The sequence below is a fragment of the Agromyces sp. NPDC029043 genome, assembly GCF_055564615.1.
Genome location: NZ_JBVHVX010000012.1, coordinates 57,672 through 145,816, shown reverse-complemented (window position 1 = coordinate 145,816; position 88,145 = coordinate 57,672). Strand labels below are relative to the sequence as shown.

At 67.1% G+C, this 88,145-nt stretch carries 88 protein-coding genes (1 of these 88 only partly in view); 58 read left to right on the top strand and 30 right to left on the bottom strand.

Annotation, left to right across the window (positions count from 1 at the left end; translation table 11 throughout):
* Positions 1-251: 251 nt before the first annotated feature.
* From ACZ4TW_RS15570 to mhuD, 3 genes are all read right to left on the bottom strand, one after another.
* Positions 252-1,751, bottom strand: a complete 1,500-nt coding sequence (locus ACZ4TW_RS15570) for an aldehyde dehydrogenase (RefSeq protein WP_465543968.1) — start codon at positions 1,749-1,751, stop codon at positions 252-254.
* Between the two features lie 85 nt (positions 1,752-1,836).
* Positions 1,837-2,595, bottom strand: a complete 759-nt coding sequence (locus tag ACZ4TW_RS15565; protein ID WP_465543966.1) for an LON peptidase substrate-binding domain-containing protein — start codon at positions 2,593-2,595, stop codon at positions 1,837-1,839.
* Positions 2,481-2,789: a mycobilin-forming heme oxygenase MhuD gene (gene mhuD / locus ACZ4TW_RS15560; protein ID WP_465543964.1), complete on the bottom strand. Its 309-nt coding sequence runs from the start codon at positions 2,787-2,789 to the stop codon at positions 2,481-2,483. The genes ACZ4TW_RS15565 and mhuD overlap by 115 nt, the downstream gene beginning before the upstream one ends.
* Before the next feature lie 43 nt (positions 2,790-2,832).
* Between mhuD and ACZ4TW_RS15555 the strand changes: the two genes are divergently transcribed.
* Positions 2,833-3,612, top strand: a complete 780-nt coding sequence (locus ACZ4TW_RS15555; protein WP_465543962.1) for an alpha/beta fold hydrolase — start codon at positions 2,833-2,835, stop codon at positions 3,610-3,612.
* Positions 3,613-3,629: 17 nt separating this feature from the next.
* Here ACZ4TW_RS15555 and ACZ4TW_RS15550 read toward each other — a convergent pair whose 3' ends face one another.
* Complete coding sequence (locus ACZ4TW_RS15550) at positions 3,630-4,370, bottom strand: hypothetical protein (RefSeq protein ID WP_465543960.1); 741 nt, start codon at positions 4,368-4,370, stop codon at positions 3,630-3,632.
* 267 nt (positions 4,371-4,637) lie between these two features.
* Positions 4,638-5,417, bottom strand: a complete 780-nt coding sequence (locus tag ACZ4TW_RS15545) for an HhH-GPD family protein (RefSeq protein WP_465543958.1) — start codon at positions 5,415-5,417, stop codon at positions 4,638-4,640.
* 112 nt (positions 5,418-5,529) lie between these two features.
* Between ACZ4TW_RS15545 and ACZ4TW_RS15540 the strand changes: the two genes are divergently transcribed.
* Together ACZ4TW_RS15540 and ACZ4TW_RS15535 are read left to right on the top strand one after the other, a co-directional pair.
* Positions 5,530-6,165, top strand: a complete 636-nt coding sequence (locus tag ACZ4TW_RS15540) for a carbonic anhydrase (protein ID WP_465543974.1) — start codon at positions 5,530-5,532, stop codon at positions 6,163-6,165.
* 128 nt (positions 6,166-6,293) lie between these two features.
* Positions 6,294-7,037, top strand: a complete 744-nt coding sequence (locus tag ACZ4TW_RS15535; protein WP_465543956.1) for a hypothetical protein — start codon at positions 6,294-6,296, stop codon at positions 7,035-7,037.
* 23 nt (positions 7,038-7,060) lie between these two features.
* Here ACZ4TW_RS15535 and disA read toward each other — a convergent pair whose 3' ends face one another.
* On the bottom strand, positions 7,061-8,143 hold the full coding sequence (gene disA / locus ACZ4TW_RS15530; RefSeq protein ID WP_465543954.1) for a DNA integrity scanning diadenylate cyclase DisA: 1,083 nt from the start codon (positions 8,141-8,143) through the stop codon (positions 7,061-7,063).
* A 336-nt stretch (positions 8,144-8,479) separates the two neighbouring features.
* On the opposite strand from disA, the gene ACZ4TW_RS15525 reads away from it, so the two are divergent.
* Entirely contained in the window at positions 8,480-8,734 is a 255-nt protein-coding gene (locus ACZ4TW_RS15525) for a hotdog domain-containing protein (RefSeq protein ID WP_465543952.1), read from the top strand.
* A gap of 77 nt (positions 8,735-8,811) precedes the next feature.
* On the opposite strand, the gene radA is transcribed toward ACZ4TW_RS15525, so the two are convergent.
* The gene (radA, locus tag ACZ4TW_RS15520; RefSeq protein ID WP_465543950.1) at positions 8,812-10,230 is read right to left on the bottom strand and encodes a DNA repair protein RadA; all 1,419 of its coding nucleotides are present in this window, start codon (positions 10,228-10,230) and stop codon (positions 8,812-8,814) included.
* A 68-nt stretch (positions 10,231-10,298) separates the two neighbouring features.
* On the opposite strand from radA, the gene ACZ4TW_RS15515 reads away from it, so the two are divergent.
* Positions 10,299-10,718 (top strand): VOC family protein, encoded by a 420-nt coding sequence (locus tag ACZ4TW_RS15515; RefSeq protein WP_465543948.1) that lies wholly within the window; start codon positions 10,299-10,301, stop codon positions 10,716-10,718.
* Between the two features lie 37 nt (positions 10,719-10,755).
* Here the strand turns inward: ACZ4TW_RS15515 and ACZ4TW_RS15510 are convergent, their stop codons facing one another.
* Entirely contained in the window at positions 10,756-11,337 is a 582-nt protein-coding gene (locus ACZ4TW_RS15510) for a copper chaperone PCu(A)C domain-containing protein (protein ID WP_465543946.1), read from the bottom strand.
* Between the two features lie 391 nt (positions 11,338-11,728).
* Here ACZ4TW_RS15510 and ACZ4TW_RS15505 point away from each other — a divergent pair, with 391 nt between their 5' ends.
* Genes ACZ4TW_RS15505 through rlmB form a run of 5 tightly spaced genes read left to right on the top strand, consistent with a single transcriptional unit; the run spans position 11,729 to position 15,866 of the window.
* Positions 11,729-12,217 carry a CarD family transcriptional regulator gene (locus ACZ4TW_RS15505; protein ID WP_005169342.1) on the top strand — a complete coding sequence of 163 codons (489 nt, stop codon included), beginning with the start codon at positions 11,729-11,731 and terminating at the stop codon, positions 12,215-12,217.
* A 25-nt stretch (positions 12,218-12,242) separates the two neighbouring features.
* Entirely contained in the window at positions 12,243-13,031 is a 789-nt protein-coding gene (gene ispD, locus ACZ4TW_RS15500; RefSeq protein WP_465543943.1) for a 2-C-methyl-D-erythritol 4-phosphate cytidylyltransferase, read from the top strand.
* A complete protein-coding gene (gene ispF / locus ACZ4TW_RS15495; RefSeq protein WP_465543941.1) occupies positions 13,028-13,498 on the top strand; it encodes a 2-C-methyl-D-erythritol 2,4-cyclodiphosphate synthase in 471 nt (156 codons plus the stop codon). Before ispD ends, ispF begins: the two co-directional genes overlap by 4 nt.
* A 19-nt stretch (positions 13,499-13,517) precedes the next feature.
* Positions 13,518-14,912: a cysteine--tRNA ligase gene (cysS, locus tag ACZ4TW_RS15490; protein ID WP_465543939.1), complete on the top strand. Its 1,395-nt coding sequence runs from the start codon at positions 13,518-13,520 to the stop codon at positions 14,910-14,912.
* On the top strand, positions 14,913-15,866 hold the full coding sequence (gene rlmB / locus ACZ4TW_RS15485; protein WP_465543937.1) for a 23S rRNA (guanosine(2251)-2'-O)-methyltransferase RlmB: 954 nt from the start codon (positions 14,913-14,915) through the stop codon (positions 15,864-15,866).
* Positions 15,867-15,909: 43 nt separating this feature from the next.
* On the opposite strand, the gene ACZ4TW_RS15480 is transcribed toward rlmB, so the two are convergent.
* Positions 15,910-17,472, bottom strand: coding sequence for a carboxylesterase/lipase family protein (locus ACZ4TW_RS15480; protein WP_465543935.1), 1,563 nt, complete (start codon positions 17,470-17,472; stop codon positions 15,910-15,912).
* Positions 17,473-17,558: 86 nt separating this feature from the next.
* Between ACZ4TW_RS15480 and ACZ4TW_RS15475 the strand changes: the two genes are divergently transcribed.
* Complete coding sequence (locus tag ACZ4TW_RS15475; protein WP_465543933.1) at positions 17,559-18,311, top strand: LamB/YcsF family protein; 753 nt, start codon at positions 17,559-17,561, stop codon at positions 18,309-18,311.
* Between the two features lie 6 nt (positions 18,312-18,317).
* Here ACZ4TW_RS15475 and ACZ4TW_RS15470 read toward each other — a convergent pair whose 3' ends face one another.
* Entirely contained in the window at positions 18,318-19,148 is an 831-nt protein-coding gene (locus tag ACZ4TW_RS15470) for an alpha/beta fold hydrolase (RefSeq protein ID WP_465543931.1), read from the bottom strand.
* Positions 19,149-19,544: 396 nt separating this feature from the next.
* On the opposite strand from ACZ4TW_RS15470, the gene ACZ4TW_RS15465 reads away from it, so the two are divergent.
* From ACZ4TW_RS15465 to ACZ4TW_RS15450, 4 genes are all read left to right on the top strand, one after another.
* Complete coding sequence (locus ACZ4TW_RS15465) at positions 19,545-21,515, top strand: hypothetical protein (protein ID WP_465543929.1); 1,971 nt, start codon at positions 19,545-19,547, stop codon at positions 21,513-21,515.
* A gap of 5 nt (positions 21,516-21,520) precedes the next feature.
* The gene (locus ACZ4TW_RS15460; RefSeq protein ID WP_465543927.1) at positions 21,521-23,041 is read left to right on the top strand and encodes a hypothetical protein; all 1,521 of its coding nucleotides are present in this window, start codon (positions 21,521-21,523) and stop codon (positions 23,039-23,041) included.
* A gap of 152 nt (positions 23,042-23,193) precedes the next feature.
* Positions 23,194-24,537 (top strand): glycosyltransferase, encoded by a 1,344-nt coding sequence (locus ACZ4TW_RS15455; RefSeq protein ID WP_465543925.1) that lies wholly within the window; start codon positions 23,194-23,196, stop codon positions 24,535-24,537.
* A complete protein-coding gene (locus ACZ4TW_RS15450; RefSeq protein ID WP_465543923.1) occupies positions 24,534-26,195 on the top strand; it encodes an ArnT family glycosyltransferase in 1,662 nt (553 codons plus the stop codon). The genes ACZ4TW_RS15455 and ACZ4TW_RS15450 overlap by 4 nt, the downstream gene beginning before the upstream one ends.
* Here the strand turns inward: ACZ4TW_RS15450 and ACZ4TW_RS15445 are convergent.
* On the bottom strand, positions 26,168-26,674 hold the full coding sequence (locus tag ACZ4TW_RS15445; protein WP_465543921.1) for a MarR family winged helix-turn-helix transcriptional regulator: 507 nt from the start codon (positions 26,672-26,674) through the stop codon (positions 26,168-26,170). The two genes, ACZ4TW_RS15450 and ACZ4TW_RS15445, sit on opposite strands and share 28 nt — an antisense overlap.
* Before the next feature lie 85 nt (positions 26,675-26,759).
* Between ACZ4TW_RS15445 and ACZ4TW_RS15440 the strand changes: the two genes are divergently transcribed.
* A complete protein-coding gene (locus ACZ4TW_RS15440) occupies positions 26,760-27,683 on the top strand; it encodes an alpha/beta fold hydrolase (protein WP_465543919.1) in 924 nt (307 codons plus the stop codon).
* A 21-nt stretch (positions 27,684-27,704) separates the two neighbouring features.
* On the opposite strand, the gene ACZ4TW_RS15435 is transcribed toward ACZ4TW_RS15440, so the two are convergent.
* A complete protein-coding gene (locus ACZ4TW_RS15435; RefSeq protein ID WP_465543917.1) occupies positions 27,705-29,048 on the bottom strand; it encodes a hypothetical protein in 1,344 nt (447 codons plus the stop codon).
* Between ACZ4TW_RS15435 and ACZ4TW_RS15430 the strand changes: the two genes are divergently transcribed.
* Positions 29,032-29,361, top strand: a complete 330-nt coding sequence (locus tag ACZ4TW_RS15430) for a DUF2599 domain-containing protein (protein WP_465543915.1) — start codon at positions 29,032-29,034, stop codon at positions 29,359-29,361. The two genes, ACZ4TW_RS15435 and ACZ4TW_RS15430, sit on opposite strands and share 17 nt — an antisense overlap.
* Here the strand turns inward: ACZ4TW_RS15430 and ACZ4TW_RS15425 are convergent, their stop codons facing one another.
* From ACZ4TW_RS15425 to ACZ4TW_RS15405, 5 genes are all read right to left on the bottom strand, one after another.
* A complete protein-coding gene (locus tag ACZ4TW_RS15425) occupies positions 29,362-30,234 on the bottom strand; it encodes a metal ABC transporter permease (RefSeq protein WP_465543913.1) in 873 nt (290 codons plus the stop codon).
* A complete protein-coding gene (locus tag ACZ4TW_RS15420) occupies positions 30,231-31,037 on the bottom strand; it encodes a metal ABC transporter ATP-binding protein (RefSeq protein WP_465543911.1) in 807 nt (268 codons plus the stop codon). Before ACZ4TW_RS15420 ends, ACZ4TW_RS15425 begins: the two co-directional genes overlap by 4 nt.
* A gap of 7 nt (positions 31,038-31,044) precedes the next feature.
* On the bottom strand, positions 31,045-32,049 hold the full coding sequence (locus tag ACZ4TW_RS15415; RefSeq protein WP_465543909.1) for a metal ABC transporter solute-binding protein, Zn/Mn family: 1,005 nt from the start codon (positions 32,047-32,049) through the stop codon (positions 31,045-31,047).
* An 85-nt stretch (positions 32,050-32,134) separates the two neighbouring features.
* Complete coding sequence (locus ACZ4TW_RS15410; protein ID WP_465543907.1) at positions 32,135-32,716, bottom strand: TetR/AcrR family transcriptional regulator; 582 nt, start codon at positions 32,714-32,716, stop codon at positions 32,135-32,137.
* A gap of 9 nt (positions 32,717-32,725) precedes the next feature.
* Entirely contained in the window at positions 32,726-34,009 is a 1,284-nt protein-coding gene (locus ACZ4TW_RS15405; protein WP_465543905.1) for a cytochrome P450, read from the bottom strand.
* Between the two features lie 88 nt (positions 34,010-34,097).
* Between ACZ4TW_RS15405 and mshA the strand changes: the two genes are divergently transcribed.
* From mshA to ACZ4TW_RS15390, 3 genes are all read left to right on the top strand, one after another.
* On the top strand, positions 34,098-35,438 hold the full coding sequence (gene mshA / locus ACZ4TW_RS15400) for a D-inositol-3-phosphate glycosyltransferase (protein WP_465543903.1): 1,341 nt from the start codon (positions 34,098-34,100) through the stop codon (positions 35,436-35,438).
* A complete protein-coding gene (locus ACZ4TW_RS15395) occupies positions 35,435-36,115 on the top strand; it encodes a type III secretion system chaperone family protein (protein ID WP_465543901.1) in 681 nt (226 codons plus the stop codon). The genes mshA and ACZ4TW_RS15395 overlap by 4 nt, the downstream gene beginning before the upstream one ends.
* A 173-nt stretch (positions 36,116-36,288) precedes the next feature.
* Positions 36,289-37,893, top strand: coding sequence for an AMP-binding protein (locus ACZ4TW_RS15390; protein WP_465543900.1), 1,605 nt, complete (start codon positions 36,289-36,291; stop codon positions 37,891-37,893).
* A gap of 128 nt (positions 37,894-38,021) precedes the next feature.
* On the opposite strand, the gene ACZ4TW_RS15385 is transcribed toward ACZ4TW_RS15390, so the two are convergent.
* From ACZ4TW_RS15385 to ACZ4TW_RS15375, 3 genes are all read right to left on the bottom strand, one after another.
* On the bottom strand, positions 38,022-38,519 hold the full coding sequence (locus ACZ4TW_RS15385) for an FBP domain-containing protein (protein ID WP_465543898.1): 498 nt from the start codon (positions 38,517-38,519) through the stop codon (positions 38,022-38,024).
* Positions 38,520-38,752: 233 nt separating this feature from the next.
* Complete coding sequence (locus ACZ4TW_RS15380) at positions 38,753-40,231, bottom strand: HNH endonuclease signature motif containing protein (protein ID WP_465543896.1); 1,479 nt, start codon at positions 40,229-40,231, stop codon at positions 38,753-38,755.
* Positions 40,232-40,325: 94 nt separating this feature from the next.
* Complete coding sequence (locus ACZ4TW_RS15375; protein WP_465543894.1) at positions 40,326-41,744, bottom strand: APC family permease; 1,419 nt, start codon at positions 41,742-41,744, stop codon at positions 40,326-40,328.
* Between the two features lie 375 nt (positions 41,745-42,119).
* Here ACZ4TW_RS15375 and ACZ4TW_RS15370 point away from each other — a divergent pair, with 375 nt between their 5' ends.
* From ACZ4TW_RS15370 to ACZ4TW_RS15345, 6 genes are all read left to right on the top strand, one after another.
* Positions 42,120-42,629 carry a hypothetical protein gene (locus tag ACZ4TW_RS15370; RefSeq protein WP_465543892.1) on the top strand — a complete coding sequence of 170 codons (510 nt, stop codon included), beginning with the start codon at positions 42,120-42,122 and terminating at the stop codon, positions 42,627-42,629.
* A gap of 43 nt (positions 42,630-42,672) precedes the next feature.
* Positions 42,673-43,377 (top strand): DUF1361 domain-containing protein, encoded by a 705-nt coding sequence (locus ACZ4TW_RS15365; protein ID WP_465543890.1) that lies wholly within the window; start codon positions 42,673-42,675, stop codon positions 43,375-43,377.
* A gap of 5 nt (positions 43,378-43,382) precedes the next feature.
* Positions 43,383-44,129: a phosphoglyceromutase gene (locus ACZ4TW_RS15360; protein ID WP_465543888.1), complete on the top strand. Its 747-nt coding sequence runs from the start codon at positions 43,383-43,385 to the stop codon at positions 44,127-44,129.
* Between the two features lie 94 nt (positions 44,130-44,223).
* Positions 44,224-44,538, top strand: coding sequence for a GNAT family N-acetyltransferase (locus tag ACZ4TW_RS15355; protein WP_465543886.1), 315 nt, complete (start codon positions 44,224-44,226; stop codon positions 44,536-44,538).
* Positions 44,539-44,665: 127 nt separating this feature from the next.
* On the top strand, positions 44,666-46,018 hold the full coding sequence (locus tag ACZ4TW_RS15350; RefSeq protein WP_465543884.1) for a sensor histidine kinase: 1,353 nt from the start codon (positions 44,666-44,668) through the stop codon (positions 46,016-46,018).
* A gap of 59 nt (positions 46,019-46,077) precedes the next feature.
* The gene (locus tag ACZ4TW_RS15345; RefSeq protein ID WP_465543882.1) at positions 46,078-46,764 is read left to right on the top strand and encodes a winged helix-turn-helix domain-containing protein; all 687 of its coding nucleotides are present in this window, start codon (positions 46,078-46,080) and stop codon (positions 46,762-46,764) included.
* A 38-nt stretch (positions 46,765-46,802) separates the two neighbouring features.
* Here ACZ4TW_RS15345 and ACZ4TW_RS15340 read toward each other — a convergent pair whose 3' ends face one another.
* Positions 46,803-47,660: a DUF3109 family protein gene (locus ACZ4TW_RS15340; protein WP_465543880.1), complete on the bottom strand. Its 858-nt coding sequence runs from the start codon at positions 47,658-47,660 to the stop codon at positions 46,803-46,805.
* Between the two features lie 163 nt (positions 47,661-47,823).
* Between ACZ4TW_RS15340 and ACZ4TW_RS15335 the strand changes: the two genes are divergently transcribed.
* From ACZ4TW_RS15335 to ACZ4TW_RS15290, 10 genes are all read left to right on the top strand, one after another.
* On the top strand, positions 47,824-48,690 hold the full coding sequence (locus ACZ4TW_RS15335; RefSeq protein WP_465543878.1) for a Ppx/GppA family phosphatase: 867 nt from the start codon (positions 47,824-47,826) through the stop codon (positions 48,688-48,690).
* Between the two features lie 518 nt (positions 48,691-49,208).
* Positions 49,209-50,615, top strand: coding sequence for a GtrA domain-containing protein (locus tag ACZ4TW_RS15330; protein ID WP_465543876.1), 1,407 nt, complete (start codon positions 49,209-49,211; stop codon positions 50,613-50,615).
* Between the two features lie 49 nt (positions 50,616-50,664).
* Positions 50,665-51,528 carry a sugar phosphate isomerase/epimerase family protein gene (locus tag ACZ4TW_RS15325; protein WP_465543874.1) on the top strand — a complete coding sequence of 288 codons (864 nt, stop codon included), beginning with the start codon at positions 50,665-50,667 and terminating at the stop codon, positions 51,526-51,528.
* Entirely contained in the window at positions 51,525-52,376 is an 852-nt protein-coding gene (locus tag ACZ4TW_RS15320; RefSeq protein WP_465543872.1) for a thioesterase family protein, read from the top strand. Before ACZ4TW_RS15325 ends, ACZ4TW_RS15320 begins: the two co-directional genes overlap by 4 nt.
* A 44-nt stretch (positions 52,377-52,420) precedes the next feature.
* Entirely contained in the window at positions 52,421-53,290 is an 870-nt protein-coding gene (proC, locus tag ACZ4TW_RS15315; RefSeq protein ID WP_465543870.1) for a pyrroline-5-carboxylate reductase, read from the top strand.
* Between the two features lie 189 nt (positions 53,291-53,479).
* On the top strand, positions 53,480-53,707 hold the full coding sequence (locus ACZ4TW_RS15310) for a helix-turn-helix domain-containing protein (protein WP_465543868.1): 228 nt from the start codon (positions 53,480-53,482) through the stop codon (positions 53,705-53,707).
* Positions 53,708-53,908: 201 nt separating this feature from the next.
* Positions 53,909-54,010 carry a 30S ribosomal protein bS22 gene (locus ACZ4TW_RS15305; protein ID WP_003402602.1) on the top strand — a complete coding sequence of 34 codons (102 nt, stop codon included), beginning with the start codon at positions 53,909-53,911 and terminating at the stop codon, positions 54,008-54,010.
* 117 nt (positions 54,011-54,127) lie between these two features.
* A complete protein-coding gene (locus ACZ4TW_RS15300) occupies positions 54,128-55,189 on the top strand; it encodes an NAD-dependent epimerase/dehydratase family protein (RefSeq protein WP_465543864.1) in 1,062 nt (353 codons plus the stop codon).
* A gap of 237 nt (positions 55,190-55,426) precedes the next feature.
* The gene (locus tag ACZ4TW_RS15295; RefSeq protein WP_465543862.1) at positions 55,427-56,605 is read left to right on the top strand and encodes a lysophospholipid acyltransferase family protein; all 1,179 of its coding nucleotides are present in this window, start codon (positions 55,427-55,429) and stop codon (positions 56,603-56,605) included.
* 33 nt (positions 56,606-56,638) lie between these two features.
* Positions 56,639-57,802 carry a zinc-binding dehydrogenase gene (locus ACZ4TW_RS15290; RefSeq protein WP_465543860.1) on the top strand — a complete coding sequence of 388 codons (1,164 nt, stop codon included), beginning with the start codon at positions 56,639-56,641 and terminating at the stop codon, positions 57,800-57,802.
* 15 nt (positions 57,803-57,817) lie between these two features.
* Here ACZ4TW_RS15290 and ACZ4TW_RS15285 read toward each other — a convergent pair whose 3' ends face one another.
* Positions 57,818-59,107 carry an HAD family hydrolase gene (locus ACZ4TW_RS15285; RefSeq protein ID WP_465543858.1) on the bottom strand — a complete coding sequence of 430 codons (1,290 nt, stop codon included), beginning with the start codon at positions 59,105-59,107 and terminating at the stop codon, positions 57,818-57,820.
* A 74-nt stretch (positions 59,108-59,181) separates the two neighbouring features.
* Between ACZ4TW_RS15285 and ACZ4TW_RS15280 the strand changes: the two genes are divergently transcribed.
* From ACZ4TW_RS15280 to ACZ4TW_RS15240, 9 genes are all read left to right on the top strand, one after another.
* Complete coding sequence (locus ACZ4TW_RS15280; RefSeq protein ID WP_465543856.1) at positions 59,182-59,445, top strand: glutaredoxin family protein; 264 nt, start codon at positions 59,182-59,184, stop codon at positions 59,443-59,445.
* A 204-nt stretch (positions 59,446-59,649) separates the two neighbouring features.
* Positions 59,650-60,369 carry a redox-sensing transcriptional repressor Rex gene (locus ACZ4TW_RS15275; RefSeq protein WP_465543854.1) on the top strand — a complete coding sequence of 240 codons (720 nt, stop codon included), beginning with the start codon at positions 59,650-59,652 and terminating at the stop codon, positions 60,367-60,369.
* Entirely contained in the window at positions 60,366-61,736 is a 1,371-nt protein-coding gene (locus ACZ4TW_RS15270) for a glutamyl-tRNA reductase (protein ID WP_465543852.1), read from the top strand. The genes ACZ4TW_RS15275 and ACZ4TW_RS15270 overlap by 4 nt, the downstream gene beginning before the upstream one ends.
* Positions 61,733-62,686: a hydroxymethylbilane synthase gene (hemC, locus tag ACZ4TW_RS15265; protein WP_465543850.1), complete on the top strand. Its 954-nt coding sequence runs from the start codon at positions 61,733-61,735 to the stop codon at positions 62,684-62,686. Before ACZ4TW_RS15270 ends, hemC begins: the two co-directional genes overlap by 4 nt.
* A gap of 120 nt (positions 62,687-62,806) precedes the next feature.
* Positions 62,807-64,513, top strand: coding sequence for a bifunctional uroporphyrinogen-III C-methyltransferase/uroporphyrinogen-III synthase (locus tag ACZ4TW_RS15260; RefSeq protein WP_465543848.1), 1,707 nt, complete (start codon positions 62,807-62,809; stop codon positions 64,511-64,513).
* Between the two features lie 59 nt (positions 64,514-64,572).
* The gene (gene hemB, locus ACZ4TW_RS15255; RefSeq protein ID WP_465543846.1) at positions 64,573-65,547 is read left to right on the top strand and encodes a porphobilinogen synthase; all 975 of its coding nucleotides are present in this window, start codon (positions 64,573-64,575) and stop codon (positions 65,545-65,547) included.
* A gap of 101 nt (positions 65,548-65,648) precedes the next feature.
* Entirely contained in the window at positions 65,649-66,521 is an 873-nt protein-coding gene (locus ACZ4TW_RS15250) for a hypothetical protein (RefSeq protein ID WP_465543844.1), read from the top strand.
* Entirely contained in the window at positions 66,508-66,945 is a 438-nt protein-coding gene (locus tag ACZ4TW_RS15245) for a hypothetical protein (RefSeq protein WP_465543842.1), read from the top strand. Before ACZ4TW_RS15250 ends, ACZ4TW_RS15245 begins: the two co-directional genes overlap by 14 nt.
* A gap of 59 nt (positions 66,946-67,004) precedes the next feature.
* Positions 67,005-67,667, top strand: coding sequence for a hypothetical protein (locus tag ACZ4TW_RS15240; RefSeq protein ID WP_465543840.1), 663 nt, complete (start codon positions 67,005-67,007; stop codon positions 67,665-67,667).
* A 64-nt stretch (positions 67,668-67,731) separates the two neighbouring features.
* On the opposite strand, the gene ACZ4TW_RS15235 is transcribed toward ACZ4TW_RS15240, so the two are convergent.
* The 4 genes from ACZ4TW_RS15235 to ACZ4TW_RS15220 all read right to left on the bottom strand — a co-directional run bounded on the left by ACZ4TW_RS15235 (position 67,732) and on the right by ACZ4TW_RS15220 (position 72,485).
* Positions 67,732-68,610 carry a hypothetical protein gene (locus tag ACZ4TW_RS15235; protein WP_465543838.1) on the bottom strand — a complete coding sequence of 293 codons (879 nt, stop codon included), beginning with the start codon at positions 68,608-68,610 and terminating at the stop codon, positions 67,732-67,734.
* Between the two features lie 225 nt (positions 68,611-68,835).
* The gene (locus tag ACZ4TW_RS15230) at positions 68,836-70,881 is read right to left on the bottom strand and encodes an acyl-CoA dehydrogenase family protein (protein ID WP_465543837.1); all 2,046 of its coding nucleotides are present in this window, start codon (positions 70,879-70,881) and stop codon (positions 68,836-68,838) included.
* Between the two features lie 50 nt (positions 70,882-70,931).
* Positions 70,932-71,492, bottom strand: a complete 561-nt coding sequence (locus ACZ4TW_RS15225; protein WP_465543835.1) for a hypothetical protein — start codon at positions 71,490-71,492, stop codon at positions 70,932-70,934.
* An 87-nt stretch (positions 71,493-71,579) separates the two neighbouring features.
* Entirely contained in the window at positions 71,580-72,485 is a 906-nt protein-coding gene (locus ACZ4TW_RS15220; RefSeq protein WP_465543832.1) for a helix-turn-helix transcriptional regulator, read from the bottom strand.
* Between the two features lie 156 nt (positions 72,486-72,641).
* Between ACZ4TW_RS15220 and ACZ4TW_RS15215 the strand changes: the two genes are divergently transcribed.
* From ACZ4TW_RS15215 to ACZ4TW_RS15195, 5 genes are all read left to right on the top strand, one after another.
* Positions 72,642-74,231 carry an AMP-binding protein gene (locus ACZ4TW_RS15215; RefSeq protein ID WP_465543830.1) on the top strand — a complete coding sequence of 530 codons (1,590 nt, stop codon included), beginning with the start codon at positions 72,642-72,644 and terminating at the stop codon, positions 74,229-74,231.
* Between the two features lie 54 nt (positions 74,232-74,285).
* The gene (locus ACZ4TW_RS15210; RefSeq protein ID WP_465543828.1) at positions 74,286-74,987 is read left to right on the top strand and encodes a TetR family transcriptional regulator; all 702 of its coding nucleotides are present in this window, start codon (positions 74,286-74,288) and stop codon (positions 74,985-74,987) included.
* A gap of 131 nt (positions 74,988-75,118) precedes the next feature.
* Positions 75,119-76,081 carry an SDR family oxidoreductase gene (locus ACZ4TW_RS15205; RefSeq protein WP_465543826.1) on the top strand — a complete coding sequence of 321 codons (963 nt, stop codon included), beginning with the start codon at positions 75,119-75,121 and terminating at the stop codon, positions 76,079-76,081.
* Between the two features lie 35 nt (positions 76,082-76,116).
* A complete protein-coding gene (locus ACZ4TW_RS15200) occupies positions 76,117-76,956 on the top strand; it encodes a helix-turn-helix transcriptional regulator (RefSeq protein WP_465543824.1) in 840 nt (279 codons plus the stop codon).
* 155 nt (positions 76,957-77,111) lie between these two features.
* Positions 77,112-78,275, top strand: a complete 1,164-nt coding sequence (locus tag ACZ4TW_RS15195) for an acyl-CoA dehydrogenase (protein ID WP_465543822.1) — start codon at positions 77,112-77,114, stop codon at positions 78,273-78,275.
* A gap of 9 nt (positions 78,276-78,284) precedes the next feature.
* On the opposite strand, the gene ACZ4TW_RS15190 is transcribed toward ACZ4TW_RS15195, so the two are convergent.
* Together ACZ4TW_RS15190 and ACZ4TW_RS15185 are read right to left on the bottom strand one after the other, a co-directional pair.
* On the bottom strand, positions 78,285-78,746 hold the full coding sequence (locus tag ACZ4TW_RS15190; protein WP_465543820.1) for a hypothetical protein: 462 nt from the start codon (positions 78,744-78,746) through the stop codon (positions 78,285-78,287).
* Positions 78,703-79,536, bottom strand: coding sequence for an oxygenase MpaB family protein (locus tag ACZ4TW_RS15185; protein ID WP_465543819.1), 834 nt, complete (start codon positions 79,534-79,536; stop codon positions 78,703-78,705). Before ACZ4TW_RS15185 ends, ACZ4TW_RS15190 begins: the two co-directional genes overlap by 44 nt.
* A gap of 180 nt (positions 79,537-79,716) precedes the next feature.
* Here ACZ4TW_RS15185 and ACZ4TW_RS15180 point away from each other — a divergent pair, with 180 nt between their 5' ends.
* The 6 genes from ACZ4TW_RS15180 (at position 79,717) to ACZ4TW_RS15155 (ending at position 85,296) form a co-directional block, all read left to right on the top strand.
* Positions 79,717-80,340, top strand: a complete 624-nt coding sequence (locus ACZ4TW_RS15180) for a TetR/AcrR family transcriptional regulator (RefSeq protein WP_465543817.1) — start codon at positions 79,717-79,719, stop codon at positions 80,338-80,340.
* 11 nt (positions 80,341-80,351) lie between these two features.
* A complete protein-coding gene (locus ACZ4TW_RS15175) occupies positions 80,352-81,254 on the top strand; it encodes an SGNH/GDSL hydrolase family protein (protein WP_465543815.1) in 903 nt (300 codons plus the stop codon).
* 155 nt (positions 81,255-81,409) lie between these two features.
* Positions 81,410-82,018: a TetR/AcrR family transcriptional regulator gene (locus ACZ4TW_RS15170; protein ID WP_465543813.1), complete on the top strand. Its 609-nt coding sequence runs from the start codon at positions 81,410-81,412 to the stop codon at positions 82,016-82,018.
* 62 nt (positions 82,019-82,080) lie between these two features.
* Entirely contained in the window at positions 82,081-82,797 is a 717-nt protein-coding gene (locus ACZ4TW_RS15165) for a hypothetical protein (protein ID WP_465543811.1), read from the top strand.
* A 4-nt stretch (positions 82,798-82,801) separates the two neighbouring features.
* Positions 82,802-84,076, top strand: coding sequence for an aminotransferase class III-fold pyridoxal phosphate-dependent enzyme (locus ACZ4TW_RS15160; RefSeq protein WP_465543809.1), 1,275 nt, complete (start codon positions 82,802-82,804; stop codon positions 84,074-84,076).
* Positions 84,077-84,081: 5 nt separating this feature from the next.
* Positions 84,082-85,296, top strand: a complete 1,215-nt coding sequence (locus ACZ4TW_RS15155; RefSeq protein WP_465543807.1) for an MFS transporter — start codon at positions 84,082-84,084, stop codon at positions 85,294-85,296.
* Positions 85,297-85,376: 80 nt separating this feature from the next.
* On the opposite strand, the gene ACZ4TW_RS15150 is transcribed toward ACZ4TW_RS15155, so the two are convergent.
* Positions 85,377-85,970: a class F sortase gene (locus ACZ4TW_RS15150; protein ID WP_465543806.1), complete on the bottom strand. Its 594-nt coding sequence runs from the start codon at positions 85,968-85,970 to the stop codon at positions 85,377-85,379.
* Between the two features lie 44 nt (positions 85,971-86,014).
* Entirely contained in the window at positions 86,015-86,698 is a 684-nt protein-coding gene (locus ACZ4TW_RS15145) for a hypothetical protein (protein WP_465543804.1), read from the bottom strand.
* Between the two features lie 530 nt (positions 86,699-87,228).
* Between ACZ4TW_RS15145 and ACZ4TW_RS15140 the strand changes: the two genes are divergently transcribed.
* Together ACZ4TW_RS15140 and hemL are read left to right on the top strand one after the other, a co-directional pair.
* On the top strand, positions 87,229-87,540 hold the full coding sequence (locus tag ACZ4TW_RS15140) for a DUF732 domain-containing protein (RefSeq protein ID WP_465543802.1): 312 nt from the start codon (positions 87,229-87,231) through the stop codon (positions 87,538-87,540).
* Between the two features lie 268 nt (positions 87,541-87,808).
* Positions 87,809-88,145, top strand: the beginning of a protein-coding gene (hemL, locus tag ACZ4TW_RS15135; RefSeq protein WP_465543800.1) for a glutamate-1-semialdehyde 2,1-aminomutase. 986 nt of this gene lie beyond the right edge of the window; the window shows 337 of its 1,323 coding nt (coding positions 1-337); it begins with the start codon at positions 87,809-87,811; the stop codon falls past the right edge of the window.

Here is an 88,145-nt window from a genome sequence, read left to right as displayed (position 1 = left end):
GGTCCGGCCTTAGCCCTCCGTCTTCCCTCCTCATCACATCGGTCGCTGCGCTCCCTCGTTCTTCGTCAGTCCAGACAGAGGTCGGCCGGACCAACCTGGGTCCACAACGGGTTGGGCCGGGCAACCGTGTGGTTGCCCGGCCCGGATTCCCTGTGAGAGTAGGGGCTGGTGTCGACCTCGGTGCTGGGATCAGCAGTTCGTCTCGCTCAGCGTGACGATCTGCTGATCTGGCCGCGGGGCCGAGGTCGCATCTATTCTGACGTGTAGCCCATCGGCATGAGGATGGACTTGTGCTCGAGATAGCTCTCGAGTCCCTCGCGGCCGTTCTCGCGGCCGATGCCGGAGTTCTTGTAGCCGCCGAAGGGGGACGCGGGATCGATGGCGTACCAGTTAATTCCCAGTGTGCCGGTGCGGATCTGCTTCGCGATCTCGACGCCGCGCTCGACGTCGGAGGTCCAGATGGAACCGGCGAGGCCGTAGTCGGAGTCGTTGGCGATGGCGATGGCCTCGTCGACGTCGTCGTAGGAGATGACACTGATGACGGGTCCGAAGATCTCCTCGCGGGCGATCGTCATGTCGTTGGTGACACCGGTGAAAATCGTTGGGGTGACATAGAACCCGTCATCGAGACCCGGGGGACGTCCGCCCTCGAGGGCTGCGGTGGCGCCCTCTTCCTTGCCCTTGGCGACGTAACCCTCGACCTTGTCGCGCTGCTTCGCCGTGATCAGCGGGCCGAGCATGGTGCCCTCGGCGGTGGGCAGGCCCGGGGTGAAGGACTTGGCCGTCTCGACCATGGCTGCGACGATCTCGTCATGGCGTGAGGCCGGGACCAACACACGTGTCTGCGCGACGCATGCCTGACCGGCGTTGATCAGGCCCGCCGAGAACACCAACATGTAGATGTTCGCCGCCAGGTCGACGTCGTCGAGGACGATGGCTGCCGATTTACCACCCAACTCCAGCGAACAACGCTTGAGGCTCTCGCCGCACTTCGCTGCGATCACGCGACCCGCGGCGGTGGAGCCGGTGAAGGTGATCTTGTCGACGTCGGGATGGTCGACGAGTGCCTGTCCGGCGTCCACGCCACCGGGAACGACGGAGATGACACCCTCGGGGACACCGGCATCGACGAACAGCTGTGCCAACAGATTCGCGTTGAGCGGGGTTTCCGGTGCGGGCTTGAGGACGATGGAACATCCGGCGGCCAGTGCCGGTCCGAACTTGTTGCACAGCAGGAACAGCGGAACGTTCCAGGCGACGATTGCACCCACGACACCCACGGCCTCACGGGTCACCAGCGTCTCACCGAACAGGCCGGTACGACGCTCCTCCCACGGGAAATCGGTTGCGGCAGCGGCATATCCCTGCAGGACGCCGGTCGCGGGCAGTCCCTGGAGGGTGGCGACGTCGGTGGGAGTGGACCCCATCTCGGCGGAGACAAGTGCGGAGATATCGCCCATGCGCTCATTGATCAGGTCGGCGGCGCGGTTGAGGACCGCGGCGCGCTCGGCGGGGGCCTTGTCCCGCCAGACCCCACTCTCAAAGGCGGCGCGGGCAGTGGCGACAGCGGTATCGACATCGGTCGCATCGGCCAGCGGCACCGAACCGACGCGCTCGCCGGTCGCCGGGGAGAAGACCTCGAGGGTCTCGGTGGAATGGGGGTCGACCCACTGGCCGCCGATGTAGAGCTGGGGCTGATCCCCGGCGCCCACCAGAGCGGTGGTCGGTCGGGATTCGACGGTCTCCGTCATGGTCGATGTGCTCCTCGCCAGTTGTGATGTAGGTGTGAACCACTACACATCCGATACTAGAACACGTTCTAAATTTGGACCAGGGTCAGGGGCCGAACTCGACGATCGCGGTGAAGCCCTCCACCGCGTCGGTCAGCGCGGCGATCTGGGTGTCGGCGTCGTCGGCCTCCAGGATTCGCTGCCGGTCGGCGGGGCCGATCGGTACCCGCGCCGCCCAGCCGGCGATGCCGTGCACCTCGAGGAGCGCGTCGTCGAGAGCGTCGTCGTCGAATACCGGGAGTCGTTCCCGCGGGATGCCGCGCGCGGTGGCGAGGGTGTCGAGAGCGGTGCGCACCTGACCTGCGAGTGCGGAGATCGCGGCCCGATGCCGGTCCGAGAGCGGCGGCGTCGGGAGCAGTTCGATCTCACCGTGTGGATAGGGCGAATCCGGCAGCCACCGGCCGACGCGGAAACGCTGCCCCCCGACACACGTCAGCGCCGCGCGGCCGTCGGGCTCACGGACGAGGTGTTCGATACGTGCCAGTGTTCCGACGTCGGTGCGGGCGTCGCCGCCACCGACCTCGGAACCACGGGTGATGAGTACGACGCCGAACGACGCCGCGTCGTCGTCGGGTTGCGCGGCAAGACAATCCGACAACATCTGGCGGTACCGCGGCTCGAAGATCCGCAGCGAGATCGACTCACCCGGCATCAACACCGAGCCGAGCGGGAAGAGGGGAACCGAGTCGTTCAGGAGCTCGGCTTGGCGTCGAGGACCACCTCGAACTCGAGGAGATCCGCGCCCGAGGCGACCGGCTTGGCACGCTCGCCGGCATGCGCCTCGCGGGCCGGACCCGACGCCCACGCCTGGAAGGCCTCCTCGCTCTCCCACTGCGTCACGACGAAGTAGCGGTCATCGCCCTTCACGGGACGCAGGAGCTGGAAACCGAGGAAACCCGGCGAGCCGTCGACGGCGTGCGCACGATGTGCGAACCGCTTCTCCAACTCGGGGCCTGCGCCCTCGGGGACCGAAATCGCGTTGATCTTCACCACTGCCATGTCGCCAGCCTAGTCCTCCCGGTCGGTGAAATAGCCTCCATGTGTGACGGAAAGCGGGCTGCGCGACCACGGCGGGGAGGATGGACCCCTCGGTCCCATCGTGTTGCTGCACGGACTGATGGGGCGGGGGCGTACGTGGCGGCGGCAGGTGCCGTGGCTGCGTCGTTACGGTCGCGTCTTCACCTACGACGCCGCGTTCCACACCGGCGCGGACGTGACGATGCCCGACGACCCGGCAGAGCTCGCCACGGAGCGTTTTGTCGGGGACCTGGCCGAGATCCTCACCTGGATCGATCGGGGGCCGGCCGTCCTCGTCGGTCACTCGATGGGGGCGCTGCACGGATGGTGCGCCGCCGCGGAGTACCCGGAGATGGTGTCGGCGTTGGTCGTCGAGGACATGGCTCCGGACTTCCGCGGACGCACCACCCGCAACTGGACGCCGTGGTTCGAGTCCTGGCCCGACCGATTCGCCACTCCCGACGACGCCGTCGCGATGTTCGGTCCCGTCGCGGGCCGCTACTTCTACGAGGCCTTCGACGACGGGCGGCTGCACGGTGACCTGACCATCTGGTCCGAGGTCGCCGAGGAGTGGGGCGGCCGCGACTTCTGGGACCAGTGGTCGCAGGTGGCGGTGCCGAGCCTGCTGATCGAGGCGGAGTTCACCGTCACGCCGGCCGGGCAGATGCGAAAGATGTTGTCACTCAACGACAAAGCCCGGTACGTGCGGGCCCCGGGTGCTGGCCACCTCGTGCACGACGATGCGCCGGATCTGTATCGCGGCGCCGTGGAGGCGTTCCTGTCCGGTGTGGTGGTGGGCAAATGACGACCGCCGCGCGGTGATCAGCGGTAGGGGTCGTACGGTCCCGCGGGAGGCGTCGGCGGGGCGGGTGAGGTTTGCGATGCCGCGACCGGGACGATCGTCCCGCCGATCAGTTGGCGGTAGCAGTGCGCGAAGAACAGCTGGCCCAGCGGCGCGGAGATCACCACGCCGAGGAAGCAGACCGCAGCGCCGAGCATGTTGATCACGTACAGGCACAGGAAGGTCAGCAGAGAGTCGCCGGTACGGGTCTTCGCCACGTCGAAGGACGTCCGTATCGCCTCTGTCGCCGAGGAGTTCCGGTCGATGCAGGCGATGATCGCGAACTGCAGGAAGAATGCCGCGATCAGGCCGGGGACGATGCACAGCACGCTTCCCACCGTGACGATGATGCCCACGAGGAGTGCGGTCACCACGACCCGGCCGAGATTGCGGGGCACCAGGAACATCGACACGGTCGGCTGTTCGCCGTCGGCGACGCGAAGGGCTCCGGAGGTCATCGAGGCCTGCACATAGAACGCCGCGATGATCGCCACGAGATAGAGAACGCCCACCACGACCAGTGACCCGACATCGACGCCGTTCCCCACGTCGCTCGTCGCGTACGGATCCGCAGCGGCCTCGGTGAACGCGTCGATCGCCGGGAACAGGAGCACGAAGTACGCGATCAGCGGGACGATCGTCGCGAGCACCATGAGCACGCCGGGCACGACGAGCGCCCGCCAGTGCGCCGTGAACGTCGACCACGCCCACGAAAAGGCCACGCCGGCATCCATTTTGGGCCGGGCGGGTGGCATGACAGGCGGATACTGTTGCCCGGGCTGGAATTGTTGCCCGGGCTGCTAGTGGGCGCCGGAAGGATACTGCGGGTTCGCCGGATGCTTTGGGCCGGCGGGGTTCTGGGGAGGGTAATACCCCTGCTGCCACGGATCAGGCTGATTCGGCGGTGTCGTCATGGGGGCGAACCCTAGCGGCTGATGCGGATACTCGGGAAGCGGACCGGGGGCGCCGTGTCATTCGATCGTTCGTCGTCAGTCCGATTCGCCTGCCAGGCAGTAGCGGCCCGTCGACGTGAGCTCCACCAGTCCGTCGGTGAGCAGTGAGTCCAGGGCCCGGTCGCGTTGTGCCGCATCGGTCCACACGGCATCGAGGAGGTGCCGATCGACGGCGGAGTCGGTGGCGCGCAGCACGTCGAGGAGGAGTCCACGGACCTGTCGGTCGGTTCCGGCGAACTTCTGTACCTTCTTCGGCGGTCCGGTGTGGGCGGGCCGCCCGATGCGGACCCAGGTGCAATCCGGGAGCGGGCAGGCGTCGCAGTGCGGATTGCGGGCGGTGCACACCAGTGCGCCCAATTCCATGAGTGCCGCCGAAAAGCGTGGAGCCGCAGGTGAATACGTGTCGTCGCCGAGGCGGGGGAGGAGTCGCTCGGCGTCGGCGAGATCGGTGCGCGACGGGTTGCCGGGCTCGGCACGTCCGTGTTCGGCTCGGGCGATGACGCGTCGAACATTGGTGTCGACGACGGGCACCGGCTGTCCGTAGGCGAAACAGGCGACGGCGCGGGCGGTGTAATCGCCGATGCCGGGCAGCGTGAGCATCATCGTGACGTCGCGCGGCACCTCGTCGTCGAAATCCCGGGCCAATACCTGCGCGCACTCATGCAGTCGCAGGGCACGTCGTGGGTAGCCGAGTTTGCCCCACGCGCGCAGCACCTCCCCGGGCGACGCCGACGCCATAGCCGACGGGACCGGCCAGCGGGTCACCCACTCCCGCCACGGGCCCACGACGCGGTTGACCGGCGTCTGCTGCAGCATGATCTCGCTGATCAGGATCTGCCATCCGGACAATCCGGGCTCTCGCCACGGAAGATCCCTTTCGTGGACGTCGAACCAGCCGAGTACGGCGGCCGGTGGCAGACTAGTGCCCATGACGCGAATGACCCCGAGAGCAGCCTGGGCCGTACTCAAAGAGGGGAACGAGCGGTTTATCTCCGGCGAATCGCAACATCCCAGCCAGGGTATCGAGGATCGGGCGCGCCTCGTCGGCGGGCAGCACCCGCATGTGGTGCTCTTCGGCTGCGCCGACTCCCGCCTCGCCGCCGAGATCATCTTCGATCAAGGTCTCGGGGACATGTTCGTGGTGCGCACGGCGGGCCACGTCATCGATTCCGCGGTGCTCGGTTCGCTGGAGTACGCGGCCGAGGTGCTCGAGGTGCCGTTGATCGTGATCCTCGGGCATGACAGCTGCGGTGCCGTCGCAGCGACCCTCGAGGCGCTCGATCATCTGCAGATCCCCGGCGGCTACATCCGGGACCTCGTCGAGCGCGTGACGCCGAGCATCCTCGCCGGCCGCGCCGAAGGGCTGACCCGCGTCGACGAGTTCGAGGCGCACCATGTCGTGGAGACCGGGCGCCTGCTGATGCAGCGCAGCCGCATCATCGCCGATCGGGTCAACGCCGGGACGCTCGCCATCGTGGGGCTCACCTATGAACTCGGGGAGGGTTTCACCCGCCTGCGGGGTGTTTACGGCGATATCGGGACGGTCACCATCGAGCCTGTGTGAGGCCTGTGGATGTGACGCATCTTCCCTGAACCAGAACTTGAGACTTTCCGCCGGTCAGGGGCGTTTTTCTTGCGACACGCCGCATCTGGTCGGCGGGGGTTCTGACCAGACGGCGATAGTTTGGTGACGTGATCGATCCGCAGGGGCCGCTGCCGCCCGAAATCTATTGGCGACGCCGCGTCGTCGCAGGTGTCGGTGCGCTGGCAGTGGTGGGTCTGATCATCGGCTTGATCATCTGGACCACCGGAAGCAATGACGACGACTCGACCCCGGCTGCGGTGGCGTCGTCGACGACCTCGGCAGGTCTGACGGGAACCCCCGCCGAATCGAGCGAGGTCGCCTATGGCGGCAGCGGTGGCACGGGTGGCTCCGCAGAGTCGTCGGGTGTTGCCGGGGCGCCGGGTCAGGTACCGGCCGCGGGCAGCGCCACGGCGAGTGACGCACCGGCGGCGGTTCCGGCGTCGGGACTGTGCCCGGATCAGAACATCTCGGTCGTCCTCTACACCGACAAGCCGACATACACCGTCGGTAGCCAGCCGGTGTTCACCATCGTGACCACCAACGCCGGACTCACCGAATGCACCCGGGATGTCGGCAAGGCGGCGCAGAACGTGATCGTGCGGACGCTCGACGGCGCGCGGACTCTGTGGAGCGCGCGGGACTGCTCGCCCATCGACACGGTCAACAATCAGCTGCTGCAGCCCGCGCAGCAGGTGCGCGACACGATCACCTGGTCGGGTACGACGTCGACGCCGGGTTGCCGGACGCCGCGTGAGCCGGTGCCGGTCGGGTCGTACCAGGCGATCGGGAAGATCGGCGAGAAGGAATCCGCGCCGATCACCTTCAACGTCGTCGCGCCTGCCGAGCCCTGATCTGTCGGGCCCCGACCTCGATATCAGTCGTAGCGTTCGATGCTCGACTCGGCGAGGCGGGACAGTCCTTCACGGATGTGGCGCGCCCACACCGTGCCGATACCCTCCACGGCCTGCAGGTCGGCGGAACTGCTCGCCAGCAGGGTCTGCAGACTGCCGAAGCTGCGCACCAGCCGGTCGATGTGAGCGAACTGGAGCCGCGAGATCCGCGCGAGCAAGCGGTAACCACGCGGGCGCATTGACGTGTCCTGCGCCTCGATGGTCGTCGGATAGCCGAACGCCTCGGCGAGCTGGGTGAGGTCGAGCAGATCGGTGTCGGAGAGCCGCTCGATGGTCTCCAGCGACTGCCGCACCTCCTCGGTGGTGGCCGGTTCGGGACTGGCATAGTAATCGCGGACGAGGAGTTCACGCATCGTGTCGTTGTCCCGGATGAGCTCTTCGAGTTGCAGGCTCACCTGGCGGCCGTTGACGCCGAGCTCCAGCACGTACTCGTCGATCTCCTCGGCGACGCGACGCACCATCTCCATCCGCTGGGCTGTCGACATGGCGTCGCGCAGCAGGACGTAGTCCTCGATCTCGGCCCGGGACAGTGCGGCGATGACCTCATCGAGGCGCATCTTGTAGCGCTCGAGTGTGGCCAGCGCGACGTTCGCGCGCGACAGGATCGGGTCGGGACTCTCCACGACGCGACGGATACCGGCGACATACACACTGACGATCGACATCGACGCGCTCACCGAGATCACCGGATGGCCGGTTTGGATCGCGGTGCGCTCCGCGGCGCGGTGCCGTGTGCCGGACTCCTCGGTGGGGATCGCGGGATCCGGGACGAGCTGCACATTGGCGCGGACGATCCGTTTGCCGTCGGTGGACAGGACCACGGCCCCGTCCATCTTCGCCAGCTCGCGCAGGCGGGTGGGGGCGAACTCGACGTCGAGATGGAATCCGCCGTCGCAGATCTTCTCGACGTCGGAGTCGTGGCCGAGCACGATCAGCGCGCCGGTGCCGCCGCGCAGGATGCGTTCGAGACCGTCGCGCAGACCCGTGCCGGGTGCCACGCGGGCCAGGGTCTCGGGGATGAGATCGGATCGCTCGGTCTCCGCCATGTGCCCACCTCCCTCTCTGTTTCGTCTGGCCACTAGGGTATCGGGACGTGAAGACCAACTTCGTCGTGCCCGCCGACCTCGACCCCATCGAGCGTCACCCGAAGGCCGCACCACCCGGCGAGCGCATCCGTATGCATAACCCGATGTGTTACGGCTGCGGGGAGCAATCGCCGCACGGGCTCCACATCGCCGCGATCGCGGGTGAGGGTTTTACCGTCGACGCGTCGATGGAAGTCCTGCCGTGGATGGAAGGTGGCCCCGGCGTCATCCACGGTGGGATCCTCTCGACGGCCTTCGACGAGGTCATGGGGACCGTGCCCCTGCTGATCGTCGGCGGTGACCGTGCACCTCGAGGTGGACTTCATCGCCCCGATCCCCGTCGGGGAGACGCTGAGGTTCCGCGGGGACATCCTGGGCGTGCAGCGACGCAAGGTCTACACCGAGGCCATCGGCTACATCGACGACATCGAGTCGCCGGCGGCGGTTGCGCACGCGATCTTCGTGACCATCAACGCCCGCGAACACTTCGCTGATCACGTCGGGAACAGTCAGCTCTCCGACGAGGACAAGCAGCGGTTGCAGCGGCCCTGACGGCATCACGCACCCCGGAGTTCACTTCGGTCGGTGGGACATCGCTCTGACCGGCGTGCTCCTCGGCGGTGTCGGCCTCAGAACGGTGCCTCGCCGACCGAATGGAGCTTCGTCTTCTGGGTGCGTGGCGTGCCGTTGTTGGCGACGTCGATCGCCTGAGCCAGATTGGCGACCATCACCGTCTCGATGCCGCGTGGGAGCTTTTCCTCGGTGCCTGCCGGGATGATCGCGACGGTGAAACCGAGGCGCTTGGCCTCGGCGAGGCGTCGGGCGAGACCCGTCACCCGGCGCACCTCGCCGGCGAGCCCGACCTCCCCGATCGCGACGAGGCTCTGCGGGACCGGACGATTGGTGATGTTCGACGACACGGCGAGCGCGATGGCGAGATCGGCGGCCGGCTCGGTGACCTTCATCCCACCGACCGTCGACACGTAGATCTCCTTGTCGCCCAGTTTGATTCCGGCGCGGGCCTGCAGGACGGCAGCGATCATCGCGACCCGTGCGGAGTCCAGGCCGGACACGGCACGGCGCGGAATCGCCATCTGTGTCGTGTTGGCGAGCGCCTGGATCTCGCCGACGAGCGCACGTTTGCCGTCCATGGTGACCATGGTGACCGAACCGCTGACATCCGAACTGCGTTCGTGCAGAAAGATTCCCGACGGATCGGGAACCTCGTGGATGCCGTCGTCGCGTTGCTCGAAGCAGCCGACCTCGTCGGCGGCGCCGAAGCGATTCTTCACGCCGCGCACCATGCGCAGGGTGGAGTGCCGGTCGCCCTCGAAACTCAACACGACGTCCACGAGGTGCTCGAGGGATCGTGGCCCGGCGACGGCGCCCTCCTTGGTGACGTGACCGACGAGGACGACCGCGATACCGCGGTTCTTCGCCAGTGATACGAGAGCTGTTGTGACCGTGCGGATCTGGGTGACACCGCCGGTGACGCCGTCGGTTCCGGTGGCGACGACGGTCTGCACCGAGTCCACCACCAGGAGACTGGGCACCACCTCGTCGACATGGCCGAGGATGGTGGCGAGATCGGTTTCGGCTGCGAGATAGACGTTTTCATGGACGGCGTCGGTTCGCTCGGCGCGCATACGTACCTGCCCGGCCGACTCCTCACCGGTGATGTAGAGCGCCGTCCGACCCGAGCGTGCCCAGTGCTTGACCGCCTCGAGGAGCAGCGTCGACTTGCCGACGCCGGGCTCGCCGGCGAGCAGGATGACCGAACCGGGCACCACGCCCTTGCCCAGGACACGGTCGAGTTCACCGATGCCGGTGGGGACGGCCACCGACGATGTCGCGTTCACCTCGGTGATGCGTTGGGCCGGGCTCGACGGCGCGACCGCGCCGATCCCGGTGCGCGCGGCGCCAGCCGAGGCAGCGGGGGCGGCCTCGTCGATGGTGCCCCACTCACCGCATTCCGGGCAGCGACCAACCCATTTCGGGGTTTGATGACCGCAGGATGCGCAGCGGAACGTCGACTTCGGTTTTGCCACGTCCCTCAGCCTAGGTGGTGACACCGACAGGCCCGGGAACGCCGTGCCGACGTGCGACGATCAGACGTATGGACCCACGGATCTCCTTCGTCACCCTCGCCGTCCGCGACCTCGACGCCTCACGACGGTTCTACGTCGACGGCCTCGGCTGGCACCCCGAACTCGACATCGAGGGCGAGGTGATCATGATCCGCGTCGGCGAAAATCTGGTCCTGTCGCTGTGGGATCGCGGCGCGTTCATCGACGAGGTCGGAGCGATCGCCGAGGGGGCGGGCGTCGCGCCGTTCACGTTGGCGCACAACGTCGTCGAACCCGGGCAGGTCGACGAGGTGCTGGCCGCCGCGCGTGCCGCCGGAGCGGATCCCGTATCCGAACCGGTGACGCGTGATTGGGGTGGATACACCGGATACTTCGGCGATCCGGACGGATTCCGCTGGGAGATCGCCTACAACCCCGGACCGATCGGGGAGATCGTGTTACCGGGGTAGGCGATAGGTCGGCGAGCCGGCCGAGGCCGACTCCGGATCAGTGGCCCTGCTCGTAGGCGGGCGGCTCGGCCTGACGCGGGGTGTCCTGACGAACCAGGTAGGTTCCCGAGTCGACCGGGGTCTGCACGGTCACCTCGCCGGCCTTCTCGAACCGGAACACGAGCTTGGTGGTCAGGCCGGAGGCGACGGTGTCGCCGGCGTCGGTGAGGGTGGCGGTGGCGCGTTCTTCTCCGTCGACGGTCTCGACGGTGCTCGGCTCGAGCAGACCGGCGGGAGATCCGGCGCGCAGGGCCTTGCCGGCGATGATCTCGGTGTTGCCCTCGATGCTCACCTTGCCCTTCTCCGGGGTGATGGAGAGCAGCTTGTCGTTGTCGATCGGGCTCTCGTTCGCGATGACGAAGGAGACCTCGAAGGGGCCGCCGTCGCCGAAGACCTCATCGGCCTTTTCCGCCGGGTAGATGATCTGCACGTCGCGCAGCTTCATGGAGCCGAGTGTGGCGCTTGCGCCGTTGACGGCGGGCAACTGGTTCGCGGTCTGCGACACCTGCCCGGCTCCGCAGCCGGAGGTTCCGAGTGCGACGGCAAGACCGATCGCCGCGATCGCGGTGGCCGACGCCATCCGCCGTGCGGTATTCCGAGGCTGTGACACCCGTTCCTCCCAGGTCATCGGTGGTAATCCCCTGTGCGGGCATGCACACAGGTGGGTTTCGCGAACCCTGCACTACGCAGCGTAGTGGGCGGGCGTCGCAAAAGTCCGATCGGGTGGCAGATTCGTTGCGAAACAATGTCGCCGGCGCGGCCGCACGGCGGTGATCGAGGCGTTGGCGATCGGACTATGCGACGTGATTCTTCTCCGATGTGCACGGTGCTCTTGCGCAGGTTGCGATCGGCTGTTATGGCCGATCGTCGAACCAGGCTTTTGTCGTGTTCAGTGCCGTGACCTGCACCGTTGGGAGCGGCCCAGTTTTAGCGCGTGCTAAACTGGTCACACTCGAAAGGGGCATGGAACATTGAATTTCAAAGTTGGTGACACCGTTGTTTACCCCCATCACGGTGCTGCTCGGGTCGAAGACATCGTGACCCGGACCATCAAGGGTGAGCAGATCGAATACCTGGTTCTCAAGGTTGCCGACGGTGACATGACCGTCCAGATCCCGTCGACCAAGCTCGAATACGTCGGCGTCCGTGACGTTGTCGGTGAAGAGGGCCTCGATCAGGTCTTCCAGGTGCTTCGCGCCCCGCACACCGAGGAGCCCACCAACTGGGCCCGTCGTTTCAAGGCCAACCAGGAGAAGCTGATCTCCGGCGACATCATCAAGGTTGCCGAAATCGTGCGTGACCTGTGGCGGCGTGAGCAGGATCGTGGCCTGTCGGCCGGCGAGAAGCGGATGCTGACGCGCGCACGTCGTGTGCTCGTCGACGAGCTCTCCCTGGCCCAGAACACCGACGACGAGAAGGCGACCAGCATTCTCGACGAGGTCCTGGCCGCCGCGTCCTGATCCGGAACGGGTAGTGGGCTCGCCGATGGCGACCGGCTCCGATTCGCGGATATGTGTCGTCATCCCCGCAGCGGGATCCGGCACGCGGCTCGGTGAGCCGACTCCCAAGGCATTCGTCGATCTCGGTGGACGCAGCATCATCGAGCGTTGCGTGGACAACATCCCGCAGTCGCTCGGGGCATCGATCGTCGTGGTCGTTCCCGCCGATCTGGTGGCTCATGCGCGTGTTCTGCTGCCCGACACCGTCACCGTCGTCGTCGGCGGAGCGCACCGGTCGGAGTCCGTCCGGGCGGGCATAGCGGCATCCGGTGACGCCGACATCGTCCTCGTGCACGACGCCGCGCGTCCCTTGACGCCTGCGTCGGTTTTTGCCCGGGTCGTCGACGCTGTTCGTTCGGGACGTCGCGCCGTGGTTCCCGGTGTACCGGTGGCCGACACGCTCAAGGAGATCGCGCCGATATCCGGTCCCACCGGCGGCGCTGATTCCGTCGGTGCCGAATCCGGCCTCGATTTCGCAGTGGAGCCCGTGACGCGCACCGTCGACCGCGAGTTGCTGCGAGCCGTGCAGACGCCGCAGGGATTCACGCGCGAGGCGCTGGTGGCAGCGCACGCCGACGATCAGGGCCTGGCCACCGACGACGCCGGGCTCGCCGAGCGCATCGGCATCGAGGTGCACGTCGTTCCCGGTGATCCACTCGCCCTCAAGATCACCACACCCTGGGACCTGCGGATCGTTCGAGACATCGTCGCAGAGCAAGGTGTCGCAGAGGAAAGTCACGCACAGGAGACTCACGCAGAGGAGGGTCGAGGATGAGAGTCGGGATCGGCACAGACGCGCATCGCGTCGACCCGGACGCCGAATGCTGGATGGTCGGGCTGTACTTTCCGGGCGAGGCCGGGTGTGAGGGGCATTCCGACGGCGATGTGGGCGCGCACGCACTCTGCGACGCGGTCCTCTCGGCGGCGGGCCTGGGAGATGTGGGATCGGTATTCGGTACCGGCAGACCCGAGGTCGCCGGGATCTCCGGTGCGGCGATGCTGACGCATGTCGCGCGACTTGTCGTCGACGCCGGACTCGTCGTCGTGAACGGCTCGGTTCAGGTGATCGGGAATCGGCCGAAGATCGGTCCGCGTCGTGCCGAGGCACAGCAGGCACTCTCCGCGGCCCTCGGCGCGCCGGTGTCGGTCTCCGCGACGACCACCGACGGACTCGGCATGACCGGGCGTGGCGAGGGAATCGCGGCGGTCGCCACCGCGCTTGTGACAAGCGGACCGCAGTGAGCCGGTAAGATCGCACGTCGTGACCTTGCGCCTGTTTGACACCGCTTCCCGAGAGGTACGTGACTTCGTCCCGTACCGCGACGGTCAGGCGTCGATCTACCTCTGTGGCGCGACGGTCCAGGGCATCCCGCACATCGGTCATGTCCGCAGCGGCATCGCCTTCGACGTCCTGCGCCGGTGGCTCGAGTACAAGGGCCTCGACGTTCTCTTCGTCCGCAACGTGACCGACATCGACGACAAGATCCTGCGTAAGGCCGCCGAGGCCGGACGGCCGTGGTGGGAATGGGCGACGACGCATGAGCGCGCCTTCACCGCGGCGTACGACGCGCTCGGCGTCCAGCCCCCGTCGGGTGAGCCGCGTGCCACCGCGTACGTGACGCAGATGGTCGAGTACATGGAACGGCTCATCGGGCGTGGCCACGCCTACGCCGCACACGGGAACGTCTACTTCGACGTGCGGAGTCTCCCTGATTACGGGGCACTCTCCGGACACAGACTCGACGATGTGCATCAGGGCGAGAGCGCGGGGACCGGCAAACGTGATCCCCGGGATTTCACGCTGTGGAAGGCCGCGAAACCCGACGAACCGTCGTGGCCGACGCCGTGGGGCCGCGGCCGCCCGGGCTGGCACCTCGAGTGCTCGGCGATGGCGACGTCGCTTCTTGGCGCCGAATTCGATATCCACTGCGGTGGAATGGACTTGATCTTCCCGCATCACGAGAACGAGATCGCTCAGGCGCATGGCGCCGGTGACCCGTTCGCGCGGTACTGGCTGCACAACGGCTGGGTCACCATGGGTGGCGAGAAGATGAGCAAGTCGCTCGGCAACGTCGTCGCGATCCCCGCGATGCTGCACAAGGTGCGGGCCGCGGAGCTGCGGTATTACCTTGGTAGCGCGCATTACCGGTCGATGCTCGAGTACTCCGATGGTGCCCTGGCCGAGGCTGCCGCCGGCTACCGGCGCGTGGAATCCTTTGTGGAGCGGGTTGTTTCACGTGTGGGCGATGTGGCTGTCGGTGAGGTGACCGACGAGTTCGCCGCCGCCCTCGACGACGATCTGGGGGTGCCCGCCGCGCTGGCGGTCATCCACAACGTGGTGCGCCAGGGCAACACCGCCCTGGAATCCGGCGACGGTGCCGGTGCGCTGGCCGCGGCGTCGGCGGTGCGCGCGATGATGGGCGTGCTGGGCGTCGACCCGCTCGATGCGCACTGGGCAGCTGCGGCCGCCGACGACTCCGCTGCGACGTCGGCGCTTGATGTGTTGGTGCAAGCGGAACTGGTGCGACGCGCCGACGCGCGTGCGGCGAAGGATTGGCCGACCGCCGACGCGGTGCGGGATCGGTTGTCGGAAGCGGGAATCGAGGTCACCGACACTGCGGACGGTGCCGAATGGACACTCAAGGGACGTGGGTAGATGGCCGGGAATTCCAAGCGCAGGGGAGCGGTCCGCAAGGACGGCAGCAAGAAGGGGCAGGTAGCCGGTTCCGGCGGCCAGCGTCGACGGGGCCTCGAGGGGCGCGGGGCCACCCCCAAGGCCGTCGACCGTCCCTATCACCCCGCACACAAGCGGGCCAAAGCCGCGGCCAAGCAGACCGCCGGCCGAAAGCCGCAGCGGCACAATGACGATGGTCCGGAGTACGTGCTCGGCCGCAATCCGGTGGTCGAGTGTCTGCGCGCCGGTGTACCCGCCACCGCGTTGTACATCATGGCCACCGCCGAACCCGATGAACGGTTGTCGGAGGCCGTCAAGATGGCCGGCGACAAGGCCATCGCGATTCTCGAGGTGACCAAACCCGAACTCGACCGCCTGTCCACCAACGGGATGCATCAGGGTGTCGCGCTGCAGGTCCCCGAGTACACCTATGCGCATCCGGCCGATCTGATGGCCGAGGCGAAGTCCAGTGGGACGCCGCCGCTGCTCGTTGCGCTCGACAACATCACCGATCCGCGAAATCTCGGCGCGGTGATCCGGTCGGTGGCCGCCTTTGGCGGACACGGTGTGGTGATCCCGCAGCGTCGCAGTGCGAGCGTCACCGCCGTGGCCTGGCGGACCAGTGCGGGTGCCGCCGCACGGCTGCCTGTCGCGCAGGCCCCGAATCTGACTCGGACGCTGAAGGATTGGGCAGCCGAGGGTGCTCAGATCGTCGGACTCGACGCCGACGGTGATGTCACACTCGACGAATACGACGGCACCGGACCGACGGTCATCGTCGTCGGATCCGAGGGCAAGGGACTCTCCCGGCTCGTGCGTGAGACATGCGATTCGATTCTGTCGATCCCCATGGCCGGGGACGTCGAGAGTCTCAACGCATCCGTCGCGGCGGGCGTCGTCCTCGCCGAATTCGCCCGCCAGCGCCGCGACGCCTGACCCGGCGTCGGGCCGTCGGGTGTCGGGTCGGGCGGCGCTGCGATCAGTTCGTGGATGCCGCAGCTGCCGCGTGTGCCCGCGCCCACGCTGACCGGCGGGAGCCGTCGGGATCGTCGGCGATGCGTTCCGGGTCGTCGAGGATGAGCACCTTGCGGTCCTCGGTGTTGTATACGGGCCAGCCGAATCCCGGAACACCCTTGCGGGCGAACTCGCCCCACCGTTGCTGCACGGTACGGGTGATCCGCGCCGTCGACCGCCAGTCGCCCACGGCGAGGCCGGCGGCCAGCGGTGTGCGATACGCGCCGAACACGGAGAAGAGCTCGGTGGCGTGGGTGGCTCCGAATCCGCTGGCGCGCAACAGCTTTGTCGCGTAGTCGTATCGGTAGAGGTAGGTCGGGGCGACTGCGCTGTGGTCTGCTGCGAATGCGGCCGTCGGTGCCCAGAAGGTCGCGTCGGCGGTGAGTTTGACCTCGTCTCGGGGACCGCCGGTGTAGAGCGAGGCGATCTCGGTACGGATCTCCTCGTCCTCGACCGCGATGAGTGCCCGCTCGGCCGACGGCAGCACGCTCCACAGCTTGGTGAACAGCTGTCCCTCGTGCTTGTTGGTGCCGATGATCAGTGGTACCGGATGTGTCTCGCCGTCGGCGGCGGTCTGCAGCGAGGACTTGGGTAGGTAGCTGCCGTCGACGACAGGTCCGAACGGGACCGGTTCGCCGATGCTCGAGTGCCGCGCGAAGCTCATCAGACGACGGCCCGCCACGTGCAGTTCGCGTGCGGAGGCCGAATCGAGCAGTGCTGCGGCAGTGTCCGCGGGGATCGGCTCGTCGGTTCGTTCGGCAGTACCGCGACGGTCGGGGTCCTGCAGGATGCGGAGGAATTCGTCGGCGAAGATGTCCGCGCTGCGCTTGCCGATGACCAGCGCGGGAGCGGGGCTCTCCGCGATCGCCTTGGTGAACAAGCCCTTCGCCGACGGCGCCGAGAGCAGCGACAGGACCGCGGAGCCGCCGGCGCTCTCACCGAAGACGGTGACGTTGTCCGGATCGCCGCCGAATGCCGCGATGTTGCGCTGCACCCAGGTGAGTGCCGCAACCTGGTCCCGGAGCCCCAGATTCGAGTCGAACGTGCGCTCGTCGGTGGAGTACTGCGTGAAGTCGAGGTACCCGAACGGGCCGAAGCGGTACTGCGCGGTGACGACGATGACGTCCTGCGATCGGGCGAGGAACGTGCCGTCGTAGAGGGGGGTGGCGGTGGTGCCCAGGATGTATGCGCCGCCGTGGATGAAGACCATCACCGGACGCGGCGTCGACGATGTCGTCTCCGCGGAGAAGACATTGAGGGTCAGGCAGTCCTCCCCGAGCGGGTGATACCTACCCGGACCGGTCGCTGCGAATCGCTTGTCCTGGATGGCCGCCTTGCCGAAGGCGAAGCAGTCCCGCACGCCCGGCCACGGGTTGGTGGGGGCGGGGGCCTGGAATCGACGGCCGGCGACCGGTGGAGCCGCGAACGGGATGCCGCGCCAGCTGATGGTGCCACGACGTGCACGCTTCCCCCGCAGACCGCGGACGTCGCCATCGGTGGTGGAAACCTTGCTGTCGATCAATGTCATGCCGACCACCATAGTGGACGGCCGACCGGCCCAATGTGGCGCCCGACACACCGTCGGGCGCCCGGCGCCGCCGATAGACTCGCCGCATGGCCGCCCGGCACGTCATCGATCTCAACGCCGACCTCGGCGAGGGCGTCGGCGACGACGACGCCATGCTGGAGATCGTGACCAGCGCAAACGTCGCCTGCGGCTTTCACGCGGGCACTCCCGCCGAACTGCTCGCGACGTGCCGCGCCGCGGCGCGGGTGGGTGCGCGGATCGGAGCCCAGGTCTCGTATCCCGATCGGGAGAACTTCGGCCGCCGCTTCATGGACCTCCCGCCCGATGCGCTGGCCGCCGATGTCATCTACCAGATCGGGGCGCTCGAGGCGGTGGCGCGCGCGGCCGGCGTGCGCCTGACCTACGTCAAACCGCACGGCGCCCTCTACAACGCCATCGTCACGCACGAGGCCCAGGCGGACGCGGTGGTGTCCGCCGTCGCCGAGTACGGAGGCGGACTCGCGTTGATGGGATTACCGGGCTCGGAGGCGTTGCGGCGCGGCGAGCGGGCCGGACTCGCGACGATCACCGAGGCATTCGCCGACCGTGCCTATCGGCCCGACGGTTCGCTGGTGCCGAGATCGGAGGACGGAGCGGTACTCACCGACAGTGCGGCCATCGCGGCGCGGGTCGTCGGCCTCGTCGTCGACCATCGGGTGACCGCCATCGACGGAACGGTCATCGAGGTCGAGACCGAATCGGTGTGTCTGCACGGCGACACACCCGGGGCCGTCGACCATGCCCGGCATGTCTCCCGTGCCCTGGCGGAGGCCGGGGTGGAGATCTCCGCACCTCGGTGAGACGGTTCAGGGCACCCAGATCCTCGGCGGATCCGCGGCGAGAAAACTGATCACCAACGGGTTGAACAGCTCGGGCGATTCGACGGGGACGATATGGGTGCCCGGCAGGACGGCGAGCCTGGCGTCGGGCAGTGTCCTGGTCAGTTGGAGGCTGTGCTCGATCCGGACGACGCCGCGGTCGGCCGCGACGATCAGCGTAGGGGCGTCGACCTCGGCGAAATCGGCCATCTCGAATTGCGGGCCGGTGCGGATCAACGCCATCGACTTGTCGAGGACGTCGTCGAAGTGCTCGGGCGGGTCCGGCGAGAAATCCGTCCACGCGCCGCGCAGATAGTCGATGGTGTCCGGATCCCGGCTGTCGACCTTGGCGAAGAAGTCATCGGCCCGCGCGCCGTCGACGTTGATGTAGTGGCAGGCGAGCACGAGGCGGTTCACCAGATCGGGGCGGGCCGCGGCTACGAGATGTGCGGTGAGCGCACCGTCGGCCCAACCGATGAGGTTGGCCGGACCTTCGACCTGGGTCTCGAGGTAGGTGATCGTCTGTGCGACGGCATCCGGAAAGGTGAATGGGCCGGGAACGTCGGGACTGTGGCCGTGCCCGCTGCGTTCGGGGACGTAGAGATCAAGGCCCGCGGCGGAGAAATCGGCGATCTGTGCCGCCCAGGTCGCCGCCGAGGCGAACGCGCCGTGCACGAGGACCGTCGACGGTCCGATGGGTTCGCCGGCGCGCAGATGCCAGATCGGCCGGCCGTCGATGTCGATGTAGGTGCCGGCGTCGACGGTCGAGCCGATCTCGACGTCGGTGATGAGGCCGGTGGGCTGTGATTGGTGAGGCATGTCCCGACCCATGCTCCCAGAGAAGCCGGGGATACCGGGAAACGATTGTGAGTCGATCTGACAACGCCTCGGGCCAGACCGACCTCGCACCAGCAGCGCAGCGATTATCCCGCTCGCGCTGCGCGGCGATGGTTATATGGAGTTCGAGCGGTACAGCGTGGGTGCAGTGGCGGTATCGGGGGGGTCACGCGTGACATGAACTTCCCGACGGCGAAAGGCGCCTGGATGCTCGTCCCGACCCGTCGTCGCCTGCCCGATCAACGGTCGACGACCGCGCCGCGGAGCTCGACCCGCCCTGTGTTCTCGCGCCCTGTGTTCTCGCGTCCTGAGTTCTCGGGTCCCGGGTCCCCGCGCGCCGGCTCCCGACCCCGGCCTGCACGAATTCCGGTGGCGCTCATGGCACTCATGCTCGTCGGCATGGCGGCCGTGACAGGTGTGGGGCCGGCCGGTGCCGCACCCGGCGACACCGTACCTGCGCTGGGACTCGACGACATCGGGTCATCGACGTCCCTGTCCTTTGTGGGGCAGCAGGCGGAGGTGAGCATCGCGATACCGGTGCCCGACGGACTGACCCCGGCCACGATCCGCGGCACCACCGAGTTGCCCGCCTTCGTCACCGGCGGCGTCGTCGACGTGCTGCAGGGGGAGCGGCTGCTGTCCCGCACGCCGATCGGCACGACGCCGACCGCGGGGATCGAATTGCCGCTGAGAGGGATCCGCGTCGCCGAGCGCGCAGCGAACATCGTGCTGCGGACGTATCTGAACACCGAGGGCTACTGCCGATTCGATCCGGACAACACCTTCCGCATCCTCGACACCTCCATCACCTACTCGGGAACCGAGGCGACACCCACGACCGTCGCTCAGTTCCTGCAACCCGTCCTGCGTGAGTTGACCATCTACGTTCCCGATGACGTTTCACGCGAGGAGGGTGCCGCAGCGGTCAATCTCGCGACCGCCGTCGTGGCGAATTACGGCACGGCGCCGGTGCCCGTCACCACCCGATCGTTGCCGCGCACCGACATGGTGCCGCCCGCACGGCCCGGAGCGCTGCAACGCCAGGTGATCATCTCCACCGACGCGCCCGCCGGGTTGACGCTGCAGAACGGTCCGGGTGGGCCGTACCTGTCGATCGGTGGGTCGGGCGACGAACTCGTCGCGCAAACGCAGTTCCTGGCGTCGAATCTCGCGGCCATCGCCCTGAGTTCGTCGGCGGTCGCCGGGCCGTCGCAGCAGGCCCCGCTGCTCGCGCCGAAAGTGTCGACCCTCGGCGACATCGGCGTCGGGGATCAGCTCGTCACGTCGATGGCCTGGCCGTCCATCGCGTTCGGCATCGACCAGACGCGTCTCGGCCGGCCGTCCGACAGCGTCCGGGTGCAGCTGAAGGGCACCTATACCTCGGGAACCGGGTCGACCTCGCGGCTCACCGCGCGTATCGGGAACACGGTGCTCGCGTCGTGGGAGGGCGACGACACCGGCACCTACGATCGCTGGGTCGACGTGCCCGACGGTCTGCTGTCGCGCTACACCGAGGTGACGGTGACGCTCGAGCGCGGCGATCTGCGGGAGGGATGCGGGACGGGTGTGCGCAGCAGCCTGTCCCTCGATTCCTCCGGCGAGGTCACCTCGCAGCCCGCGGACCCGCCGGTCCCGGGTGGATTCGGTTCGTTGCCCCAGTCGCTGATGCCGCGCGCCGCGCTCGCCTGGACCAAGGGCGACGTCCGTGATGTCGCGCGGGCCGTCTCCCTTGCCACCGCCATGCAGCGGATGTCGTCGGTGCCGATCGGATTCGACGTCGAGTCGGTCGACGACGCGAAGGCCGCCACCCGGCCCGCCATCATCATCGCGGCCGATGGGACCGGGATCGACGATGTGACACTGCCGGTCAGCGCCGACGGGTCGACGCTGGACATCACCACCCTCGCCGGGGATAGAGCATCGGTCACGCTCAATCCCGGGATCGACTACGGCGCCATTCAGGTGGCACGCGCCGACGGACACACCCTCCTGGTCGCGACGTCGACCGACGACGTCGGCGATCTCGACGCGCTTCTCCAGTGGCTCGACGCCGATCCGCAGCGGTGGTCGGGTCTGCAGGGCAACGCCATCCTCCAGGTGGCCGGGCAGCAGCCGGTCATGGTGCCCACCTCGTCGGCGTCCGGCAGGTCCGCGGTGAGCCGGTCCGGTTCAGGCGGGTGGTCGGTGGCGATCGTCGCCGCGGTCGCGGTGGGCGCGGCACTGCTGGCCGCCGCGGTGGGTGCGCTCGTGGTGTTGCTGACGCGCCGGCGGCCGCGGGGTGAGGCGGACGTGACCAACGGCGGTGACGACGCGATCGGCGATGACACGGTTCACGGCGACGACCGATGAGTGCGGTGAGCGCCGCCGCGGCGGGCAGTCCGGCGCAGGGGATCGGCCAGCGGATCGTCGGGCATTCACCCGTGCAGGCGACAGTGCGCTGGGTCTTCATCCTGGCGATGACGACCGTGGCGTTCTGGAGCACCCTGTCGTCGTTGGTGACCGAGTTACGCGCGGGCACACTCATCACGTATGTGCCTGCGGCACTGGTCCTCACCGCTATGGCGGGGTACGGCACCTCGCTGCGGTTTCACACCGAGTTGCCCATCTATGACCGTCAGACCGACGTCATCGTCGGTGTGGTGTTGATGATCCTGTCGATCTCGATAGACGGTCTGATGACACAACGGTTCTTCAACAATTACCTCATCACGCACGTCGATCTGCTTGCGATGTGGCAGTTCGTGCTCGCGTCCGCGGTGATGTTGTTCGGGCTGCGGCCGGTGGCGCGGTACCGCTGGAGTTGGATACTCGGTCTCATCGCCATGTACCCGATCCCGTATCGGTCGGTGGTGCTGGCACTCGGTGGTGACCGGATCATCGCCGGTGCGGTGATGGTGATCTTCGCTGCGGCAGCGGCCGCGGTGGCCTGCGCGCGTACCCGCCGTCACGCGGTGATCGCCGCGCTGGTCGCATCGGCTGTTGGAGCTGTTGTGCTGCTGGGGATTGTGGTGTTCGCGGTGGATGCACCGTTGATCGTCTATCAGTCGGTGCCCGCGCTGGTCGGTGGACTCTCGGCCGGAGCGATCATGTACGTCGATCATCGTCGGGGCCTGGATTCGTGGGCACCGTACAACCGCGAGTTCCACAGTCTGCGTGTCACCTCGCCGAGACGATCCGCGGTGTTCATCGCGGTGTGCGCCGCCGCGATGTTCTTCCTCCAGCCGCCGCCGATCTCTTTCCAGCCCAATGTTTATGTTCCCGGGATCAACACCCAGCCGCCGCTGATCGTGCCGCCGACCTGGGTGCAGACCGCGTCCGCGAATTACACGTGGACCAGCCGCCTCTACGGCCGACGCTCGCATCTGATGCGGCAAGAGCTGCGGCAGGTGCAGGGAAACCCGGAGTGGGACAAGTTCTCCCGGCCGCGCAAAGTGATGGCCGACAGTATCTACACGAGGTACCCGCTCTCTCTCGACGTGTACCGCATCATCTTCGTCTACGACCTCGTCGGAGATCGTTTCTCCGAGTGGGTGCCGGTGGAGTTGCCGCACGGCATCACCGGGTTGATGCAGACGGTCGTCGACGACACCAACTTCCTGACATACAACACACTTGTGTGGCGCTGGAACGACGGAACCTCTACCCAGCAGGTCACCCTGATGTCGGTCGACGATCATGAACCGGATGCGGTGTTCCCCACCCCGCAGATGACCACGGCGCGCAACCTGACGTCGATGCTGACCGTGGTGTTCCGCGGCACGTCGGTGGTGGAGGATCTACAACCCAACTTCAAGGACCAGGATCTGCTGGTCTCCTGCGCGAACGATCTGATCAACGCCCAGATCGCGGCGATCGGGACGGGATCGGCGCGATGACCCGCCCCGCGGGGCGGCCGGTGTCGGAACTGCTCGAGGACCCGGAGTACCGCGCGCATGCGCTGGCCGATGCCGTCGACGGCCTCCGCGAGGCGCATCCGGATCAGTCTGCGGCAGTGGCGTTCACACGAACACAGAAGGCGATCGGCGCCGTGATCGGCGCGGTGATCGTCGTATGCGGGGTGATCTGGCCGGTGCACACCCTCGCGGCGCTCGTGTCGCTCGCGACCGTGGGATACATCGCGACCTTGATCGACCGGCTGATCATCTTCCGGCGGGGGTTGGTCAACGGCGCCATCCAGATCCCCGACGATGTCGCCCGCGCCATCCCCGACGACGACCTCCCGTCCTACACCGTCCTGGTACCGGCCTATAACGAGCCGGAGGTCGTCGGCGACCTGATAGCGGCGGTCGAGTCCATCGACTACCCGCGGGACAAACTGCAGGTGCTCCTGCTCCTCGAGGAGGACGACGACGTCACCATCACCGCGGCGAGAAACGTTGCAGCACATGGCATGGTCACCATCGTGCTGGTGCCTCCGGCGGATCCGCGGACCAAACCGAAGGCGTGTAACTACGGCCTGCACTTCTCGACCGGCGAGATCATCACCATCTACGACGCCGAGGATCAGCCGGACCCGCTGCAACTGCGGCGGGCCGTCGCCGCGTTCGCCGAACTCGACGATGATTCGGTGGCGTGCGTTCAGGCCAAGCTGAGCTTCCACAACGCGCACGACAACCTGCTGACCGCGTGGTTCACCGTCGACTACGGGATCTGGTTCGGGTACCTGCTGCCCGGTCTGATGGTGAGCCGGTCGCCGATTCCGTTGGGCGGGACGTCGAATCATTTCCGCCGGGACGTCCTCGACCGCATCGGCTCCTGGGATCCGTTCAATGTCACCGAGGATGCCGATCTCGGGGTACGCATCGCGGGGCAGGGTTACCGAACGGCGGTGCTCGACTCGATCACGTTGGAAGAAGCCAACATCGACCCGATCAACTGGGTGCGGCAACGATCCCGTTGGTACAAGGGCTACATGCAGACGTGGCTCGTCCACATGCGCAAACCCGTCGAACTGTGGCGCACCCTGGGGCCGACGTCGTTCCTGCGGTTCACCCTGCTGGTACCCGGGACGCCGGTGATCGCATGTCTCAACATGCTCTTCTGGTTGATTGCCGCCGTGTGGATCACCGGGCAGCCGACAGTCGTGGCGGAGCTGTTTCCCGGCCCCATCTACTATCTCGCGCTCATCTCGCTGGTCGTCGGCAACAGTTCGGTGATCTACATGTATCTGGTCGCGATCCGGGAGGACGATCGCAGCGACCTGTTCGGATCGGTGCTCCTTGTTCCGCTGTACTGGGTGATGATGAGCGTCGCCGCGATCAAGGGCATGTGGCAGTTGCTGTTCAACCCATCCTACTGGGAGAAGACATTTCACGGGTTGTCGACGTCGAGTGCAAACCCGGGGGAGTCCGGCGCCGAGGACGGACCATGACCCGCCGGATGATGGCGACGATATTCGTCGTCGCCTTCCTCGCTTACCTTGCCGTCGGGCTGTATCTCGCGATGGGCGCGCACTTCTTCATCGGCGACTCGCTGTCTCGTGTGCAGTCCGCGCAGAGCGTTCTGTTCAGTCGTGATCCGCATGTCTCGGCGATCGGCTTCATCTTCACGCCGCTGACGGCATTGGTGCAGCTACCGCTCACCGCGCTCACACCGTGGTGGCATCCGATGACCACCGAGGCGGTGTCGGCGGCGATCATGTCGGCGGCGTTCATGGCGGGATCGGTGATGCAGGTCGCCGGGATCGCCAGGGACCGCGCGCTGCCGGCGGGTCTGGCCACCGGGGTCATCGCCTGTTACGCGCTGAATCCGATGATCGTGTTCTACGCCGCCAACGGGATGAGCGAGGCGCCCTACCTCTTCTTCTTGGCGTGGGCGAGTCGTCGACTGATCCGGTGGGTGGATTCCGACGATGTCCACGATCTCGTCACGGCGGGCGTCGCGCTCGGGTTCGCCTATCTGACCCGCTACGACGGTGCGGCGGCGGCGGCTGCGGCGGGCCTGATGGTCGGCGTCGTGACCTGGCGACGACGGGATCGCGCGAACCGGACGTCAAGGGTGATCCTCGACGTGGCGATCGTCGGGGCGCCGAGTGTGCTCGCCTTCCTCGGTTGGGCCATCACGAGTTGGTTGATCACCGGAAATGCGTTCGCGCAGTTCACCTCCGAGTACGGCAACTCGGCGATCATCGCGGCCTCGGGCGGTAGCGGATCGTCGACGATCGGTGAGGCCTTGCTCTTCTCGATGACGGAACTGGCCATTCTCGCGCCGCTGCTGCCCTTGTTGTTCGTGGCGGTCCTGATCGTTCGCCATCACCGGAAGCGGATCTACCCGCTCGCGGCGCCGGTCGCGGTGATCGGCGCGGTGCTGGCCTTCCAGATCCTCACGTACGCGCGCGGTTCCACGTTCGGCTTCCTACGGTTCTACATGACGGTGATCCTGCTCGCCGCGGCGGTGGCACTGTTGGCGGTACCCGCACGCGCCATCGTCCCGACGCGTCGACTCGGTCCGAGGGCCGCACTGCCGGAGATCGATCGGCGACCTCGACGGTCGACGGCGATCCTCGCGGTATCCGCGGTGGTGGTGATGGCGGTGTCGATCGGATCGACCGCGGTCGGGATGTCCTCGCCGCATTACGCGCCGCAGGAGTTCGCGCTGCGGTCGATCGTCGATCCGCAACCCGACTCGGTCGATCAGCGGCATCTCGATGCCCAGCGAGTGGTGCGGTCGTTCTCCACCGAGCGGGCACTGGCGCAATGGCTTGACGCACAGCAACTTCCGGAGGGAAGTGTCATCTGCGACACGGTGTACGGCTTCGCGGTGGTGGCGCAGTCCGCCCGGCCGAAGCAGTTCGTCATCCCCTCCGATCAGGACTTCACCGAGATCCTCAACAATCCTGCCGATCATGGCGTGCAGTACATGCTGGCCGTACCCCGTTCCGGCCGAGGGGAATCCGATGCGCTCAACATCCGGTTCCCCACCATCTACGAGAACGGTGCCCAGATCTCGGTGCTCGTCCTCGAGGCGCCCAACGACGGCTCCGACCTGCCCGACTGGCGGATCTATCGGGTGGTGCGGTCGGCGTCGTGAGCGGTGTCGACGTCGTGATTCGCTGCGTCTTCGGTGTCGGGCATCGTCGTCACAGCGGAGGACATGGCGTCGAGGAAAGCTCGGATGGTGATCACCTGCTCATCCGAGAACGTGTCGAGGGTGTCGAGACACCGGTCGATCAACGGTCCGAAGAAGGTCGCACCGAGGTCCATCGCCGACTCGGTGACGTGCAGCGCGACCTTGCGGCGGTCATCGGGGTCGGCACCACGCTCGATCAAGCCGCGTGATTCCAGCCGATCGAGTGCGGCGGTGACGGTCGCGGAATTCAGGCCGAGATGCTGATACACCCAGGTCGGGGTCGCCTGCTCGCCCGCTCGTGCGGCGTCGAGGAGGGCGATCAATGTGCGCACATCGGTGGGATGGAGGCTGCTGCGCTTCGCGAACCGCGCCGCGACAAGGTCGAGATTCACGGTCAACGCACGTAGTGCGTGAATCACCTGGTGTCGGTCGCTGTCCACGTCTCGATCATGCCATTCCTGTATATCTTGATAGTCGAGATATATATCGATCGAGATATCTGAACCGACTGTGAAGGGGTTTCGGGTGAGCGAAGCAGACGTCGAAAGGTGGGTGGCCGGACCGACCGGTCAGGCGTTTCTCGAGGCATACGATGCGCTGGCTGCCAGGTTCCCCCGCGGGTCCTGCGGCCACGACTGGTCGTCGAGGTTCGGTACGACGCATGTCATCGACACCGGGCCGGTGGAGACGGGGACCTTGCCGGTAGTCCTTCTCCCCGGTGGCGGCGCCACCGCGCTCGAGTGGTATTCCGTGGCCGCTCGGCTGGCGCCGGAACGCCGTGCGTTCGCGGTCGACATCCCGGGAGAGGTCGGACGGTCTCGGCTGATCGACGGCTCGATGTCGACGCGTGAGGATCTCCTCGACTGGCTCCACACCGTGCTCGCGGCTGTTCGTGCCGAATCCGACACGGGTGCGGTGGCCCTCGTCGGCCATTCCTATGGCGCGATGATCGCTCTCGCCTATGCGTTGAGCGCGCGTGCGACGGGAACTTCGGCTGCGATAGACCGACTCGTCCTACTGGACCCCAACTCGTGTTTTGCAGGTATGTGGCCGGCATACCTGCTGCATGCGCTTCCTGTGTTGGTGGCGCCGACTCGCGCGAGGTTCACGCGGTTCATCGGATGGGAGTCGCAGCGGACCGGCTTCCTCGACGACGCTTCCGTCGCCGGGTGGCTGGATGTGGCGGCTCGCGGTGCGGACGACTTCCCGACCGCGAAAACGATTGTGCCATCGCGACCCACCGTGGAAGCGCTGGCGGAGCTGGCGATCCCGCTGACCGTGATTCTCGCCGGGTCCGGGCGGGTTCATGACCCGCGAACACTGGCCTCGGCGATTCGACACGTGTTGCCGCACACGGTGATCGAAGAGATCGATGGCGCGTCACACCACAGCATGCCGATGTTTCCGGAGGCCGCCATTGCTGACGCTGTCAGCGCGGCGCTGAGGTGATCGGGTACTCATGACCGACGCTCAGCGCGACTCGTCGGCGATCACCGCCCACGCCGGGTCGTCGGGTCCGATGTCGTAGGTGCATTCCGATTCGCGCGGATCGGGGACGAACGCCCAGAGCAGGGCACCGGCGGCACCGGCAGAACGATGACCGGTGATCGCGGTTCGGAATTGTTGGGCCCGCGTGGTGACGTCCTTGCAGAATCCGGCGTTGATGCCGATCTCGTTGACCACGATCGGCTTTCGCAGCGCTCGGGCCTGTGCGATCCGGGCGAGAAGATTGCTGCCTGCCGGTGCGGTCCGGTGAGAGGCATCGATGCCGTAATCGTGGAAGTCGAGGACATCGATGCCACGTGAGGCACCGACGGTGGCGTAGTCCGCACCGTTGATGCCACATTGGTCACCGCCGGTGAGGCCGGCGAAGATCGGCCGGTGCGGATCGAGCGCGCGGAGCCGGTCGCCGGCAGCGTCGAAGAAGTCGGTCAGGACGGCGGCCGCGTCGGCCGGGCAGGTCCGCGTCTGCCAGGAGCAGGCGGCGTCGCCGCACCGGCTGGGTTCGGGCTCACCGACCAGTTCCCAACCGGCGATGGTGGATTCGTCGCGCCACCGCGTGACGGCCGAGGACATCCATCCGGCGTACGTCATCCCGCCGAGGTCGCGGATGGTCCGCCAACCGTCGACGTACCAGCCGCGCTCCTTGAACTTCCCGTTCTCACAATCGCCCGAACCTCCCGCGAGAACCGGCAACACCATCTGGTTGTGCCGCTTCGCGGTGGCGAAGACCCGATCGAGCGGGCCGAAGTCGACCAGGCCCGACTGTTTGTTCACGGCGAACTGAGCAAAGACGTTGAATCGTGTCAGTGACCGCGGGGGCAGGCGGGAGAAGTAGTCGTCGAGATCGACCTGGGCGCCGCACCCGACATTGACCGACCAATCGGTGCCCAGCTGATAGGCGTTGAAGCCGGTCGGGAACCAGACGTGACCGTCGAGGGTCAGGGCGGTCGCGGTGGTCTGCACACGTCCGTCCGACCGGTGCGGCGGAGTCGGTGAGCGTGAGTCGTGACAGGCAGCGAGCGTCGCGACGACGATCAACGCGAGAGCCGCCGCAACGGTTCTCTGCCTCCCCGAACGCCACCGGCCGTGCGCCACAGCCGAAGAGTACCGCGTAGTTAAGGTGGCCCCTATGAGCTTGAGGATGTCGATCCGCCGAACCGGGATCGCGGCGACGATGACCGCGGTGCTGGGGTTCGGGGTGGTGGCATGTGGATCGGGCAGAGCGTCGGACGACGGCGGGTCGTCGACCGCTGCGACGACGGAAACGACGACGTCACCCGCCTCTGGTTCCGTGTTGCCGACGATCCTCACACTTCCTGCGCCGTTCGTCGATCACGTGGTCTGGGCGCAGACCGAGGTCGGGCCGAGTCTGCAGATCTATCCGACCGCGTCGGGGCGTCGTACCGAGGATCCGGCCGCGATGGATCAGGCATGGGCGGAGGTCCTCGCGCTCGCGCCGCGCGCGGACACGCCGGGGATGAAGGCACAGTTCGATTGCCACTGGAACTACGCGCGCGCAATCGATCCGGACAAGACGAGTTGGAACCTCGAACCGAACCGTCCGGTCGTCACCGAGCAGGAGATGATCTCGGCGCGATGCAACCCGGGTGCACCCGAGGAGTGATCATCGGGTCGCGTAAACGCGTCGCGACCCGATGAGGCGGCAGATGACATAGATCACGAACGAGATCGTCGTGACGAATACCGACACCGGCAGTCCTGGTGCCAACGACAGGATCAGTCCGCCGACCGCGGCGATCTCGGCGAACACGACCGAGAAGCACAACACCAGCGCCGGGTTCGCGGTCAGCCTGGCCGCGGCGGCGCCGGGTGTGATCAACAGCGACATCACGAGCAGGGCGCCGATGATCTGCACACCCTGCGCGCAGGCCAGACCGACGAGGATGGCGAACACCACCGACAGGGTGCGCATCGGAACGCCGCGCGCCGCCGCCACACGTGGATCGACAGACGCGAACAGCATCGGTCGATAGATGACGGCCATACCCGCGACGACAATGACGGTGGTGATCGCGACCGCGATCAGGCCGCCGGTGTTGACGCTGACGACCTGCCCGGTGAGCAGGGCCAGGGCCGGTCCGCTGCGGCCGTACAGCGACAGGAACAGGACGGCGAGGCCCAGGCCGAAGGCCATCACGACGCCGATCACCGAATCCCGTTCCCGGGCACGGGTTCCCATGTAACCGAAAATGCCGGCGGCCAGGACCGCGCCGACGACTCCGCCGATGTTGACGCTCACGCCCGCCAACAGGGCGGCAGCGGCGCCGGTCAGCGAGAGTTCACTCGCGCCGTGCACCGCGAACGACATCTGCCGGATGACGATCAGCGGACCGAGGATGCCGCCGAGCAGTCCGAGCAGGGCGATGGCGATGATCGAGCGCTGCACGAAATCGCGGGCGAGCAGGTCGGCGGCCAGCTCGAGGTTCCAGAAGTCGCTGACCGACACCTGCGTCGCCGCCGTGGTGAACACGCTCATGCGGTGTTCTCCGGCAGCGACGGGACGTCGACGTGGGCACAGTGATGGCCGTCCTCGCCGCCGATCACCACAAGGCGCCCGTTGACCCGCAACACCTCGACGTCGCTGCCGTACAGCTCGGTCAATGTCGCGGTCGTCATGACCTCATCGGTGGTGCCGACCCGGAACCGGCCGTCGACGAGATAGATGACCCGATCGACATAAGCGAGGATCGGGTTGATCTCGTGGGTGACGAAGACGACGGCGGTGCCGGCGTTGCGGCGTCGGGTGTCGATGAGGTCGACGACCAGCTGCTGATTGGCCGGATCGAGGCTCGCCAGCGGCTCATCGCACAGGAGCAACTGCGGATCACCGGTGAGTGCTTGCGCCACCCGCAGACGCTGTTGCTCGCCACCGGACAGCAGCCCGAGCGGTGCGTCGGCGAATGGCGCGGCGTCGACCTGGGCGAGGGCGTCGTCGACGAGTCGTCGACGACGCTTGGCGCCACGCAGGCCGAATCCCCACGCCTCGCCGTCGACGCCGAATCCGACGAGATCCCGACCGCGGATCGCCATCGCATCCGAGTCGTCGGCGTGCTGCTGTGGGATGTAACCGACGGCGTCTGTGACCTCCAGCGACCCGGAGGTCAGCGAATATTGGTGGAGCAGGACCCGCAGCAGGGAGGTCTTGCCGGACCCGTTCGGGCCGAGGACGGCGATGAACTCGCCGGGGTTCACATCGAGATCGAGTTCATCCCACAGGACCCGATCGCCGAAGGCGAGGCGGGCGTGGTCGAGGCGTGCAACCGGTGCCGGGCTGGGCATCGGTGGGTCAGGCCTTGTCGAGCGCGGCGCTCAACTGCTGGATCTGGGTGCGCTGCCACTGGACGTAGTCGCTGACACCGTCGGGCAGGGTCTCGCTGAACTTCACGACCGCAACGTTGGCAGACGCGGCCGTGTTCAGCAACGCTTCGGTGACCGGGTCGACGGCCTGGGTGTTGTAGATGAACGCCTTGACGGTCCGCGTGGTGACCAGATCCTCCATCGCGGCGCGGTCCGCGGCCGACGGCGACTGTCCCTCCTCGACCGCCTGGGTGAAGCCCGCCGGTGCGACATCCTGAAGCCCGGCCTCGGTCAGTAGGTATCCGGCGAGCGGTTCGGTCTGTGCCACCTTCACGCCGTTGTGCTGTTGCTTGATCGTCGCGAGTTGCGCACGCAGAGAATCGATCTCGCCGTCGAACTTCTCCGCATTGGCGTGGAAGTAGTCGGCGTCGGCAGGGCTCTTCTCGGTGAGTGCCTCGGCGACGTGATCGGCGACATCGGCCACCACCGACAGGTTGTAGAAGACGTGTTCGTTGGTGGTGGAGTCGTGGGAGTGCCCGTCGCTCTCGGCGTGGTCCTCCCCGGTCTGGCTCTCCTCGGCGGAGTGATCGTACTCGGCGCCGGTCATCAGGGAGTACGCGTTGACGACGGTCGCGCTGCTGTTGTCTCCGGCGGCCTGTTCGAGGTACGCGTCATAGTGGCCGCCGTTCATGACGATGACGTCGGCGTCGGCGACGTCGGCGGTGTCGGCGGCCGACGGCTCGAACTCGTGCGGATCGCCGTCGGCGTTGGTGTAGAGCGAGGTGACCTGTGCCTTGTCACCGGCCACCGCGGACGCGACCGCGCCCCAGACGTTGGTCGAGGTGACAACTGTGGGCATGCCGGACGAACTGCCCGATCCCGAATCACTCGAGCAGCCCGCGAGTACGACCGTCGTCGCGGCAATCAGGCCGGCGGCGGCGTACCCGGCGCGTAGTGCTCGGGAGCGGTACGGGAACAGGCGTGAGCGCTTCATGAATCCTCGCTTGCAGCAAATGATAATCGTTACCGAAAGGAGTGTAGGGGATCGCAACCGGTGGGCACGAATAAGGAAATGCTGATCAGTCGATGACGGCAGGTACGACGAATCGTTCGAGCAGATCGCGTTCCCGTTCGGCGTCGGCTTCCGGTGTGACGAGCAACGAGAGGATGATGCGGACGAGATAGCGGGCCCGATCGGGGAATTGGTCGGCGTCGGGTGTCGGGCCCAACCCGGCGAGGAAGTCGGCGGCGATCCGTTCGATCGCCGGGGACAGCAGTGCCAGTTGCGACGACGTGACAGCGGCGTCGGGGGCGAACCACACCGAGAGCGCCGGATCGCCGCGTACGCCGTCGACCGCCGCGGTGATCGCGGAGACGAGGCGTCGGGCGGGATCGTCGTCGTCGATGGCGGTGATGGTTGCGGCGAGGCGTCGGGCGGCGCGGTCCACATAGGCCGTCAGCACCGCCTGCTTGTTGGGGTAGTACCGGTACAGGGTTGCGCGCGAACATCCGACGGCGTCGGCCAGATCACGCATCGTCACAGCGGTGACGGATCGGCGGGTGAAGAGATTTTCGGCGACGTCGAGGATGTGTTCACCGGCGAGTTCGGTGCGGCTCGCAGTCCAGCTACCGCGCTGCGAGATGGGTGTCGAGGTGGTCATAGAGGGTGATCACCGCACCCGAAAGGGAACGTTCGTGGGGCGTCGGACGTAATTGCCCTCCGCCCACACGATGCCGGCGGAGTCGACGCCGAAGTCCGGGTGGCGGTGGAGGAGTTCGGTGAGGGTTACACGGGCCTGCATCCGCGCGGCCGCGGCGCCGAGGCAGTGATGTGCGCCGTGGCCGAACGTCAAGATGGTTCGGGGTCGGCGGGTGAAATCGATCGCCTCGGCGTCGGCGCCGTAGACTCCGGGATCACGATTGGCAGAGCCGTAACAGAGCAGCACCTTCACGCCCTCGGGGATCGTCACCGGCCCGGTCGGCGTGTCGTAGCTGACCGGGCGCGTCGTCGTGCGCGCGAGTCCCTGTACCGGCGAGGTCAGCCGGAGGAGTTCGTCGACGGCGTCGTCGAGCGCATCTCGATTCTCTTCGGCGACGAACGAGGCCAGTTGCCGACGCGCAGTTGGATCTCTGGCGAGGAGATCGACGCTGCCACCGAGCATCCCGGTCGTCGTGTCGTTGCCACCGGCAACCATGGTGAAGGTGAACGCGAGGATCGACAGCAGACCGGCAGGGTCGTCGTCGGCGACGCCCGCGGCGACGAGATGGGAGACGGTGTCGTCACCGGGATGTTCGCGTCGATAGGCGACGAGATCGGTGAAGTAGGCCAGCATCTCCATGGTGGCCGCCGCAGCCGGTCCCGCGGCGGTTGCGGCGCCGATGCCGCCCGCGCTCGTGGCGCCGACTATCGCCTGGGTCCACTCGTCGAATCGCTGCCAATCCTGTTCCGGCACACCGAGGTAATGCGCAACGACCATCGAGGGCAACGGCTTGAAGAGCGTGCCGACGATGTCCCAGGGTGTATCCGGCGGCGTGGTCGCGAGACGATCGAGGCGGTCGACGACGAACTCACGCACACGCGGTTCGACCGTCGAGACCTGGCGGGGGGTGAATCCTCGTGCGACGAGCCTGCGGAACGCGGTGTGCGCCGGCGGATCCTGCATGACCATCGGCGGATTCTGCGCCATGCCGATCGCCTCGAGTTCACCGTCGGCGACGGTCAGTCCCTGAGCCGACGAGAACGTCTCGTGATCTCGTGCCGCGGCCATGACGTCGTGGTGCCGGGTCAGGACCCAATAGTCGCGTCCGGGCGCCGCTGCACGCACGCGGTGGACGGGGCTCGACGCGCGCAGGCGCGCGTACATCGGGAACGGATCGGCCCAGCTCGCGCCCGAACGGAGCGTGAACATCGGCTCGTCGTCCGTCGGAACGCGGCAGGACAGATCAGCTGTCATGTATTGAGACTGAGACACAATCGCAGAAGTGTCAATGACCCGTTGGCGTCCGGTGACCGTCGGGTGCCGACTTCTCTAAGCTGGAGTGATGACCATGTCCCCGATTCCGCGGCGTATCGCGCTGATCTCGGTGCATACCTCGCCACTGGCTCAGCCGGGAACCGGAGACGCCGGGGGCATGAATGTATACGTCTGGCAGACGGCGACCCGCCTCGCCCGACGCGGCGTCGAGGTCGAGATCTTCACCCGGGCGACGTCATCTGCGGACGCCCCGGTGGTTGCTGCGGCTCCGGGGGTGACGGTGCGCAACGTGGTCGCCGGCCCGTTCGAGGGCCTCGACAAGCGTGATCTGCCCGCTCAGCTCTGTGCCTTCACCGCGAATGTGCTGCGTGCCGAAGCGATGCATGAGCCCGGCTACTACGACCTGATTCATTCGCACTATTGGTTGTCCGGGCAGGTGGGTTGGCTTGCCCGCGATCGGTGGGGAGTGCCGCTGGTGCACACCGCCCACACCCTGGCCGCGGTCAAGAACGCATCCCTCGCCGCCGGTGATGTCGCCGAGCCGATGCTTCGGCAGATCGGCGAGCAGCAGGTCGTCGACGAAGCGGATCGGTTGGTGGCCAACACCGAGACCGAAGCCGCTGAACTGATCTCGATGTACAACGCCCGTGCGGACCGCATCGACGTGGTCACACCCGGTGCCGATCTCGACTGCTATACGCCGGGCTCCAAGGCTGCCGCCCGGGCCGCATTGGGCCTCGACCCGAACGAGACGCTGCTGACGTTCGTCGGCCGCATCCAGCCGCTGAAGGCGCCCGATGTGCTGCTCGCTGCGGCTGCGCCGCTGATCGACAAGAGCCGCGGCTCGGGTTCGCCGATCCGCCTTCTCGTCGTCGGAGGGCCGTCGGGCTCGGGCCTCGACCGGCCCACCGCGCTGATCGATCTCGCCGCCGAACTCGGTATCTCCGCGGACGTGACCTTCCTGGTGCCGCAGCCCGCCGACCGTCTCGCCCAGGTGTACCGGGCGTCGGATCTTGTCGTGGTGCCGAGTTATTCGGAGAGTTTCGGATTGGTCGCGATCGAGGCCCAGGCGTGTGGCGTTCCCGTCGTCGCCGCGGACGTCGGCGGCCTCGGGGTCGCCGTCGTCGACGGGCGCACAGGCATGCTTGTCACCGGGCATGAGATCGGCGCGTGGACCTCGGCGCTCGACGATGCCTTGTCGAGCCCCGCGCGCCTCGCCGAGATGGGGCGCGCGGCGCGTACCCACGCGGAGCGCTTCTCGTGGGAGCACACCGCAGATGCTCTGCTCGACAGTTATGGCCGTGCCATGGACACATTCTCGGCGCCGATGCGGCCCGGCTCCGACGCCGGTCCGGGTCTGCGGCCCCGGCGGTGGCGCCGGCGTCGTCGGACACGTATCGGAGCGTGACGACCGTCGCCGACGCATGCGATCCGCCAGCCGAGAAGTCCGATAGGGAAGAGGAATGCATGAGTCACACCGACGTGCTCGAGATCCTGGAATCAACTCTCACCGACCGTGAGATCGCCTATGCGCGAAAGGGTTCCGGCGGATCCCAGTACGAACACATCATCCTGGAACTCCCCGGGGAGAAGAAGCTCAAGACCACTGTGCTGATGACCGCCGGCCGGCACGGTGTGCGGGTGGAAGCCTTCGTGTGCCGTCACCCCGACGAGGACTTTGAGGCGGTCTACAAGTTCCTGCTCAAGCGGAATCGGCGGATCTACGGCGTCGCCTACACCGTCGACAACATCGGCGATATCTACCTCGTCGGTCGCATCTCGACGGATGCGCTGACCCCGGACGAGATCGACCGGGTGCTGGGGCAGGTGCTCGAGGCCGCCGACGGGGACTTCAACACCCTGCTCGAGTTGGGCTTCCACACGTCGATCCGCCGCGAGTGGGCGTGGCGGGTGTCGCGAGAGGAGTCGCTGAACAATCTCCTCGCATTCGAGCATCTCATCGACAAGGAGTCATTGCCCGCGCCGGGCGAGCCGATCCCGGACGAGCTGAAATCCACGGTACCGACGAGTGCATCGGTGGCGGATCTGCACGATGCACCTCCTGGCGGTTCCTTCCAGGAGTGACCCTTGTCCCGGCGAGTTCGACGATCACCTAGAGTTGTGATCGGCAACACACGGTGGTGCCGCCACCGCGACGTGACATCCGTGAAATCCGGCAGACCGGACACCGGGAGTCATGAACCGTTCCAATGAGTGTTGATACGATTGCGTGCGACCAAGCCGCCAACGGAGGTGCCATGAGCTTCAAGAGTCCTTTTGCCGACGTCGAGATCCCCAATGTCAGCGTCTACGACTACCTGTTCAGCGATATCAGCGAGTCGGACCTCGATCGGGTTGCCCTCATCGACCCGAAGTCGGGAACCGAGACCACCTATCGCCAGTTGGTCGGACAGATCAACGCCGCTGCCGGCGCGCTGGCCGCCCGCGGAATCGCCGTCGGCGACGTGGTGGGTGTCCTGTCGCCGAACATCCCGGCGTTCGCCACCGTCTTCCACGGCATCCTGCGGGCCGGTGCCACCGCAACCACGATCAACGCGCTGTTCACCGCAGCCGAGATCGCCAAGCAGTTGCGTGACTCGAACGCCAAGATGCTGGTGACCATCTCCCTGATGAGCGAGCAGGCCGCGGCCGCGGCCAAGGAGGTCGGGATCTCGGATGAGAACCTGATCATTCTCGACGGCGAGGGGCAGGAGGCGACAGGACATCCCAATGCCGTCGACCTGTTGGGTCCCAACCTGCCCGCACCGGATGTGACCTTCGACCCGGCAACGCATGTCGCGGTTCTGCCGTACAGCTCGGGAACCACGGGAAATCCCAAGGGCGTCATGCTCACTCACACGAACCTCGTCGCCAACGTCGCGCAGATCAGCCCGATCCAGGCGATGAATGCCGACTCCGTTGTCATCGCGGTGTTGCCGTTCTTCCACATCTACGGCATGACCGTGCTCCTCAACGCGGCGCTGCGCACCCGCGCCCGACTGGTCATCATGCCCAGGTTCGACCTCGTCGAATTCCTGGAAAACATCCAGAACTACAAGGTCACCAGCGCGTTCATCGCCCCGCCCGTCGCGGTCGCGTTGGCCAAGCACCCTATCATCGACAACTATGACCTCTCTTCGCTCGAGTCGATGATGTCGGGCGCCGCGCCGCTCGACGACGAGCTGGGCAAGGCCGTGGCCGCACGGTTGAACCTCAACATGCTGCAGGGCTACGGGATGAGTGAGCTCTCGCCGGTCAGCCACATGATCCCGGAGGACATGGCGACTCTCGGCGTCGAGAAGCCGCCGCTGTCGTCGACGGGATGGGCCGTGCCCAACACCGAGAACAAGATCGTCGACCCGGCCACCGGAGAGGACATCCCGTTGCCGGCCGAGGGCCTGTCGGTTCCCGGCGAGCTCTGGGTCAAGGGTCCCAACGTCATGCTGGGCTACCTGAACAACGAGCAGGCCACCGCGGACACCATTGACGCCGACGGATACCTGCACACCGGCGACATGGCACAGGTCGATCCGACCGGGTGTGTCTACATCGTCGACCGACTGAAAGAACTGATCAAGTACAAGGGCTATCAGGTGCCACCCGCAGAACTCGAGGCACTGCTCCTCACGCATCCCAAGATCGCCGACACCGCGGTCATCGGTGTGATCGAGGAGGAGAGCGGCGAAGAGATCCCGAAGGCCTTCATCGTGACCCAGCCCGACGCCGAACTCACAGGTGACGAGGTCATCGAGTTTGTCGCAGCAAAGGTGGCGCCGCACAAGAAGGTTCGTGCGGTCGAGTTCATCGACGTGATCCCCAAGTCGGCATCCGGCAAGATCCTGCGCAAGGATCTGCGTAAGTAGCCGATCGCATCCGCACGACAATGGCGGGCAGTCCCGGAAGGGGCTGTCCGCCATTGTCGTCGGTGTGAGTGGTCACAGGTGGGCTGTGACGTGTCTTGGCTCAGAGATGAGCCGGCCGGTCAACCGTGTCAGGCGTTCTCCGTGGAGAGCACCGAATCCACGAACTTGCCGATCCGCTGCCGCAGGTCGGCGATCCGTTCGGAGCGGATGGCGTCGAGGTCGGTGCCCTTGTGATAGGCGGGAGGCAGCTGACGGACGTTCGTGGAGCAGCGGAAATGGGCGCAGGCCAAGACGCCCAGCGTGTCGCCCTTGCGTCCGGCCGCACCTGCTCGCCGGACCGTGAAGAGCACGGACTCGTCGGTGAGGTTGACGTCGTGACACCACGAGCACATGGCGCGGGAACGGGGTTTTGCCTCGGCCTGGGTCAGCAGCAGTGCGACCGGGCCGTCGTCGTGGGGGACGACGATGTAGGACCGACGCGGCATCTTCGGGTCGCGCCAGCCGTAGAACTCGAGACCGCCGAAGTCGACGTCGTCGAAGTCGGGGGCGAAGGTGACACGTTTGACCTCGCTGCGCGTGGCGCCGCGGAAGGCTGACGTGATCTGCTCACGGGTGAGGGGTTGCAATGGATGATCCGTTCTGGAAAGGGCGTCGACGACGGCACGACGGCACGACGGCACGACGGCACGACGGCACGACGGCACGACGACGCGAGAGTCGAGTGAGTGGAGATGGACATGCGCCAGCCCCCGGCCACGTGGGACGGCGGGCGGGGCGGGATCATCTGTTGCGGGCGCAGTCGGCGCCGGCAACTCCCTCGACTCGAACGGAACTCATGGCTCCACTGTAGACAGCGTTGTCAACCTGTTTCAGGGTCGTCGGGTGCGACCTCGGCCGCACGGAGACGAGCACGATTGCGTGCGTACGCCTCGATGATGCCTACGTGGCGATTGATCTGCGGCTCGTTTGGGGGGTCGCCCGGTGCGGGATTGAGTGTCCACGCGATGCGTCCGGCATCCGGACCGTCCCGGATGACCTCGGTGGTGAACTGGCCGGGCTCGGGCCCGACCATCCGATTGTGTCGACCGCATGCCGGGGCGAGATTACCGATGTCGGTGGTGCCGCCGTCGGCCCAGCTCACATCTGCGTGGTGAATCTCGCACATCACGGCCGGGAGGTTGCAGCCAGGAGCGGTGCACCCCTCGTGGGCCGCGAACAACGCGAGCCGCTGGGCCTGCGAGGCCAGTCGGTTTCCGCGGACCAGCTCGAGCGGAAGTATTGAATGATCTTCGAACACAACGAGATACGGCTGTGCCTGCGCTGCGAGGTGGACGAGGTCCGAGAGGGGTAGAGCGGTGCCGGTGGCCGTCTCGGCGATGCCTGCGGCGTCATTCAGATCGGCCAGGGTGACCTTGATGAGGAGATGCGGTGGCAGCCCTCGGTGGGACGAGCCGAGCAATCCACCGTCCAGGGTTGCCCGCAGCAGCGCGGCGAAGGCGTCGTGCCTGCGCTGGCCGAGGGTACGGTCATCGCGCTTGCGCGCCTGCTCGAGGACCTCGGGGTCGGCCGCGTCAACGGCTCCGCTGGGGGACTCGGCGTCGAGCGGATTGTTCATTCCCGGGGCCGCCCAGACGCTCATGACGGTCTCGAACATCGCGCGTGTGGTGGGGTCGAGTCGGCCCTTGAGCCCCGACATCAGTTGCACGTCTTGCTTTTCGAGATAGAGATCGCGGCGTCGGGCACGGTCGGCGTCGCTCGTTGTGGCGCCGTCCGGATTCAGTTCGCCGAGCAGACGCTGACCCTCGAGGTTGATCTTCGCGGGTGTCAGTTTCCGGGCTTCCTCGGCGAGGCTCTCCTCGGCAGCCGCTTTATCCTCGTCCGATACCTTCTCCGGGATCTGATCGAGGATGTCGAGGAGTTCATCCACGTGGCCGGCGCCGAGGTCACCCGTGCGGACGCCCTCGGCGACCGCCGGATACTGGGGACCGATACGTTCGCCGTCGGCGGTCACCTGCTCGGTCAGCGCGCGCATCCGATCGATCCGACGTTTTGGTTCCGTGATGCGCAGCCCGGCGATCACGAACTGCTGCAGTGACGAGAAGCCCTTCGTCCGGTAGGCCTCGCGGTGATCGATCTCCGCGAGCAGCCGCAGCCCGAGGCCTTCCCATCTGCGTGCTGTCCGCTCGTGGATCTCGGCGATGCGCAACAGTTCCGCGTCGGTCGTCGACTCCGTCGATGCCTGCTCGATCCGGTCGACGAGATCCACCAACTCCTCATACAGCGCAAGCAGATTCGGATGCGAGACAGTCGAATCGGAGGCAGGAGTGTCGACGACCACGGCTGCCACCCCCTCGGACCACTCGGAACCCGTCTTTGACGAGTCCAACCTACGTCCGATCGACGGGGTGACCCGAAGCTCTATCCACAGGCTGTCAGCTCACGTCCTCCAGATGGCCCTCCGGGGTGTGCGTGCGGCGGTGATGAACATAGGTGAAGACCCAGAGCACCACGCCGAGCAGCAGGAGCCAGCCGGCGATCTCGTACTGCTCCGGGTCGCGGCCGGTCACCGGCAGGCACAGGTAGAAGCAGGTCACCGCACCCAGGACCGCAACCGCCGCGTTTGTTCGAAAATGCTTGTGCTGCACATGATCACGCCGCAGCACCAGGACGCAGATGTTCACCACCGTGAAGACGGCAAGCAGTAGCAGTGCGGTGGTGCCGCCGAGTAGTCCGACGACGGACCCATTGGGGTTGGCGCTGACGTACACCAGGAGGCACAGGGCGATGACGGTGGTGAAGATGATGGCCGCGAACGGGGTCTGCCGACCGGGGTGCACATACGCGAGGAATTTCGGCAGCACACCCTGCTTGGCCATGCCGTAGAGCAGGCGGCTGGCCATCATCATGTTGATCAGTGCCGTATTCGCGACGGCGAACATCGAAATCCAGGGCAGCAGTTCATTCATCGGGAAGCTGGGTGCGGCGGTTTGGATGACGTCGAGCAGCGGGGTCTCACTCTCGGCGAGGTCGCCCACCGGCACGATCGCGACTGCCGCGATCGAGATCAGCACGTAGACGATGGCGACGATCGCCAGACCGCTCAACATGACCTTGGGGAAGATCCGTGACGGCTCCTTGCATTCCTCGGCCATGTTCACCGAGTCCTCGAATCCCACCAGCGCGAAGAAGGCGAGTGCCGTCGCCGACGACACGGCGATGAAGACGTTCTTGTCGGCCGACGACTCGAAGGCGACGACGGCGCTCCAGTCGCCGTTGCCACCGAGCAGGAACCAGTAGCCGACCAAGATGACGAGCACGAGGCCGCTGAGTTCCACCAGCGTCAGAACGACATTGGTACCGACGCTCTCGGCGACGCCGCGGAAGTTGATGAACATGACGAGCAGCAGAAAGGCGATCGCCAGGAATGGAATCGCGGGATTGTCCGACGCCGGGGTGTCACCTCCCGCGAATGCGGTCAGCATGAAGTTCGCGAAGGCGCGCGAGGCGGTCGCAGCCGACGTGATACCCGAGCACATCACCGTGAACAGCACGATGAACGTCACGAAGTGGACGCCGAACGCCTTGTGCACATAGAGCGCTGCCCCCGCGGCCTGCGGATACTTGGTCACCAACTCCAGGTACGAAAAGGCCGTCAGTGTCGCCACGAAGAACGCGATGAGGAACGGCAACCACGCGGCGCCACCCACCTCGCCGGCGACCTGGCCGGTGAGTGCGTAGACGCCGGTGCCCAGCATGTCGCCGATGATGAACAGCAGCAACAGCTTCCAGCCGAGGACGCGTTTGAGGGCCGGTTGATCGGTGGGTGCGTCGGTCTCCGTGTTGGTCGTCATGATCCGACGCTAAACCCGATTTGTCCGATTCAGGAGTCGTTCGCATGACTTCTTACGCGTTCGAGACATGCCTGTCACCCGGGTTGATGGTTACGATCCCACAGCGTCGCGATCGAGGAGTCGACGACGCTTGGGGAGGAAACGACAATGGCGGAGACGCAGTCCAGTGCGCATCGGGAGTACCCGCACCGGGAGTACCCGCAGCAGGGTTATCCACACCAGGGGTACCCGCGGCAGCAGGGGTATCCACAGCCACAGCCGGGATACCCGGCGCAGGGTTTCGCGCCGGGCGCCTATCCGCCGGGTTATCGGCCCTCTGTCCCCACCCCGAATCCGGTTCCGCGCAACACCGCCCTGACCAGGTCGTTGGGGTCGTTGACCGGCATTGTGTGGGTTGCCCTCATCGGCCTCGGGTATCTCACCTTCGCCGTCATTACACCGCGTGAGACCGGCGAGGAGTCGACGGCGAGCGGATGGGGGACGTGGACTCACCAGGGCGCGGGCCTCGAACTTCACGAGAACTCGAGCGCGGTGATGCTCAAGGTCGTGCTCGTCCCGCTGGTGATCCTCGTGCCGACGCTGCTCGGAGCACTCTTCATCCTGCTGAATCTCGGCCGGCGCGCGTGGTTCATCGTGAACGCGGTCTTCGCGGTCCTGGCAACGGCGGCCATCGCGTACTTCGTCGCCAACCCCGACAACACGACGCTCGTGTTCGATCCGGACTCGAACGACTACATCATGTCGAACTACGACTTCGCCGCTGGTAGCGGTGCCTATCTGATTCTGATCGGCTGTGTTGCGGTGGTCGTCGTCTCGATCATCGGTGCGGTGGTGTCACAGAAGCGACCGGGCGAGTTGCCGGCCACGCCAGATGGCCGATTCTGATCGAGCCGAGGGTCCGGCCGAATCCTCCGGCACACTGGTCGGGGTGACCGACTCCCAGCTGCGCACGATCCACCGTCTCATCCTGGCGGTCTCGTTGATCGCCACCACGGCGCTCACCGTCGCACTCGGTGTCACCGACCCGGCGGTACCGGCGTCGTACCCCACCAAATTCCTCGTCTGGAATCTCTTCCTCGCCTGGATTCCGATGATGTTCGCTGTCGGTTTCGCCCTTGTCCGCCAACGGTTCTGGCTGATTCCGCTTGGACTGGGGTGGCTGGCATTCCTACCCAACTCGCCGTATCTGGTCACCGATCTCATCCACCTCGGCGAGTCCGGCACCGAAATGTGGCGGCACGTTCTGCAATACGGATTCGCCGCGTGGACGGGCATCATCTTGGGTGTCGTCTCCCTGTTGCTGGTGCACCGGCGGATCGAGCGCGAGGTCGGCACCTTCGCCGGCTGGATCTGCGTGGTTCTCAGTGTCGGGCTGTGCGCCATCGGCTTGGTCATCGGACGGTTTCAGCGCTGGAATTCCTGGGATCTCGTCACCCGGCCCGACGACGTCGTCGCCGCCACCTGGGAGTGGATCCGCCAACCGCTCGCACACATTGCGCCGACCGGTGTCGCCGTGGCCGTCGCGGCGTTCTTCGGGCTCGCGTATCTCACCGTGTGGGCGCTGGGATCGCTCGGTCCCTCGAGCCGTGGACCCGCGTTGCCGAGACCCACCCGCGCGGGTGTGGAAAACTGACATCCATGAGCAACGGCACCCTGATTCTGATGCGTCACGGCGAAAGCGAATGGAACGCGTCCAACCAGTTCACCGGCTGGGTCGACGTCGCGCTGACCGAGAAGGGCAAGGCGGAGGCCGTGCGCGCGGGCGAGTTGCTCGTCGAACACGACGTCCTGCCCGATGTCCTGTACACCTCGTTGCTGCGTCGCGCGATCAGCACCGCGCAGATCGCGCTCGACAAGGCCGATCGGCATTGGATTCCGGTCGTCCGGGACTGGCGTCTGAACGAACGTCACTACGGCGCGCTGCAGGGGCTGAACAAGGCCGACACCCTGGAGAAGTACGGCGAGGAGCAGTTCATGCTGTGGCGTCGCAGCTACGACACCCCGCCGCCGCCGATCGATCCCGACGGCGAGTACAGCCAGAGCCACGACCCGCGGTACGCCGACCTGCCCGAGGTGCCCCTGACCGAATGCCTCAAGGACGTCGTCGAGCGCCTCATCCCGTACTTCCTGGAAAAAATCGCCGCCGACATCAAGGCAGGCAAGACCGTCCTGGTCGCCGCCCACGGCAACTCGCTGCGCGCGCTGGTGAAATACCTCGACGACATCTCCGACGCCGACATCGCCGCGCTCAACATCCCGACCGGTAACCCGCTGCGTTATGACTTGGACGAAAACCTCAAACCGCTCACTCCCGGCGGCACCTACCTGGATCCTGAAGCTGCGGCCGCCGGCGCCGCGGCGGTCGCCGCGCAGGGCAAGAAGTAGGCCCTCGCCCGGCCGGGCGGGAATGTCGGTCCCGCGGTGCTCGTAACAGAATCGTCACCCCACCGGTGGTGTGACCCGCGCTACATTGGAGGGCATGGTGGATGAGGGGACGCTGCACATCAGACATTCTCCTGCTCGGGAGCGGTATGAGGCGGTTCTCGAGACCAACGACGGCGAGGTCGTCGTCGGATATCTCGATTACGTCAAGGAGATCGAGCAGCGAGTCCTGACGCATACCGTGATCCACGAGCAGTACAGCGGGCGCGGGTACGCCGGTCAGCTCGTCAAGGCGGTCCTCGACGACATCCGTCCCACCGGGGATCTCGTCGTCCCGGTCTGCTCCTACGTGCAGACCTACATTCAGCGGCATCCGGAGTATGCGGACATGGCCGTTCCGGTGCGGCAGTAATCCGTCGTTCACCCTGCAGCACACCGGCCATGTCGTTGCCCGGGTGTCAGCGGAACATCGCGTGAACAGCCGCCCAACACTTCCGCGGAATGTGCGCTCGGCGTTTGGCGGCCCGTAAGCTGGGCGTGTGACCGTTGCTCTGACCGTCGGCGCGATTGCGCTGGCGCTGTTGGTTGGGATCGCCATCGGCAGAGCCTGGATTCTGCGGACACATCCCCGCTCCGGAGCCACCCTCGTCGGGCACGCCGGTGCCACGTCGGACGGACGTGCGTCCACCGTCACGGCCCTCGCTCCCCGCGCCCGCCAGGAGACCGCCGAGGCGCCGCGCGCCGTGCCGGAGACCGCCGAGCTGCGCGACTCCGATGTCGTTTCACTGACCGACGACGGCCGCATGACCAAGGCGGGGCTGCTCAGTCTGATCGTCCGCAATTCGGAGACGGCGGTGGCCGTCGTCGATCACTTCCGTGACGTCGTCATGTACAACCATCGGGCGGTGGAACTCGGGCTCGTCCGAGATCAGCTTCTCGCCGACGCCGTGTGGGACGCCGCGAAGGAGGTCCTCGACACGAGCGAGGAGCATCACTTCGAATTCAGCCCGCCCCCGTCGTCGTTGGGTTTCGTCTCCACCGGCCGGGCCACCGCACGCGCCGTCGAATCGGTTCGCTGTCTCGTCCGCCTCGCCTCCGACGCAGACGAGCGCTACGCCGTCGTCTACGGCCAGGACGACACCGAACACCTGCGCGTGGAGGCCACCCGCCGCGACTTCGTCGCCAACGTCTCCCACGAACTCAAGACGCCCGTCGCAGCCATCGGGCTCCTCGGTGAGGCGCTCCTGGAATCCGCCGACGACGTCGACAGCGTCGACCATTTCGGCCGCAAGGTCGTCACCGAGGCCGAGCGACTCGGCCGCATGGTCAACGAACTCCTCGCGCTGTCCCGTCTGCAGGACGGCAACACCGCGGAACTGACGTCGGTCGACGTCGACGCCCTGATCGACGACGCCATCGAGGCGGCCCGGATCAGTGCAGAGGCAGCCACCATCTCGTTGCGCGCCGACGCGCCGTCGGGCCTGACCGTGCATGCCGACCGGGTGCTGCTGCTGACCGCGCTGAACAACCTCATCATCAACGCGATCGCGTACTCGCCGGCGAACACCACAGTGTCGGTGAGTCGGCGGATCTCCAAGGTCGACGGTCGGCCCATGGTGGCGATCGCCGTCACCGACCGCGGAATCGGCATCGATCCCGTCCATCAGCAACGGGTGTTCGAACGGTTCTTCCGCGTCGACAAGGCACGTTCGCGACTGACCGGCGGCACCGGCCTCGGCCTCGCGATCGTCAAACACGTCGCCGCCAATCACGGCGGCACGATCGGGTTGTGGAGCAAGCCCGGCACCGGCTCCACGTTCACCCTCTGCATCCCGCAGGACCTGTCCGCCGACGACTGGGGCGCGGACGACTCCGAGAATGACCAGCCCTGACCGAACAACAGCCCTGACGGAACAACAACCCTGACGGACAACGAGAAGGAACTCCATCTGTGACGCACGTACTGATCGTCGAGGACGAGGAATCGCTGGCCGACCCATTGGCCTTCCTTTTGCGCAAGGAGGGTTTTGAGGCAAGCGTGATCAACGACGGTGCTCAGGCGCTGTCGGCCTTCGACCGCATCAACCCCGACATCGTGCTCCTCGACCTGATGCTCCCCGGCATGTCCGGGACCGAGGTCTGCCGCACCCTGCGCTCCAAGTCGAGCGTGCCGGTCATCATGGTGACCGCCCGCGACAGCGAGATCGACAAGGTCGTGGGTCTCGAACTCGGCGCCGACGACTATGTCACCAAGCCCTATTCGGCCCGTGAACTCATCGCCCGCATCCGCGCCGTGCTGCGTCGTGGCGGTGAGGTCGGCGACGACGAATTGGTGGTCGCGGTCCTGGAGGCGGGGCCGGTGCGGATGGATGTGGATCGCCACACCGTGGCCGTCAACGGTGAGCCGATCACGTTGCCGCTCAAGGAGTTCGATCTCCTCGAGTACCTGATGCGCAACTCCGGCCGGGTCCTCACCCGCGGGCAGCTCATCGACCGGGTGTGGGGTGCCGATTACGTCGGTGACACCAAGACCCTCGACGTCCACGTGAAGCGGCTGCGGTCGAAGATCGAACCCGATCCCGGCAATCCGAAGCATCTGGTCACCGTGCGCGGGTTGGGGTACAAACTCGAGCCCTGAGTGCCTGAGCTCGTCGTCGAAATCAAGCCGCGTCGAACTCAGTCCTCGTCGAGCTTCTCGTATTTGATGTCGGTGTCGCGACGGGTCGTGGCAGCGGCCGTGGCGGGGTGAACGGCGATCAGCCCCAACCCATTTCGACGGCGACAGGCCGCGGCCAATACGTCGTAGGCCGGTTGGCCGAGCAGCGCGATCAGCTCCGGCTCGTAGGACTGCCACACCTGCTTGGCGCCGACGTGGGCATCGGGTGATCCGGTGCAGTACCACTTCAGGTCGTGACCGCCCTCGCCCCAACCGCGACGGTCGAATTCGGTGATCGTCGTCTTCAGGATCGGGGTGCCGTCGGGACGATCCACCCAGTCTTGTTCGCGGCGCACCGGAAGCTGCCAGCACACCTCGGGTTTCACCGTCAGCGGCTCGAGACCCTTGCGTAGTGCCATCGCGTGCAGAGCGCAGCCCGGTCCCTTCGCGAAGCCGGGGCGATTGGCAAAGATGCAGGCGCCCTTGTGAACTCGTGTCTTGAGGGCCGGCTCGTCGTCGAGGTCGCTCTCCTCGAGGTATCCGCGGGGTCCGAGTGGATCCTTGCCGGAACCCTTCTTGTAGAACTGCCAGTCATCCTCGGTCAGCATCGCGACACCCTTGGCGAGGATCTTGCGGTCATCCTTGTCCGAGAGGTACGCGCCGTGCGTGCAGCAACCGTCGGTGTCGCGGCCGTCGACGATCCCCTGGCACGCGGGTGTGCCGAAGACGCACGTCCAATGCGACAGCAGCCACGTGAGATCGGCGGCGATCAGGTGTTCCGGATCGGCCGGATCGACGAATTCGTACCATTCGCGCGGAAAGTCGGGGTGCACCTCGGGTGCTGGCGTCATCCGGGCGGACGTCTGGGGGCTGGCCACACCCTCAACGGTAGCGCCCGCATCGGCAAACAGGCGGGTCGCGCAGCGGGTGAGATCGGTGACGCATTACTTTGTAGGCGTGCGTTTAGGAGTGCTCGACGTGGGCAGCAACACTGTCCATCTGCTGGTCGTCGATGCCCACCGGGGAGGTCACCCCACCCCGATGAGTTCAACGAAGGCCGTGCTGCGGTTGGCCGAGAACATCGACGACGACGGTCGCCTCAACGACCGCGCCGCCATCAAACTCGTCGAGTCGATCGACGAGTTCACCCACATCGCCACCACCTCGGGGTGCGAGCGGGTCATGGCCTTCGCCACCTCCGCGGTGCGCGATGCCACCAACTCCGACGAGGTGCTCGCCGCGGTCACCGCCAAGACCGGAGTCGACGTCACCGTCCTCAGCGGCCGTGACGAGGCCCGCCTGACCTCCCTTGCGGTGCGCCGCTGGTACGGCTGGAGTGCCGGACGCATCCTCGCCCTCGACATCGGCGGCGGCTCCCTGGAGATGTCCAACGGTGTCGACGAGGAGCCCGACGTCGCGCTGTCGGTGCCGCTCGGTGCCGGTCGCGTCACCCGCGACTGGCTGCCCGGGGATCCGCCCGATCGGCGACGGATCGGGGTGCTGCGGGATTGGCTCGACGCCGAACTCAAACCCGTTGCGAAGGAATTGAGAGCGCCGGGCACGCCGGATCTCGCGGTCGGATCGTCGAAGACCTTCCGCAGCCTCGCCCGCCTCACCGGTGCCGCGCCGTCGAGCGCGGGTCCGCGGGTACGACGCCAGCTGACCTCCAGCGGTCTGCGGCAGTTGATCGCATTCATCTCGCGGATGACCACGTCCGATCGCTCCGAGCTCGAGGGCGTCAGCAGTGACCGCGCGGGCCAGTTGGTGGCGGGTGCGCTGGTCGCCGAGGCGGCGATGCGTGCACTCTCGGTCGATACACTGGAAATCTGTCCGTGGGCGCTGCGTGAGGGAGTGATCCTTCGTCAGCTCGACAACGAGCTGCCGGAATCACTCGAAGCCGGGGTCTGATCAGTTCCGATCCCCGCCCAGACACGACCCGAAGGGAGAACGCCCGCATGGCCAACGAGGATGCCGATTCCCGGCCCATCTCGGTGTCGGAACTGCTGGCACGGAGGCAAGCGGCCGGGGGACCGACACCCGCGGCGCAGGGTCGGGGCCGCCGCCGCGTCGGGCGCGACGGCGCGGTGTCGATGTCCGAACTGACCGGCGAGATCCCCAAGATCACCGACGACCCGACGCCTCCGGCCGCAGCCGCACCGTCGGTACCTCCTGTCGCGCCAACACCCACGCCGGCCACGCCCACCCCGCCGGCCGCACCCACGCCCGTATCCACGCCCACTCCGCCGCCCGTATCGCCGCCCGCCCCGCCGCCCGCGAGTGATCCGCGCGTATCCGCCTACACCCAGCCGACTCCCTCGTCGTTCCCCCGTTCGGAGAATCCGGCCGCACGTCAGCCGACACCCGGCTCGGCCTCGGGCCCGTCCACCGGCCCGACGGCGGTCCCGCGGTTCACCACGGCGAGTGGCATGCCCGGGTACACACCGGCACCGCCGACCCTGCCCGAACCCATCGTCGCCGAGGACACCGCGGACACCTCAGCAGGCGCGTCCACCGATACAGCCGCGGCGTCGACGACCCCGGAGGTTCCGGTCGGTGACATCCCGGTCGCCGAGCGGGTCGCCCCGGCGGTGTCGGCCACCGACCAGACGACGGTGATCCCCGCGGTCGACTCCACTCCGCCGTCGAGTGCGGGATTCGCCGAGGTCATGGATGACTTCGACTCCTACCGGAACTTCTCCGACGTCGAGGACGAGCCGGTCGCCGACGTGAAACCCAAGCGCCGACTCTTCGGCCGTCGCAAGAAGGCCGACGCCCCGACGCGCGCGGCGATCGCGAAGGCCGCGGCACCGGAGACCGTCGTCGAGCCGGCTCTGCCGACCACGCCGGAACCGGCTTCGGATCAGGCCCCGTCGGACGACTTGGTGTGGGCGCCCGCGACCACCGAGTCCACCATCGTCACCAACGAACCCACCGCCGACGAGTTGCTCGATGTGGAACCGGCGGATTCCGAGCCCATCGCGGTCGGCTACACCGCAGAGCCGGGCCGCGCCGCCGAACCCGCAGCCCCCGACGAAGTCGAGACGGCACTCCTCGAGATCGACGACTCGGCGACCGCCACACCGGGCACGTCCACCGCCGAGGCCCCCGACTCTTTCGCCGCCGACTCTGTTGCCGCCGACTCCGTCACCGGAAACGGCATCGACGACGCCGCGGAGCCGGCCGTCGAGTCCGCGGAACCGGCCGACGCACCGTCGGCGCCCGCGCTCGCATACTCCGAACTCCCCGAGGGCGAGTCGTACGCCGCGGCCATGCCGCTCGCGGCTGCGAACGGGCCCGGTATCGAGCCGGCGGAGACAACCGAGTCGTCCGACTCCACCGACGACGCGGCCGACTCGGCAGCCCGACGTCGGGCTCGTGCCGCGCTGCGCGATGTTCCCGCCGCGGTCGCCGCCCTCGACGCCAAGGGCCTCGACGCCAAGGGCCTCGACGGCAAGGGCCGGGATGCCGCGGCCGGTAAGGACGAGGCCAAGAAGGACAAGAAGGCAGCCAAGGCCGCGAAGAAGCAAGCCGCGGCGCGGGCCGCCGACGGCGACGCGCCGGCCGAGCACACCGAACATTCCCCGATCACCGCGTGGGCCCTGCTGATCCTGGAGGTTCTCGCCGGCATCGCGATCGGTATCGGCCTGTTCTGGGGATTCACCGAGCTCTGGCGCTGGAACGTCTGGTTCGCGCTTGTGCTCGCGGTGCTGGTGATCTTCGGCATCGTGACCTTCGCCCACGTCGTTCGACATGCCCGCGACCTGTTCACAACTCTGCTCGCGCTCGGCGTCGGGTTGATCGTGACCATGGGACCGTTGGTTCTGCTGACGTGACCGACGCCGCTGCCACGACCGTGTCCACCGGCAGACGGGCCATGCCGCGGTGAACATCCGCGAGATCCCGATCGGTCTGTCCACGGCATCGGTGTATCCGCAGAATCTGGAGGCGGCGTTCGGTTACGCCGCCGACCTCGGCTTCGACGGCGTCGAACTGATGGTGTGGGGAGATCCGGCGAGCCAGGACATCCGGCGCGTCGAATACCTCTCCGAGCGGTACCAGATGCCGGTGCTCTCCATCCATGCGCCGTGCCTGCTCATCTCCCAGCGTGTCTGGGGGCGGGAGCCGACGGTGAAACTCGCCCGGTCGGTACAGGCTGCCGAGGATCTCGGCGCGCCGACCGTCGTCGTACATCCGCCGTTCCGTTGGCAGCGAACCTATGTCGAGGCATTCGACGATCTCGTCGGTGAACTCGAGGACGACAGTGGGATCGCCATCGGGGTGGAGAACATGTTCCCGATGCGTGCGGACCGGCTGTTCGGCACAGGGGAACGCTCGCTGCGTCGCTATGCCCAGCGCGGCGGTGGGCCGGGTGCGTCGGCGTCGGCGTTCGGCAAATCCATCGACCCGACCGATGACGGCTACCGCAACTACACCCTCGATCTGTCGCATACCGCCACCGCGGGCGCCGATGCGCGCTCGATGTTCGAGCGCATGGGATCGGGACTGCAGCACCTGCATCTCGCCGACGGCAGCGGCGCGCCGACCGACGAGCACATGATTCCCGGCGACGGCTCGCAACCGTGTGCCGAGATCTGCCGGGCGATCGCCGCGGGCGACTTCGACGGCGCCGTCGTCCTCGAGGTGACGACGTCGTCGGCGCGCACCAAACCCGAGCGCAGCGCGCTGCTCGCGCGTTCCCTCGACTTCGCACGGCAGCATCTGCGGCGGGAACGGGTCGGTCTGTGAGCGCGACCTTCGCCGACCTCATCAGCCTGTCGACGACGTCGTCGTCGCACTCCACGATCTCCTTCGCGGCCACCGTCGACCCGACGTTCACGATCGGTCCCAAGGTCCACGGCGGCTCGCTGCAGGCGATCACCGCGGCCGCCGCGCGGGAAGGCTTCCGCGAGCTGCTACGCGCGCAGGGGCACGATGTCAACGACTCGCTCGTGCCGGTGGCGATCGCCAGCGACTATCTGTCGGCTCCCGATCCTGCAGCCATCGACGTGGCGGTGACCCTGCGCAAACGCGGCCGCACCGTCTGTGTGCTCGTGGTGGAGATCGCGCAGGGTGGGCGCACGATGGTGTCGTCGTCGGTGACGATGGCGCGCCAGGACTCGGGAACGCCCGTGCACTCGGCCCCACACGTCCTGGCCGACGTGCCCCTCGAACCCGTCACCGGTGGCATCGACATCCACACGTCGTCGCTCGGGGAGGTCATGCACCTGGGGCCTGCCCTCGATCTGGTGCTCGACCCGTCGTCGTTCGCACCGGCGCGCGGGGAGACGGGCGATCCCGTCGTCATCGGCTGGACCCGACCCACCGGCGGCGTCGACGCCGACGCTGATTTCGCCGTCCTGGTCTGCGATATCTCGCCACCGGTGGTGATGAATCTGGGCATGTTCGGGTGGGCGCCGACGGTCCAGCTGACCACCTATGTGCGACGCACGCCCGCAGCCGGATGGCTCCGGTTCGCGGCGACCAGCGTCGAGGTGGGACCCGGAATGTTCGAGGAGGATCACCTCGTGGTGGACTCGACAGGAGCAGTGGTGGCGCAGTCGCGTCAGCTCGCGTTGATACCGGCGCGTGGCTGACCCGTGCCGCCGCGGTACGTACAACCCGGAAGGCAACAGAGAACGTGACGCAACGCATCGCGATCATCGGCGGCGGCAAGATCGGTGAGGCACTGCTCGCCGGCCTGATCTCCTCGGGCAAACCGACCAAGAACCTCGTCGTCGCGGAGAAGATGTCGAGCCGCGCGACGGAGATCGCCGACGAATACGGTGTCCTCGTCACCGACGTCAAGCACGCCGTGGAGAGCGCGCAGATCGTCTTCCTCGCCATCAAGCCCGACGACGTGCCGTCGGTGCTGCGGGAACTGGCCAAGGCCGACGACAGCGGCGACGAGGAGCGGGTGACGGTGACCCTGGTCGCCGGCCTGCCGCTGGCCCGCTACGAGAATGCGCTGCAGGCGGGATCACCGGTCATCCGGGTCATGCCCAACACGCCGATGCTGGTCAATGAGGCCATGTCCGCGGTGGCGCCCGGCCGCTATGTGAGCGAGGACCAGCTCAACGCCGTCGTCGAGTTGCTGACCTCGGTCGGCCGCGTGCTGGTGGTGCCGGAGAAGCAGATGGACGCGGTCACCGCGATCTCCGGGTCCGGGCCCGCGTACGCATTCCTGCTGGCGGAGTCGATGATCGAGGCGGGTGTCGCGCTGGGGCTGACCCGCGCACAGGCCAACGAGCTGACCATCCAGACGATCAAGGGCGCCGGCGTGCTGCTCTCCGAGTCCGGCCTGTCCCCGGCCGATCTGCGGGCCGCGGTGACCTCGCCCGGCGGCACGACGGCTGCGGCGGTTCGTGAATTCGAGGCGGCGGGCTTCCGCCACGGCGTCTACGAGGCGACCGGCGCAGCGGCCGCGGCCAGCGCGAAGGCTGGGCGTCGAGTGGAGATTGAGAGTTCTGTGCCCGGTTCGACGGCCGTCGACGACGTCGACGCCCCCTGAAATAGGGGTCCCACGCCCCGAAAACCCCAGGATGTTGGGTTTCGCTTCGAAGAAGCGCGAATTTCCTCACAACTCACGTCGCTTTTTTCACATCTGCCACGCTAAGCTCCTTTAAGCACGTGCGTGTCTGATGTCCGCCGGAGGGGAAGCCGGCGGCCGCGACGCGTGCTCCGGAGGTATGAGTAATTCATGGCACCTGCAGATAAGCCTGACAGGACCGGCGTGAGCAATGCGTCGCCGGGCTCGCAGTTTCTGACCGTCGCCGAGGTCGCAGCCTTGATGCGGGTCTCCAAGATGACCGTCTATCGCCTGGTGCACAGTGGCGAGCTCCCCGCGGTACGCGTGGGTCGTTCCTTCCGGGTGCACGCGAAGGCCGTGCACGATTACCTGGAGACGTCGTACTTCGACGCCGGCTAGAAGCCCGTGAGTTCGACTCCCTCTCGACGCGTCCTAGCCGACCTGTCGAGGGGGAGTTCGTGTCTGCGTCACGGCGGCGGTGCTGTTCGAACCACCCTGGATTTCGCCATGAGGTCACCGAACGGTAGTCTTGGAGATCGCGTGCCTGACCCGATGCGGATGGCACAGGACATCTAGCGTCAATCGTGAGGAAGCATCCCCATGGGTTCAGTGATCAAGAAGCGCCGCAAGCGCATGTCGAAGAAGAAGCACCGCAAGCTGCTCCGTCGTACCCGAGTGCAGCGTCGTAAACTCGGCAAGTGACGTCGAGCACGTCGGCGTGCTGACCACCGAAGAACCCGCACCCAGGTGCGGGTTCTTCTGCGTGATGGGACACCTCGCCCGGGGCGGCCCTGCGGGTTGTCGTTTACGCTGATCGCCATGGCATCCGATACCCCTGCCGAGCCCTCGACGCCGCGCTCCGTCCTGGTGACCGGGGCGTCGACGTTCCTCGGCGGCTATCTGATCGCTCGCTTGGCGGCCAACCCCGCCATCGACCGTGTGCTGGCCGTCGACTCGCGGGTGCCGCGCAAGGATCTGCTGCGTCGGATGGGCCGGGCGGAGTTCCTGCGGATGGACATCCGACGTCCCGCCATCGCCAAGGCGATCGCCTCCTACGACGTCGACACGGTCGTCCACGCGGCCACCTCGATCATGGAGACCGCGCCACACTCGGCGGCGATCAAGGAGTTCAATCTCGTCGGATCGATGCAGGTCTGCGCCGCGTGTCAGCGCAGTCCGTCGGTCAAACGCCTCATCCTGCGCTCCACCGCGATGGTGTACGGGGCCAGTGCGCACGATCCGTCCCACTTCTCCGAGGGCACGCCCGCACGTCGCGAGCCGACCCGCGGATACGGCCGGGATCTGCTCGACGTCGAGGGTTACGTGCGTGGCCTCGCCCGCCGTCGGCAGGACATCGACGTCACCATCCTGCGGACCCAGGCGATCCTCGGGCCGCGGATCAACACGCGGATGGGGTCATATCTGTCCCTGCCGCTCGTGCCGAAGGTGATCGGTATGCAGCCACGATTGCAGTTCCTCCACGAGGAGGACGCCCTCGAGGCCATGGAGTACGCAACGCTCTCCAACCATCCCGGCACGTTCAACATCGCTGCCGACGGTGTCGTCACCCTCACCCAGGCGATCCGACGTACCGGGCACATCGAGATGCCGGTGCCCGGCGGACTGCTCGCGCCGATCACCGGCGTCTTCCAGGACATCCGGTCGGCGAAACTGCGCTCGAGCCAGACCGACTTCCTGACCTACGGCCGCGTGCTCGACACCACCCGCATGAGGACCGATCTCGGATTCGCGCCGTCGTACACGACCTCGGAGACCCTCGACGATTTCATCGCTCGCGGCAAGGTGAATCCGGTCATCGGTGCGGACACGTGGCGGTCGCTCGAGCGGCGGGTGACATCGGCGGCACACCAGCTGCTGTGACCCCCGGGGGCGGACCGTGTCGGGGAGAGTGGCACGTCCTGTGACGCAAGTGAGTGACACTTCTCCGTGTTCTGTCAGAATGTGGCCGGATTGGTGGAGCCATGGTGCGCAACCCAATTGCAACGTCTAAACTCGTCGGAGAAGAGAGCCAGAGTCGGGGGCTTCGGGGGCCGCACATCACACGCGCACCGGGATCATCACGGATGGTTGTCCAGTCACGATTTGCTACGAGAGGTGGTGGGTGCGGTGATTCCCAGCGGCGCAAATGATGCGCGCACCGCAAAGGTCATCCAGCTCTACGCAACCCCTGACGCCGACCTCGGACGTGACCACGCGCAACGCCGGCATCCCAGCCAGCAGGACCGGCCCGGCACTCCCGCACCGCAGAGTCGCGTACGCGTGAAAGACCGCACTTCGCAAGGGATTCCGGTCGGCCACCCGAACACCGACGATTTCGGTCCGTCCGCGGCGGTCACTCCCATCAACGACGACATCGCAGTGCCGGGCGAGTTGGGCGCCGAGCACATCGGCCCGGCCAAGTCGAGCCCATTCTTCTCTTTGTCGGGAATGCGCGGTGCTGTCGCGGATTCACTGACTGCAACCGCAGGTTTCATTCGAGAAAGAATGAGCGGCGAATATGAAGTAGATGAATTCGGATTCGATCCGCACTTCACAGAATCTGTGTGGTTTCCCGCGGTTCGTCAGGTTTATGACAAGTGGTTCCGTGTCGAGGTCAGCGGAATCGAGAATCTTCCGGTTGAGGGCGGCGCCCTCCTCGTCGCCAACCACGCCGGAGTCCTCCCCATCGACGCGTTGATGACGTCACTGGCCGTTCGTGACAATCATCCGACCGGTCGCTACCTCCGCATCCTCGCCGCCGACATGGCGTTCGAGGCGCCCGGCGTCAGCGACGTCGCACGACGCATCGGTGCCACCCTCGCCTGCACCGCCGACGCCGACCGGCTGTTGCGTGCCGGCGAACTCGCCGCCGTCTGGCCGGAGGGGTACAAGGGCATCGGCAAGCTGTACAAGGATCGCTACAAGCTGCAGCGGTTCGGCCGCGGCGGATTCGTCACCACGGCATTGCGCAACGCTGCACCGATCATCCCGGTGTCCATCGTCGGCTCCGAAGAGATCTACCCGATGATCGGTGATTTCAAGCCCCTCGCGAAGATCCTGGGCATCCCATATTTCCCGATCACTCCGCTGTTCCCGTGGCTCGGCCCGCTCGGTGCGGTGCCGCTTCCGTCGAAGTGGCACATCCACTTCGGTCGGCCCATCGAGACCGGTGGCTACGACGAGTCGTCGGCCGACGACCCGATGGTCGTTTTCGATCTCACCGATCATGTCCGCGAAGAAATCCAGCAGACGCTGTTCCGGATGCTGAGTCGTCGCGGGAGCATCTACTTCGGCTGATCGGCGCGAACCTCCTGCGATAGTGTTCGGCCCATGAAAGCCGTCACCTGTCACGAGGGTCAGCTCGCCGTCACCGAGATCCCCACTCCGGAACCCGGTCGCGGCCAGGTGCTGCTCAAGGTGGTTCGTGCCGGCATCTGCGGCTCCGATCTGCACGCGCGGGTCCACTGCGATGCCACCGCGGACATGACCGTCGAGGTCGGCTACGACGAGTTCATGCGGTCCGGCGACTCGGTGGTGATGGGCCACGAATTCGTCGGTGAGGTCGTCTCCTACGGGCCGGGGTGCCGCAAGCGCTGGAAGCCGGGATCGCTGGCGGTGGCGATGCCGATGATCCGCCACGGAGATCAGCCGCACCTCACCGGATACTCGGAGCTCGCGCCGGGCGCCTACGCCGAGTACGTCCTTGCCGCGGAGGATCTCACCATGCCGGTGCCCGAGAAGCTCTCCGCGGAGAGAGCTGCGCTCACCGAACCGATGGCCGTCGCCCACCACGCCGTCCGACGCGGCGAGGTGGGCCGAAAGGATGTCGCGATCGTCATCGGCTGTGGCCCCATCGGCTTGGCGGTGATCGCCATGCTCAAGGCCGACGGCGTGAAAACCGTTGTAGCCAGCGATCCTTCGGCTGGTCGCCGATCCCTCGCCCGACGCTGCGGTGCGGATATCGTCGTCGACCCCAAGATCGAATCACCGTGGACGGTGGCCGCCGACAAGGGTGACTACATCACGGCCGCCACCGACCTCTTCGACGTCGCCTTCGGCGCGATGAAGAAACTGCAGTTCATTCCCCGCGTTCCGTGGTGGTCGCTGATCCGCCTCGGCGAACGATTCGGGGCCACCCCCCGCGGTCCCGTCGTCTTCGAGTGCGTCGGCGTGCCCGGCATCATCGAGAACATCGTGTCGCACGCACCGTTCCGGACGCGCGTCGTCGTGGTCGGCGTCTGCATGGAGACCGATTCCTTCCGCCCCGCGATGGCGATCAACAAGGAACTCGAGTTGCGGTTCGTCTTCGGCTACGACCCGGCCGAGTTCCGGTCCGCGCTGCACCTGATCGCCGATGGCAAGGTCGACGTCGCGCCGCTGATCACCGGGACCGTCGGACTCGCCGGTGTGCCGTGGGCCTTCGAGGCGCTCGGGGGTGCCGAGCGGCATGCAAAGGTCCTCGTCGATCCGACGAGTCTCGTCGAGACGCTGTAGGTTTCGGCGGCGCGCTCAGCGTCGATGTCGAAACGCGCTGAGGGCTGCGGCCGCTCCGCCGCCGACCGCACCGATCACCAACGCCGACGTCGCACCGTACTTCGCGGCCTTGCGTGCGGTCCGGAAGTCATACATCTCCCAGCCGCGGATCTTCGCGACGTCGCGCAGATCGGAGTCGGGATTGATGGCAACCGCCTTGCCGACCAGTGACAGCATCGGGACGTCGTTGTGCGAGTCGGAGTATGCGGTGCAGCGCTTGAGATTCAACCCTTCGCGAATTGCCAAGGCGCGCACCGCATGGGCCTTGCCCGGGCCGTGCAGGATGTCGCCGACGAGACGTCCGGTGAAGATGCCGTCCTTGCTTTCGGCGACGGTGCCCAGAGCGCCCGTGAGGCCGAGCTTGGTGGCGATGGTCTGCGCCAACTCCACCGGAGTCGCGGTGACCAACCAAACCTGTTGTCCCGCATCGAGATGCCGCTGCGCCAGCGCGAGCGTACCCGGCCAGATCTTGTCGGCGATGATCTCGTCGTAGATGTCCTCGCCGAGGTCGATCAGGTCCTGCGTCCGTCGTCCGGCGATGAACGACAGTGCCTTCTCGCGGCCCTCGGCCACGTCTCGGGCGTTCTCCTTGCCGGTGATGCGGAACTTTGCCTGCGTCCACGCGAAATCGAGGATGTCGCTGTAGGTGAAGAACTTTCGGGCGGCCAACCCACGTGCGAACAGCACGATCGAGGCGCCCTGCACCAGGGTGTTGTCGACGTCGAAGAAGGCCGCGGCGGTCAGATCGGTCGGCGCCTCGCCACGCTCGCGCTCCCGCTCGATCTCGTCCTCGGTGCGTGGACGCGCGCGCAGCGTGTCGAGCGCGGCCTCGGCGCTGGCCTCGCCGGCGAGACGCTGGCGGAGCTCGTGGGCGGTTTGGCGGAATCTGCCCGATGCGGCGGTCGCCCGATCGGAGATCCAGGTCGTGACCCGGCTCGCCTCGTCGTCCTCCTCGGACGCATCCTCGGCAGCGGCGGGATCGGCGTCCTCGGCCGTGTCGACGACGATCGCGGCGTCCGCGCCCGCGGTGGGATAGACCAGTTCGGCGTGCGCCTCCCAGTCGTCTGGGTGCGGCGTCGGGGTCGCGCCCTCGTCGCCGGGGGCGACGTTCTCGGGGGCGACGTTCTCGGGCGCGGAGCCATCGAGCTCGGCAATCTCGACAGTGCCGTCGTCGACGGAGGCGTCGGGCGTGGAGGTGTCGGTCACCGCATCGTCGACCGCATCTTCCGCCGGACCCGGATCAGCCGGATCCTGGGTCTCACCCACAGGCCACCTCCATACAGATTCGTGGCCTCCAGCCTAGCGGCTGTCGGCGTGCCGTCGGCTGGCAAACTGGTGGCATGTCAGTGACATTCCTGACGCGTGCCGGATGCGCGGCATGCGAATCAGCACGTGGCGACCTCACCCGCATCCTCGCCGACTTCGGTCTCGGGTTCGAGGAGATCGACGTCGACGCCGCTGCCGCCGACGGTCGCCCCGGACTGCGGGCCGAGTTCGGTGACCGACTCCCCGTCCTCCTCCTCGACGACGCCGAGCACAGCTACTGGGAGATCGACGAGCCCCGCCTGCGGAAAGATCTGGCCGGCCGAGCGGGCACATCGTAGCGTCGAGCGGGCACGCACCAGCACCGAGCGGGCACGCACCAGCACCGACCGGGCACTCACCAGCACCGACCGGGCACGCAGCAGCACCGACCGGGCACGCACCAGCCCCGACCGGGCACACAGCCCCCCCAACCCCGGGAAATTGATCTGTTAACCCAGGCGTTACCCTGAGGGCAGGTTCACGGGTGGCGCAAGGAGGCGGCGGTGGGAGTCGACGGCGAGCCCTCGATTCCGGAACCCGCTGTCTTCCGGCTGGCCACATACGCCCACGTCCTGCGGCATTTCTCCGAGCGCGGCGTGCTCGTCGCGTCGAGCGGTGAACTCGCGACGGCCGCCGGCGTGAACCCCACGATTCTCCGCAAAGACCTCTCCTACGTCGGTGCCACCGGTGTCCGCGGAGTCGGATACGACGTCGGCCGGGTGATCGCGCGGATCAAACTCGCGCTGCACACCGATTCGACCCACACCGTCGCCCTGGCGGGTGCCGGACGCCTCGGGCAGGCGCTCATCTCACACACCGGATTCGGCCGCGGATTCCGTGTCGCCGCCCTCTTCGACGACGATCCGGACCTCGTCGGCACCGAGTTCGCCGGCCTCCCGGTGGCCCCGCTCGCCGACATCGAGACCGTCTGCGCTGGTGAGAGCGGTCCGGCGATAGACATCGGCGTCATCGCCCTGCCCGACGACGCCGCCCAGCAGGCCTGCGACGCGTTCATCGGCGTCGGGGTACGGCAGTTGCTGAACGTGACACCGACGATGCTGTCCGTCCGGTCCGGCGTCGTCGTGCGGCAGGTTGATCTAGCCTTGGAGTTACAGGTTCTCGGCTTCGCGGCCCATGCCGTGCATGCGTCGGGGCAGGGGGGTCGTATGGTGACTACGGACAGTCGTAGACCGGCAATAGGTGAAGAAGCGGTGACAGCGTGAGCGTGTTGTTGTTCGGGGTATCGCACCGAAGTGCCCCCGTCGAGGTGCTCGAGCGCCTTGCTGTCTCCGATCACGACCGCCCCAAGCTCGTCGACAAGCTCCTCGCCAATCGCGCGATCTCCGAGGCGATGCTCGTCTCGACCTGCAATCGCATCGAGATCTACGCCGTCGTCGACGCCTTCCACCCGGCGCTCGAGGCCGTCGGAGAGGTCCTCGGCGATCACTCCGGCATGACCATCAACGAGATGACCAAGCACGCCTACGTGCGCTACTCAGAGGCCGCCGTCGAGCACCTGTTCAGTGTCTCCGCCGGACTCGATTCCCTCGTCGTGGGCGAGCAGCAGATTCTCGGCCAGATCCGCAACGCGTATCTCACCGCCGACGCCCACAAGGCGGCCGGCCGAATCCTCCACGAACTCGCCCAGCAGGCCCTGCGCGTCGGCAAGCGCGTGCACACCGAGACCGGCATCGATCGTGCCGGTGCATCGGTCGTGTCGGTCGCGCTGCACCGCGCCAAGGCGGTCATCGCCGGTGATCCTTCCGCCGCCGACGACGTGACGCTGCGTCGCGCCGTGGTCGTGGGCGCCGGCGCGATGGGCGGACTGGCCACCGCCAACCTCGTCCGTGAGGGCATCACCGAACTCGTCGTCGTCAACCGCACGGTCGCCAACGCCGAGCATCTGGCCGGCAACGTCGCGGCGAATCACGGCATCGATGTGCGCGGCGTCGGCCTCGATGACCTGGCGTCGGTCATGGCCGACGCGGACGTCGTCGTCGCGGCCACCGGCAGCGTCGGATCGGTCGTCGGAGTCGGCGAGGTGCACTCCGCCCTCGCCGCGCGTACCTCGTCGACGCCGCTGGTGATCTGCGATCTCGGTCTGCCCCGCAACGTCGACCCGGCCGCGTCCCGGCTGCCCGGTGTGCACGTCGTCGACATCGAATCCCTGCGTGACGACTCCGCGGCCCAGGCTGCCGAAAACGATGCTCTCGCAGCACGTTCCATCGTCGCCAAAGAACTCGCGGATTACCTGACCAGCCAGCGTCAGGCCGAGGTCACCCCGACCGTCGCGGCCCTGCGCCAGCGCGCCGCCGAGGTCGTCGAAGCCGAGATGCTGCGACTGGAGACCCGCCTGCCCGACCTCGACGATCCCCAGCGTGACGAGGTCGCCAAAACCGTTCGACGCGTCGTCGACAAGCTCCTGCACGCGCCGACGGTGCGCGTGAAACAACTAGCCTCGACGCCCAACGGCGATCACTATGCCGAGGCGCTGCGCGAACTGTTCGAGCTCAAGCCGGGCGCCGCGGAATCGGTGTCCGCTCCGGAGACCGGGCTCGGCGAGACCGGACAGGCGCAGGCACAGCAGTGAGCACCGCGCAGAGCCCGATCCTGCGGATCGGCACCCGTGGTTCGCTGCTGGCCACCACCCAGGCCCAGACCATCGCCGACGCACTGACCACCGCCGGGCATCCGGCCGAACTGGTCATCATCAAGACCGACGGCGACGCCTCGCAGAAGCCGGTCGCGGAGATCGGCGTCGGTGTGTTCACCACGGCGATCCGCGTGGCCCTGCGCAATCACGAGGTCGACGTCGCGGTGCACTCGTACAAGGACCTACCCACCGCACCCGAATCCGACCTGGTCATCGCCGCCATCCCGATCCGCGAGGATCCCCGAGATGCCCTGGTCAGCAGGGATGGCATGGTGCTCGGCGCCCTGCCTCCGGGGTCGGTCGTGGGGACCTCGGCCCCGCGGCGGGCGGCACAGCTTAGAGCATTGGGTCTCGGTTTGGAAATCCGCCCCCTACGAGGCAACCTTGATTCTCGGTTGGGCAAAGTCGCCAGCGGTGAACTCGACGCAGTCGTGGTCGCCAGGGCCGGGCTCGCGCGCATCGGACGTACCGACGAGGTCTCCGAAGCGTTAGATCCGGTGGTCATGCTACCGGCGCCGGCGCAGGGTGCCTTGGCTGTGGAGTGCCGCTCCGACGATGCCGAACTGGTGAGAATTCTCGCCGAGTTGGACGACGCGTCCACACGCGCGGCGATCGACGCCGAGCGGGCAGTGCTCGCGGCCCTGGAGGCCGGGTGCACCGCACCGATCGGAGCGATTGCCGAGGTGGTCGAGTCGATTGACGAGGACGGGCGGATCTTCGCCGAGCTGTCGCTACGAGCGGCGGTGGCGGCCGAGGACGGATCCGATGTGATCCGGGCTTCGGTGGTGGGTCCGGTCGATCGCGCCGTTCAGCTGGGTAAGGATCTTGCCGCCGAACTGTTGGAGCTGGGAGCTGGCGAGCTCATCGGCCCCGGTTCGCAGACCTGACGCGCGTCGACGCCTGGCGCGCACGGGATGCGCACCGGTTTCCGATAGGCCCGCGAGGACCCATCTCCTGCAGCAGAAGGGAACTGCAGCCCTGATATCAGGGCAGGAGAGTGCGAACGCATGAGCCGTACGAAGAAGGCCAGTCCGGGACGGATTCTGTTCGTCGGATCGGGTCCGGGGGACCCCGACCTGTTGACCGTGCGAGCACGCAACGTGGTCATGACCGCGACCACCGCGTATATCGATCCAGACGTACCGGCAGGGGTCGTCGAACTGATCGGTGCTGCTCACCGCGACGAGGTCGACGAGAAGCCGACGTCGCGCGCCGGGCGCAAGGCGAAGACCGACGCTGCTGCTGCTGCCGATCAGTCCGCCACCACACCGGGCGCCGAGGACGCGTCCGAGGATGTCGCGCCGGTCGACGTCGACACCACCGGTGAGGACGCCGCCGAGGAGGAGCAGGTCGTCCGCCCCGCACTCGGGGATCCCGCCGAGGTCGCCAGGACTCTGGTCGCCGCCGCGAAGAACGGCGACGACGTGGTCCGCGTGGTCGCAGGTGACCCGCTCACCACCGACTCGGTGCTCGCCGAGGTCAACGCCGTGGCCCGCACCTCGATCGCCTTCGAGGTGCTGCCGGGTCTGCCCGCCGCCTCCGTGGTGCCGAGCTACGCCGGCATGCCGCTGGGCTCCGGCCACACCGAGGCCGACGTCCGTGGCGAGGTCGATTGGGCCGCGCTCGCCGCCGCCCCGGGACCGTTGGTCCTACACGCCACCTCGACGCATCTCGCCGAGACCGCGAGCGCACTGACCGAGCACGGCCTCGCGCCGCAGACCCCGGTCGCGATCACCGTCAACGGCACCACCTGCAGCCAGCGCACCATCGAGGCCACTCTCGCCTCGCTCAACGAGCAGGGCAACGCGCTGACCGGCCCGCTGATCCTGACGGTCGGCAAGGTCGTCGCCCAGCGCAGCAAGCTCTCGTGGTGGGAATCGCGTGCGCTCTACGGCTGGACCGTGCTGGTGCCGCGCACCAAGGAGCAGGCCGCCGACATGAGCGACCGTCTCGTCAGCCACGGCGCCATGCCCAAGGAGGTGCCGACGATCGCCGTCGAGCCGCCGCGCAGCCCGGCCCAGATGGAAAGGGCCGTCAAGGGTTTGGTCGACGGCCGGTACCAGTGGGTCGTGTTCACCTCCACCAACGCGGTGCGTGCGGTGTGGGAGAAGTTCGCCGAGTTCGGCCTCGACGCCCGCGCGTTCTCCGGTGTGAAGATCGCCTGCGTCGGCGAGGCCACCGCGGAGAAGGTCCGCGCCTTCGGCATCAACCCGGAGATGATCCCCTCGGGCGAACAGAGCTCGCTGGGCCTGCTCGACGACTTCCCGCCCTACGACGACGTGTTCGACCCGGTGAACCGAATCCTGTTGCCGCGCGCCGACATTGCCACCGAGACGTTGTCCGAGGGTCTGCGCGAACGTGGCTGGGAGATCGACGACGTCACCGCCTATCGCACGGTGCGTGCTGCTCCGCCGCCGGCCGAGACCCGCGAGATGATCAAGACCGGCGGCTTCGACGCGGTCTGCTTCACCTCGAGTTCCACGGTGCGCAATCTGGTGGGTATCGCCGGAAAGCCACACGCGCGCACCATCGTTGCATGCATCGGGCCCAAGACCGCCGAGACGGCAACGGAATTCGGCCTGCGCGTGGACGTGCAGCCGGAGACCGCATCCATCCCGGATCTCGTCGATGCGCTCGCCGAGCACGCCGCCCGGCTGCGCGCCGAGGGTGCACTGCCCCCGCCGCGCAAGAAGTCGCGTCGCTCGCGCTCGTAGGTGCGCGTGGCGGTGTCGTTCGGTAACTGCTCGCAGGGTCGTCGTCGCAAGGAGGCGTCATGGCACCGGTGATCCGGCCACGGAGGTTGCGTACCTCACCGTCGATGCGTCGGCTGGTGGCCGAAACCACTCTGGCGCCAAGGAATCTCGTGCTGCCGATGTTCGTCGCCGACGGCATCGACGCCCCGCGGGAGATCTCCTCGATGCCCGGCGTGGCGCAGCACACGATGGACTCGCTGCGCGCCGCGGCCGCCGACGCCGTCGCGGCCGGGGTCGGCGGGCTCATGCTCTTCGGTGTACCCGCCCCCGCGGACAAGGATGCGGTCGGCTCCGGCGCCGACGATCCCGACGGTGTGCTCAACCGCGCGTTGCGGGTGCTCGCCGACGACCTCGGTGACTCGACGGTGCTGATGGCCGACACCTGCCTCGACGAGTTCACCGATCACGGGCACTGCGGTGTCCTCGCCGAGGACGGACATGTCGACAACGACGCGACGCTCGACCGCTACGTCTCCATGGCGCTCGCACAGGCGCGCGCCGGCGCGCATCTGCTCGGCCCGAGCGGCATGATGGACGGCCAGGTCGCCGCCATCCGCGCCGCCCTCGACGCCGAGGGGTTCACCGACACCGGCATCCTCGCCTACGCCGCGAAGTACGCGTCCGCGTTCTACGGTCCGTTCCGGGAAGCCGTCGGGTCTACCCTGACCGGCGATCGGCGCACCTACCAGCAGGATTCCGCGAATCGGGTGGAGGCGCTGCGCGAGGTGCGGCTCGATCTCGACGAGGGCGCCGACATCGTGATGGTCAAACCCGCGATGAGTTACCTCGACATCGTGCGGGACGTCGCCGAGATGGCGGACGTGCCCGTCGCCGCGTATCAGATCAGCGGCGAGTACGCGATGATCACCGCGGCCGCCGAACGTGGCTGGATCGACCGGGACGCCGCGATCCTCGAGTCGCTGATCTCCATCCGCCGGGCCGGCGCCTCGATCATCCTCACCTACTGGGCCACCGAGGTCGCTCGGCGCCTGTAGGGGCCCTCGCGGTAGTCCGGTCAGACCAACCTGAGCGAGGAACCTCGACGTTGTCCGGCCGCGGCAGCCGTTCTTACCGGCGCGTCACTTATCCTTGTGCCATGTCCGCACCGACCCCGCAGCCACGGGGAGATGAGGCCGGGAGCGTGCAGACTCGGCCCACGATCGCCGACTCGGTGTCCATCGCCACCGAGTTGTGGATCGTTGTCATCCTCGGTCGGCTGGTGACCCACATCGGTCAGGGCCCGACCGCCCTGCGGGCCTGGCCCGGCCAGGTGCGCGACTCACTACCCAAAGATGCCCCGAAAGACCAGGTAGAGGCCTTGTCGTCGACGACGGGGTTTGTCATCAGCTACACCGCCGTCGGGCTGATCCTGCTGGCGGTATCGGTGGTGATGGTGCTGCTCGTGCGCCGTGGTTACGGCTGGGCGCGGATCGTGGTGGGCGCCGCCGGCGTCTATATCGCGATCAACACGGTGCTGTCCTACTTCGCCGGCGTCGAGCCGACATGGGTGATGATCCCGCTGATCCTGAGCGCCGTCGCAGCACTCGGTGCCTCCGTCTTGCTGCTGCGCCCCGACTCCGATCGCTACTGCCGCGACATGGCCGAATTCCGTCGGAATCGTCAGCAGCAGACACTGCGCGCCGTCTCCGCGGGCTTCGGGCCGCAGCAGCACATGGTCGGTCCGGCACCGGGGTCGGCGCCGTGGCGCAACCCCGGCCCGGTCGGGCCGCACCACTCCCACCATGCGGGCCCGGTGACTCCGCCATCGACGGAAGCGTCGAGCCCGGTGGCCTCACCCGACGCGACGCGTCCGGCGGCGCCCACCGACGACCGTCCGACCGAGACGATTCCGGTGGTCCCGCTGTGGGCGAAGCCCACCGGCCAGTCGGGGAGTGCGTCCGGCCGGCACCGCAAGGCATCAGCAGAAGAGTCGGACGAAGGAAGCAGCAACAACGGTGACCAGACCTGATCCACACACCCGCCCGAAGCTCGTCACCTGGGCCTACCGTTGCTGGCTGATCGCCGGCGGGTTGCTGGTGGCGCTGGGCGTGCTCGGCATCATCGGTGGCATTCTCACCGACGGCCCCACCTTCGGACCCGTCAGCATCGGCGTCCTGGTCGCCGTGATCGGGATCGCGTACATCCTGATGTCGAGCAAGGTGTACACCGGCGACGCGCGCTGGCGTTCCTCGCTCTCGGCGCTGACCCTGGTCGTCGTCGCGATGCTGCTGTTCTTCAGTGTCGGATTCAGTCCGGCTTTCGCGTTTCCGCTGCTCGCTGCCCTCATCGGCGTCTTCGGCTCGATGCTCTCCTATCGACCGGACTCAGAGGAGTGGTTCACCGGGGAGAAGCCGAAGCCGTCAGCGGGCAAGGTACGTCCCAAGAAACGATGAGCACCCCCGACGACGGCCCGTCCGACAAGAAGCCTGTCGACGACGCCCCATCCGACGACATGCTGTCCGACGACGGTCCGCCCGACGAGGGTGGGGCCGGCCCGATTGCACCCGAGGCGAGCGGTGCGGACACGTCCCTCCCCGACCTCGACGGCGAGATCCTCTTCCATGAGTCCGGCGGGAGTTGGCTGGTGGTGCTGATCGGTCCGTTGCTCGTGGGCGCGGTCTTGCTGATGGAGATCCTGGGTCCCGGCCAGGTGCACTGGCCGGTGCTGATGATCTTCCTGGTGGTCATCGGAGGTTTCTCCGTGCTGCAGGTCTATGCCGCGCGCCGCCACGTCGGCGTGACGCTCACCGAGACCACCCTGGAGCAGGGCACCCGCCGCCTGCCGTTGACCGACATCGTCGAGATCCTGCCGGCCAACAACGGCTCCGCCGTTCAGGACTGGGAGAGTGCACCCGCCCTGGGTGAATTGCATGCGGTGCCGCGGCGTCGAAAGGGGATCGGTGTCGAACTCGTCGACGGCAAGCTCGCCCAGGCGTGGGCACGCGATGTCGACGGGCTGCGCCGTGAACTCACCGAGGCTCATCTCGCCGCCCGACTCGGGTTGCCCCCCCGCACCCAACCGCAGCGCCCCGAATCTCGACGATCCAAGGCTCAACGATCCAAGGCTCAACACGCCGAGGCTCAACGAACCGAGGACGACGAAACACGCGGGTGAGACCCTCGCCCCGCGAGCCGTATCGGCAGGCGGGACGAGGATCTCACTCGCGACTCGGAGACGGTCAGTTCTTCTTCGCCGCGGCGATGGCCGCGAACGAGAACCGGGCCAGGTATTCGTCGGCGATATGCGAGGGCAGCAGTTCACCGGGGAAGATGACCGGCTTCTTGGCGCCCTTCACGAACACCAGCAGCATGTCGTTGACCATGCGTACGCCGATGATCGCGGAGTGCTCGACTCGCTCGTTGATCGTGCCCGCCTGCAGACCTGCCCACGTCGGGGCGAACTCCGCGGACATCGGCGCACCGGCGGGCACGAGCTTGCGGAACTTGGCAGGCAGCGTGGCCGACTGGATCGCCGCGATGATCGCGGTGACGATCAGCGCGAACACGAATACCGCGGCGAAGGTGACGAGGAACCGCACCGCGTGGCCCCCTGCGGACAACTCCTCGCTCGACCGGAAGCCGACGAAGAACCGGACCACCGAGATGCCGATCGCGGTACCGATCACGCCGGCCCACGGCCCCGCGCCGGTGAACTTGGCCTTGAACAGCGCCTTGCCCATCCGGGCGCCCACCGTCTCGTCGGCGATGGACGAGGTCTGCGCCGTCTGACCGAACTGCTGCGGCTGATGGAAGACCGGCTGGTGGGAGATCGGCTGCTGTGAGATGGGTGCCTGCTGGACCGGAGGCTGCTGGGGAACCGGACGCTGCTGCTCGACCGGAGGCTGCTGGGGAACCGGACGCTGCTGGGGAACCGGACGCTGCGGCGCGAACCCCTGGGGAGCGAACTGCGGGGCAGCCGTGCCCTGACTCGCGAACGACGCCTGATTCGGGAACGGCGCCTGATTCGCGAACGGGGGCCGCCCGGGGAACTGGGCCTGATTCGGGTACTGGGGCTGATTCGGGAACTGGGGCCGATTCGGGTACTGGGGGAACGACATGAGTGTTTCTCCTACGGGTCGAGGGGCCGTCGTGGCGCGTACGGAGGTCAGATGCCCCGTGCCCGTAGAAATGTTCCCCCGTCGGCAGATCGACCGAAGATTCCTCCGCAGCACCCACCGGCCACCCCGGCGCTACTGCATCAAACGTCCTGAAATCGGGCGATTCCGCGCGGTTTCGCGGCCATGACGCGCGAAATCAGGACGTTCGATGCAGCATCAACCGGCTCAGCCGTGATCCAGCATCGGCGCCCGGAGCAGTGCCTCCGGGATGCCGAAGGCGTCAATCAGGGTGCGCGCGTGCGGACGCAGTTCCGCGCACAGCTCGTTGACGCCACGCCGGATCGCCTTGGCCCGTTCCACCGAGACGTGCCGGTGCATCAGGAACCACGACAGATCCGCCTCGAGTGCCGAGTACACGAACAGATCGCACACCTTGCCGAGCAACTCGGCCGCCGCGCGGGAGTCGCAGTCGTTGATGGCCTCGATGAATGCCTCGAGGACCATCCGCTCGGTGGCCGCCTGACCCACCTTCAGCAGGTGATCCTGCGCGTTGTTGAACACCTCGAACGCGTCGTTGTCGTCGTCGAGCGCGCGCCGCAGGCGCTGCGCGCAGGTCCGCACCAGGTGATCCTCCCGATTGCGGAACAGACGGATTTGCGTGCCACGGTTGGTGAGGTTCGACTTCTCGGGGTCCTCGTCGGACCCTTCGAGCAGCGTCTGCACCACCTGACGTACCGCGGTCTTCTCGGCCACCACCTCGCGGGCCATCCCGGCGATGAACCGCACCCAGCCGCCGGCCGAAAGTCCTTGGACATCATCGGCATACGCCGACAGCAGCTCCTTGGCCAGTAGCTGCGTGAGGACGGTGTTGTCGCCCTCGAAGGTGGTGAAGACGTCGATGTCACCGCGGATGATCGCGAGCTGATTCTCGTCGAGATAGCCGGCGCCGCCGCACGCCTCGCGAGAGACGTTGATGGAGTTCGAGGCGTGCCAGGTGGCGTATGCCTTGAGTCCGGCGACGGTGCTCTCCAACTCGCGCTGGCGGGCGGCGAGCTTGTCGTCGGGATTACCCGCCGCGGCCTCCATCAAGCCCTGCACGTCATGCAACTCCGAGGTGATCTCGTTCTGCGCGAACTGGATCGCATACGACTTCGCGATCAGCGGCAGCAGCTTGCGCTGATGCGCGAGGTAATCCAGGATCACGATCTCGTCGTCGCCATCCGGGGCCTCGAACTGCTTGCGCAGCAACCCATATCGCGTGGCGAGGGTGAGCGCCTTGCGGCCCGCGGCACTCGCCGTGGCGGCCACGCTCGTGCGGCCGCGGATCAAGGTGCCGAGCATCGTGAAGAATCGTCGATTCGGATTCTCGATGGGAGAGACGTAGGTGCCGTCGGCGTCGACGTCTGCATAGCGGTTGAGTAGATTCTCCGCCGGGATGCGTACCTGATCGAACATGATGCGCCCGTTGTCGACGCCGGCGAGGCCACCCTTGTAACCGCAGTCGCTGGTGGTGATGCCGGGCAGATCGTTACCGTCCTCATCGCGGATCGGCACCACAAAACAGTGCACGCCATGGCTTTCCGGTTCGGCACCGGGTCCGGCGGTGATCAGCTGGGCGAAAACTGCTGCTAGACGGGCATGTTCGGCGGCGCCGCCGATGTAATCCTTCCGCGACGACGGCGTCGGCGAATTGATTACGAACTCGCGCGTCGCGGCGTCGTAGGTCGCGGTGGTCTCCAGCGCCTGGACGTTGGAGCCGTGCCCGGTCTCGGTCATGGCGAAGCAGCCGAGGATGTCCAGATCGATGATGCCCTTGACGTAACGCTCGTGATGCCTTGCGGTGCCGAGGTTTTCGACCGCGCCGCCGAAGAGTCCCCACTGCACACCCGCCTTCACCATCAGCGACAGATCGGCATATCCGAGCATCTCGATCGACGTGACCGAGGCTCCGACGTCACCCGTACCGCCGTGATCGGCGCCGAATCCCGCGCCCGCGAAACCATGCGAGGCGAGTTCTCGCATCTTCTCCAGCATCCCGGCGCGGGCCTGCTCCAGCGTCAGTGAGGGATCGGGTAGGAGGTCGGCGCGATCGGAGTTCTCGCGCACCGTGTCCCGCACGCCGCGCCAGCGACCGTCGAGGGCGAATCGCAGATTGTCGACGAGCAGTGCGCGCTCGTCGGCGCTCAGATCATCGCTTGGTGCGGTCCGTGGATCCGGGATGTCGCCCGGGGTCGTCGCGGTAGGTGCCGGGGTCTCGGTAGGCGTGGCCATGCTTCCACCGTACGGAAGCGACGGGCACGTGTGCCCCTATTCGCGACGACTCACCTCCGCCCGAACCTTCGGAGCAGATCGGTCGCCACGTCGGGCGGGACCAGTTCATTCGGGATCACCAGATTGACGGGCGAGAGTCCCTGCCGCGCCCACAGCTGGAGCGCCGCCTCGTCGGCGATGGCGCGCGTGATGGTGTCCACCTCGACGGTGACGTGGTATTGGCCGTAGCTCGCCGAGATCGTCGACGGCGAGAACTCGGCAGTCAGCGGTGTGCCCGGAGTCAGGAATCGTCGCCAGCGGGCCGGCATGTAGAAGGTGACGATCAGGATCATCACGGCCGTGCTCGCCATCAGCAGCGCCGCGAGCAGGAACGTCGACGCGTCGGGGTCGATGATGATGCGAATCGTCACGATGATCAGTACCGGGATCGCGGTCGCGAGCATCACCGGGTTGATGGGTGCGCGGCGGGCGGCTCGCGTGAGGCGATTGGCCATGTCGGGATCGGCGACGGCATGGGTCTCGATGGTTCCGTGCCGACCGTAATCAGGCGCGCTGAACCACCTCGTCGGCGACGAGTACGCCTGAGACGGCGGGTTGTGGTCGGGGTACATCGCGGGCCTCCGCCGACATCGGGGTCATGACTGTCGGTGGTTGGATGCACCGCGTCACCGCGATGTTCCCGCCGAGGCGGAATCGGATCAGGGCAGTAGCCCGAGCCGCCGTCCCACGACGACCGCCTCGTGTCGGTTATGGACGTCGAGCTTCGCCATCAGATTGCGTACGTAGCTCTTCACCGTCTCGCCGCGCAGCCCGAGCCGCCCGGCGATCTCGGCGTTGCTGCATCCGAGCGCGAGATAGGCGAGGACGTCACTTTCCCGCGCGGACAGCGTCGGTACGTCGGTCGACGACGACGCGGAGCTCCCCAACGTTCTCAGGCGCACCTCGATGTCATGGAGCTGAGCTGCGAGCACCGGATCGTCGGTGGACGCCGCGATCTCGCGCAGCGCAACGTAACTCTCCACGATGCCGTCGGCGACGACGGTCGGCAGTGTCGCGGTGGACCCGGTGTCGGCGCCTGGTGCGAAGCGGGCGGGGGGATACTCGCTGCGGGCGTTCGAGATGAGTTGCACCCGACGATCCACCTCGTCGCGCACCTCGATCTCGCGGGCGAGGCGGCGGGCCGACAGGACGAGCCGCGTGATGACCGAGTCACCGATCGTTTCCGCGCTGCGCAGACCGCCGTAGATCACCGCACGCGTCCGTCCGTTCACGACTGCCGGTGCGGCAGTGAGGGATTCGACCCCCTCGGCGGCCACCTCGACGTCGTACTCGTGGGTGATCTCGGCGGAGTTGGCGTAATCGGCGACGGCGCCGGGGCGTCGTTCGGAGATGGCCCGGCCACCCAGGCCGCACTCGGCGCAGATCGTCAGATTTCGCAGGATCGCGGTGCGTGTGCCGACGAATCCCGACAGCAGCAGATCGGTGCCGTCGACGACCCCACCGAACAGCACCGGGAGGCCCGTCGCGCGGTGGCCGTCGCGTAACTCGGCGCGCACGGCGTCGGCGTCGGAGGGGCGTAGGGAATCCGACTGCGTGCGCGCCATGCTGACCTCCTCACCCGGCTACCCCATTTCGGGGGTGGTGCCACCTCAAGTGTGACTCATAGCGTGAGAAGTCGACACAGGTAGCCCACATCACGGGCACGATTCACGCAGGAGATCCCCATGGCGACGCAGCAGCCCGTACCGAATCGCTCGGAAATGACCCCGCTCCGATTCCTCGAGCGGTCGGCGAAGGTGTTCGGCGACCGCACCGCCATCGTCTACGGCGGACGGACCTACAGCTACGCAGAGTTCGCCGACGAGACGCAGCGCCTCGCGCAGGTCATCGCCGCCCGCATCGCACCCGGCGACCGGGTGGCCTATCTCGCGCCGAACATCCCCGAGATGCTGATCGCGCATTTCGCCGTCCCCCTCGCCGGCGGAGTGCTCGTCGCGCTGAACTCGCGCCTGGCCGGCCCCGAACTCAGCTACATCCTCAATCACTCCGAGTCGACGATCCTCGTCGCCGACGCCGAGTTCCATGACACCGTCGCCGCCATCGTCGACGACGTGCCGACGCTGACCGAGGTCGTGGAGATCACCGATCCCGAGTTCGGCTCGCCGGCAGGCGATTCTGCTATCCGGGGTCTGGTGTCCTACGCCGACTTCCTGGCGCGCGCCGACGGCATCGACGCCGAACGGTCGTGGACCGTCGACGACGAGAATCAGGTCATCGCCCTGAACTACACCTCCGGCACCACCGGAAAACCCAAGGGCGTCATGTACACCCACCGCGGTGCGTACCTGAACTCGTTCGGCGAGACCTTCCACAATCAGTTCACCGGTGCCACCCGATACCTCTGGACGCTGCCCATGTTCCACTGCAACGGCTGGTGCACGCCGTGGGCCGTGACGCAGGCAGCGGGCACACATATCTGCCTGCGGGCGGTGCGCGCAGACGCCATCTGGCACGCCATCGACGAGCTCGGGGTGACCCACATGTGTGGTGCTCCCACCGTATGTACGACGATTGCCGGTGCGCCGCAGGCACATTCGCTCGACCGGCCGCTCCGGATCACCACCGCGGGCGCGCCCCCGTCCCCGACGATCATCGGACAGTTGTCGGCGCTCGGGGTATCGGTGGTGCACGTCTACGGGCTGACCGAGGTGTACGGGCCGTACACGATCTGCGAGTACCAGGACGCCTGGGACGACCTGAGCGCTGCCGACCGCGCCGTGAAACTGTCCCGGCAGGGCGTCGCCATGGTGCAGGCCGAGGATGTCCGCGTGGTGGACCGCGAGGCCCCCGGCCTCGTCGACGTCCAGGACGACGGCGAGACGCTCGGCGAGATCCTGCTGCGCGGTAATAACGTGATGGCGGGCTACTTCAAGGATCCCGACGCGACCGACGAGGCGTTCGCGGGCGGCTGGTTTCACACCGGTGACCTCGGCGTCATGCATCCCGACGGCTACATGCAGCTCAAGGACCGGGCCAAGGACATCATCATCTCCGGCGGCGAGAACATCTCCACCGTCGAGGTGGAGCAGGCACTCGTCAGCCACGACGCGGTCCTCGACGTCGCGGTGATCGGTGTGCCCGACGAGAAGTGGGGTGAGCGGCCGCGCGCGTACGTGCTGGTGCAGCAGGGTTCGACCCTCACCGTCGACGAATTGATCGCCCACGCCCGAAAGCTGCTGGCGGGTTACAAGGTGCCGCGGGACATCGTCTTCGCCGAGGATCTCCCGCGCACTCCCACCGGCAAGGTTCTGAAGTTCGAGTTGCGTCAGGATGCGGCCGCGTCGTCCTAGCCGATCACGCCGTGCGTTGTCGTCGGCGAGTCGATTCGGGTGATACTGAATGCCATGACGACCACCGACACCACCACGACCGACTCCGCGGATTTCCGCGTGCACGTCGTGGCGGAGTCCATCCGGCTGTTCGCCGAGAACGGCTACGAGGCCACCTCGGTCGATCAGATCGCCGCGGCGGCGGGGATCTCGCGACGTACCTTCTTCCGACAGTTCCGGGCCAAGGAGGACGTGATCTTCGCCGATCACGAAACCCTGCTGACGTCGGTCGATGACCGGCTCGCCGAGTCCACCACCGACCCCTGGCAGGCCGTCTGCGACGCCGCTGAACTCGTCTTCGAGCATTTTCATCAGACCCGTGACCTGGCGGTTCGTCGTCTCGGGATCGTGCAGGAGGTACCCGCGCTGCGGGACCGGGAACTGGTGACGCAGTACCGGTATCAGCGAGCCTTCGAGGACTTCCTGCGACGCCGCGTCCCCGACGAGACACCCGAGCGGCTCGTCGCCTTCGCCGCGGCGGTCACCGCGGCCCACAACTATCTGCTGCGTTCCATGCTGCGCGGCGACGTCGACGCGACGCTGCCGCGCCTCCGTGCCGAACTCACCCGCCTCGTCACGATCTTCCACAGCGACGCGCCTGGCACTGAGTGTCCCGCGGGAGCCCGGAGTGATCGTGAGGTCGCGGTGATCACCTTCGCGCCGGGAACATCGGTGGAGGAGATCGCGCGCCGCGTCGGTGATGAACTCGGGAGGTAGCGCCCCCTATCCACGGATGGGGGGACTCCCGATCCGTGGATGAGCCGGCCCTGAATGCGCCGGCCGACCAGCATCACGATGGGTGCAGACCGCCGAGCGGCCCGTCCGGCCCTGCACCCGAGGAGCACTCCATGCCCGCCACCCCCGACATCACCACCCCCGACATCACCACCCCCGACATCACCGTCCCCGATCTCACCGGACGGCGTGCCCTGGTCACCGGCGCCAGTGACGGCGTCGGCGTACAGATAGCCACCCACCTCGCACGAGCCGGCGCGGAGGTCATCATGCCGGTCCGCAACCCGGGCAAGGGGAAGGCAGCGGCGGCGCACATCGAACAGGAGATTCCCGGTGCCGCTCTCGACGTCGCGACGATGGACCTGTCGTCGTTGGCGTCGGTCGAGGCCTTCGCCGACGAACTGCTGGCGGACGGTCGCCCCATCCACTTCGCCATCAACAACGCCGGCGTCATGACACCGCCGTCGCGGCAGGAGACCGCAGACGGACTCGAGCTGCAGTTGGGCACCAATCACATCGGTCATGTCGCCCTGATCGGTCGCCTGCTGCCGCTGCTGCGCGCGGGTGCCGCGACGGTGACGAGCCAGGTGAGTATCGCCGCTGATCGCAACGACGTCGCATGGGACGACATCAACTGGGAGAAGAGCTACGACGGGATGAAGGCCTACTCATCGTCGAAAATCTTGCTCGGGCTGTTCGGCATGGAACTGAACCGACGCAGCATCGCCGGAGGGTGGGGCATCACCGGTAACCTGTCCCATCCCGGCGTCACGCCGACCAATCTGCTTGCCGCGCAGCCGCAGATGGGCAGGCGCAAGGACACGCCGGCGGTCCGTGTCATCCGTGCGCTGTCCCGACGCGGGTGGGTGGTCGGCACGCCCGAGTCCGCAGCGCTGCCCGCGGTCCTGGCCGCGACCCGCGGTGAGGGCGGAAAGCTGTATGGGCCCAGCGGCTTTCGGCATCTCGGTGGACCACCTACCGAGCAGACGGTGTACTCGCGACTGACCGACGTCGACGACGCGGTGCGTGGGTGGCAGCTCTCGCAGGACCTCGCGGGCGTGCGATTTCCCGGCTGACCTTGCGGACCATCGTCGAGAGGAAGGACACTGCGATGGTGGATCGTGCACAACTCGCTGACTTCCTGCGGCGTCGTCGTGAGGCGTTGCAACCCGAGGACGTCGGGATCGGTCGCGGTTCCCGACGCCGCACCTCGGGGTTGCGGCGCGAAGAGGTCGCCGCGCTGTGCGACATGTCGGTCGACTACTACAGCAGGCTCGAGCAGCGGCGCGGGCCGCAGCCGTCGGAGCAGATGCTCGCGAGCATCGCCCGGGGTCTCCGATTGACCCAGGGTGAACGGGATCATCTGTTCCGTCTCGCCGGGCACACCCCGCCGGCACGCATCGGGCGCGCCGGTCACGTCTCGCCCGCCATGATGCGCATCCTGGACCGGCTCGCGGACACGCCGGCGCAGGTCATGACCGAACTCGGTGAGACCCTCGCGCAGACCGCCCTCGCCCGCACTCTCTTCGGTGACGAGACCCTGTTCACCGGTCACCGCGCGAGCGTCGCCTATCGCTGGTTCACCGATCCGCGGACGCGTGAGGTCTACCCGTCCGACGATCATCCGCTGCACTCGCGTGCCTTCACCGCAGGCATCCGGGCTGCCTACGCGAAGTACGGGGCCCGCTCGCGGGCGGGGCAGATCGTCGACGCCCTGCGTGCGGAGAGCCCCGAGTTCGTCGAGTACTGGGAAGCACACGAGGTCCGCGACACACACGGTCTGGACAAGCGTCTGCAGCATCCCGAGGTGGGGGTGATGGAACTGCAGTGTCAGATGCTGGTCGATCCCGATCAGTCGCAGACGCTGCTGGTACTGACCGCTGCGCCGGGGACGGAGAGTTACGAGAAACTGCAACTGCTGTCGGTCATCGGCTCCGACCTGACAGGCTGACCTCGTCGGCACGGGTGGACACCACCGATTGACTTGGCACTGAGTGCCGTGCAGAATTGAATACGACACCACGGTGACACTGAGTGTCTCCTCGCGGTCCGACGCCGCGTCGACGGAGACACCGCGTGGCCCCGTACATCTCGTGAGGAGTGACCATGGCTTTTGGCAACCCGGACTTCGACCTCTTCCAGCTCCCGGAGGAGCACGTCGCGCTGCGTGAGGCCATTCGCGCGCTCTCCGAGAAGGAGATCCTGCCCCACGCCGCCGACGTGGACGAGAAGGCGCGCTTCCCGCGTGAGGCCCTTGACGCGCTGGTGGCGTCGGGCTTCAACGCGATCCACGTGCCCGAGGAGTACGACGGTCAGGGCGCCGATTCCGTCGCCGCGTGCATCGTCATCGAAGAGGTCGCCCGCGTCGACGCGTCGGCCTCGCTGATCCCGGCGGTCAACAAGCTCGGCACCATGGGTCTGATCCTCAACGGCTCCGATGAGCTCAAGAAGCAGGTGCTCCCGTCGATCGCCTCCGGCGAGGCGATGGCGTCCTATGCGCTCTCCGAGCGCGAGGCCGGGTCCGACGCCGCCGCGATGAAAACCCGTGCGCGCCTTGAGGGTTCGAACTGGGTGCTCAACGGCTCCAAGTGCTGGATCACCAATGGCGGCGAGTCCAGCTGGTACACCGTCATGGCCGTCACCGATCCGGAGCGCAAGGCCAACGGCATCTCCGCGTTCATGGTTCACAAGGATGATCCGGGCTTCACCGTCGGCCCGCTCGAGAAGAAGCTCGGCATCAAGGGATCACCCACCGCCGAACTGTACTTCGAGGACTGCACCATCCCCGAGGACCGCATCGTCGGTGAGCCGGGCACCGGGTTCAAGACCGCCCTGCAGACCCTCGATCACACCCGCCCCACCATCGGCGCGCAGGCTGTCGGCATCGCGCAGGGCGCGCTCGACAATGCCATCGCATACGTCAAGGAGCGCAAGCAGTTCGGCAAGCCGATCGCCAGCTTCCAGGGCGTCGAGTTCATGATCGCCGACATGGCGATGAAGGTCGAGGCCGCTCGCCTCATGGTCTACACCTCGGCCGCGCGCGCCGAGCGTGGCGAGAAGAACCTCGGTTTCATCTCGTCGGCGTCGAAGTGCCTGGCCTCCGACGTCGCGATGGAGGTCACCACCGACGCGGTGCAGCTCTTCGGCGGCGCCGGCTACACCCGCGACTTCCCGGTCGAGCGCATGATGCGCGACGCCAAGATCACCCAGATCTACGAGGGCACCAATCAGATCCAGCGCGTCGTCATGAGCCGCGCGCTGCTGCGCTGACCGATTTCGCTACCGCGCCAACAGTTCCCGGGCGATACCTTCGGGGACGAGTTCGGCGGGTATGACGATCGTGCTCAACCGATTCGACGACGTGACGCAGTAGGTGGCGCCACGTCGTCGAACTCGTTTGATGGCCATGGTCGAGAGCAGATCCGTCCGGTCGCCGAGGCGCACGCCGAGTTGGTGGGGACCGAACTCCGCGGCGATCGGCGTCCCCGGCGGGACACGCCTGCGGTGGCGCCGGGGTAGCGAGATGAGCATCGCGGAGGCGACGAGCCCCAGGGACAGGCCGGTGATCGGCAGTGGACCGACGACGTCGACGGCGTCGAGCGCGCCGTATTTCAGGTAGATCGTCGCCCAGGACAGCGGCGGAAACGTGATCAGCGCGCCGACGGCGAGCCACAGACCGGGGTGCCGCCACGACCCATCACACAGTCGCCGCGCGAGTCTGTCGTCGGCGAGCTGTTGCACCCGTACGACATTCGACGGCGCCGGTCGTCGGGCGACAGACGCCGGGGCGGCAATGATCCCACTTCGGCAGGGTGGCGATCACGGCGGGAGCGTTGAGTCGGGTCATCGCCGCGAACTGCGGGCCACCTGTCGACTTCGGCGTCCTGAGCAGGTAATGCATTGCGCGCTGGGCCTTCTCGGACATGCACAGCCGAGGCCGCATACGGTCGAAGTACTCCCGAACCCCGTCCCGATCGGCGGGAATGTCGGCGACGCGACAGGTCTGGAGTTCGGCGGCGACCGCGCACTCGGCCCAATAGCGGGCCTCGTCCTCGGCGCTGAGCGGACCGGGGCCGAAGACCTCGTAGCACTTGAGGACGGAATGCCATCCGGCCAGGTGAATCCACAACTGCGAGTCGGGATCGTTGGCGCTGTACCGCTGCCCGCTGATCGGCTCGATTCCCGTTGCCCGTGCGTGCACTTTCTGCAACAGTGCCGATGACTGCACCGCGGACCGGCTGTCGGCCAGTGCGACGACCAGAAAGTACGACAGTGTGCTGTCGAGCCGCCCCCGCGGATCGTTGTAGATCCCCGCCTGATCGGCGACAGCAGCCGTGAGGAACGGGTCAAAGTGCTCCAGCACGACCGAGCGCTGGAAGGCGATCAGCGACGTCGGCGCCGACCAGGCCCGCCAACTCGGCGAACCCGGGCCAAAGAATCCGTAGTCCGCACGCCGTTGCCTGTGATCGAACGGCCACCCCTGTGTGGTGAGCATCCGTTGAGGTGGCGTGGATGTCAGGGTTGCAGTCATCGATGGGTCCCTCCTTGAGTGGGAATGTCGTGGTCGCGGCCGCATCTCGTAGGCGTCCGCGAGGCTGCCGGCGTCGGGCATTGCCGGAATTATTCATTAATGTAGGAAAAAGCTACACAGGTGTAGCAAAGAGGGCAAGGCCTACACCGATCCGAGTGACCCGCGTGTACGGTGGCCTGCATGACACCCGCCTCGACCGCGACGCGGCGGACCCGGGCCGCACATCTGGGTCCCGACCGCCGACGCCCGCAGATCCTCGACGCGGCGCTCGATATCGCCGCCGAACGAGGGGTCGGTGCGGTCACCATTGCCGCGGTGGCTCAGCGCCTGCAGGTCACCCGCCCCGTGGTGTACTCCTGTTTCGAGGACCGCGTCAGTCTCATCGCCGCCTTGACCGATCGCGAAGAGGAGTACCTCGGCGTGCACCTCGCGGCCGCCCTGCGCGATCGGGTCGTCGATGCCGACGTCGATGTCTTCGTCGAGGGGTTTCGGGCGATGCTGGAGGTGGTCGCCGCCCGTCCACAAGCCTGGCGACTGGTGTACGGCCATCCGGATCCTGATGTGGCACAGTACTTCGGCGCCTGGCGCCGGGCCACCGAGCAACGCTGCGCCGAACTGCTGCGTCCGACGCTGGCCGCGTGGGGGACCGTCGACGCCGAGGTCAAGCTGCCCGTCCTCGTCGAACTGTGGGTGTCCGCGGGTGAGGGGGCGGTGCGGACTCTGCTCGGCGGGACCGGGTGGACCCCCGAATCGCTCGGGGCGGTCGCCGGTGCCGCGGTGTTCCGGGCGTTGCGGGGCGCATGATCCGCCGCCATATGCGCCGCATCATCGATTGGCGGACAATCGTTCTCGGCGTAGGGGTGCTGCTCGCAATAGCCGGTTGCGCCCGAGGTGATGGCGCCGTCGAGGTGTCCGAGTCGAGTCCTGCGTCGACATCGTCCGCTGCGGTCGCGCGGTACGTCCACCTCGGCGACGGCTACGCCTCGGGAACGGGAGTAGCTCCGCTGCAAGAGAATTCGCCGTTCCAGTGTATCCGCTCGTCCAAGAACTTCGCGCAGCTGATCGCGAAGCGACTCGATGAGCCTGTGACCGATGTGAGCTGCGCCAGCGCGGACACCGCGGACATCTTCGACTCCCAATACTATGGCGTCCCACCACAACTCGATGCCCTCGGACCCCAGACCACGCTCGTCACGATGATGCTCGGCGGTAACGACAACAAGATCTTCGGCGACACCATCCGGCTGTGCGGAGAACTGGCGTCGGCCGATCCGACCGGCTCGCCGTGTACGGATCGCTACGGCACGGAACTGTTCGCGCCGATCACCGAGAAGACCTACCCGAGCCTGGTGACGGCGTTGCGGGCGATCCGGGAGCACGCGCCCAACGCGCGGGTGCTGATCGTCGGATATCCGTGGATCATGCCCGAGACGCACGGCTGCTATCCCGACATGCGGGTGGCCGCGGGTGATGTGCCGTTCGTGCGGGAGATGCAGACGCTGCTCAACAGCACCGTGCAACGAGCCGCACAGGCCACCGGGGTGGAGTTCGTCGACATGTCCGCCGTCTCCGAGGGCCACGATGCATGTGAACCGGCCGGCACCCGCTGGATCGAGCCGATGACCAGCACCGCGTCGTCGCTCGGCCCCGCCGCTCACCCGAACGCCGCAGGTCAGCAGGCCATGGCGGATCAGGTTGCCGACGCCCTGAAGCGGTGACGCGTCATGCCGGCAGCAGCCGGGGACGCAGGTGTCGGATGTGTAAATCCTCGCCATAGGGGTTGCGTGCCGCCCCGGGCAGGCGTTCCATAGACCTCGTTGGTCGAGTGACCAACTGGAGACCGAGGGGGTCATCTCATGAAGGGTCGCGACCGATGCGTCGCCTGACACATGACCAGCGGCGGACCGAACTCATCGAGGCGGCCATTCGGGTCATCGCCCGTGACGGGCTCGCTGCCGCGAGTACCCGAGCCATCGTCACCGAGGCGGATATGCCGCTGGGCGCGCTGCACTACATCTTCAGTTCGCGTGATGCGCTGATCCGCGGGGTCATCGAGTTCGTCACCGACGAGGAGCGGGTGGCGGCGATGCTCGGTGCCGACATCGCGTCGGGCGGTGAGGGTACCGATCTGGAGAAGCTCATCATCGCCGCGATCGACGCGTATCTCGCCACACTCGAAGCCAAGCCGAATCATGAACTGGCACTGCTGGAAATGGCCGCCCACGCGATGCGCCACGACCGTGACGCCGTGACCGCACAGTGGGCGACCTACCGCGAATCCGCCGCGCAGGGCCTGGCCTACGTCGCCGAGAAGGCGGGCGTCCGGTGGGTGCAGCCGACCGATGATCTGGCCCGCTACCTCGTCACCTGGCTCGACGGCCTGACCGTGTCCTGGCTCGCCGACCGGGATACCGCCGGCGCGCGTCGCACCGCAGCCCTGTTCGCCACCTCGTTCGCCGCGCTCGCGGCAGCGCCCATCTGAAAGCGACTCTCATGCTTCTCGACATCGACGACGGCGTCCTCGCCCAGGTCAACGCCCACGCCGTGCTCGGCGCGCTGCCCGCGCTCGCCTCCATCGCACCCGAGGCCGGCCCCATCCTGGCCCGTCTGCGCGAGGAAACCACGCTGTCCCTGCGCGTCCGCGGCGGGCCCACCGTCCATTACCGCTTCACGCCGACCACGATCACCAAGGTCGGCGCCGGCCGCGGACCGACACTGCTGTTCGCATCGTCGTCGCATCTGAACACCATGCTCGACGGCGGGGCCGCGCCGATACCGGTCGCCGGCCCGGCCGGGCTGAGGTTCCTCAAGCAGGTGTTCGAGCCGCTCGGGGATCTGCTGGAGACCTACCTGCGTCCCTCCGACGAGCGGCTCGCCGATCCCGAATTCGCGGCGCGCAGTATCGAACTCGCACTCATCGTCGCCGTCGAGGGGGTGGCCGTCGTCGCCAATCACGACCGCAGCGGCCGATTCTCGGCGGCGCATATGCCCGACGGCACGCTCGACATCGAGGCCGGCGACGACATCCGGCTGAGACTGAGCGTGAACGATCACCGGGTGACCGTCGTCGACGATCACGACGATCCGCCGCGTGCCCGGCTGCGCTTCGCCGATCTCGGCACGGCCGGCGATGTGCTCGCCGGCCGGGAGAGCGCGCTCGCCTGTGTCTGTGACGGCCGCATCGCCATGAGCGGCTTCATCCCCCTCGTCGACAACACCAACCGAATCCTCGACCGTGTCGGGGCCTACCTGAAGGCGTAGAGCAGTGACCATTTCCGAGAACACCACGCGCACACCCTCACCGGTCTACACCTACGACAAGAGCAACGCCATGTTCGACCGCGCCGTCGCGGTGATCCCCGGCGGCATCTACGGGCATCTCGGTCCCAGTGAGGGGTGCTACATCCCACGCTCGGCATACCCGCTGTTCTCCGCGCGCGCCGAGGGGACCCGCTTCTGGGATCTCGACGGCAACGAGTTCATCGACTACATGTGCGGCTACGGCCCGAATGTGTTGGGCTACAACGATCCCGTCGTCGCGGCAGCCGCGGAGCGTCAGGCGAGGTACGAGGACGTGGTCTCCATCCCGGGTGCCACCATGGTGGAGTTCGCCGAACTCCTCACCGACACAGTCGATTGCGCGGACTGGGCCTTCTTCGCCAAGAACGGCGGCGACGTCACCACCCTCGCCGTGATGACGGCACGCGCGGCGACCGCCCGGCAGCGCATCGTGTTCTTCGAGGGCTACTACCACGGCGTCGACCCGTGGGCGCAGAAGCTCGATTACCCCGGTGTGCTGGAGCAAGACGTCCTCGGCAACATCGAGGCGAAGTGGAACGACATCGCGGACCTACGTCGTATCTTCAGCGAGAACCGTGGCGAGATCGCGGCGCTGATCGCGCAGCCCTACAAGCACGGCAACTTCGTCGACAACGAGCTGCCCGCACAGGGATATTGGCAGCAGGTACGGGCACTGTGCGATGAGCACGGCGTCGTCCTCATCGTCGACGATGTTCGTGCGGGGTGGCGCCTGGATCTGGCCGGCTCCGATCACTTTTACGGCTTCAAGGCAGACCTCATCACCTTCTGCAAGGCACTTGCCAACGGCTACAACGTTTCTGCGCTCTGCGGCATCGACGCACTCCGGGAGTCCGTCTCGTCGATCACCTACACCGGCAGCTACTGGATGAGTGTTGTGCCGTTCGCCGCGGGTATCGCCACCATCAAGCGACTGAAAGAGATCGACGGTCCCTCCATGTTCCGCAGGTTGGGTACCGAACTCACCGACGGGCTGGTGGATCTGGCTGCCACACACGGGCATCGGCTCATCGCCAGCGGTGAGCCCGCACTGTTCTACCTCCGCCTCGCCGACGACGATTCGCTCGACCTGCATCAGCGGTGGATCGCGGAATGTGTGCGCCGCGGCGTCTTCCTGACCTCACATCACAATCACTTCATCAACGCCGCGTTGACCTCGGCGGACATCACCCGCACCCTCGAGATCGCCGACGACGCATTCGTCGCGATCCGGAACGGGTGACCGGCGTGGCCAGTCCACCCGCGCCGAAGGCATCCGACGACGGTCTCGGCTCCACCGGTGTGCGTCGCGGCGTCTCGTTCTCGGTGTTCGCCGCGGTCCTCGGCGCCTACGCGGCACAGGGTTTCGGCTACGCGACCCTGGCGACGGCAATTCCGGCGTTCAAGGACCGCGTCGGACTCAGCGAGACGGTTCTCTCCGTCCTGCTGCTCGGGATGTGTTTCGCGGCGGCACTCGGCTCGATGGTCGCCGACCTCATCGCGGTGCGAGCCGGCAGCCGGTGGGCGCTCGCGGTGGGCTTCGCGGCACAAGCGGGGTCGGTCGTCGTGGCGGCGACGGTGACCTCGTTGCCGGTGTTCGCCGCGGCACTCGGCGTCTACGGTGTCGGCCTGGGTGCCGTCGACGCCGCGAGCAACATGCAAGGTGCTCTGGCGCAGGCGAAGTCGTCGGTACCGGTCTTCGGAAAGCTCTACGCCGGATACACCATCGCCGCGATCATCGGTGCCCTGGTGACCTCCGCGGTTCGCTCCACCGATCTGCCGCCCACCATCACCCTCGGCGGTGCGGCCGCCGTGCTGATCGTCGCGGCTCTGATGTCGGGGCGTTACTGCGATCCCTTCGTTTCCGCCCGCATCCCGGGTACCGGTGACGGATCGTCGACGGTGCCGCTGCCACGCGCCGGGATCTGGCTGATCGGAGCCCTCATCTTCGTGGCATTCACCGTCGATTCCGCTGTCTCGGCCTGGAGTTCGATCTACATGCAGGACGGTCTCGGCGCCGTCGGGGCGCTCGCACCGCTCGGCTATGCCGCCTACCTGGCCGTCGTCCTCGTCGGCCGGCTCGCCGCCGACCCCATGGTGCGCCGCTGGGGCCGACGCCTCACCGGATTCGTCGGTGTCGTCGTCGCGGCGATCGGCTGTGTCCTCGTGGCCGCCGTCCACCTCCCGGGCGCCGCGATCCTGGGCTTCGCCGCGGCAGGAACCGCGGCAGGCCTCCTCGTCCCGGTCGCGTTCAGCAGGGCAGGGGAGTTGCTCCCCGTACGCAGCGACGAGGTGATCGCCCGCGTCAACATCTTCAACTACGGCGGAGCGGTGGTGGGCGCGGTCGCCCTCGGACTCTTCGCCGCCGACGCCTCCGCCCTCGCCTACGGCTTCCTCCTGCCGGCAGTAGCCCTCCTCGCCGCCCTCCCCCTCCTCCGCGGCCTGGCAAGCGCACCGACCTGACACCGAGTGGGCACGCACTCGCACCGAGTGGGCACGCACTCGCACCGAGCGGGCACGCACTCGCACCGAGTGGGCGCAACTTACGGGCCGGCGGCCTCGCTGCCGATGAGATGCGCGCTGACGATCAGATTGTCTCCCGTGACACCGGCATCGACGACGCTGCAGGTCACGAGAAGCAATCTCCCCGGCACCGGCGACTGCACGCCCGCGTCTTCCGGAACCGATGTGTTCGAGTGGGCGGCAACAGAATCCACCACATAGACAGGCCGACCGGACGCCGACTCGACGACGACCTGATCGCCCACCCGCACCGATCCGAGCGCGTTGAACACCCCCGGACCACCAGCCACCGCATGGCCGGCAAGGATCACCGTGTCGTCGGCGTCGGTGCCCGGCATTCCGCGACACTCGACCCAATACGGATCGTCGACCGTGGGTGGGTCGATCGTCGGACACGACGACGCCGGAAGCGTGCGCACCGCACGATTCATCCCAATCGCCGGTACGACGATGCGCGTCGGCGGCGCCGCGGGCACAGCGACATTCGATGCGACGACTATCGATGGAAGCGTCGACGCCACGTCATCTTCCGGCGTGAACGGCTCTGCGGCACACGATGTTATGGCCAGCAGACCGAGAATCGCCGTGACGACGACTCCGAAACGCTCACTCACGGAACTCTCCCCAACGGGCCGTGGATATGTCAGGAGTGGCGCTGTCAGCGGGCCCGACGCCGCGAGCCGATCGCGACAGCGCCGCCACCGATCACGGCGAGAAAACCCAACGCGCCGAGCGCAACTGACGGCTGAGCGCCGTCGGTGCCGAGTGTCGGCGCGGTGCGCCCGGTCTGGAAAGTCAGGCCATCTCGATACGCGAGCGGCGTGAATTCTCCGCCTGCGGGGACGTAGCCGTACACGCGGTCACCGTCGGGTGAATCGTGGGCGACGATCGATTCTCCCTGCGGACCCGACTGGGGGATCGGCGAGCCGCCCCGGCCGACCTGCGGCAACCCGATCTTCGGGATCGAGAGCGTGATCTCGGGCAATTCGATCGTCGGCCACTCCGGCAGGACGATCGTGATATCCGGTGTCTCGCCAGGGGTTTCGGCCACCTGATCGACCTCGGGAGTCGTGGACTCCGTCGTCTTCGACGACTCCGGCGGGGCAACCTCCGACACCCCGGTCTCGGTACTCGGTGTCTCGGTGGTTTCTGTGGTCGTCGACTCCGCGGTCGTCTCCGGTTGCGTGGTCTCGACCTCGACGACCGGCTTCGTCGTCTCGCTCTCAACCGACGGAGTAGTGGTCTTCGGCGTCGTCACGGGTGCCGACGTCTCGGGCTGCGGAGCCTCCGACGTCACCGGTGTCTCGGCGACCGGCGTGGTCGACGGCGTGTGCGTGACCACCGGCTTCGTTGTCTCCGGAGATGTTGTGCCAGTGGAGTTTCCGCACGTGCATGGCGGGGGCGGGGGAGGCGGTGGAGTCGTCACGCAGTCCTCGGTGGCGTCGGATTGCTTCCCGCCGCCTCCGGCCTGATGACCCTTCTCGGAGCCATGCGCACCCGACGAGCCGGTCTCCGCACCCGTGGCGGGCGATTCCTGCGACTTCCCCGACGACACACTGCCGCCATGTCCTTCGCCTGCACTGGCGACGGTGGGTGTGGCCAGCAGTCCGCACAGGACCGCGGCAGCGACAGCAGACGTGCGCAACCGACGACGATTCATCATGATGTTCCCCCCGAAAATCATTACGACTCCCAGAACCTACCGCTCATGGTCACGATCGCCGCCTTCTCGCCATCGGACCGTGAGCTAACTCACGATTGGCCGGTGTCCGTGTCCTCTGAACGAATCACTTTCTCCCAACCGCGCACCCGAAGCAGTCCGCCGCCGCGTCGAATCGCTTAGCTTCTACCCGACAAACGAAAGAGGAACCGATGCGCTCTACGAAGATCCGCCTCCTGATGCTGCCGCTGGCGGCCGCCGCCGTCTTGACCGTCGGGGGGTGCAGTTCCGACGATGCGGCCGACACCGCCTACCTCTCCGCGCTCAAAGCCGGCGGCGTCAACACCGACAACCGCGAGGCGCTGATCGCCAAGGGCAAGCAGATCTGCGAGGACCTCAAGGGCGGCACCCCGGCGATGGACCTGGTGGAGAGCAATGGGGGCGGTGCGCAGGGTGCGGCCACGGTGGGCGCCGCGATCGGTGCCTACTGCAAGGACCAGCAGGGCAAGCTCACCGCGGGCTGACCCGCCTGTCATCATCGACGACGACCCGCGAGGCTCACCCGAGGACCTCCAGCGGTGCTACACAAGCCTGCCGGAAGAGGAACCGAAGTTCGAGATGCTCCGGAAGAGCTGCAGTCCGGAAGAGCGTCAGCAGGACAAGATCAAGGCCGGAGGGTAGGCATCGCGGTCGCTCGGCACGCTGTGACCCACCCCACCCGCACTCCGGTTCACATCTTCTGCTCAGGCAGCAATTGGCGGCCACGGTCACCGGTTTGGAACACTGGAGGCCGTGACTCGTCAAGTAGAGGTGACCGCGCGCTCGGCCGCCCTGTTCGACCGTGCCGGTCAGGCCATCCCCGGCGGCGTCAATTCGCCGGTCCGCGCGTTCTCCGCGGTGGGTGGCACGCCCCGCTTCATCACCTCGGCGGCCGGATACACCCTCGTCGACGCCGACGACAACACCTACGTTGACCTGGTCTCTTCCTGGGGCCCGATGATCCTGGGCCACTCTCATCCGGCCGTCGTGGAGGCGGTGCAGAAGGCGGCGTCGACGGGGCTGTCCTTCGGCGCACCGACCGAGGCCGAGATCGAACTGGCCGAGGAGATCATCGATCGGGTCGATCCGG

Bases quoted from the DNA above. Each gene is read 5' to 3' on its own strand.
- mshA (WP_465543903.1), top strand. From the start codon at position 34,098: ATGACCATGTCCCCGATTCCGCGGCGTATCGCGCTGATCTCGGTGCAT.
- ACZ4TW_RS15540 (WP_465543974.1), top strand. From the start codon at position 5,530: ATGACGCGAATGACCCCGAGAGCAGCCTGGGCCGTACTCAAAGAGGGG.
- rlmB (WP_465543937.1), top strand. From the start codon at position 14,913: ATGGCCGGGAATTCCAAGCGCAGGGGAGCGGTCCGCAAGGACGGCAGC.
- ACZ4TW_RS15310 (WP_465543868.1), top strand. From the start codon at position 53,480: ATGGCACCTGCAGATAAGCCTGACAGGACCGGCGTGAGCAATGCGTCG.
- ACZ4TW_RS15200 (WP_465543824.1), top strand. From the start codon at position 76,117: ATGGTGGATCGTGCACAACTCGCTGACTTCCTGCGGCGTCGTCGTGAG.
- ACZ4TW_RS15510 (WP_465543946.1), bottom strand. From the start codon at position 11,337: ATGGCGTCGGCCACCGCGATCGCGGCGATCGGTCTTGCCGTCGCACTC.
- ACZ4TW_RS15330 (WP_465543876.1), top strand. From the start codon at position 49,209: ATGCCCGGGTACACACCGGCACCGCCGACCCTGCCCGAACCCATCGTC.
- ACZ4TW_RS15280 (WP_465543856.1), top strand. From the start codon at position 59,182: ATGTCAGTGACATTCCTGACGCGTGCCGGATGCGCGGCATGCGAATCA.
- ACZ4TW_RS15185 (WP_465543819.1), bottom strand. From the start codon at position 79,536: ATGACTGCAACCCTGACATCCACGCCACCTCAACGGATGCTCACCACA.
- ACZ4TW_RS15140 (WP_465543802.1), top strand. From the start codon at position 87,229: ATGCGCTCTACGAAGATCCGCCTCCTGATGCTGCCGCTGGCGGCCGCC.
- ispD (WP_465543943.1), top strand. From the start codon at position 12,243: ATGGCGACCGGCTCCGATTCGCGGATATGTGTCGTCATCCCCGCAGCG.
- ACZ4TW_RS15450 (WP_465543923.1), top strand. From the start codon at position 24,534: ATGACCCGCCGGATGATGGCGACGATATTCGTCGTCGCCTTCCTCGCT.
- ACZ4TW_RS15425 (WP_465543913.1), bottom strand. From the start codon at position 30,234: ATGAGCGTGTTCACCACGGCGGCGACGCAGGTGTCGGTCAGCGACTTC.
- ACZ4TW_RS15390 (WP_465543900.1), top strand. From the start codon at position 36,289: ATGAGCTTCAAGAGTCCTTTTGCCGACGTCGAGATCCCCAATGTCAGC.
- hemB (WP_465543846.1), top strand. From the start codon at position 64,573: ATGGCACCGGTGATCCGGCCACGGAGGTTGCGTACCTCACCGTCGATG.
- ACZ4TW_RS15475 (WP_465543933.1), top strand. From the start codon at position 17,559: ATGGCCGCCCGGCACGTCATCGATCTCAACGCCGACCTCGGCGAGGGC.
- ACZ4TW_RS15465 (WP_465543929.1), top strand. From the start codon at position 19,545: ATGGCACTCATGCTCGTCGGCATGGCGGCCGTGACAGGTGTGGGGCCG.
- ACZ4TW_RS15205 (WP_465543826.1), top strand. From the start codon at position 75,119: ATGCCCGCCACCCCCGACATCACCACCCCCGACATCACCACCCCCGAC.
- disA (WP_465543954.1), bottom strand. From the start codon at position 8,143: ATGGCGGAGACCGAGCGATCCGATCTCATCCCCGAGACCCTGGCCCGC.
- ACZ4TW_RS15545 (WP_465543958.1), bottom strand. From the start codon at position 5,417: ATGCTGCAGCAGACGCCGGTCAACCGCGTCGTGGGCCCGTGGCGGGAG.
- ACZ4TW_RS15175 (WP_465543815.1), top strand. From the start codon at position 80,352: ATGCGCCGCATCATCGATTGGCGGACAATCGTTCTCGGCGTAGGGGTG.
- ACZ4TW_RS15360 (WP_465543888.1), top strand. From the start codon at position 43,383: ATGAGCAACGGCACCCTGATTCTGATGCGTCACGGCGAAAGCGAATGG.
- ACZ4TW_RS15405 (WP_465543905.1), bottom strand. From the start codon at position 34,009: ATGACAGCTGATCTGTCCTGCCGCGTTCCGACGGACGACGAGCCGATG.
- ACZ4TW_RS15570 (WP_465543968.1), bottom strand. From the start codon at position 1,751: ATGACGGAGACCGTCGAATCCCGACCGACCACCGCTCTGGTGGGCGCC.
- ACZ4TW_RS15230 (WP_465543837.1), bottom strand. From the start codon at position 70,881: ATGGCCACGCCTACCGAGACCCCGGCACCTACCGCGACGACCCCGGGC.
- ACZ4TW_RS15300 (WP_465543864.1), top strand. From the start codon at position 54,128: ATGGCATCCGATACCCCTGCCGAGCCCTCGACGCCGCGCTCCGTCCTG.
- ACZ4TW_RS15235 (WP_465543838.1), bottom strand. From the start codon at position 68,610: ATGTCGTTCCCCCAGTACCCGAATCGGCCCCAGTTCCCGAATCAGCCC.
- ACZ4TW_RS15305 (WP_003402602.1), top strand. From the start codon at position 53,909: ATGGGTTCAGTGATCAAGAAGCGCCGCAAGCGCATGTCGAAGAAGAAG.
- ACZ4TW_RS15480 (WP_465543935.1), bottom strand. From the start codon at position 17,472: ATGACATTGATCGACAGCAAGGTTTCCACCACCGATGGCGACGTCCGC.
- ACZ4TW_RS15220 (WP_465543832.1), bottom strand. From the start codon at position 72,485: ATGGCGCGCACGCAGTCGGATTCCCTACGCCCCTCCGACGCCGACGCC.
- ACZ4TW_RS15375 (WP_465543894.1), bottom strand. From the start codon at position 41,744: ATGACGACCAACACGGAGACCGACGCACCCACCGATCAACCGGCCCTC.
- ACZ4TW_RS15240 (WP_465543840.1), top strand. From the start codon at position 67,005: ATGCTGTCCGACGACGGTCCGCCCGACGAGGGTGGGGCCGGCCCGATT.
- ACZ4TW_RS15290 (WP_465543860.1), top strand. From the start codon at position 56,639: ATGAAAGCCGTCACCTGTCACGAGGGTCAGCTCGCCGTCACCGAGATC.
- ACZ4TW_RS15410 (WP_465543907.1), bottom strand. From the start codon at position 32,716: ATGACCACCTCGACACCCATCTCGCAGCGCGGTAGCTGGACTGCGAGC.
- ACZ4TW_RS15335 (WP_465543878.1), top strand. From the start codon at position 47,824: ATGAGTTCAACGAAGGCCGTGCTGCGGTTGGCCGAGAACATCGACGAC.
- ACZ4TW_RS15210 (WP_465543828.1), top strand. From the start codon at position 74,286: ATGACGACCACCGACACCACCACGACCGACTCCGCGGATTTCCGCGTG.
- ACZ4TW_RS15420 (WP_465543911.1), bottom strand. From the start codon at position 31,037: ATGCCCAGCCCGGCACCGGTTGCACGCCTCGACCACGCCCGCCTCGCC.
- ACZ4TW_RS15180 (WP_465543817.1), top strand. From the start codon at position 79,717: ATGACACCCGCCTCGACCGCGACGCGGCGGACCCGGGCCGCACATCTG.
- ACZ4TW_RS15170 (WP_465543813.1), top strand. From the start codon at position 81,410: ATGCGTCGCCTGACACATGACCAGCGGCGGACCGAACTCATCGAGGCG.
- ispF (WP_465543941.1), top strand. From the start codon at position 13,028: ATGAGAGTCGGGATCGGCACAGACGCGCATCGCGTCGACCCGGACGCC.
- ACZ4TW_RS15470 (WP_465543931.1), bottom strand. From the start codon at position 19,148: ATGCCTCACCAATCACAGCCCACCGGCCTCATCACCGACGTCGAGATC.
- ACZ4TW_RS15355 (WP_465543886.1), top strand. From the start codon at position 44,224: ATGGTGGATGAGGGGACGCTGCACATCAGACATTCTCCTGCTCGGGAG.
- ACZ4TW_RS15415 (WP_465543909.1), bottom strand. From the start codon at position 32,049: ATGAAGCGCTCACGCCTGTTCCCGTACCGCTCCCGAGCACTACGCGCC.
- ACZ4TW_RS15225 (WP_465543835.1), bottom strand. From the start codon at position 71,492: ATGTACCCCGACCACAACCCGCCGTCTCAGGCGTACTCGTCGCCGACG.
- ACZ4TW_RS15515 (WP_465543948.1), top strand. From the start codon at position 10,299: ATGGACCCACGGATCTCCTTCGTCACCCTCGCCGTCCGCGACCTCGAC.
- mhuD (WP_465543964.1), bottom strand. From the start codon at position 2,789: ATGGCAGTGGTGAAGATCAACGCGATTTCGGTCCCCGAGGGCGCAGGC.
- ACZ4TW_RS15260 (WP_465543848.1), top strand. From the start codon at position 62,807: ATGAGCCGTACGAAGAAGGCCAGTCCGGGACGGATTCTGTTCGTCGGA.
- ACZ4TW_RS15215 (WP_465543830.1), top strand. From the start codon at position 72,642: ATGACCCCGCTCCGATTCCTCGAGCGGTCGGCGAAGGTGTTCGGCGAC.
- ACZ4TW_RS15195 (WP_465543822.1), top strand. From the start codon at position 77,112: ATGGCTTTTGGCAACCCGGACTTCGACCTCTTCCAGCTCCCGGAGGAG.
- ACZ4TW_RS15250 (WP_465543844.1), top strand. From the start codon at position 65,649: ATGTCCGCACCGACCCCGCAGCCACGGGGAGATGAGGCCGGGAGCGTG.